The sequence below is a fragment of the Kribbella sp. VKM Ac-2566 genome (assembly GCF_004366005.1).
GTDB classification, from domain to species: Bacteria; Actinomycetota; Actinomycetes; order Propionibacteriales; family Kribbellaceae; genus Kribbella; species Kribbella pratensis.
Genome location: NZ_SODT01000011.1, coordinates 224,122 through 337,317 on the forward strand (window position 1 = coordinate 224,122; position 113,196 = coordinate 337,317).

Annotated in this window: 112 protein-coding genes and 1 tRNA gene (2 of these 113 cut by a window edge); 68 read left to right on the forward strand and 45 right to left on the reverse strand. The window is 68.1% G+C overall.

The genetic code is table 11. The features are described from left to right. The 5 genes from mfd to EV647_RS42150 form a co-directional block, all read left to right on the forward strand. A protein-coding gene (mfd, locus tag EV647_RS23785; RefSeq protein WP_134006440.1) for a transcription-repair coupling factor crosses the window boundary here: on the forward strand, positions 1-619 show its end. 3,011 nt of this gene lie to the left of the window's left edge; 619 of the gene's 3,630 nt are visible here — the last part of the coding sequence; the start codon falls outside the window, past its left edge; its stop codon occupies positions 617-619. A 61-nt stretch (positions 620-680) separates the two neighbouring features. Further along, positions 681-1,301 carry a hypothetical protein gene (locus EV647_RS23790; RefSeq protein ID WP_134006442.1) on the forward strand — a complete coding sequence of 207 codons (621 nt, stop codon included), beginning with the start codon at positions 681-683 and terminating at the stop codon, positions 1,299-1,301. A 14-nt stretch (positions 1,302-1,315) separates the two neighbouring features. Then, positions 1,316-2,326 carry a MazG family protein gene (locus EV647_RS23795; RefSeq protein WP_134006445.1) on the forward strand — a complete coding sequence of 337 codons (1,011 nt, stop codon included), beginning with the start codon at positions 1,316-1,318 and terminating at the stop codon, positions 2,324-2,326. A 130-nt stretch (positions 2,327-2,456) separates the two neighbouring features. Continuing rightward, entirely contained in the window at positions 2,457-13,091 is a 10,635-nt protein-coding gene (locus EV647_RS23800; RefSeq protein ID WP_166680423.1) for a calcium-binding protein, read from the forward strand. 43 nt (positions 13,092-13,134) lie between these two features. Further along, entirely contained in the window at positions 13,135-13,968 is an 834-nt protein-coding gene (locus tag EV647_RS42150; protein WP_166680424.1) for a phosphotransferase enzyme family protein, read from the forward strand. On the opposite strand, the gene EV647_RS23805 is transcribed toward EV647_RS42150, so the two are convergent. Further along, entirely contained in the window at positions 13,936-14,400 is a 465-nt protein-coding gene (locus tag EV647_RS23805) for a hypothetical protein (RefSeq protein ID WP_134006449.1), read from the reverse strand. The genes EV647_RS42150 and EV647_RS23805 overlap by 33 nt on opposite strands. Before the next feature lie 70 nt (positions 14,401-14,470). Between EV647_RS23805 and EV647_RS23810 the strand changes: the two genes are divergently transcribed. The 6 genes from EV647_RS23810 to EV647_RS23835 are packed head-to-tail and all read left to right on the forward strand — an operon-like array spanning position 14,471 to position 19,260. Next, entirely contained in the window at positions 14,471-15,313 is an 843-nt protein-coding gene (locus tag EV647_RS23810) for a LysR family transcriptional regulator (RefSeq protein ID WP_202876299.1), read from the forward strand. Continuing rightward, positions 15,310-15,834: an RNA 2'-phosphotransferase gene (locus EV647_RS23815; RefSeq protein WP_134006453.1), complete on the forward strand. Its 525-nt coding sequence runs from the start codon at positions 15,310-15,312 to the stop codon at positions 15,832-15,834. Before EV647_RS23810 ends, EV647_RS23815 begins: the two co-directional genes overlap by 4 nt. 60 nt (positions 15,835-15,894) lie before the next feature. Next, entirely contained in the window at positions 15,895-17,175 is a 1,281-nt protein-coding gene (eno, locus tag EV647_RS23820) for a phosphopyruvate hydratase (RefSeq protein ID WP_134006455.1), read from the forward strand. Between the two features lie 27 nt (positions 17,176-17,202). Then, entirely contained in the window at positions 17,203-17,811 is a 609-nt protein-coding gene (locus EV647_RS23825) for a septum formation initiator family protein (protein WP_134006457.1), read from the forward strand. 41 nt (positions 17,812-17,852) lie between these two features. Then, the gene (locus tag EV647_RS23830) at positions 17,853-18,335 is read left to right on the forward strand and encodes a DUF501 domain-containing protein (RefSeq protein ID WP_134006459.1); all 483 of its coding nucleotides are present in this window, start codon (positions 17,853-17,855) and stop codon (positions 18,333-18,335) included. Next, positions 18,328-19,260 carry a Ppx/GppA phosphatase family protein gene (locus EV647_RS23835; RefSeq protein WP_238177360.1) on the forward strand — a complete coding sequence of 311 codons (933 nt, stop codon included), beginning with the start codon at positions 18,328-18,330 and terminating at the stop codon, positions 19,258-19,260. Before EV647_RS23830 ends, EV647_RS23835 begins: the two co-directional genes overlap by 8 nt. Positions 19,261-19,429: 169 nt before the next feature. Here the strand turns inward: EV647_RS23835 and EV647_RS23840 are convergent, their stop codons facing one another. After that, positions 19,430-20,005 carry a TetR/AcrR family transcriptional regulator gene (locus EV647_RS23840; RefSeq protein ID WP_130384234.1) on the reverse strand — a complete coding sequence of 192 codons (576 nt, stop codon included), beginning with the start codon at positions 20,003-20,005 and terminating at the stop codon, positions 19,430-19,432. A 160-nt stretch (positions 20,006-20,165) separates the two neighbouring features. Between EV647_RS23840 and EV647_RS23845 the strand changes: the two genes are divergently transcribed. Then, on the forward strand, positions 20,166-21,563 hold the full coding sequence (locus EV647_RS23845; protein WP_202871167.1) for an MFS transporter: 1,398 nt from the start codon (positions 20,166-20,168) through the stop codon (positions 21,561-21,563). A gap of 73 nt (positions 21,564-21,636) precedes the next feature. Beyond that, positions 21,637-22,464: a uracil-DNA glycosylase gene (locus EV647_RS23850; RefSeq protein ID WP_134006463.1), complete on the forward strand. Its 828-nt coding sequence runs from the start codon at positions 21,637-21,639 to the stop codon at positions 22,462-22,464. Here the strand turns inward: EV647_RS23850 and EV647_RS23855 are convergent. Next, positions 22,435-22,836, reverse strand: a complete 402-nt coding sequence (locus EV647_RS23855; protein ID WP_134006465.1) for an ester cyclase — start codon at positions 22,834-22,836, stop codon at positions 22,435-22,437. The two genes, EV647_RS23850 and EV647_RS23855, sit on opposite strands and share 30 nt — an antisense overlap. 176 nt (positions 22,837-23,012) lie before the next feature. On the opposite strand from EV647_RS23855, the gene EV647_RS23860 reads away from it, so the two are divergent. Continuing rightward, entirely contained in the window at positions 23,013-23,690 is a 678-nt protein-coding gene (locus EV647_RS23860; RefSeq protein ID WP_134006467.1) for a hypothetical protein, read from the forward strand. Beyond that, complete coding sequence (locus tag EV647_RS23865) at positions 23,687-24,361, forward strand: J domain-containing protein (protein ID WP_134006469.1); 675 nt, start codon at positions 23,687-23,689, stop codon at positions 24,359-24,361. The genes EV647_RS23860 and EV647_RS23865 overlap by 4 nt, the downstream gene beginning before the upstream one ends. Before the next feature lie 24 nt (positions 24,362-24,385). Here the strand turns inward: EV647_RS23865 and EV647_RS23870 are convergent, their stop codons facing one another. Next, positions 24,386-24,901, reverse strand: a complete 516-nt coding sequence (locus EV647_RS23870) for an AAA family ATPase (protein ID WP_134006471.1) — start codon at positions 24,899-24,901, stop codon at positions 24,386-24,388. A 75-nt stretch (positions 24,902-24,976) separates the two neighbouring features. Here EV647_RS23870 and EV647_RS23875 point away from each other — a divergent pair, with 75 nt between their 5' ends. Both EV647_RS23875 and EV647_RS23880 read left to right on the forward strand, forming a co-directional pair. After that, positions 24,977-25,570 carry a TetR/AcrR family transcriptional regulator gene (locus tag EV647_RS23875; protein WP_134006473.1) on the forward strand — a complete coding sequence of 198 codons (594 nt, stop codon included), beginning with the start codon at positions 24,977-24,979 and terminating at the stop codon, positions 25,568-25,570. A gap of 693 nt (positions 25,571-26,263) precedes the next feature. Continuing rightward, positions 26,264-27,205 carry a hypothetical protein gene (locus EV647_RS23880; RefSeq protein WP_134006475.1) on the forward strand — a complete coding sequence of 314 codons (942 nt, stop codon included), beginning with the start codon at positions 26,264-26,266 and terminating at the stop codon, positions 27,203-27,205. A 469-nt stretch (positions 27,206-27,674) separates the two neighbouring features. Here the strand turns inward: EV647_RS23880 and EV647_RS23885 are convergent, their stop codons facing one another. Both EV647_RS23885 and EV647_RS23890 read right to left on the reverse strand, forming a co-directional pair. Then, positions 27,675-28,790, reverse strand: a complete 1,116-nt coding sequence (locus tag EV647_RS23885; protein ID WP_166680425.1) for a Shedu anti-phage system protein SduA domain-containing protein — start codon at positions 28,788-28,790, stop codon at positions 27,675-27,677. A gap of 91 nt (positions 28,791-28,881) precedes the next feature. After that, on the reverse strand, positions 28,882-29,640 hold the full coding sequence (locus EV647_RS23890; protein ID WP_134006479.1) for a GntR family transcriptional regulator: 759 nt from the start codon (positions 29,638-29,640) through the stop codon (positions 28,882-28,884). A gap of 191 nt (positions 29,641-29,831) precedes the next feature. Here EV647_RS23890 and EV647_RS23895 point away from each other — a divergent pair, with 191 nt between their 5' ends. From EV647_RS23895 to EV647_RS23950, 12 genes are all read left to right on the forward strand, one after another. Continuing rightward, complete coding sequence (locus EV647_RS23895; RefSeq protein ID WP_134006481.1) at positions 29,832-30,149, forward strand: hypothetical protein; 318 nt, start codon at positions 29,832-29,834, stop codon at positions 30,147-30,149. Positions 30,150-30,255: 106 nt separating this feature from the next. Beyond that, positions 30,256-30,546, forward strand: coding sequence for a hypothetical protein (locus EV647_RS23900; RefSeq protein ID WP_134006483.1), 291 nt, complete (start codon positions 30,256-30,258; stop codon positions 30,544-30,546). Between the two features lie 138 nt (positions 30,547-30,684). Further along, positions 30,685-31,518: a hypothetical protein gene (locus EV647_RS23905; protein ID WP_134006485.1), complete on the forward strand. Its 834-nt coding sequence runs from the start codon at positions 30,685-30,687 to the stop codon at positions 31,516-31,518. Positions 31,519-31,570: 52 nt separating this feature from the next. Continuing rightward, a complete protein-coding gene (locus EV647_RS23910; RefSeq protein ID WP_238177361.1) occupies positions 31,571-32,356 on the forward strand; it encodes an FtsK/SpoIIIE domain-containing protein in 786 nt (261 codons plus the stop codon). Then, positions 32,353-32,568, forward strand: a complete 216-nt coding sequence (locus EV647_RS23915) for a hypothetical protein (RefSeq protein ID WP_134006489.1) — start codon at positions 32,353-32,355, stop codon at positions 32,566-32,568. The genes EV647_RS23910 and EV647_RS23915 overlap by 4 nt, the downstream gene beginning before the upstream one ends. Continuing rightward, complete coding sequence (locus tag EV647_RS23920; protein ID WP_134006491.1) at positions 32,565-32,885, forward strand: hypothetical protein; 321 nt, start codon at positions 32,565-32,567, stop codon at positions 32,883-32,885. Before EV647_RS23915 ends, EV647_RS23920 begins: the two co-directional genes overlap by 4 nt. Further along, positions 32,882-33,109, forward strand: a complete 228-nt coding sequence (locus EV647_RS23925) for a hypothetical protein (protein WP_134006493.1) — start codon at positions 32,882-32,884, stop codon at positions 33,107-33,109. The genes EV647_RS23920 and EV647_RS23925 overlap by 4 nt, the downstream gene beginning before the upstream one ends. A gap of 379 nt (positions 33,110-33,488) precedes the next feature. Then, on the forward strand, positions 33,489-34,469 hold the full coding sequence (locus tag EV647_RS23930) for a hypothetical protein (protein WP_134006495.1): 981 nt from the start codon (positions 33,489-33,491) through the stop codon (positions 34,467-34,469). A 123-nt stretch (positions 34,470-34,592) separates the two neighbouring features. Next, positions 34,593-34,880 (forward strand): hypothetical protein, encoded by a 288-nt coding sequence (locus EV647_RS23935; RefSeq protein ID WP_134006497.1) that lies wholly within the window; start codon positions 34,593-34,595, stop codon positions 34,878-34,880. A gap of 128 nt (positions 34,881-35,008) precedes the next feature. Continuing rightward, positions 35,009-36,604, forward strand: coding sequence for a replication initiator (locus EV647_RS23940; protein ID WP_134006499.1), 1,596 nt, complete (start codon positions 35,009-35,011; stop codon positions 36,602-36,604). A gap of 30 nt (positions 36,605-36,634) precedes the next feature. Beyond that, on the forward strand, positions 36,635-36,820 hold the full coding sequence (locus EV647_RS23945; RefSeq protein ID WP_134006501.1) for an excisionase family DNA-binding protein: 186 nt from the start codon (positions 36,635-36,637) through the stop codon (positions 36,818-36,820). Positions 36,821-36,834: 14 nt separating this feature from the next. After that, positions 36,835-38,076 carry a site-specific integrase gene (locus EV647_RS23950; protein ID WP_202876300.1) on the forward strand — a complete coding sequence of 414 codons (1,242 nt, stop codon included), beginning with the start codon at positions 36,835-36,837 and terminating at the stop codon, positions 38,074-38,076. Positions 38,077-38,168: 92 nt separating this feature from the next. Here the strand turns inward: EV647_RS23950 and EV647_RS23955 are convergent. The 3 genes from EV647_RS23955 to EV647_RS23965 form a co-directional block, all read right to left on the reverse strand. Continuing rightward, a tRNA-Leu gene (locus EV647_RS23955) sits at positions 38,169-38,249 on the reverse strand. 18 nt (positions 38,250-38,267) lie between these two features. Continuing rightward, on the reverse strand, positions 38,268-38,810 hold the full coding sequence (def, locus tag EV647_RS23960; RefSeq protein ID WP_134006503.1) for a peptide deformylase: 543 nt from the start codon (positions 38,808-38,810) through the stop codon (positions 38,268-38,270). After that, complete coding sequence (locus EV647_RS23965; protein WP_130384223.1) at positions 38,807-39,313, reverse strand: glycine cleavage system protein R; 507 nt, start codon at positions 39,311-39,313, stop codon at positions 38,807-38,809. The genes def and EV647_RS23965 overlap by 4 nt, the downstream gene beginning before the upstream one ends. A 104-nt stretch (positions 39,314-39,417) precedes the next feature. Between EV647_RS23965 and EV647_RS23970 the strand changes: the two genes are divergently transcribed. Further along, on the forward strand, positions 39,418-40,539 hold the full coding sequence (locus tag EV647_RS23970; protein ID WP_134006505.1) for a sensor histidine kinase: 1,122 nt from the start codon (positions 39,418-39,420) through the stop codon (positions 40,537-40,539). Between the two features lie 43 nt (positions 40,540-40,582). Then, entirely contained in the window at positions 40,583-41,242 is a 660-nt protein-coding gene (locus tag EV647_RS23975; protein WP_134006507.1) for a response regulator transcription factor, read from the forward strand. Positions 41,243-41,326: 84 nt separating this feature from the next. Here EV647_RS23975 and EV647_RS23980 read toward each other — a convergent pair whose 3' ends face one another. The 4 genes from EV647_RS23980 to EV647_RS23995 all read right to left on the reverse strand — a co-directional run bounded on the left by EV647_RS23980 (position 41,327) and on the right by EV647_RS23995 (position 45,222). Next, the gene (locus EV647_RS23980; protein WP_134006509.1) at positions 41,327-41,773 is read right to left on the reverse strand and encodes a nitroreductase/quinone reductase family protein; all 447 of its coding nucleotides are present in this window, start codon (positions 41,771-41,773) and stop codon (positions 41,327-41,329) included. Between the two features lie 99 nt (positions 41,774-41,872). Then, positions 41,873-43,180 (reverse strand): NAD(P)/FAD-dependent oxidoreductase, encoded by a 1,308-nt coding sequence (locus EV647_RS23985; protein ID WP_133782922.1) that lies wholly within the window; start codon positions 43,178-43,180, stop codon positions 41,873-41,875. 183 nt (positions 43,181-43,363) lie between these two features. Beyond that, positions 43,364-44,557: a GNAT family N-acetyltransferase gene (locus tag EV647_RS23990; protein ID WP_134006511.1), complete on the reverse strand. Its 1,194-nt coding sequence runs from the start codon at positions 44,555-44,557 to the stop codon at positions 43,364-43,366. A gap of 164 nt (positions 44,558-44,721) precedes the next feature. Then, positions 44,722-45,222: a DinB family protein gene (locus EV647_RS23995; protein ID WP_134006513.1), complete on the reverse strand. Its 501-nt coding sequence runs from the start codon at positions 45,220-45,222 to the stop codon at positions 44,722-44,724. Between the two features lie 56 nt (positions 45,223-45,278). On the opposite strand from EV647_RS23995, the gene EV647_RS24000 reads away from it, so the two are divergent. The 3 genes from EV647_RS24000 (at position 45,279) to EV647_RS24010 (ending at position 48,222) form a co-directional block, all read left to right on the forward strand. Then, entirely contained in the window at positions 45,279-46,046 is a 768-nt protein-coding gene (locus tag EV647_RS24000) for a DUF4118 domain-containing protein (RefSeq protein WP_238177362.1), read from the forward strand. Positions 46,047-46,191: 145 nt separating this feature from the next. Then, a complete protein-coding gene (locus EV647_RS24005; RefSeq protein WP_134006515.1) occupies positions 46,192-47,022 on the forward strand; it encodes a Bax inhibitor-1/YccA family protein in 831 nt (276 codons plus the stop codon). Positions 47,023-47,118: 96 nt separating this feature from the next. After that, the gene (locus EV647_RS24010) at positions 47,119-48,222 is read left to right on the forward strand and encodes a VOC family protein (protein WP_134006517.1); all 1,104 of its coding nucleotides are present in this window, start codon (positions 47,119-47,121) and stop codon (positions 48,220-48,222) included. Positions 48,223-48,255: 33 nt separating this feature from the next. Here the strand turns inward: EV647_RS24010 and EV647_RS24015 are convergent, their stop codons facing one another. Continuing rightward, complete coding sequence (locus EV647_RS24015; RefSeq protein ID WP_130384213.1) at positions 48,256-48,486, reverse strand: DUF4287 domain-containing protein; 231 nt, start codon at positions 48,484-48,486, stop codon at positions 48,256-48,258. 114 nt (positions 48,487-48,600) lie between these two features. Continuing rightward, positions 48,601-49,629 carry an SGNH/GDSL hydrolase family protein gene (locus EV647_RS24020; RefSeq protein WP_134006519.1) on the reverse strand — a complete coding sequence of 343 codons (1,029 nt, stop codon included), beginning with the start codon at positions 49,627-49,629 and terminating at the stop codon, positions 48,601-48,603. 76 nt (positions 49,630-49,705) lie between these two features. Between EV647_RS24020 and EV647_RS24025 the strand changes: the two genes are divergently transcribed. Next, on the forward strand, positions 49,706-51,079 hold the full coding sequence (locus EV647_RS24025) for a cystathionine beta-synthase (RefSeq protein ID WP_134006521.1): 1,374 nt from the start codon (positions 49,706-49,708) through the stop codon (positions 51,077-51,079). Positions 51,080-51,295: 216 nt separating this feature from the next. Here the strand turns inward: EV647_RS24025 and EV647_RS24030 are convergent, their stop codons facing one another. Together EV647_RS24030 and EV647_RS24035 are read right to left on the reverse strand one after the other, a co-directional pair. Further along, positions 51,296-52,747, reverse strand: a complete 1,452-nt coding sequence (locus tag EV647_RS24030) for an NAD(P)/FAD-dependent oxidoreductase (RefSeq protein ID WP_134006523.1) — start codon at positions 52,745-52,747, stop codon at positions 51,296-51,298. A 149-nt stretch (positions 52,748-52,896) separates the two neighbouring features. Further along, entirely contained in the window at positions 52,897-54,123 is a 1,227-nt protein-coding gene (locus tag EV647_RS24035; protein ID WP_134006525.1) for a lactate racemase domain-containing protein, read from the reverse strand. Positions 54,124-54,308: 185 nt separating this feature from the next. On the opposite strand from EV647_RS24035, the gene EV647_RS24040 reads away from it, so the two are divergent. Further along, the gene (locus EV647_RS24040; RefSeq protein WP_134006527.1) at positions 54,309-55,688 is read left to right on the forward strand and encodes an FAD-binding oxidoreductase; all 1,380 of its coding nucleotides are present in this window, start codon (positions 54,309-54,311) and stop codon (positions 55,686-55,688) included. On the opposite strand, the gene EV647_RS24045 is transcribed toward EV647_RS24040, so the two are convergent. Beyond that, a complete protein-coding gene (locus EV647_RS24045; protein WP_134006529.1) occupies positions 55,689-56,435 on the reverse strand; it encodes a hypothetical protein in 747 nt (248 codons plus the stop codon). It abuts the gene before it with no gap. Between the two features lie 18 nt (positions 56,436-56,453). Here EV647_RS24045 and EV647_RS24050 point away from each other — a divergent pair, with 18 nt between their 5' ends. From EV647_RS24050 to EV647_RS24060, 3 genes are all read left to right on the forward strand, one after another. Continuing rightward, the gene (locus EV647_RS24050) at positions 56,454-56,933 is read left to right on the forward strand and encodes an NUDIX domain-containing protein (RefSeq protein WP_134006531.1); all 480 of its coding nucleotides are present in this window, start codon (positions 56,454-56,456) and stop codon (positions 56,931-56,933) included. Positions 56,934-57,024: 91 nt separating this feature from the next. Further along, a complete protein-coding gene (locus EV647_RS24055; RefSeq protein ID WP_238177363.1) occupies positions 57,025-58,275 on the forward strand; it encodes an MFS transporter in 1,251 nt (416 codons plus the stop codon). Beyond that, complete coding sequence (locus EV647_RS24060) at positions 58,272-58,667, forward strand: nuclear transport factor 2 family protein (RefSeq protein ID WP_134006535.1); 396 nt, start codon at positions 58,272-58,274, stop codon at positions 58,665-58,667. The genes EV647_RS24055 and EV647_RS24060 overlap by 4 nt, the downstream gene beginning before the upstream one ends. A 13-nt stretch (positions 58,668-58,680) precedes the next feature. Here EV647_RS24060 and EV647_RS24065 read toward each other — a convergent pair whose 3' ends face one another. Continuing rightward, a complete protein-coding gene (locus EV647_RS24065; RefSeq protein WP_134006537.1) occupies positions 58,681-59,577 on the reverse strand; it encodes an SDR family oxidoreductase in 897 nt (298 codons plus the stop codon). Positions 59,578-59,678: 101 nt separating this feature from the next. Between EV647_RS24065 and EV647_RS24070 the strand changes: the two genes are divergently transcribed. After that, entirely contained in the window at positions 59,679-60,527 is an 849-nt protein-coding gene (locus EV647_RS24070; protein ID WP_134006539.1) for an AAC(3) family N-acetyltransferase, read from the forward strand. On the opposite strand, the gene EV647_RS24075 is transcribed toward EV647_RS24070, so the two are convergent. From EV647_RS24075 to EV647_RS24095, 5 genes are all read right to left on the reverse strand, one after another. Beyond that, positions 60,524-61,546: an NADPH:quinone reductase gene (locus tag EV647_RS24075; protein ID WP_134006542.1), complete on the reverse strand. Its 1,023-nt coding sequence runs from the start codon at positions 61,544-61,546 to the stop codon at positions 60,524-60,526. The genes EV647_RS24070 and EV647_RS24075 overlap by 4 nt on opposite strands. 10 nt (positions 61,547-61,556) lie before the next feature. Then, positions 61,557-62,060 carry a GNAT family N-acetyltransferase gene (locus tag EV647_RS24080; RefSeq protein ID WP_202871165.1) on the reverse strand — a complete coding sequence of 168 codons (504 nt, stop codon included), beginning with the start codon at positions 62,058-62,060 and terminating at the stop codon, positions 61,557-61,559. 106 nt (positions 62,061-62,166) lie between these two features. Then, positions 62,167-62,478 carry a hypothetical protein gene (locus EV647_RS24085; RefSeq protein WP_134006544.1) on the reverse strand — a complete coding sequence of 104 codons (312 nt, stop codon included), beginning with the start codon at positions 62,476-62,478 and terminating at the stop codon, positions 62,167-62,169. 141 nt (positions 62,479-62,619) lie between these two features. After that, complete coding sequence (locus EV647_RS24090; RefSeq protein WP_134006546.1) at positions 62,620-63,432, reverse strand: alpha/beta fold hydrolase; 813 nt, start codon at positions 63,430-63,432, stop codon at positions 62,620-62,622. Positions 63,433-63,503: 71 nt separating this feature from the next. Continuing rightward, positions 63,504-64,328: an alpha/beta fold hydrolase gene (locus EV647_RS24095; RefSeq protein WP_134006548.1), complete on the reverse strand. Its 825-nt coding sequence runs from the start codon at positions 64,326-64,328 to the stop codon at positions 63,504-63,506. Positions 64,329-64,528: 200 nt separating this feature from the next. Between EV647_RS24095 and EV647_RS24100 the strand changes: the two genes are divergently transcribed. Beyond that, positions 64,529-65,053 carry a DinB family protein gene (locus tag EV647_RS24100; protein ID WP_134006549.1) on the forward strand — a complete coding sequence of 175 codons (525 nt, stop codon included), beginning with the start codon at positions 64,529-64,531 and terminating at the stop codon, positions 65,051-65,053. 347 nt (positions 65,054-65,400) lie between these two features. Continuing rightward, the gene (locus tag EV647_RS24105; RefSeq protein ID WP_238177364.1) at positions 65,401-67,251 is read left to right on the forward strand and encodes a heparinase II/III family protein; all 1,851 of its coding nucleotides are present in this window, start codon (positions 65,401-65,403) and stop codon (positions 67,249-67,251) included. Positions 67,252-67,473: 222 nt separating this feature from the next. On the opposite strand, the gene EV647_RS24110 is transcribed toward EV647_RS24105, so the two are convergent. Beyond that, a complete protein-coding gene (locus tag EV647_RS24110; protein WP_134006553.1) occupies positions 67,474-67,929 on the reverse strand; it encodes a hypothetical protein in 456 nt (151 codons plus the stop codon). A gap of 282 nt (positions 67,930-68,211) precedes the next feature. Between EV647_RS24110 and EV647_RS24115 the strand changes: the two genes are divergently transcribed. The 4 genes from EV647_RS24115 to EV647_RS24130 all read left to right on the forward strand — a co-directional run bounded on the left by EV647_RS24115 (position 68,212) and on the right by EV647_RS24130 (position 71,072). After that, the gene (locus tag EV647_RS24115; protein ID WP_238177365.1) at positions 68,212-68,904 is read left to right on the forward strand and encodes a trans-aconitate 2-methyltransferase; all 693 of its coding nucleotides are present in this window, start codon (positions 68,212-68,214) and stop codon (positions 68,902-68,904) included. Positions 68,905-69,039: 135 nt separating this feature from the next. Then, the gene (locus EV647_RS24120; RefSeq protein ID WP_134006557.1) at positions 69,040-69,477 is read left to right on the forward strand and encodes a VOC family protein; all 438 of its coding nucleotides are present in this window, start codon (positions 69,040-69,042) and stop codon (positions 69,475-69,477) included. A gap of 13 nt (positions 69,478-69,490) precedes the next feature. Further along, positions 69,491-70,339 carry a class I SAM-dependent methyltransferase gene (locus EV647_RS24125; RefSeq protein ID WP_134006559.1) on the forward strand — a complete coding sequence of 283 codons (849 nt, stop codon included), beginning with the start codon at positions 69,491-69,493 and terminating at the stop codon, positions 70,337-70,339. 43 nt (positions 70,340-70,382) lie between these two features. Beyond that, a complete protein-coding gene (locus tag EV647_RS24130; RefSeq protein ID WP_202876303.1) occupies positions 70,383-71,072 on the forward strand; it encodes an alpha/beta fold hydrolase in 690 nt (229 codons plus the stop codon). 2 nt (positions 71,073-71,074) lie between these two features. Here EV647_RS24130 and EV647_RS24135 read toward each other — a convergent pair whose 3' ends face one another. Then, positions 71,075-73,357: a CDP-alcohol phosphatidyltransferase family protein gene (locus EV647_RS24135; RefSeq protein ID WP_238177366.1), complete on the reverse strand. Its 2,283-nt coding sequence runs from the start codon at positions 73,355-73,357 to the stop codon at positions 71,075-71,077. A 134-nt stretch (positions 73,358-73,491) separates the two neighbouring features. Here EV647_RS24135 and EV647_RS24140 point away from each other — a divergent pair, with 134 nt between their 5' ends. Beyond that, a complete protein-coding gene (locus EV647_RS24140) occupies positions 73,492-74,460 on the forward strand; it encodes a lysylphosphatidylglycerol synthase transmembrane domain-containing protein (RefSeq protein WP_202876304.1) in 969 nt (322 codons plus the stop codon). Positions 74,461-74,530: 70 nt separating this feature from the next. Here the strand turns inward: EV647_RS24140 and msrA are convergent, their stop codons facing one another. Together msrA and EV647_RS24150 are read right to left on the reverse strand one after the other, a co-directional pair. Then, a complete protein-coding gene (msrA, locus tag EV647_RS24145; protein WP_134006561.1) occupies positions 74,531-75,169 on the reverse strand; it encodes a peptide-methionine (S)-S-oxide reductase MsrA in 639 nt (212 codons plus the stop codon). Between the two features lie 299 nt (positions 75,170-75,468). Further along, on the reverse strand, positions 75,469-76,911 hold the full coding sequence (locus EV647_RS24150) for a PLP-dependent aminotransferase family protein (RefSeq protein ID WP_134006563.1): 1,443 nt from the start codon (positions 76,909-76,911) through the stop codon (positions 75,469-75,471). Positions 76,912-76,974: 63 nt separating this feature from the next. Here EV647_RS24150 and EV647_RS24155 point away from each other — a divergent pair, with 63 nt between their 5' ends. Continuing rightward, complete coding sequence (locus EV647_RS24155; RefSeq protein ID WP_134006565.1) at positions 76,975-77,634, forward strand: YitT family protein; 660 nt, start codon at positions 76,975-76,977, stop codon at positions 77,632-77,634. Positions 77,635-77,700: 66 nt separating this feature from the next. Here EV647_RS24155 and EV647_RS24160 read toward each other — a convergent pair whose 3' ends face one another. After that, positions 77,701-79,860, reverse strand: a complete 2,160-nt coding sequence (locus EV647_RS24160) for an MMPL family transporter (protein ID WP_134006567.1) — start codon at positions 79,858-79,860, stop codon at positions 77,701-77,703. A 94-nt stretch (positions 79,861-79,954) separates the two neighbouring features. Between EV647_RS24160 and EV647_RS24165 the strand changes: the two genes are divergently transcribed. Both EV647_RS24165 and EV647_RS24170 read left to right on the forward strand, forming a co-directional pair. Then, the gene (locus tag EV647_RS24165) at positions 79,955-80,536 is read left to right on the forward strand and encodes a TetR/AcrR family transcriptional regulator (RefSeq protein WP_134006569.1); all 582 of its coding nucleotides are present in this window, start codon (positions 79,955-79,957) and stop codon (positions 80,534-80,536) included. Next, positions 80,533-80,829 carry a DUF1905 domain-containing protein gene (locus EV647_RS24170; protein ID WP_134006571.1) on the forward strand — a complete coding sequence of 99 codons (297 nt, stop codon included), beginning with the start codon at positions 80,533-80,535 and terminating at the stop codon, positions 80,827-80,829. The genes EV647_RS24165 and EV647_RS24170 overlap by 4 nt, the downstream gene beginning before the upstream one ends. Before the next feature lie 54 nt (positions 80,830-80,883). Here EV647_RS24170 and EV647_RS24175 read toward each other — a convergent pair whose 3' ends face one another. Together EV647_RS24175 and EV647_RS24180 are read right to left on the reverse strand one after the other, a co-directional pair. Further along, positions 80,884-82,473 carry a hypothetical protein gene (locus EV647_RS24175; protein ID WP_134006573.1) on the reverse strand — a complete coding sequence of 530 codons (1,590 nt, stop codon included), beginning with the start codon at positions 82,471-82,473 and terminating at the stop codon, positions 80,884-80,886. A gap of 11 nt (positions 82,474-82,484) precedes the next feature. Next, positions 82,485-83,099, reverse strand: a complete 615-nt coding sequence (locus EV647_RS24180) for a hypothetical protein (protein WP_238175577.1) — start codon at positions 83,097-83,099, stop codon at positions 82,485-82,487. Between the two features lie 161 nt (positions 83,100-83,260). On the opposite strand from EV647_RS24180, the gene EV647_RS24185 reads away from it, so the two are divergent. The 3 genes from EV647_RS24185 (at position 83,261) to EV647_RS24195 (ending at position 87,410) form a co-directional block, all read left to right on the forward strand. Next, positions 83,261-84,415, forward strand: coding sequence for a cystathionine gamma-synthase (locus EV647_RS24185; RefSeq protein WP_134006575.1), 1,155 nt, complete (start codon positions 83,261-83,263; stop codon positions 84,413-84,415). A gap of 300 nt (positions 84,416-84,715) precedes the next feature. Beyond that, positions 84,716-86,086 (forward strand): glutamate mutase L, encoded by a 1,371-nt coding sequence (locus EV647_RS24190; RefSeq protein ID WP_134006577.1) that lies wholly within the window; start codon positions 84,716-84,718, stop codon positions 86,084-86,086. Between the two features lie 31 nt (positions 86,087-86,117). Beyond that, positions 86,118-87,410 carry an AI-2E family transporter gene (locus EV647_RS24195; protein WP_134006579.1) on the forward strand — a complete coding sequence of 431 codons (1,293 nt, stop codon included), beginning with the start codon at positions 86,118-86,120 and terminating at the stop codon, positions 87,408-87,410. On the opposite strand, the gene EV647_RS24200 is transcribed toward EV647_RS24195, so the two are convergent. The 9 genes from EV647_RS24200 to EV647_RS24240 all read right to left on the reverse strand — a co-directional run bounded on the left by EV647_RS24200 (position 87,407) and on the right by EV647_RS24240 (position 93,901). Next, positions 87,407-87,661, reverse strand: a complete 255-nt coding sequence (locus EV647_RS24200; RefSeq protein WP_134006581.1) for a hypothetical protein — start codon at positions 87,659-87,661, stop codon at positions 87,407-87,409. The two genes, EV647_RS24195 and EV647_RS24200, sit on opposite strands and share 4 nt — an antisense overlap. Then, the gene (locus EV647_RS24205) at positions 87,661-88,017 is read right to left on the reverse strand and encodes a hypothetical protein (RefSeq protein WP_134006583.1); all 357 of its coding nucleotides are present in this window, start codon (positions 88,015-88,017) and stop codon (positions 87,661-87,663) included. Before EV647_RS24205 ends, EV647_RS24200 begins: the two co-directional genes overlap by 1 nt. Beyond that, positions 88,014-88,676, reverse strand: a complete 663-nt coding sequence (locus tag EV647_RS24210) for a nucleotidyl transferase AbiEii/AbiGii toxin family protein (protein ID WP_134006585.1) — start codon at positions 88,674-88,676, stop codon at positions 88,014-88,016. Before EV647_RS24210 ends, EV647_RS24205 begins: the two co-directional genes overlap by 4 nt. Positions 88,677-88,749: 73 nt before the next feature. Continuing rightward, positions 88,750-89,928: a hypothetical protein gene (locus tag EV647_RS24215; protein ID WP_134006587.1), complete on the reverse strand. Its 1,179-nt coding sequence runs from the start codon at positions 89,926-89,928 to the stop codon at positions 88,750-88,752. An 8-nt stretch (positions 89,929-89,936) separates the two neighbouring features. Further along, positions 89,937-90,509 (reverse strand): hypothetical protein, encoded by a 573-nt coding sequence (locus EV647_RS42155; protein ID WP_238177367.1) that lies wholly within the window; start codon positions 90,507-90,509, stop codon positions 89,937-89,939. 106 nt (positions 90,510-90,615) lie between these two features. Further along, positions 90,616-90,933, reverse strand: coding sequence for a hypothetical protein (locus EV647_RS24225; RefSeq protein WP_134006589.1), 318 nt, complete (start codon positions 90,931-90,933; stop codon positions 90,616-90,618). After that, entirely contained in the window at positions 90,930-91,523 is a 594-nt protein-coding gene (locus EV647_RS24230; protein ID WP_134006591.1) for a hypothetical protein, read from the reverse strand. Before EV647_RS24230 ends, EV647_RS24225 begins: the two co-directional genes overlap by 4 nt. 168 nt (positions 91,524-91,691) lie before the next feature. Next, positions 91,692-93,302 carry an MDR family MFS transporter gene (locus tag EV647_RS24235; protein ID WP_134006593.1) on the reverse strand — a complete coding sequence of 537 codons (1,611 nt, stop codon included), beginning with the start codon at positions 93,300-93,302 and terminating at the stop codon, positions 91,692-91,694. After that, complete coding sequence (locus EV647_RS24240; RefSeq protein ID WP_134006595.1) at positions 93,299-93,901, reverse strand: MarR family winged helix-turn-helix transcriptional regulator; 603 nt, start codon at positions 93,899-93,901, stop codon at positions 93,299-93,301. Before EV647_RS24240 ends, EV647_RS24235 begins: the two co-directional genes overlap by 4 nt. 154 nt (positions 93,902-94,055) lie before the next feature. On the opposite strand from EV647_RS24240, the gene EV647_RS24245 reads away from it, so the two are divergent. Next, positions 94,056-94,784 (forward strand): SDR family oxidoreductase, encoded by a 729-nt coding sequence (locus EV647_RS24245; protein WP_134006597.1) that lies wholly within the window; start codon positions 94,056-94,058, stop codon positions 94,782-94,784. On the opposite strand, the gene EV647_RS24250 is transcribed toward EV647_RS24245, so the two are convergent. Continuing rightward, the gene (locus tag EV647_RS24250; RefSeq protein WP_134006599.1) at positions 94,766-96,355 is read right to left on the reverse strand and encodes an amidohydrolase family protein; all 1,590 of its coding nucleotides are present in this window, start codon (positions 96,353-96,355) and stop codon (positions 94,766-94,768) included. The two genes, EV647_RS24245 and EV647_RS24250, sit on opposite strands and share 19 nt — an antisense overlap. Before the next feature lie 58 nt (positions 96,356-96,413). Between EV647_RS24250 and EV647_RS24255 the strand changes: the two genes are divergently transcribed. The 7 genes from EV647_RS24255 (at position 96,414) to EV647_RS24285 (ending at position 103,163) form a co-directional block, all read left to right on the forward strand. Continuing rightward, positions 96,414-97,199 carry a MerR family transcriptional regulator gene (locus EV647_RS24255; protein WP_166680026.1) on the forward strand — a complete coding sequence of 262 codons (786 nt, stop codon included), beginning with the start codon at positions 96,414-96,416 and terminating at the stop codon, positions 97,197-97,199. Between the two features lie 22 nt (positions 97,200-97,221). After that, positions 97,222-98,169 carry an ABC transporter ATP-binding protein gene (locus EV647_RS24260; protein ID WP_134006602.1) on the forward strand — a complete coding sequence of 316 codons (948 nt, stop codon included), beginning with the start codon at positions 97,222-97,224 and terminating at the stop codon, positions 98,167-98,169. Positions 98,170-98,289: 120 nt separating this feature from the next. Next, on the forward strand, positions 98,290-99,072 hold the full coding sequence (locus tag EV647_RS24265) for an ABC transporter permease (RefSeq protein WP_134006604.1): 783 nt from the start codon (positions 98,290-98,292) through the stop codon (positions 99,070-99,072). Between the two features lie 118 nt (positions 99,073-99,190). Beyond that, complete coding sequence (locus tag EV647_RS24270) at positions 99,191-99,994, forward strand: ABC transporter permease (protein ID WP_134006606.1); 804 nt, start codon at positions 99,191-99,193, stop codon at positions 99,992-99,994. Between the two features lie 157 nt (positions 99,995-100,151). Continuing rightward, complete coding sequence (locus EV647_RS24275) at positions 100,152-101,228, forward strand: hypothetical protein (protein ID WP_134006608.1); 1,077 nt, start codon at positions 100,152-100,154, stop codon at positions 101,226-101,228. Positions 101,229-101,304: 76 nt separating this feature from the next. Further along, complete coding sequence (locus tag EV647_RS24280; RefSeq protein WP_134006610.1) at positions 101,305-102,348, forward strand: hypothetical protein; 1,044 nt, start codon at positions 101,305-101,307, stop codon at positions 102,346-102,348. 68 nt (positions 102,349-102,416) lie between these two features. After that, entirely contained in the window at positions 102,417-103,163 is a 747-nt protein-coding gene (locus EV647_RS24285) for a hypothetical protein (RefSeq protein WP_134006612.1), read from the forward strand. Here EV647_RS24285 and EV647_RS24290 read toward each other — a convergent pair. Both EV647_RS24290 and EV647_RS24295 read right to left on the reverse strand, forming a co-directional pair. Next, a complete protein-coding gene (locus tag EV647_RS24290; RefSeq protein ID WP_134006614.1) occupies positions 103,143-104,357 on the reverse strand; it encodes a phosphotransferase family protein in 1,215 nt (404 codons plus the stop codon). The two genes, EV647_RS24285 and EV647_RS24290, sit on opposite strands and share 21 nt — an antisense overlap. A gap of 31 nt (positions 104,358-104,388) precedes the next feature. Continuing rightward, entirely contained in the window at positions 104,389-104,850 is a 462-nt protein-coding gene (locus tag EV647_RS24295) for a MarR family winged helix-turn-helix transcriptional regulator (protein WP_134006616.1), read from the reverse strand. 118 nt (positions 104,851-104,968) lie between these two features. Here EV647_RS24295 and EV647_RS24300 point away from each other — a divergent pair, with 118 nt between their 5' ends. Both EV647_RS24300 and EV647_RS24305 read left to right on the forward strand, forming a co-directional pair. Beyond that, positions 104,969-106,432 (forward strand): MFS transporter, encoded by a 1,464-nt coding sequence (locus tag EV647_RS24300; RefSeq protein WP_134006618.1) that lies wholly within the window; start codon positions 104,969-104,971, stop codon positions 106,430-106,432. A 181-nt stretch (positions 106,433-106,613) separates the two neighbouring features. After that, the gene (locus EV647_RS24305) at positions 106,614-107,747 is read left to right on the forward strand and encodes a PT domain-containing protein (RefSeq protein ID WP_134006620.1); all 1,134 of its coding nucleotides are present in this window, start codon (positions 106,614-106,616) and stop codon (positions 107,745-107,747) included. 80 nt (positions 107,748-107,827) lie between these two features. Here the strand turns inward: EV647_RS24305 and EV647_RS24310 are convergent, their stop codons facing one another. Then, positions 107,828-109,060, reverse strand: coding sequence for an MFS transporter (locus EV647_RS24310; protein ID WP_134006622.1), 1,233 nt, complete (start codon positions 109,058-109,060; stop codon positions 107,828-107,830). 149 nt (positions 109,061-109,209) lie between these two features. On the opposite strand from EV647_RS24310, the gene EV647_RS24315 reads away from it, so the two are divergent. The 4 genes from EV647_RS24315 to EV647_RS24330 are packed head-to-tail and all read left to right on the forward strand — an operon-like array spanning position 109,210 to position 112,099. After that, complete coding sequence (locus tag EV647_RS24315; RefSeq protein WP_134006624.1) at positions 109,210-110,187, forward strand: ATP-binding cassette domain-containing protein; 978 nt, start codon at positions 109,210-109,212, stop codon at positions 110,185-110,187. After that, entirely contained in the window at positions 110,184-111,020 is an 837-nt protein-coding gene (locus tag EV647_RS24320; protein ID WP_134006626.1) for an ABC transporter permease, read from the forward strand. The genes EV647_RS24315 and EV647_RS24320 overlap by 4 nt, the downstream gene beginning before the upstream one ends. Positions 111,021-111,053: 33 nt before the next feature. Further along, positions 111,054-111,668 carry a TetR/AcrR family transcriptional regulator gene (locus EV647_RS24325; RefSeq protein WP_238175575.1) on the forward strand — a complete coding sequence of 205 codons (615 nt, stop codon included), beginning with the start codon at positions 111,054-111,056 and terminating at the stop codon, positions 111,666-111,668. Next, complete coding sequence (locus EV647_RS24330) at positions 111,665-112,099, forward strand: VOC family protein (protein ID WP_134006628.1); 435 nt, start codon at positions 111,665-111,667, stop codon at positions 112,097-112,099. Before EV647_RS24325 ends, EV647_RS24330 begins: the two co-directional genes overlap by 4 nt. 54 nt (positions 112,100-112,153) lie before the next feature. Here EV647_RS24330 and greA read toward each other — a convergent pair whose 3' ends face one another. Next, complete coding sequence (gene greA, locus EV647_RS24335) at positions 112,154-112,666, reverse strand: transcription elongation factor GreA (RefSeq protein ID WP_130384156.1); 513 nt, start codon at positions 112,664-112,666, stop codon at positions 112,154-112,156. 270 nt (positions 112,667-112,936) lie between these two features. Here greA and EV647_RS24340 point away from each other — a divergent pair, with 270 nt between their 5' ends. Next, on the forward strand, positions 112,937-113,196 hold the beginning of the coding sequence (locus EV647_RS24340; RefSeq protein ID WP_238177368.1) for a hypothetical protein. Its footprint extends 1,060 nt past the window's final position; 260 of the gene's 1,320 nt are visible here — the first part of the coding sequence; the start codon lies at positions 112,937-112,939; its stop codon lies off the right edge, out of view.

Consider the following 113,196-nt stretch of genomic DNA (forward strand, 5'->3'; position numbering starts at 1 on the left):
GATGAAGGACCTGGAGATCCGCGGAGCCGGCAACCTGCTCGGCGGCGAGCAGTCCGGGCACATCGCGGACGTCGGCTTCGACCTGTACGTCCGGCTGGTCGGCGAGGCGGTCGCGGAGTACCGCGGCGACACCCAGGCCGAGGAGCCCGAGGTCAAGATCGAGCTGCCGATCGACGCCCACCTGCCGCACGACTACATCCCGTCCCAGCGGTTGCGCCTGGAGATGTACCAGCGGCTGGCCGCCGTACGGGACGCCGACGGAATCGCCGAACTGGTCGAGGAACTGCACGACCGGTACGGCGACATTCCGCAGCCGGTGCTGAACCTGATCGAGGTGGCGAAGTTCCGCAACCACGCCCGCCGGGCGGGGCTGCACGACGTCACGCTGCAAGGGAACCTGATCCGGTTCGGGCCGGTCGAACTGCCCGACTCGAAGGTCCTCCGGCTGAACAGGCTGTACCCGAAGAGTCTGGTGAAGCCGCAACTGCATACCATTCTGGTGCCGAGACCAGCCACCAGGCCGGTCGGCGGTCAGCCGCTCCGCGACCAGGAGCTGCTGCAATGGTGCACCCGGTTGATCGACGACGTGATCGCCGAACCTATTGTGGTGCCGGCGTGAAAAGGCCCGACCGGGGCGGCGGGGCGGGGCAGAACAACATGGCGATTTGCGAGGAGATTCGGTGAGCACACGGCTTCGGGCTCTCGGTGCGGTGGTGGCGACGGTGCTGCTGACCGGCGGCTGTGCGGCGGGTACCCACCCGGGCGCGGCGGCGGTGATCGGTGACACCGAGATCAGCATCGGCGACGTCGACAAGACCTCGCGCGCTGTCGGCGCGGCGCTCGGTGAGGCCTACCCGGACCAGGCCGCGCTGAACGGGATGGTCAGCAACGAGCTGGCGGCGCAGGTCGGGAAGCAGAAGGCGATCCCGGTCACCGACGCGGAGATCGCCGACGCGGCCAAGAACGCCGTCGCGCCGAGCCCCGAGGCGTACCAGAAGCTGCAGGCCGATCCGGCGTCCCGCGCCTTCCTGGACAACCTCGCCGCGACGCTGATCGTCACGATCAAGCTCGCCGGCGGTAAGGGCATCCATGACACGGACGGTCAGCAGAAGGCGCAGGAGGGCCTGCAGGCCCTGAACGCCGCCTCCAAGGACATCAAGGTCACGGTCGCGCCGCGCTTCGGTCAGTGGAGCGACGGCCGGCTCGACACGGCGATCTCCGGGTCGCTGTCCAAGGAGTCCGACCAGACCGAGGCCAAGCGCAAGGCAGCCGAGGCCGCCCAGCAGCAGGGCCAGGGCTGAGACAGCCGAGCCCGGTGACCGACGTACGTGAGGGTTCCGGCCGGATCACTGTCCTGCTGACCAGCCCACGGGTGGCGCCGGGCCTGCTCACGCGGGCGGCCTGGCAGTCCCTGACCGACGCCGACGAGATCGGCGCCGCGTCGGGCGCTGACGGCCACGTGTTGCGCTCCGACGTACAGGCGGTTGTCGGGTCCGGGCTTGCTGTCACTCAGGTCGAGGGCGGTATCGGCGAGCACTGGACCTGGTTGTCGTCCGCGGCCGAGGCCGGCCGCGACGTAGCGTGGCTCGTCGGCGACGACGGCGAGCCGGGTCTGCTGCGCGTCGTCGCCGATCAGGTGGCGCGTGACCCGCGCCCGGCGTACGAGGTGGAGATCCAGCACGGCTCGTACGACGTACCCGGAGCCAGGCTGATCGATCTGGTCCGGGTGATGGACCGGATCCGCCGGGACTGTCCGTGGACGCAGCAGGAGACGCACGAGAGCCTGGCGAAGTACCTGCTCGAAGAGACGTACGAGACCCTCGAGGCGCTCGACACCGGCGATCGCAGCCATCTCCGTGAGGAACTGGGCGACCTGCTCCTTCAGGTCGCGCTGAACTCGCGGATCGCCGAGGAGGACCCCGACGAAGGGTTCACGATCGACGACGTGGCCGGCGGCATCGTCGAGAAGCTGATTCGCCGCCACCCGCACGTTTTCGGCACTGTGGACGCCACGGACGTCGCCGCGGTCGAGGCCAACTGGGAAGCGATCAAGGCCACCGAGAAGCAGCGCTCCTCGGTCCTCGAAGGTATCCCGCTCGCCCTGCCCGCCCTCGCCCTCGCCGACAAGGTCCTCGGCCGCGCCGGCAAGGTCCTCCCCGCCGAGCCCGCCCTGCCCGAGCCCTCGAGCGACGCCGACCGGATCGGGCAGCAACTCCTCGGCCTCGTGCACGAGGCCCGCGCCCTGAACGTCGACGCCGAACAGGCCCTCCGCGCCGCCCTCAACCAGTTGATGACCGAGATCCGCGCGGCCGAGACTCCCAGCTGAATTACACACCGTGAACTTGTTGCCACAGACACGTACCTAGGTCTACCGTCTGGTAGCGACGCGACTGGGGGGTCGAGCAGCGCGGCGGGGGTGCCGCGCCATCCAGATCGCGAGGGGTGGGGGCTTCGTGATGCGTACACGTCTGGGCAGGCGCGCCGTCGCAGCGGTGACGACACTCGTTCTCGGCACCTCCGTGCTGGTCGCGCCGCCGGCGTCCGCCGGTCCGCTCGCCGATCCCGCGGTCGACGGGATCCGCGCGGCGCTCACCGGCGGGCCGGGCGCGCGGGGACTGCAGGACCTGGTCACCGACCTCGCCACGGTCGGTGCCTTCGGCAAGCAGCTGAACGGCCTGACGCTCGAACCGGGCAGCGACGCCGCGATCGGGCTGCGCAACCTCCTGCAGGGCGGGCTCGGTGAGGTCGACGGGTACGCCGGGGCGGCGTCCGTCGGCGCCCTCGTGGACGCGTTCAACGCGACCGACTCCGACTACGCCACGGACAGTGGGCCCAAGCGGCACGTGAAGTGGACTGCTGCGCAGTTGCCGGACGATTCGATCACGCGGGTGAAGCTGACCGCGCTGGTCACCCGCACGGTCACGACCGGCATCCGGGTGTCGAGCAAGACGAAGCCGTTCGACTTCACGTCGGCGTCGGGTCTGCAGGCCACGCTGACGTTCACCGCGACCTTTGTCGTCAACTACGACGACACCGCGAAGTCGTCATGGCTGGACGCGGACCCGGCCGTCACCCTGCGCGTGAACGGCGTACAGCTGGTCAAGCCGGCGCCGCCGAACGCGGAGGGAACCCTGCCCGCGGTGGACGCCGCGATCGGCATCCTCGGTGTCACGTTGAAGGACACCAGCACCTACGCGGAAGACGTGACGATCAAGGCCACGATCCGCGACCCGAACAACGACGGGCGGCTCTCCGTCGGGCAGCAGAACAGCGAGCTCGGTGCCCAGGGTGCCGCCGCGGGCCTGACGACGGTGGCGCTGGTACCGGGCGGCAGCCTGTCCGGCGTGCTGCACATCGTGCCCCGGCCCTCGTCGGCGATCACCGGGCTGCCCGGTGTCGAGGTGGACGTCACGGTCGGCCCGAGTGACCCGGCCGCGGGCGAACCGGCCGTGGAGTACCCCGATCACGAGCTGGATCCGGTGGCGGCGTTCGAGATGCTCACACCGTTCGACCTCGCGCAGGGCGTCAACCAGCTGATCAGCACGCTGACGAAGCTCCAGCACGCGCGCCCGACCGGGTCCACGGTCGACGTCGACCTGCCCTTCCTGCACGGCACGGTCGCCGACGTCGTGCCGGCCACCGAGGCGTTGCAGCAGTTCCTCATCGACCACGTGACGAAGCCGTCGACGCCGGGCGCGACCGGCGTACCGGACTTCGCGTCGGTGCAGCAGTTCCTCGAGAAGCTGGCGGGCCAGTCGAATTCCGTCTACACGGTGGCGATCAGCGGTGCGGCGTTCAGCGCCACCGATCCTCTGCACCCGCGGCTCGAGTTCACCATCGGCGTGCAGCGCAAGCCGTCCGACCAACCGGCGGATCCGGTCGCGGACCTGTTGTCCGGCGGCCCGGACGGCGTGACGTACGGACCCACGCAGCTGACGGACAGCAGCAAGGACTGGAACGCGCTGCGCACGAAGGACCCGGCGTTCGTCGACGGCCTGACCGGACGGCAGATCACGGTCGGCAGCCACACGGCCGCGATCAAGAGCGTCGGCGGCGCCGACAAACACGCGATCGTCCTCGACCCGGCACCGCTGGGTACGCCGGTCCCCGCCTCGTGGTGGACAGGCGGTACGCCGACGAACGGTGACGGCAAGACCGGGTACTCGATCGCGGCCGGCAACTCCAAGGCCGGCAACGTCGAGCTCGCGAAAGTGCTGAAGGACAAGTCCCACCTCCGTGACGCCAACGCGGTCCGCCCGCAGGCCACCATCACGTCCGACTACAACCTGACGCTCCCGGTCGTCCTCGACCTGCAGCCGGCCGCGACCCTGGACGCCTGCAAGCCGTTGAACACCGACGGCAAGGCCTGCCCGTACGTCGAGAAGACCGGTGCCGACGGCAACGGTCCGCAGCGGGTCGTGACCGAGCTCCCGGTGCGCGCCGACCGGATCATGCTCGCCACCGGCGGCCAGATCCTGACCGCGTCGACGAAGCTCCGCACACCGGTAGACCTGACCGCCGCGGTCGGCTACGTACCGGTGCGCATCGGCGGCACGATCGCGCTCTGCCCGACCACCGGGTACGACGCCGGGTGCGCGAAGACCGGTACGCCGGGTCCGATCCAGCAGCTCACGCTGAAGGGAACGGGCACGCCGGTCCCGGTCGGCCAGTTGTTCGACGGCGCCCGCGACAATCCCGACCAGGTACTCACCGGCCTGCCCGCCGCGACGATCGCCCGCGCTCACGGTGACCTGAAGCTGCTCGACGTCGCCGGTACGACGACGTACTTCCACGACGACGGTACGCCGGGAGTGGCGACGCTGGACGCCGACGTGGCCAGTACTCCGGCGACGCCGACGGTGACCGACGCCGCGGGCGATCTCGCGAAGCTGGTGCCGCTGGACGTCAAGCCGGACGCCAAGGACGCCTACGCGAACGCACTGTTCGGCATCCTGCTGGCGGACCTGTCTGCGCTGTCGACCCAGATGTCGACGGCACCGGCCGCGGGCGGTCTCGATACCCAGATCCCCTTGCTGGGAACGAGTTTCGGCCAGTTGATGGTCGACGGCGAGCGGGGCACCGCGGCGTACGCGATCGACGCCGGCTTCCTGGAGCTGACCGACGCGACGCGGACGTTCGACGCGAACCGCTACGTCGGCCGCCGCGTGTTCGTCGGCAGCGCCCAGTTCCCGGTCGCCGGTGTCACCCCGGACGGGCACACCCTGAAGCTGGCGGCGCCACCGGCCGCCGCGCCGGCGACCGGTACGGAATACCGGATCGGCGACGAGCTGCTGTGGGCTGTCGACGCCCTGACCGCGTTGCAGCCGCCCGACCTCGGCGCGCTGCTCGCCGATCTGGAGAAGCGGCTCGGCAACGGCAGCGGCGTGTCGTTCACCGTCGACACCGCCACCAAGATCCTGCACCTGACGATCGACTGGAAGCGCGCGTTCCACACCCGAGCTCCGGCGAGTCTGCACGTCACGCTGCCGGGCAGCGGAGCGGTCGACCTGTCCGGCAACACCGTTGGCGGCACTCTCGACATCGACGCGAGCGGCGAAACCGTCGCGAAGCTGAACATCCCGCTCGACGAGGCCGGTCTCGCCGGCCCGGCCACCGAGCTGACGATCGACCCGAGCTCGACGGTGTCGGCACGCGCCAAGGTCAGTACGCCGCCCGCGCGGCTCACCGGTTCCGTCGGCGCGCTGCCGGTTGACCTCGGGAACGCCGGCGACGACACCGGCCTGCAGGTTGCGGGCGACCTGGCGCTGGCCGCCAAGGGCCCGGCGGGCCCGCTCGGTGCCTGGTGGACGGGTCTCAGTGCGACGACGCTGAACGGCGGCACGGCGGCGCAGACGTGTACCGGCGTTTCGAGTTCGGAACCGATGTCGCTGTGCGCGCGGATCCCGCTGCACAAGCACGGCGACGCTGCCGTCCTCGACACCATGACGCTCCGGCTTCCGCAGAGTGCTTCGAGCCCGGCCGAGGCGCTGGCGCTCACCCCGGACTTCGGCGGCGGACCGCGACTGTCCGCGCTGCCAGGCCTCGACGCAGCACTGGCCGCCAACACCATCAGCCTGAAACCGCTCGCCGACGGTCTGACGAAGTACCTCGACAACTCCAAGAGCGCGCTCGACCTGGCCAGTGCCGGTGGCAAGGTGCCGCTGATCGGCAAGGACCTGCAGGCAGGCAAGGACTTCCTCGGTCAGCTGCAGAAGAGCCTGTCCGACGGCGTCAACGGTGTCGGCGGCTACACGACGTTCGCCGAACTCAAGACGGCGCTGCAGAACGCGTTCGCGGCCGAGCCGCTGAAGTCGCTGACAAAGGGACCGGTCGGGGTGACGGGCGAGTGCTCCGGAGGACCTTGCGCCGGCCCGGAGACCGCGAGCGAGATCCAGAGCGTCACGCTGAACGCGAACTTCGGCTCCACCGGAAAGGTCGGAGACGACGGATGCGCCGACGACGGCTCCGACGTGTGCCCGACGGCCGACCTGCCGCTGGACCTCGGCCTGCCCGGCCTCGCCCTGCACGCCAAGAAGAACGACGACGGCACCATCGCCAAGGGCATCCAGGCGAAGGTGGGCTGGAAGCTCAACCTGACGATCACCTTGGACAAGACCAAGGGCGTCTTGCTGGAGACCGCGCCGAAGGATGAGCTTCAGGTCGGTGCGGCGATCAAGCTGCCGGCCGAGCTGGACGCCCAGTTGGCCTTCCTGCAGGTGAAGCTGACGAACAACAAGCCGGACGCGAGTCAGCTGGCGGCGCTGTTCTCGATCGATCTCCAGGGCGGCCCGGGCGGACACCTGCCGTTGGCGAGCCTGCTCGGATCGAATCCGGCGAGCCTGTTCCACCCGTCGCTCAAGGCCAAGCTCGACCTCGACATCGGTGTCGACACCGGTCTGGCCGGTGACACCACCCGGGTCCTGCCGGGGCTGACGGCGACCTTCAAGTTCGCCGCGGCGTGGAACGGTTCGGCTCCCGACCAGATCGGGATCAGCACGCTCGAGTTCGACGACGTCACGGTGGATCCGGGCGCGTTCCTGTCCAGCACGATCAAGCCGATCGTCGACGACATCGTCAGCACGCTGAAGCCGGTCCAGCCGATCCTGGACACGATCACCGCACCGATCCCGGTGCTCAGCGACCTGTCCCACCTGGCCGGCGGCGGCGACGTCACGATCCTCACCCTCGCGCAGGCGTTCGGCTCCGGCTACCAGAGCGTCAAGACCGTCACCGACATCATCACGACGGTGAAGCGCCTGTCCGACGCGCTGCAATCGCTGAGCAGTGCCGGCGGCATCAAGCTCGGCTCGTTCAAGCTGCTCGGGGACAAGGTGCAGAACACAGCGACCTCCCCGGCGTCGGCAGACGGACTGATCGGCGAGGTCAAGGACAAGGACGGCGCCGTGATCGGCAACGGCAAACCGGCCTCGATCATCGGTGACCTGAACAAGAGCCTCGATCCGGACAAGGCGCAGCTGTCGGACAAGGACAGCGGTCCGGGCATCACCTTCCCCGCACTGAAGGACCCGCGGCAGCTGTTCAGCCTGATCGCCGGTGGTGATGCGACGCTGGCGCAGTTCGACAGCAGCACCCTCTCGGTGAACTTCTCGATGAGCGAGTCGTTCGGCCCGGTGTATGCGCCGCCGCCGGTGCTTGTGGTGATCTCTGGCAGCGCGTCGGTGAGCCTGCACGTGGTGGCCGGCTTCGACACGTACGGCATCCGGCAGGCGGTCGAGACCGGCAAGCCGGTGCAGATCCTGAACAGCCTGTTCTTCGTCACGGTCGACGAGAAGGGCGCGCCGATCCCGGTGATCACCTTCCGCGGCGAGCTGGCGGCCGGTGCGGAGGTCAGCGCGGTCATCATCAAGGCCGGTGTGGTCGGCGGTATCGCGCTGACCGTGAACTTCACCTGGAACGATCCGAACAACGACGGGAAGTTCCGGTTCAGCGAGTTCCTCGCCACGGCCCTGAAGAATCCGATCTGCCTGTTCAACGTGGGCGGCGAGCTGTCGCTGTTCCTCAAGGTGTTCATCACGATCGGCTTCTCGCCGTTCTCGGTGTCGTTCGACTTCACTCTGGTGAACATCAAGTTGCTCGACTTCTCGATCAGCCCGAACTGCACACCGCCACCACCACGGCTCGGCGGTACGAAGGACGGCGTGCTGTACCTGTTCGCCGGCAAGCTGGGCACCGGGACCGCCCGCGGCGACGACCTGTGGAACGCCGGCAACGCCGACGAGACCTGGGTCGTCCGCCAGGCCGGTACGACGATGACCGTGCAGGCACTGGGCATCACCCAGACGTTCGGGGGCATCACCACGGTCGTCCTGGACGGACGCAAGTACGGCGGTCAGCTCAAGGTCCTGCTGCAGGGCAAGGACGCGAATACCGACTTCACCGCGAAGGCGATCGTGTACGGCGGCAGCAACGCCGACGTGATCCGGACCGGCAGCGGGCCGGCGTTCGTGGACGGCGGTGGCGGCGACGACACCATCACGACCGGCGACCGGCCGAAGCTCGGCAACGCCGCCGTACCGGGTGTCGTGGTGGCCGGCAACGGTGGCGCGGACCGCATCACGGTCGGCAACGACATCGACGTGGTGGCGGGCGACGGTCATCTGAGCGCGGCCAAGACCTCACTCGCGCTCGCCTCGCCGGCGACCGGCAAGGGCCAGGTCGACCCGGTCCCGTTCGCCGACGTGGTCGACGTCGCCGCGGTCCAGTCCGCGAAGCTGGTCGAGAAGGTCACGCCGTCGGAGTCGGAGGCGGGCAACGACACCGTCGTCCTCGGGCTGGGCAAGAGCGAGGCGTACGGCGGTGCCGGAGACGACAACCTCGCGGTCGCGGCGGACAGCCCGCTGCTGGGTACGCCGGGCCAGGACCCCAAGGGCCTCAGCTCCGCGGGCGTTCTGATGGTCGGCGGCGCCGGAGCTGACTCGGTGTCCGGTGGCAGCGGCAACGACACCATCTACACCGGCGACGTACCGAGTGCGCACGACCAGGACAACGCCGGAGCAGGGGACAAGTACGACCCGAACGACCCGTTGAACAAGAAGGAGGCGACCGAGGACCCGCATGTCCGGCACACCGACGTCAACCACGTCGACACCGGAAAGGGCACCGACTGGGTCTGGGGTTCGAACTCCACCGACTTCGTCATCGGTCACTCCGCTACTGGAACGGTCGACCACCTGTTCGGCCTGGGCGGCAACGACGTCCTGGTCGGCGCGGACGGTGCCGACGAGATCTACGGTGGCCGCGGCGACGACTACGTGATCGCGCAGCCGTCGTCCGTGGACACCGGCAACACCGTGACCGACCAGCTGGGCGCGGGCGCCTACCGGGTGACCCCGCTGCCGGATCCGAACCCGGCGTCGAAGAAGACGCTGGTCGGCGGCGGTGGCCGGGACCGCATCTACGGCGGTGACGGTGAATCGACGATCTACGGCGACCACTCGACCATCCCGGGTACGGCGACGCCGGACACCTGCGCGAGTCCGGGACCCGATCCGTCCGACCCGCCCGCGGAGCATCCGCGCGACGCGGGCAACGAGACGGACCCGGCCAACTACGACGACGCCGACCTGATCCTCGGCGGCAACGGGGTCGACACGGTCCAGGCCGGTGGCGGCAACGACTGGGCGTTCACGGCGGGTTCCGGTGACCTGGTCTGCGCCGAGGGCGGCGACGACCACGCGTACGGCGGTTCCGGCCCGGACACCGTTCTCGGTGGCAGCGGCAACGATGTTCTCCAGGGTGACTCCGAGGACGACCACCTGTACGGGAACCTCGGGAACGACACGGCGTACGGGAACGGCGGGGCCGACCACGTGCAGGGCAACGCGGGCGCGGACACCCTGTTCGGCGGCGAGGACAACGACGTACTGATCGGCGGTACCACCACGGCCGGTCGCAACGATGCGGCGGCCACCCCCGCCGGTGAGTCCGCGGCGCGCGGCGACATCATTCGGGGCGACATCGGCACCGACAAGATCATCGGCGACAACGGCGACCCGTCCGCGACGAGCGGACCGGTGTTCGACCTGGGCAGCAGCGATGCGTCGCGGGGCGGTCCGGACACGGTGTACGGCGGCACCGACGACGACACGCTGTTCGGTGGCCTGGACGACGACCAGGTCTTCGGCGGCACCGGCAACGACGATGCCGAAGGCAACCCGGGTGCCGACCACGTGTACGGCGAGGCGGGTGCCGACGACCTGATCGGCGGCAGCCACCAGACTCCGGGTGACCCGGCTGCGAAGGACGCGGCCGGCTACCCGGACACCGGGGACGCGATCTCAGGTGGTGGCAACGACGACGTGATCGCCGGCGACAACGCGTCCATCACCGACACTGTCGGGCCGGACAGCGGCGACCCGGTCACTCGCGGGCGGGGCCTGTCGTTCGGGCGGCACGTCGTACTGTTCGATCTCGGGTACAGCCCGGCCGCGGCCAACTCGGGTGCGGACGCCGTCGACGGTGGCGCCGAGAACGACGTCGTCTACGGACAGGACGGTGGCGACACCATTCACGGCGCCGCAGGCAACGATTACGCGGAAGGTGACCAGGCCGCGGACTTCGTGTACGGCGACGCCGGGCAGGACGATCTGGCCGGTGGTTCGTCGTACGTCGAGAGCGGCAGCGGGCAGGCGACCGCCGGCCAGCTGGACTCCGGCGACACGATCTCCGGTGGTGACGACGCCGACGTCGTACTCGGTGACAACGGCCTGCTGACCCGAGACGCCGGGATCGCGAAGAGCCCGATCACGCAGGGCCGGGCGAACACCGACGCGGCCGGCCAGATGGCCGAGCGCAGCATCCAGCCGTACGACCTCGGTGACAGCCCGGTGGCGAACACCTCGGGCGGCGACGACGTCACGGGTGACGGAGGATGCGACGCGATCCTCGGTCAGGGCGGCAACGACCGCCTGAAGGGCAACGACGACGCCGACTACTCCGAGGGCGGGCCCGGCCGCGACTGGGTCGAGGGCAACGCCGGGTCCGACGACCTGATCGGCGGCAGTTCGACGATCTTCGGCGCGGACACCGCGAACACCACGCAGGGCCAGCCCGACGTCAGCGACGCGGTCTTCGGTGGTCTCGGCGACGACGTGATCACCGGAGACAACGCGGTGACCACCCGGGTCGGTACGCCGTCGCCGTACCTGCTGCGGGTCGGCAGCGACGGGAGGTTCGAGGCGCAGCGATCGCTGCGGTTGCTCGACCTGTCGTGGAGCAACGGGTTCCTCGGCGCGCCGACGCGCGCGGTGGCCGGCGGCGACCAGTTGTCGGGCGGCGGTGGCGTGGACGTGGCGTTCGGCCAGGACGGCGACGACGCGATCTCCGGCGGCGCCGGCGACGACTACGCGGAGGGCAACGGCGGGCACGACACGGAGTACGGCGACCGCACGCTGGCCGAGGCCGGTATCGCGATCCCCGGGGCCGTTCCGGCCTGGCCCGGCAGTGCGTCGGGTCCGGCGGCGCTCGGCGACCTCGGCGCGCCGCACGGGCAGGACGACCTGATCGGCGGCAGTTCGCTGGCGACGTTCCGGGACACCGGCGACGACGTGCACGGCGACGGCGCGGCGGACTTCGTGCTCGGTGACAACGGCACCGCGGTCCGCGACGTGGTCGACCAGACCGGCAAACCGGTTGCCCTTGGCGACGATCTCGCCACGGTCAGCCTGCCGCTGACGAACCGGATCTACACGGGCCGCTACAACCCGTCGCAGATCCCGGCGGACGCGGCGTACGTCCGGCACGGAGTGGGTGGCGCGTCGACCAGATTCTGTACGACGGCGCAGGCCACCTGCGAAGCAGCCGGTGCCTCGGGCAACGATCAGCTCTGGGGCGGTATCGGCGAGGACACCATGTACGGCCAGGACGGCGACGACCTGATGTACGGCGACACCGGGTCCACGGCCGGTGCCGGCGACGGCGGGACGTTGAGCGCCGGCGCCCGCAACGACGACGACATGTACGGCGAGCTGGGTAACGACCGGCTGTGGGGCGAATCGGGCGAGGACGCGATGCTCGGCGACCGCGGTGGCGTCGTCGACACGTTCCAGAACGGCTCGAACCACTTCGTCGTCGATCAGAACCAGGTCCCGCAGATCCACTACGAGGGATTCCTGGCCGGCTCGGTGACCCGCAAGGTCGACCTGCAGCACGACGTCAACGGCGACGTCTTCGCAGCGAGCGGCACCGCGACCGCAATGCCGCACCGGGGCGACCTCGAGGGCGGCGACGACCGCCTGCGTGGTGGGGACGACCACGACTCGGTGCACGGCGGGTTCGGCGACGACCTGGCGAACGGTGACAGCGGCGGCGACATTGTCTTCGGCGACGACGGGGCCGACCTGCTCTGGGGTGGCAAGGGATGCGACGCTTCGGTGGACGCAGCTACCCCGGACTGCCGGACAAGCGGTGTCTTCGACCCGAACGCCCGGGGTACGAACGATCGCATGGTCGACTACCTGCTCGGTGGCAAGGGCGCCACGTCGGGTCCGTCGGTGACACCTGACACCGGCGCACTGGGGTCGGACATCATCGACTGGCACCCGCGCGGGACGTACGGTGTACCGGGGTCGACGACCTGTACGGCGAACCCGTGGCCGCAGACATTCGGCAACGGCAAGAACGCGGTGACCGTGGATCCGTGCTCGTGGTTCGAGATGACGAACCTGACCGATGCTGGAGTCGCGGACAACCAGCACCACCAAGGTATCGACTGGATGTACGGCGGCTGGGACCGCGACGTCCTGCAAGGCGATGTCGCGGACAACGGCCCGAACCTGGGCGACCGGATGCTCGACTGGACCGGCGCGTACAACCTCTACACGCACTGCAACGCGGCGTACGGGGGCTACAACGACGTCCGGCAGTGGAGCCCGTCGATGCAGGACTTCCTGCAGCGCTGGGCCGGCTCGCTCGGCGCGGGCCAGATCACCACGGACGTCACCACAGCGGGCACGTCGGCGTACGACGAGCTCGCCCTCGTCTACCAGGCGGACCTGCAGGTACACGGTTCCGGACCGGCCTTCCCGTCCACCCCAGGCCACTTCGACGACCCGAACGCCTGCGCGCCGTAAAACCGGCTGCAACCCCGACCACCCAACTGGCAGGGTGGTCGGGGTGGACGTCGCCGAGGTACTACGGGAGCACTGGAACCTGAAGCCGTCACGCCTGGAGGTGCTGACGGGTGGGATGAATTCGGCTGTCTGGCTGGCGTCCGGTGGTGAGTGGAGGCTGGTGCTCAAGTCGGTCGACGCGTCGGACGCGGCGTTCGAGCCCGGTCTGGGGCTGGCTTTCCGTCTTGATGAGGCCGGCATCCGTACCGGGTGCCCGCGTCCCAGCAAGCACGGCCGGTTGGTCGAGCGCGTCGACGGGCGGCAGGTCGCCGTACTGGAGTACATCGACGGCGTGCAGTTGACCGTAGCGGATCACGCGACCATCGGTGACCTCCTCGGGCGCGTGCACTCGGCCGCCGCCGTCGGCAGCGGTGATGTCGCCGACTGGTTGCGATTCCTGCTGCCGTTCGAGGATTGCCTGGATCTCGAGCCGTGGATTCGCCCGGCGGTCGAGGGCGCCGTTGGTGACGCAGTCGCGCTCGGGCCGGTGTCGTGGGCCTGGCTGCACGGGGATCCGGCCGCGGAAGCGTTCCGGCAGCAGGATGACGGCGAGGTTGCCCTCATCGACTGGGGCAGCGCGATGCAGGGTCCGATCCTGTACGACGTCGCGTCCGCCGTGATGTACAACGGCGACCCGGTGGTCCCGGCGTACCTGAGTCGACGCCCCGACCTGGCCGACGAACTCGAGCGCGGCCTGCCAACGTTCCTGCGTGTGCGCTACGCCGTTCAGGCCGGCTACTTCGCCTGGCGCATCACCAACAACGTCCTGACCGGCATCTCCGACCCCGCCGAAAACCTGAAGGGCCTAGCCGACGCCCGCCGTTCGTTCGGCCTGTAGGTCACGCAGTACGGCGGCCTCCGTCGTCCCCCACTCCTTGAAGAGATAGCGATACGGCACCACCGACGTCATTGCGGCGATCACGTCCGCCTTGTCATCGATGAAGTGCGTGATCCCGAGCTCAGCACAGTGGATCGCCTTCTGCGGCCGCCGAAGGCAGAAGCGCACGTTCGCCGCGGGGATTCCGGTCCGCTCGAAGAAGCGGTGATGGCGCAACCAATCCAGCGACCGCTCCTGCACCCGCGGCCCACACTTCGAAACCAGCCACGCGTCCCCGAACAAAGGCACGAGCCGCGTGATCGCCGCAAAGGCACCAGGTACGGCGGGGGTTCGCAGCATGGCCGTGGTGTCGCCGGAGAAGAACGACGTGTCGCCCGGGCCGGACCCTCCGGCGATGATCACGCGTCCGATATCGATTCCCAATCTGTTCATGTCTCCATCGTCGACACGACCAACTATCCAGCAGAACTAGTTCTTGTCGACCTAGCTATAGTTTCTGGTGATGGATCTCGTGGCGGAGGATCTGCAGGCGTTCGCGGTGTTCGCTGGGCACCGCAACTTCACGCGTGCGGCCGAGGAGTTGCACGTCAGTCAGCCCGCGCTGCACGCCCGCATCCGCAAGTTGGAGGCCCGCCTCGGAACGCAGCTCTACGTGAAGCACGGACGACAGCTGCACTTGACCGACGCGGGCGAACGGCTGGCTGCCTTCGCCAACGACACCCGCGACCGCACGGCTGACTTCCTCCGCACGCTGGATACCGCTCCACCGCGGCCGCTCGTGCTGATCGCCGGCTCCGGGTCGTACCTCTATCTACTGGCTGATCCGCTCCGCCGCTACCTCGCCCGCGGCCGCCAACTCCGCCTGCTCACCGGCGACGCAGCCGAGACGCTGACTGCAGTCCGGGGCGGTACGGCGGACGTCGGCGTGACCGCACTGGGCATCCCGCCCGACGATCTCGACTGCGAACTACTCGCACAGTTCCCGCAAACGCTCATCGTGCGCAGCGATCACCGCCTCGCGGGACGTCGTACCGTCCGGTTGAGGGACCTGCAGGACGAGGCGCTCGTCGTACCGCCGAAGGATCGTCCGCATCGGCAGCAGTTGGAGCGGAGCATGCTCGACCAGGGCCTCCGGTGGTCCGTCGCGGTGGAAGCGGAAGGGTGGGAACTGCTGGTCCAGTTCGTGCGTCTCGGTATCGGGCCGGCGGTCGTGAACGGTTCGGTCCGTACGACGAGCGCCGTACGGAAGATCCCGGTCAAGGACCTGCCGCCGGTCCGGTACTACGTCGTCACACGACCGGGACGCGACGACAGGGTGGATGGGCTGAGGAGGGCGCTGACATGAGCCGCGACAGCAGGACGCTCTCCAAACTGCTGCGCCATACGGCGGGTGAGCGCGGCCTCACGATGAGTGCTGACGGGTGGGCTGCGATCCCCGACGTGCTGCGGGTTCTCGGACTGACCCGCGAGCGGCTGGACGCCGCGGTGCGGGAGAACGACAAGCAACGGCTCCAGGTCGACGGGGAGCGGATCCGCGCGTGTCAGGGGCATTCCCTCGAGGGGATGCCCGTGACACGTGAAGCGTTGGAGAACAGTTGGGAACGCGTGTACCCCGACGATCTGCTGTGGCACGGGACGAGTCGCGAGGCATTGCCTGCGATTCAACGGGAAGGTTTGCGCGCGGGACGGCGTACGCATGTCCATCTGGCGCCGGCGAAGGACAGTCGCGTGGGTCGTCGTACCTCCGTAGAAGTCTTGCTGGGCGTGGATTGCGCGGATTTGGCGGTGTATCGGGCGCCCAACGGAGTGTTACTGACGCGGGAGGTACCCGCGGATGCGATCGTTAGGTGTGACGCGGTCCACTGAGCTTGCTGGTCTGGGGACTAGGCTCAGCAGCGATTCGTCATCGAGAACTTGGGAGTCAATGTGGCCACCATCGAGGCCGTCGGCGCGCGCGAGATCCTCGACTCGCGCGGCAACCCCACTGTCGAGGTCGAGGTTCTGCTCGACGACGACACCATCGCCCGCGCAGCCGTCCCGTCCGGTGCCTCCACCGGCCAGTTCGAGGCCGTGGAACTGCGTGACGGCGACAAGGACCGGTACGGCGGCAAGGGCGTGCAGAAGGCCGTCACCGCGATCCTCGAGGACATCGACAAGGAGATCGTCGGGTACGACGTCCACGAGCAGCGCCTGATCGACCGCGCGCTCCTCGACCTGGACGGCACCCCGAACAAGGCCAAGCTGGGCGCGAACGCGATCCTCGGCGTCAGCCTCGCCGTCGCGAAGGCGGCCGCGGAGAGTTCCGGCCTGCCGCTGTTCCGGTACGTCGGCGGCCCGAACGCGCACGTCCTGCCGGTGCCGATGATGAACATCCTGAACGGCGGCGCGCACGCGGACAGCAACGTCGACGTCCAGGAGTTCATGATCGCCCCGATCGGCGCCGCGACGTACGCCGAAGCCGTCATGCAGGGTGCGGGCGTCTACCACGCCCTGAAGGCGGTGCTGAAGGAGCGGGGCCTGTCCACCGGCCTCGGCGACGAGGGCGGTTTCGCGCCGAGCCTGGACAGCAATCGGGCCGCCCTGGACCTGATCGCGGTCGCGGTCGAGAAGGCCGGCCTGCAGCTCGGCAAGGACATCGCGCTGGCGATGGACGTGGCCGCGAGCGAGTTCTTCACCGACGGCGTGTACGCGTTCGAGGGCGGCAAGAAGTCGGCCGACGAGATGATCGCCTACTACGCCGACCTGGTGGCGTCGTACCCGATCGTGTCGATCGAGGACCCGCTGAACGAGGAGGACTGGGACGGCTGGAAGGCCATCACCGGTGAGCTCGGCAGCAAGATCCAGCTGGTCGGCGACGACCTGTTCGTCACCAACGTCGAGCGGCTGCAGCGCGGTATCGACGAGAAGTCGGCGAACAGCCTGCTGGTCAAGGTGAACCAGATCGGCTCGCTGACCGAGACCCTGGACGCCGTCGACCTGGCGCACCGCAGCGGCTTCACCTGCATGATGAGCCACCGCTCCGGCGAGACCGAGGACACCACGATCGCCGACCTCGCGGTCGCGACCAACTGCGGCCAGATCAAGTCCGGCGCCCCGGCCCGGTCCGACCGCACCGCCAAGTACAACCAGCTGCTCCGGATCGAGGAGGAGCTCGACGACGCGGCGACGTACGCCGGTCGCTCGGCCTTCCCGCGCTTCCAGGGCTAACGCTGGCCTGATCAGGAGGTCGTCTGTATGCCGTCCCGTCGGGATTCCGGTGCACGCCCCGGCTCGCGTCCGTCGAGCCGGACCCAGTCGCGTCCACCGGCCCGGCGGGGCGACCAGCCGAAACGGCGTACGACGGGAACCCAGGCGGACCCGGCGCGGACCCGCGGGTCCCGCAACCTGACCGGGCGGGCGGCCGTCGTACTGCTGGTGCTCGGGGCCTTGATCGTGTCCTACGCGCAGAGCCTGCGGGTGTGGTTCGACCAGCACCAGCAGGTCAACGCGCTGCAGCAGGAGATCCGCGACCGGGAGAAACGGGTCGCGGAGCTCAACGACGAGATCACCCGCTGGGACGACGACGCGTACGTGAAGGCGCAGGCGCGGCAGCGGCTCGGCTGGGTGATGCCCGGCGAGGTCGGGTACCGCGTGATCGGCGCGGACGGGAAGCCGGTGGGCGCCCCGCCGGAGCCGTCGGCGCCGTCGGACGGTACGACGGACACGCAGAAGCCGACCTGGTACACGAAGCTGTGGGGGAGCGTCGAAGGTGCCGGCACGCCGCCGGTGACCGCGGCACCGACCCCCGCCAAGCCCACCCCGAAGCCGATCATCACACCGTCACCCGAGAGGTCGGGCGGGTAGGTGGCGCCTGCTGCGCGCCGCCCGACCTCTAAGGTGACCAGGTGAGCGTCAGCCCTTCCGACCAAGAAGCAGTCAGCAAACAACTCGGCCGGACGGCCCGCGGCATCCGGTCGATCGCGCACCGGTGCAGCTGCGGCCTCCCCGACGTGGTCGAGACCGAGCCCCGACTGCCGGACGGTACGCCGTTCCCCACGACGTACTACGTGACGTGCCCGCGCCTCGCGTCCGCGATCGGCACGCTCGAGGCCTCCGGCATGATGAAGGAAATGACGGACCGTCTGGCTGACGACGAGGACCTGGCTGCTCGGTACCGCGCCGCCCACGAGTCGTACCTCGCGCACCGGGAGTCGATCGAGCACGTAGAGGAGATCGCCGGGATCACCGCCGGCGGCATGCCGACGCGGGTCAAATGCCTGCACGTCCTGGTCGGCCACTCGCTGGCGGCCGGGCCCGGCGTGAACCCGCTCGGCGACGAGGCCCTGGAGGCGTTGGACGACTGGGGTCGCCGAGGCCCGTGTGTCTGAGGGCAGCGCGTCCGGCGGCGCGGTGCGGGTCGCTGCGATCGACTGTGGCACCAACTCGATTCGGCTGCTGATCGCGGATCTGGTCGACGGTCACATCGTCGAGATAGACCGCCGGATGACCATCGTGCGCCTCGGCCAGGGCGTCGACGCCACCGGAGCCTTCGCCCCCGAGGCGCTCGCCCGCGTCTTCAGCGCCTGTGAGGACTTCGCCTCCGTCATCCAGTCGAGCGACGTCACCAGACTCCGCTTCGTCGCCACCTCCGCCGCCCGCGACGTCAGCAACCGGGATGCGTTCTTCGCGGGCGTCCAGGAGCGCCTCGGCGTACGTCCGGACATCATCTCCGGTGCGGAAGAAGCCGAGCTGAGCTTCCGCGGCGCCACCACCTCGCTCGACCTGCCGGCGCCGTACCTGGTCGCCGACATCGGCGGCGGCTCCACCGAACTGATCCTCGGCGACGCAACCGGTGTCATCGCGGCCGAATCCCTCGACATCGGCTCCGTCCGCCTCACCGAACGCCACGTCACGAGCGACCCCACGTCCGCAACAGAGCTCGCGGCGATCGCCAAGGACATCGACGCCCTGCTGGACGCGACCACGGTCCCGCTGGACGAGGCCCGCGCGTTCATCGGAGTCGCCGGCACCTGTACCACCGTCGCCGCGGTGGCGCTGAACCTCGCCGAGTACGACCGCACCGCCGTCCACCACGCTCGCCTCACCACGGACCAACTGCGCTCCGCGACAACCTGGCTGACAACCACCACCCGCGCAGAACGCTCCGCCGTACCGTCGATCCACCCCGGCCGAGTAGACGTGATCGGCGCCGGCGCCCTCATCCTCCAACGCCTCTACAACCGCCTACCCGTCACCGAACTAACAGTCTCCGAACACGACATCCTCGACGGAGTCGCAGCAAGCCTGGCCTGAGGCGCCAATCGTGTGCGCAAATGGCCGACGCAACCCTCGGCGGGGAAAGAAATCGTCACCCAGCGACGAATAGTTACCCCGCTTGCCCGGCTCCCCATACCACCAAGGCGGCCGACAACACCCCCGACGAGCTAACGGCGCGGAGCAACTCAGGCGCGCCGCTCGGCAGTTAGTGTGCGCGGACGCCGTCGAGGGCGATGGTGAGGACTCGGTCTCGTTGGGCCTGGTCTACGAAGCCGGCGGCGGTGAGGCCGCTGACCATGCGGAGCAGGTCGTCGAAGGAGACGTCCTTGCGTGCCTCGCCCGCGGCCTGGGCGCGTTCGAACAGCGGCGTACCGGCGGCGTACATCGCCTCACGGGCCGCCTTGAAGCTGTCGGCCTCGCGGTTCAGCGACTCCCAGATCGCGCGCTTCGTCGCGGCGTACCCGACGAAGCGGTGCAGCCACGTGGTCAGCGCCTCCCACGGCGGCAGGTCGGCCGCCTCCTCTGCTGCGATGCACAGCTCCTCGATCTCGCCGAAGTAGACCGCGTTCAGCAGGTCCTGGCGGTGCGGGAAGTTCCGGTACAGCGTGCCGATCCCGACGCCGGCCTGGCGCGCGATGTCCTCCAGCGAGGCGTCGACCCCTTTGCTCGCGAACGCATCCCGGGCGGCGCCGAGCAGGGCGTCGAAGTTCCGCCGCGCATCCGCCCGCTGCGGCCGCCGTACGTCGACCCGCAACGCGGGCCTGCTCTCACCGGTCACCATTCGCTCACCTTAGCCAGTTGATAGCGGAGGCAGCCCTCCGCTATAGTGGAGGCATACCTCGACTTTACCAGGCCGGGGAATCCGCGCCCAAAGCTCTGGCGCGTCCCAACCCCTTTCGAAGGACTTCTGCATGCCTGCCATCAGGTCTGGAAACCCTCGCGTGACCCTGGCGGTCCTCGCCACGGTCGTCGCCTCCTTCTCCATGTTGCAGTCGCTGGTCAGCCCGGCACTGCCCGTCATCCAGCACGACCTGCACACCACCCCCGGCACGGTCACCTGGGTGTTCACCGCACTCCTGCTGTCGGTGTCGGTCGCGACCCCGCTGCTCGGCCGGATCGGCGACATGGTCGGCAAGGAGCGCACGCTGTTCATCGCGCTGGCCGCCCTGGCGATCGGCTGCCTGGTCGCCGCGCTCGCGCCGAACATCGGCGTACTGATTGCCGCCCGCATCTTCCAGGGTGTCGGCGGAGCCGTGTTCCCGTTGGCGTTCGGGATCATCCGGGACGAGTTCCCGGCCGAGCGCGTCCCGTCCGTGGTCGGCGTGGTGTCGGCCATCATCGCGGCCGGCGGCGGCCTGGGGATCGTCCTGGCCGGCCCGATCGTGGAATTGCTCGGCTGGCGCTGGCTGTTCTGGATCCCGATGGCGGTCGTCGCGGTGTCGACGGCGATGGTACGGCGCTATGTCCCGGAGTCACCGAACCGCGTCCCCGGCCGGATCGACTGGCTGGCCGCCGCGTTCCTGTCCGGCTGGCTGATCGCACTGCTGCTCCCGCTGAGCACGGGCCGGTCGTGGGGCTGGGGCTCGTTGCGTACGACGGGACTCTTCGGGCTGGCCGTCGTACTGTTCGCCGGCTGGATCACGGTCGAACTGCGCTCGCGGAACCCGCTGATCGACATGCGGATGATGCGCCGTCCGGCGGTGTGGACGACGAACCTCGTGGCGCTGCTGTTCGGGGCGGCGATGTTCGCGGTGTATGCGTTCGTCCCGCAGTTCCTGCAGATCCCGAAGGCTGCCGGGTTCGGGTTCGGTGCGAGCGTGACGAAGGCCGGGCTGCTCATGCTGCCGATGCTGGTGACGATGGCGGTCGTCGGGTCCTTGAGCGGCCCGCTCGCGCCGCGGTTCGGCGCCAAGGCGCAGGTCGTTTCGGGGTCGGCGTTGAGCCTGGTCGCGGCGCTGATCTTCGCCGAGTTCCACGATGCGCAGTGGCAGGTCGCGCTCTCGACGGCCCTGTTCGGTGTCGGACTCGGTCTCGCCTACGCGGCGATGACCAGCCTGATCGTGCAGAACGTCCCGCGCGAGCAAACCGGCGCGGCCACCGGCATGAACGCCAACATCCGCACCATCGGCGGCTCCATCGGCACCGCCCTCGCCAGCTCCATCATCACCGGCCACATCCAGCCGTCGGGGCTCCCCGCGGAGGCCGGCTTCACGGACACGTTCCTCCTCCTGTCCGCGTTCGCCGCCGCGGCCGTCGTACTAGCCCTGGCCATCCCAGGCACACGTCGTACGTCGGTAGCTCCCATCACCCAACCGTCCGAGGAGCAGCTCGCCGCCTGACCAGCGGGCTTGGGGAGGGTTTTGTGCCGAATCGGGCAACAACCCTCCCCAACCTCACGTCTAGGCTGGGTGGGTGAAGCTTCCGCATCCGCTGACCGGGGAGTTGTTCGAGAGTCCGGTGCCGCCAGGGGCCGGGTGGCCCGAGGACCCGGCGGTACGGCGTACTCCGGTGGCGCGGGATGCGGGCGAGGTGGTCGAACTCGCGGCGACCGGTGAGCTGGCGGAGCTGGAAGCCCGCGTGTCCGTCTGCCGCGCCTGTCCGCGGCTCGTCGAATGGCGGGAAGACGTTGCTGTCGGCAAGCGAAAGTCCTTCGCGGATCAGCCGTACTGGGGACGGCCGATCCCGGGATGGGGCGTCGCCGAGCCGCGGATCCTGATCGTCGGGCTGGCGCCCGCGGCGAACGGCGGGAACCGCACCGGGCGCGTGTTCACCGGCGACCGCTCCGGCGACTGGCTGTTCGCGAGCCTGCACCGCGTCGGCCTCGCCAACCAGCCAACCAGCGAGCACGCCGGCGACGGTCTGCACCTGATCGGCACCCGAATGATCGCAGCCGTCCGCTGCGCTCCGCCCGCGAACAAACCCACCCCGGAGGAGCGCGACACCTGCGCCCCCTGGTACCGCCGCGAACTCGAACTCACCCTCCCCAGCACCAGCTCGATCGTCTGCCTCGGCAAGTTCGCGTACGACGCTCTGTTCGCAGCGCTGATCGCCCTCGGAGCCGACGTACCGCGCCCGCGCCCGAAGTTCGGCCACGCGGTCGAGTACCGGATCCCGACCCCGTACGGCGAGGTCACCGTCCTCGGCTGTTTCCACCCCAGCCAGCAGAACACGTTCACCGGCAAGCTCACCGAGCAGATGCTCGACGCCGTTCTACTCCGCGCGAAGACCCTCTCCGGATAGCAACTCGTTGCGGACGGTGGAGCCCAGGTCGCCCCAGCATGCGCTGATCTTCCCACCGTCGACGTGGTACATCGCCAGCTCGGTGGTCGAGATCCGCCGCCCGGTCGCCGGTACATCGAGGAACGTGCCATGGTGCGTGCCCACGTTGGTCAAACGAGCCGCGAGTACGTCGCCGTCGACCACAAGCTCCTGGATCTCCCAACGGAAATCGGGAAACGCCTGGATCACCGCGCGCAGGCCTGCGATGTAGCTCTCGAGGCCTTCAACGGTGCCGTTGACCTGCACGTTCTCCGCGACGAACGCACCGAGCTCCTCCCACCGACGCTCGTTGCACCGCTCGATGTAGCGCCGGTAGAACTCCGCATGCCCCATTGGCCCATTGTCGTCCACAGGCTCGCGTCACCGGAGTTGACCTGGACGCGCGAGGTATTGGAAGCTGCCCACTATGCATGCCGCCGCCCCACGCTGCCGCCGCCCCAATGGCTCGTGACAACCTGCCCGAGCAATCTCGGGGGCGCCCGGCCGCGCAACGGCCCGCAAGTGGTGGCGTGGAGCGCGCACCGGCCGCGCCGTCGATGCCTGCCGCGCACGAGGCCGCACCGCTGGGGTTCGTTTCCAGCCCGGACCGGTTCCACTGGTGGGGCGAGCTCCACGACGACGTGAAGGCATACGTCGAGCGCAAGGTCGGACCGGCGATCGAGTGGTGGGCCGACCTCCACGAGCGCGAGCGCGACCGGCCGTACGCCGTCGTACTCGGGCCGAACGGGCTCGCTGTGACGACGCCACGGGTCAACAACCAGGGTCAGCGGACGCAGAGTGTGCGGCTCGATCCGTTCGTGCCGGCGAGCATCAAGCACGCCGTCGTACTGCAGCAGGCCACGAAGCCGCGCGGTGGTCTGCGTTCGCTCGTCTCGCGTGGCAAGGACGAGCAGTCCCAGCAGTCGGTCCCGCCGCAACTGAACCTCACGCAGGAGATGCGCGGCGTCCTGGGCAACCTGCCGCTGGAGGCGCAGCAGCGCCTGCAGACACCGTTCCTCGGTGCACAGGCCATCACGCACTACCGGTTCTACTACTACGGGAACGACGAAGAGCTCGACCTGTGGTGCTACCTCGCGGGCGACAAGACAGTCACGTTCGCAACCGGGCACCGCACGCTGCCCAACGGTGTCGATCCGCAGCACGCCTCCTGGCGCCTGACCTGCTACCAGGCGGACGTCGCTCGATGAGCTCGAGCCGGGACTTCCGGGACCTCGACGGAGCCGATCCCTGGAAGCTGCTCGGGGTTACACGGTCGGCCGGCGCCGAGGAGATCAAGCGCAGCTATCGCCGCCTGTCCCGCAGCCACCACACCGACGTCGGCGGCGACTCCACGCAACAGGTCAAGCTGAACCGCGCCTACGAGATCCTGACCGACCCGACCCGGCGCGCCGACTACGCGCTCCTGCTGCAGCGCAAGGAGCGCCCCCAGGACTTCGTCCGCCCGACGCGCCCCACCGAGCCCGAACCCGACGAGCCCAGCGCCGACCCCTTCGACTGGGCATCCGGTCCCGGCCCCACCAGCACCCCGCCGCGCCAGGACACGTACGAGCAGGCATATCGGGATCCGTACACCGAGTCGCCGTACGCCGACCCGCCCCACCGCGATTCGTACACCACCCCGCCGTACGGCGATTCCTACACGGCTCCGACGTACCCCACCCAGCGTCGCGGCGGCGTGAGCGGGCAGGCAGTCGGCGCGCTGCTCACCGCGTTCATCTGCTCGCCGATCTCGATCTACCTGGCAATCTCAGTCCTCCGCAACAACCGCCCCGGCAGACCCCTCGCCTGGCTCGCAATCCTGATCAACGTCGGCCTTCTCGGCTTCTCGATCTTCGGCGGCCTACTACGCGGCACCTGACCGGAGATGCAACGAGCTCTTGGCTCAGCGCGCGAGGTACGCCGCAATCTCACGGTGGCAGTCCTCGATCGGCCGGGTGGTGTCCACCACGAGGCGGACGTCGGTGCGCGGCTGGTAGTCGCCGGCTGATTGCTCCACCTGCTCCCAGTCCGGATATGTCCACCCGGGCAGGTCGCTCACCCGGCTGAGCACACGCCGACGGTGTTCCTCGGTATCGGGACAAGCCGTCTCGATCACCACATGCCGGGCATCGCTGGCATCGGCGAGGTGGTGCCAGCCGTCGCGGGCCTCGGGGACCGGATTCACCGCATCGGCGATCACGGTCAGCCCCCGGCGTAGGTGACCGCCCGCGATGTCGTGGGCCACGCTGTATGCCGTGATGCCGGTCTGTTCGGCCGTCAGACCGTTGCGGCGCATGGCGCCCTCGATCTCGTCGATGCGAAGCCAGATCGCGTCGGTGCGATCGGCCAGGTGCCTGGCCAGCGTCGACTTACCGGTTCCGGGGAGGCCGCCGAACTCGATCAGTGTTCCCTTGCGCATGATGACCGCCTAAGGTTTCGGTTGACAGCATGTATACCGACTCACTTTACAGCGTGTCAAGCGAAGGGGATCCGCATGAAGACTGACGGCAGGCGGGCGGCATCGACTGCCGCCACCCGGCACGCAATCATCGAGGCCGGTCGCGAACTGCTGGCGACGCGCGAGTGGCGGAACTTCACCTTGGAGGCTGTGGCCACCAGCGCCGGCGTGACCCGGGTGACGGTCTACAACCAGATGCAGTCGAAGTACGGACTCCTGGACGCGGTACTGACCGAACTCAGCGAACGCGCCGGCATGGACCAGCTGCTCACCAACACCAGCGAGCTGGACGCCGCGGCGGCCCGCCTGGCGATCGTCGAACAGACCTGTCGCTTCTGGCACGTCGAGCGCGACGTGCTTCGCCCGCTCTTCGGCCTGGCTGCCATCGATCGGGAAGTCGCGGGGATGCTTGCGGAACGCGAGCAGTGGCGGCGCAACCAGTGGCAGCGCCTCATCGACAGGCTGGTCGAGGAGGCGCCGACCATCAAGCCGTTCGACCGCCCAACCCTGCTCGACGGAGTCGTCGCGGTGACCTCCTTCCCCACGTACGACGCCCTGGGCGACCTGGCAGACGACCCGGCCGCGGCCGCAAAAGTCATCAACCACCTGGTAATCAGCCTGACCGGCTGACCTCCCACGGGAGCGGGGAGATTGCTCCGGTTCACCAAACCCGCCCAGGAACTCGGCTTCATCCTCCACGAGGTTCGCCGAAATGCACCTGGATACCCGCGTCCATCGGTTCCCGCGCAGGACGCGTGGGCTCGATCAGGTGTGCCCGGGACGGGATTCGAACCCGTATGCCTGTTAGGGCCGCGAGGTTTAAGTTTGAGCGTCGTCCGTACGTGGGGGTTCATCGTCGTTCGCGCCATGCTCAGCGCTTGTCTGATGGATGTTCCCGAACGATCGCGTACGGGTCTGAACTGCAACTACTGGTGCAACTGGATGAGGCGGTCCGGTGGCCTGCCGACGCCTCTGCTCCCGTTGCTCGCTGTGGCTTGGGCCAGGGTCTGGGTTGGTGGCCTCGCCGGACCTGAAGATGAATCTGTCACCGTTGGTGACCGGTCGGCGCGAGTTATCCACAGCCCGTCAGTGACACGTACGTGTCAATCTCGGCGCCGGTTGCCGTCATCTCGTGGCGTTTTCGCACGCAAAACGGTGGTCAAAGAGGTGGTCCGCCGCGTCGGCTGGGATGGGAGTCACTCGCCCCGTTCGCGCCTCACGTCGTCGTCTGCGCCGTTGGTCGCGCTGGATCTGCTGGCACACTCTTGGTCGTGGCGGTGTGCTCGACGGAAGTACAGCGCGGGCATCGGAAGGGATGGGCTTATGTTGGCGAGCTTGCTGCCTGGGCTACGGGACGTCCGCACTCCTCTAGCTGTCGGATATCTCTGGTTGCTGTTCCTTTGGCTGGCGCTTGGAAGGCAGTTGCCACTTGATCGCAATGCGCTTGGCGGACGCGCCTGGGATTTGTATCGGTTCTTCGGGCAAGGGACCTTTGTCGCGGCGATTTCATTTATCGCATTCCTCCTGGGGTCAATCGTTACGGTGCGATCTAACTCATTCTCTAGGCTATGGATGAGAGCAACCGGGAAGCAAGACCTTGATCCCGAAGGAAAGTTGTTCCAATTCATTGTCGACACTTTGGAGATCAAAGGCATCGACGTTTCAGGCTTCGCGGCGATGACGGACTCATTGTTTCCGGTAGAGGATCTACGGGCCCGCCTCCTTGTTGCGAATCAGGAAATGTACGGCGAGTACGATCGACTGGAATCTGAGGCAGTTTTTCGAATAAACATCGCCCCGCCACTGTTCGCAGTCAGTCTCGCCGTAATTCTCCAGTCGGGTGCTAACTGGTGGACAAGTATTCTGTTTGCACTGGTCGCTCTCCTCGTCGTTGCTATTTTAGTAGCTCAAGGGCAGGGAAAGAACTCCTTGGCGACTGAGGTACTGACGCAGTCGATACTTTCCGGAGTGATTGAGCACCCGATCATTGTAGATCGGGTTACAGTAGAGGAATCGAAGCGTGACACTGAGCGGCAACATGAAGTCCGTGCGTTGAAATCAAAGCACAATAGAGACTTGCGGGCCGAAGCGCTTCAGACCTTAACGCAGAGTCATGAACGTCTCCGAAAGGTCGAAGTCGACCTGGCCCTAACGCCGAAGGATGACGCAGAAAAGCGCCGAAGTCTGGTGCTGGAAAAATCGGGCCTCCGCAAGGCTGTGGCTAGAGCCGAAGAGAGTCTTAATGCGCTCTTCGAGGCGGGCTGATGGTTACGTGTCAGGAGCGCGGCCAGCCCTCCCGCATCGCCCCGATAGCTGCCGACCTTAGGTTCGGTGCGGTGCGGGTCAAGGGTCGAGCTTGCTCGATCGCTTGCGACGCCGTAGGCGCCCTTGACGCGTGCCGTGCCGGGCCGTCCCTTCCATGATTGCTAGCGGGGCGATGCGGGACCCCAAGCCAATGGGCATGGACAGCGGGCGAGGTGAGTGGCCGGCCTTTCCGGCCGAGTGGTGAACCGGCAGGGTGTCGAGCGTTGACGGCGAGTTCTGCTGTCTTCGGCCCGGCACCCTGTTGGCACGTGCGCGCCAAGCCAAGGGACGCGCCCAGAGCGCAGCGAAGCGGAGCGGCGGGCAGGCGGCCCGCCCTGTGGTGGCGGCGCGCTTTCGGGCCCTGGAGGGGCCCGTCTTGAAGACGTAGAGAAACTTGTCAGGAGAGATCGGGTGATCAACTGACTGGACGCTAGAACGGCGGTGCCTCAAGGGAACCGGGAGTCCAGCTAGTGTCGACGTCCTCAAGCGGTGGCTCATCAAGCTCATGGGTGCTCTGTTCGAACTCTAGAGCCTTCTCGGCGGCGTCGAAGAGGTTCTTGTACGTTACGACTTCAATTCGCGAGAGGTGAGCGTTGTAGGAGCGGATGGTTTGGTCCACAAGCTGCTCCGACACTCCTTGCGCGTGGGCTGGATGGCCGATCACTACCGTTGCGAAGACGCGTCGGAAGTCATACTGCTCGCCCAGATCGCTCTCGTAGATCTTCGATAGCCCCATACCCTGCTCATCCAGGCTGCGCAGATAGTTCATCGCTTGGGCCGTGGCCTCGTGGACATCCGTGCCAACAATCCAGTGATTCCGATGTCTCTTGATCAGCTTCGGGATTACCGGCCCTTTGAGCTCTACGACGTGAAGGGTTCCATCCGCTCCCAGCAGCGGAATGTCGTGTTGATCGAGAGCGGTCAGGTTGCGACGATCGGCAATGCCGGAATAGCGACCGCCGAAGAGCCAATAGGCTTCTCCGATAAGCTTCTGCATCGATGTCTCTGTGGATTCGTTCGACAACGCTGCCGCCTGCAGTTCTGCGACCAACTTCCTCCTGCGGGCAAGGACGGCTATCTCTGACGCAGCGCGACCCTCGTCTGTACTCGCGAGCAATTCCAACACCGAAGGCAAGTCGCTGTGCGTCCGCAAGGCGGTTGCGAGCTGATCTACATCGATCGAATCGCTAAAGAGATCAATCAATGCGGCTGAGGCATCCTGGGAGTCGATAACCCGGTAGCGGCCTGCCTTGGAGATCTGAGACGACAGAAATCCGATCAGCTTCGGTATCTCGTCGTTCTCGCAGACCCATGTGGATTCTGGATTATCGAAATCGTAGCCAGGCTCGTTCCGACGCTTGCGGTAGGTGGAGAACCGCAACTCCTGGCGGCTGATCACCCCAGTCGATCTGTCGCCATAATTGAAGAGGCGAACGGTCTTGCACACCTGAACCCCGACCTTGATGGTCGCGCCTTGGCCTCCCATCTGCCCTGGCCCGACCGGCTCTTGCGATACCCAAACCTTGAACTCATCACGGTCGCTCATGCGCACGCCTCCCCCACAGATGCCGCTTAAGGTTAGCCTCGCATCACTTACGGTGATTTGCCACTCGACGCCGCATGGTTTCCGCTGGGATCTACCTGCCCGGAATAGGCAAGCGATACGACAAGACGTATCGCTCCGATGAGACGACGATGTCTGCGGTCTCCACCGGGCGGTCACGTTCGTAGTAGGTACGCTCAATGACGAGTACAGGGACCCCCGCTGGCACGACGAGCGTTTCGGCCTCATATGGGCGCGCTGCACGACCGGTCACGTCCTCACCAACGTGCGTTATGTGGATCCCGATGCTGTCCATCCTGGGTATTACGCCCGTGATCGAGCCACCTTCGGGGTTCTCGATTGGTGTACCTCCGGTGAGCGCAAGCGGCTCGAAAGACGTGGAGAGCATCACCGGTTCGCCGTCAGCCGTGAAGCGGTAGCTCGTCCGCATCAGAGGATCGCCTTGCTCGATATTGAGTCGATCAGCGATGGCCTTGGACGCAGTGGTTCGACGGCTCTGGTAGTCCCACTCTGGGATCTGTCCGCCGGCCGACGCAGCAGCCGCGAAGGGCGACGATGTTGGGCGCTCAGAGTAGAGGCTGCCTAACACTCGACGCTTCGGAGGCTGGAGCGCCCGGACGAACGACCCCCTCCCTTGCTGCTTGACGATCAGACCTTCAGAACGCAGTACATCTAGTGCTTGCCGGACCACAATTCGAGAGACGCCGTAGTCGGCCATGAAACCTGGCTCGCTCGGCAGTTGGTCTCCAGCCTGGAGAGTGCCCTCGAGGATCTGGCTGCGGATGTCGTCTGCGATCTGCAGGTAGGCAGGACGACCCGTAAAGCCGGTCATAGCCGCAACTCCCCTCTCCTACTCATTAGGACAAGTCTCCCATCACCCTGCTGTGCGCAGTGGAGTGAGGGTCTGCGTGTCGAGATCGAGGCATGTTGACAGCTTGTACTACTCATTATAATGTGTTGCAGACAGTAGAGGTGAGCATCACGAGAGGTGCCCACTCAGACGCCTAGGAAGGGCGATTCCTGATGAAGCTGCAGATCGACACCACGGGCAAGACGTTCACGGTCACCAAGGGTGTGGAGGAGAAGAAGGACCAGAACGGCCGGCAGAAGGCTGACCGGAACACCAACGAGCTGCTCTGGTCGGTTCAGGTGATGGCGCTCGACGAGACGGGCGGCGAGGTGATCAACGTGACTCTGGCGGGCAATGCCATGCCGAAGGTCGCCGTTGGCTCCGTCGTCGTACCGGTCGAGCTGGAGGCCATGCCGTGGGCCACCAGCGGGCGGAACGGTGTCGCGTACAAGGCCAAGAGCCTCAACGCTGCGTCGGGTTCTGCGAAGTAGTTCTCCACTCGTCCCCGTGATTCGTGCACTGCTCAGCTAAGGGGTAGTCATGTCGCAACCGATGGAAGATCGAACCGTCACAGCGAATCAAGCACGGTCCGAGTATGTGGCCAAGTGCAACGAAATCATCGAGATCGAGATGGTACTGACGTACCTCGAAACCGCCCTCGTCCGCGGCCTGGAGGTCGCCGAGCCGGTCGTGACCGACCACCGCGAGGTGCATGCCGTGTACGCGTCTGACGCGTTCTGGCAACTGCTGGAGATGTACCGCGAGGCCGAGAACCGGCGTCGTGATCTGTACGCCGCACGCGACTACGCGCTGCTGGTGTGGAAGTCGGCTTCGCCTGAAGCCACCGCGGTTGACGCCTACGTGTCAACACCGCTGAACAACCACTAGAACAACCGCTGGAAACCAAGAACGGCCCTCGAAAGGGCCGCTCCCTGGAAACGAGACGCCAAGCCGGGTCACAGGCCTGAGAAACCGTCCTGGCTTGGTGTCTTTCCTGACTCAACCCCCTGATCGGGAGGTCTTGTCATGCCCAAATCTACCCGCACGCGCTCGACACGTCGAGCAGGACGCGGACGTACCGCCACCGGAACCATCGAAACGATCATCCGGCCGTCGCAATCGATGCCGGTCAAGGTTCTGCTCGCGGTTTGGCGCTGGCGCTGGGAGCTGCTCGTCCTGGCCAGCATCGCCTACATCACCATCGCCCACGGCGCGGCGATCACCAGCTACTTCCAGTCGAACCCGCTGTGGCTCAACGCCTTGCTGATCATCGTCCTTTGCGGATGGATCATCACCGACAACCCGGCACGCAGGTTCGTCCTGAACCGGATTTGGTGTGTCATCACCCGGCACCGGCTCCGCGCCTGCCTGGTCGAGATGCGGACCCTGAACTACTCAGGGAACCTGCCGTTCATCTTCGGATGCCTGTCCACCAAGACCGGCCAGATCGTCTGGCTGTGGATGCGTCCCGGCTTGTCGATGGAAGACCTCGACAACAAAGCCGAAACCATCGCGTCGGCCTGTTGGGCACGCTCAGCAGTCATCGCCCGCTCCAAGCGCAACGCCGCTGTCGTGCGTATCGAGATCAACCGCCGCGACCCGCTGTCGAAGACACACATCACCTCACCTCTGCTCAACGACACCAGCGATATGCCCGAAGCGGCAGTCGCCGACGACGCAGTCCTGGCGTTCCTCACGCCTGACGACGTCCCAGACGAGTCCACCAACGAAAGGCCGGCCAAAACCGGCAGTGGTGAGACGCGCACTCGAACTTCCAAGACCAAGACCACCGCCGCCGTGAACGACAACCAGGCAGTGATCTTGGGCGCAAACGGAGAAGACGTGTCCGACTATGTCTAGCTTCAAACCCAAGACGGTGTTCCCCCGGCGCAAGCCGGGGGTCACCCCCCGCGTGCCGAACGGTGCGCTCTCCATCTACGACCCGGTCTACCTGGGTCTCGACACACGCGGCAAAGCCGTCTACGTGACGTTGATGTACCGCAACATCCTCATTGGCGGCGAACCCGGCGCCGGAAAGTCCGTAGCCCAAGGCAACATCGTGGCCCATGCCGCGCTCTGCACGGACGTGGATCTCGTCCTGATCGACGGCAAGATCGTTGAACTGCTGCCGTACGCACCGGTGGCAAAAGAGTTCGTCGGCAACGACATGACCAAAGCTCTACGGATCCTGCGTGAACTCCAGAAGGATCTGGACGAGCGCTACCTGCACCTGGCCCGCACCGGCCGCAAGAAGATCGTCGCTGGCGACGGCTTCCGCGCCAAGCTCCTGTGCATCGATGAGCTGGCGTACTTCACCGTCACCGTAGGCACCAAGGAACAGCAAGAAGAGTTCCGCACCCTCGTACGTGACATCGTCGCCCGTGGCCGCGCCGCGGGCATCATCACCGTCGCATCTACACAGCGCCCGTCCGCTGACATCGTCCCGACCTCACTGCGGGACCTGTTCGGCTACCGGCTCGCGTTCCGCTGCGCCACCGACTCCAGCAGCGACATCATCCTCGGCACCGGCTGGGCCTCCCAAGGCCACACCGCCGTGGACATCGAACCCGAAGCCCTTGGTGTCGGACTCCTCCGCGCCGAAGGCGGCGTCCCTCGCCGACTCAAAGGCGCGTTCCTGAACGACCAACACCACCGGCAGATCGTCCGCCGCGCCGCCCACCTAAGGAGGGCCGCATGATCACCATCAAACCCGTCCCCGCCGACGCCTTCACCAGAGTCCGCGACAACGACGGCAACACCGGCTGGCTCCACGACTGCGGAGCCTTCGCCTACTCACCCACCCAACCCCACCGCTGCGGTGTGTGCTGGTCAGCAGGCCGCACAGGCTGGGCTCACAACGGTTCATGGCAACGCGCCTATGTCACCCGGCAGGAGGTGACGGCGTCATGACCCTCTACTACGACGCCAACGGCGGCGAACGCGAAGACCGCATCATCGTCGGCTACGACTTCACCGACAACTCCGTTGCCGGAATCAACCTTGCCTGCAACGGCGAAACACCGCTCGTCGCGATCGACCTCGGCGGAACGCCCATTGAGATCGAACTCATCACTGGCTCCGTCACCGCGATCAGTCAACTGATCGACGCGCTCTACGAAGCCCGGCAACTCCTCGAAGATCACCAGGTCGAACACATCGCCGAGGACATGTCCCGCAACCAAGACGAGGTCTACATCCCCACCGAGTGGACGGAGGACCAGCCATGAGCCGAATCCGATCCCTCGAAGAACTCGTCCGCAACCACCACCGACTGATCAGCAACGCTCTCCGAGCCTTGCAAGACGACGTGGCTGCCCACGAGCGGCACAGTCGCGAACTTGACCCCGACGACGAGGAGTACCAGTACTACGTCGCCGTTGTCGCGAACGACATCTACGACCTCAAGATGCAGGTCGACGGAACGCTCTCGGTCTGGGACGGAAGCAAATGACGCGCACGGCGTCCAAACGCCGCGTGACACGTAAATGTCAAGGCCAGCAGGCCATCACGACAGACCTCGCCCCAACAGCCACTGCACCGGCACCCGAGCCGGTCAAGAAGAAGGCCCCGTCCAAGAAGACCCACCGCTCCGAGCGAGCCGAGGACTGGGCACACACGACAGTCGGCGACCCGTGGCCCTGCGACATCTGCGGACACAACGCCTTCATGCGCGACCCCTACACCGGCCGCCCCTGTCACCTGATCTGCGCCAAAACCCAAGCACACGAAAGGGGAGAGCAATGGTAACCACCACCGACCTCGCACCTGTCGTCCAGGTCCCTGGCCAACTCGACCTCATCGATATGCCGGCCAAACCGGCACCTGCTCCGGTGGCTGCCGCCGCGAAGCCCGCAACCACCACCAAGCTCACCGGACTGACCAACCACAACACCGATGCCCTGTCCGGCATCACCGGCTGGACAGTCACCAGAACCACCGCCGTCTACAACGGCACACCCACCGCCGCCCACAAGGCGGTACAGACCCACATGGACCAGGTCCGCGCCACTCAAGGCGGACGTGTCCACGGCTACACATCACTGATTGCCGTACGCAACAAACTCAAAGAGCTGTCCACCGGCGGCAGTCACCCGGCCGTCTCGGTCACCATCAAACGAGCCAAGAAGGCCACCGCATCGAAGACCCGGACCGGGTCACCCAAAGCGCGACTGACACGTAAGCGTCAAGACGAATACACCACCGCGGAACTCGTCTCCGCACTCGAAACCGCCTGGACCGCGATCCGCACCAACCACACCGAAGTCCCTGCCGTCGTCATCATCGTCGGCTCCGGCACTGCCAGCAAACAAGCCAAGTACGGTCACTTCGCAGCCGCTCGCTGGCAGCACGGCGAACAAGCCCTGGCCGAAGTCCTCATCTCCGGCGAAGGACTCAAACGACCCGTCGAAGAGGTCTTCACCACCCTCCTCCACGAAGCCGCACACGCTCTCGCCAACGTCCGCGAGATCAAAGACACCAGCCGCCAAGGCCGCTGGCACAACCAGAAGTTCGCCGCACTCGCCAGCGAGCTCGGACTCGACACCACCAAAGACCCCCGCATCGGCTGGTCACCCTGCACCCTGCGCACGGAAACCGCGACCACCTACAAGAGCGTCCTGACCGAACTGAAGAAGGCGCTCATCGCCTACCGCCACCCCGAAATGACCGGGGGACAGGCCAAGAAGAACAACAACAACGCCATCGCCTGCGCATGCCAATGCCCACGACGTATCCGCGTCGCCAAAGCAGTCCTCGAAGAAGGCGAGATCACCTGCGGCATCTGCGAATCCACCTTCGAACCCGACGAGTAGGACCGAGCAATCTCAGGGCTCGTTGCTGGCTCTCGCCTCCGGAATCCACGGGGTCCCGGAGACGAGGGCGAACACCGAATCACCAACAGACCACGACCGACCAGCAAAGGAAGGGCACCAACGATGACCACCATGCACAGCGAGTACATCAACGCCTTCGCCGAAGTCACCGTCTACCGCGCCGTTGCCGATAGCACCTTCCTGTGCGACTGGGTCGCCAACGAGCATCTCGACGGGCACGACTGGTGCCCTACCGTTCTCGAACCCGGCGACGACTACACCGTCATCGCTGTCGACGGACAGACCGAGGGCCGCTACTGCCCCGGTTGCGGATACCAGCTCTTCGGCGTCCCCACCCTCGACCCCACCCGCCCGATCACCGCCACGATCACCGATCCGACCGCCGCCTGACACGTAACCGTCAACACCTACCAACCGCAGATTTTCCCGCCCCAACCCCCGTCAGCACCCCCGAAACCAGCTGGCCGGCCTACAAGATTTCCGGTCCACCCCGCCAGAGCACGAGAGGAGGCCCCAGCATGACAAGCGCACAGAACACCACGAACGACGGCACTGCCAGCGCCATCGACGTCCTCAATGGGCTCCTCGGCGGCATCGAGATCGTCGCAGTCCACGAACCCAAGGCAGGCCGGAAGTTCATCCCCGGAGCCGACAACAGCAACACCCCGACCAACGCGGTAGAACACGCACTCCAGCGGGCCGCGCAAACCGCGGACTACACCGCCTGGATCGACCACACCGCCTCCGCAGGCGGCTGCGTCGCCCCCATCCGGCTACGCGGCGAGTCCCACGTCGTCTCCGAACGCACCGGACGCATCGTGTCCACCCGGCACACCGACGACATGCCCGGACAGGTCATCTACAAAGCCTGCGGGAACCGGCGTGCCGCTGTGTGCCCCGCCTGTGCGGAGATCTACCGAGGAGACACCTACCAGCTCGTCCTGGCCGGTCTGACAGGCGGCAAAGGTATCCCCGCCACGGTCGCTCAGCACCCGTCCGCGTTCGTCACCTTCACCGCCCCCACCTTCGGACCCGTGCACGGCACCCGCTCCATCCGTACTCGAGACGGCCAGGTCCGCAACCGGCCCTGCCGACCGCGCCGCGAACCCGAGCTTTGCCCCCACGGGGTTGACCTGCGCTGTCACCAGACCCACCGCGACGGCGAGAAGATCCTCGGCACACCTCTGTGCCTGGATTGCTACGACCATGACCACCAGGTCGTCTGGAACGCTCTCTCGGGTGAGCTGTGGCGACGCACGATGGACCGCACCAAGGAGATCCTGCGGATCGAAGCTAAGAAGCACGGCGCGGCCGTCAAGCTCTCCTACGGCAAGGTCGCCGAAATGCAGGCCAGGGGAGTAGCGCACTTCCACGCCCTCATGCGGCTCGACGGTGTCAACCCGCTCGACCCCGCTGTTATCGAGCCACCGGCGTGCGCTGCGACATTCACGATGCTCGCTGACGCGGTCCGCCGCGCCGCCGTCACTACCCGGTTCCGGTCCCTGCCTCACCCCGACAATCCCGAGGGCTGGCTCATCGCGTGGGGAACCCAACTCGACGTACGCCCGGTACGGCAAGCAGTTGACGGCGCGATCACCGACACCGCCGTCGCCGGATATCTCGCCAAGTACGCCACCAAGGGCGCCGAAGCCACAGGTCACTCATCGGCACGCCTCACCGCCGCGACCGTCAACCGGTACGCCAACCACCACAGCCATGCCGGCCGATTGGTCGACGCCTGCTGGAGACTCGGACGCCCCGGCTCCGACCTGGACGAAACCGAAGCAGCCAAGAACTCCGGACGGCTCTCCTACCGACGACTCCAACGGTGGGCACACATGCTCGGCTTCGGCGGCCACTTCTCCACCAAATCCCGCCAATACTCCACCACCCTCAAAGCACTCCGTGAGGCTCGGGCGAACTGGCGACGCGACCACCACCGCACCCAAGACCACACCGACGACACCGAAACCACACTCATCGTCGGCAACTTCACCTACGCAGGCACTGGTTGGAAGACCACCGGTGACGCACTTCTCGCCAACACCGCCGCCGCCAAGGCCCGCGAGCACCGACGACTGATCAAGGAACTGTTTGCCGAGGACAACGACTGACACGTAACTGTCAAGCGAGAGGAGGAAACAATGACTGACCTGCAGATTTTCATGACCGTTGAAGAGGCCGCAAAAGCGTTGCGGATCGGTCGAACGCGCATGTTCGCATTGATCGCTAGCGGAGAAGTTGAGTCGGTGTTGATCGGTCGCTCTCGTCGAATCTCGATTGATGCGCTTCGAGAGTTTGCCTACAAGTTGCCGCAAGACGCGGCCTGAAAAGAGGTGAAGACATGGCCAAGTCCGCGAATCAGCGATCATCGATTTACGAAGGCACGGACGGATACTGGCACGGTTGGGTGACCGTCGGCGTAAAAGCGAACGGCAAGCCCGATCGTAGGCATCGCATGGCGAAGACTCAGGCGGAGGTTACTGAAAAGGTCCGGGACCTCGAACGTAAACGCGACGCCGGTCAAGTGAGCAAGGCTTCTCGCAAGAAGATGACGGTCGGACAGTGGGCTGTCATCTGGTTGACGGAGGTTGCGCCACGTACGGCCAGTGAGTCGACAATCGAGTCTGTGTACCGGCCGCGCTTGGTCAACTGGATACTTCCACGCATTGGGCATCAAAAGCTGGAGAGGCTTGGCCCGGAGCATCTGGACGCGTTGTACCTCGAAGTTGCGCGTGACGGGTTGTCCGAGAAATCCGTTCTGATGGTCCACCAGATCATTAAGCGGATGCTGAAAATGGCCATGCGGCGAAATCTGGTCGGGAGGAATGTTGCAGATCTCGTTGACTCGCCGAGTCACGATGATTCGGATTTTGATGCACTGGAGGAGCTGGAGGCAAAGACGATCCTTCGTCACTCGGCCAATGTTCGCAACGGAGCACGGTGGTCCGTTGCATTCGCGCTCGGGTTACGCCAGGCGGAAGCATTGGGGATGCGCTGGAAGTATCTCGACCTCGACGCGGGGCGAGTTCAGGTATGGCAATTGAAGCGCACAAGATTCAGGCACGGCTGCGATGATGTAGCAGAGTGCACGAAGAATCGCCACCGCGACGTATGCCGAGCCGGGTGCGACAAGCACGCGAGATACTGTCCAGCGCGGACCGGTGGGGAGTGGGTGTTCCGAAAGCCCAAGGGCAAGAAGGTGCGTTGGGTGCCCATTCCTGTTGAGCTCGTTGACCAGCTTCGTACCCACCGTGCGGCACAGGCAGCCGAGCGACTTGCGGCCGGCACTTCTTGGGAAGACTGGGATCTCGTCTTTGCGGACCAGCGGGGGAGACCAATCAACCCACGGCGGGACTGGGCCGAATTCAAAGCCATGCTCGCGTCAAGCGGCATCCGGGACGCAAGACCTCATGACGCTCGACACACAGCCGCCACTCTGCTGCTGGAACAAGGCGTTGACATCCGGGTCGTCCAGGAGATCCTTGGCCATGCCTCCTTGGCCGTGACGAAGCGGTACGCCCATGTCCGGGACAAGCTGACCCGCGACGCCGCTGAGAAGATGGGGAAGGCGCTGTGGTCCTGACGGCGATTGCAACTAGCGGTGCAACTGCCGCACCCTCGCCTAAGTCGCTGCTTATATCACGCTATGTGATATCCGCAGGTGAGGGCCGGTTGTGCCCGGGACGGGATTCGAACCCGTATGCCTTTCGGCCGCGAGGTTTAAGCTCGCTGCGTCTGCCGTTCCGCCACCCGGGCTCGGGACGAGGGTACTCGTTACAGGTAGGTCTTTCGGGGGTACACGGCGTGGGCGCCGGCTACTCGGTCCAGGAACAGCTTTCCGCTGCAGTGGTCGATCTCGTGCTGGAGTGCGCGGGCCTCGAACGCGTCGGTGGTGATCGTGACCTGGTCCGTCGTACCGGGCAGGACTCCGGTGACCGTCAGCCGGGTCGCACGTTTGACGTCGCCGGTGAAGTCCGGCACCGACATGCACCCTTCGCGAGCCTTCTCGTTGCGTGAGGCCTCGACGACGACCGCGTTGCACAGAACGAAGACGCCGTGACAGGTACGCGTCTTCGGGTGATTGGTCACGTCGAGCGAGAACATCTGCGCAGCGACACCAACCTGCGGCGCCGCGAGTCCGACGCACCCGGGCGAGACCCGCATGGTCGCCACGAGGTCCGCGGCGAGCTGGATCATGTCCGGGTCGAGCGGGTCCACCTCCGCGCTCTCCGTCGCGAGCACCGGGTGCGGCGCGCGGACGACCTCGAGTACGGCGCCCTGGACATCCAGACGCGCAGGGGACCAGTCCGTGATCACAGTTCGTCGCTCTCGGCCGGGCGCAGCGTGACACCCACTCCGAGTTCCTCGGCGGTGATCTCGAGCGCCCGGTCCAGCATCTCGAGCTCCGCCGTCGGCGGCAGCTCGACCTCCGCGGTCAGCACGTACAGCCCGCCGCTCAGCCGCGTCGCCAGATCCGTGATCGTGCCTCCGGCGGCCGCGATCATCCGCGTCACCGCCGCCACGATCCCCGGCCGGTCCGCGCCGTGGACGCTCAGCATGTACGGCGCACCGATCGGCGCATGCTCGTGCTCGGGGCCCATCTTGCGGACCGTGATGACCAGCTCGCCGCGCAGTGGCTCGAGCGCCGACTTCACCTCGTCGAACGGTCCGGCGCAGACGATCATCATCGCGAAGTGGCCGCGCAGCAGCGTCATGGTCGAGTCCTCGAGGTTGACCCCGGTACCGACCAGGGCCTCGGTGACGTCGGCGATGATCCCCGGGCGGTCCGGGCCGATGACGGTGACAGCGAGCTGACTCATGCCCGGCAACCTACCGCCGACCTAAGTACCTGATCGCACCGACTTCGGTATCCGGACACCCGCATCCACCCCGGAGATCGCTTACCCACCGCTACATTCAAGTCATGAGTGAGCGCAAGCGTCCGCGTCGTACGGCCATGAACTGGGTCGTGGACAGTGTGTCGTTCGTGCTCGCGGTGTGCCTCGCGCTGCTCGCCTACAGCGAGGGTGAGGGCGATGCGGTGCCGCGGACGCTGATCGCGATCGACTTCTGGTCGGGCATGGCGCTGTGCCTGACCCTGTGGTTCCGGCGCCGCTGGCCCGTCCCACTGGCGATTCTCGCGGCCGCCGTCTCGGTGTACTCCGACGCCGCGGCCGGGCCGACGCTCGTGCTGGTCATGACCGTCGCCGTCCACAAGCCGTGGCGGACCTCGATCTGGGTCTTCGCGCTGAACTTCGTCGCCACGCTCAGCTATCTCCAGGTGCGGCACAAGGAGGACTGGAAAACTCAGCTCCTCATCGGCATCACTCTGTACGCCGCCATGGCGGGCTGGGGGTTCTACATCCGGTCCCGGCGGCAGCTCCTGCAGACGCTGCGGGACCGGGCGGATCGGGCCGAGACCGTGGCGACACTGCAGGCCGAGCAGGCGCAGCTGCGGGCGCGCGAGGAGATCGCTCGCGAGATGCACGACGTACTCGGGCATCGGCTGTCGTTGCTCAGCGTGCATGCCGGTGCGTTGGCGTACCGCCCGGACGCGTCCACGGCCGAGGTCGCGGGTGCCGCGGAGATCATCCGGGCGAGCGCACACCAGGCGCTGCAGGATCTCCGCGAGGTGATCGGCGTACTGCGCGCTCCTGTCGGCGAGCTCCCGCAGCCTGCGTTCGCTGACTTGCCTGCGCTCGTGGAGGGTTCGCGGGAGGCGGGCATTCCGGTCGAGTTGACGCTGGATGCTCCGGGCGCGATGCCGGAGCACGTCGGGCGTACGGCGTACCGGATCGTGCAGGAAGGTCTGACGAACGCGGTCAAGCATGCGCCGGGGGAGCGGGTGACGATCAGCGTGACCGGTGCCCCAGGCAACGGACTGTCGGTCGAGCTGCGCAACCCGGCGCCGAACCGCCGGCGCGGCGACGGCCAAGGTTTGAAGGGCCTCAGCGAACGCGCCGCCCTGGTCGAAGGCCGCGTCGAACACGGCCGCACCCCCGAAGGCGACTTCCGCCTCCACGCCTGGCTACCGTGGCCCGCATGACGGTGTTGAATGGCGCGCCTCCAGGGTCAGGAGGCTGTGGCTCATGACCATTCGGGTGTTGATCGTGGATGACGATCCGTTGTTGCGGGCCGGGCTGAAGTTGATGCTGGGCGGCGCAGAGGACATCCGTGTGGTCGGGGAGGCTGGTGACGGGTCCGGCGTACAGGGCCTGATCGACCGGCTCGCTCCGGACGTGATCCTGATGGACATCCGGATGCCCGGCACCGACGGCCTGACCGCGACAGAAGCGGTACGGCGCCGCCCGGGCGCGCCTGAGGTCGTCATCCTCACCACCTTCGACGCCGACGAGCACGTCCTGCGCGCCCTCCGCGCCGGCGCCGCCGGGTTCATCCTGAAGGACACCCCGCCCGCCGAGATCGTCGAGTCGGTACGCCGGATCGCGGCCGGACATCCCGTCCTCTCGCCGGCCGTCACCAAACGCCTCATCACCCGCGTCGCCGACTCCGGCCAGGACAACCGCAAGACCAAGGCCGCCGCCCGCCTCGCGGACCTGAACGACCGTGAACGCGAGATCGCTGTCGCCGTCGGCGAGGGGAAGTCGAACGCCGAGATCAGCGCGACGCTCTACCTCAGCGTCCCGACCGTGAAGACGCACGTCTCCCGCATCCTCACGAAACTCGACCTGAACAACCGAGTCCAGATCGCCCTCCTCGTCCACGACGCGGACCTGCTGCGCGACTGACGCGGTTCGAGCACACCACGACGCCGCCCTGCCGCACGAATAACGCGGCTCAAGCACACCACGAGACGTCGGTCTGCTGCGCGACTAACGCGGTTCGAGCACCACCACCGCGGTCGTTCTCGGGCGGCGATCGGCGTACTCGTCGAGGTTCTTGTCGAGCTCCTGCCAGCGGCCCCACAGCCGCGTGCGTTCCCCGCCCTCCGCGGCGCGTCCGCGGACCGGTCGTTGCCCGTCGACGAGGACGGCCTCGGCGTCCGGGTGCGCCAGCAGATTCAGCCACCAGGCCGGTTCGGGTGCGCCCCAGCCGTTCATCGCGAGGGTGACCAGGTTCGGCCCGTCCTCGACGTACCCGAGAATCACGCTCCGCGGTTCCCCGGTCCGCCGGCCGATCACGGTGAGCCGCAACAGGCCGTACTTCTTGCCCCGCGGTCGTGAGAGACCTTTGCGGCCCTTGCTGGCGTTGTAGAGACCTCGATGGACCTTCCAGGCCGCGCGGACGAACCAGCGCGGCGGCAGCATCGCTTTACTCATGTCCCCCTCCAGACACTCGTGCACAGCGTCGCAGAGCGGGACGGCGAAAAGAAGGCCGGGCCCCCGGCGAGTTGGGGGCCCGGCCGATCAGGTGTTTCGCTACGACTGCGTTGCCCGGCGGAACTCTTCGTTCGGGGTCTGCAGGCTGCCGAGGCTGGTGACCTCGCGGCGGAAGAACAGCGCCAGGGTCCAGTCCAGGATGACGCGGGCCTTCCGGTTGAAGGTGGGTACGCGGGACACGTGGTAGGTCCGGTGCAGGAACCAGGCCAGCCAGCCCTTCACCTTCACGCCGTACAGCTGCGCGACGCCCTTGTGCAGGCCGAGGCTCGCGACAGAGCCGACGTACTTGTGCTCGTAGTCCTGTGGCGGCTGCCCGTCGACCACCCGGAGGATGTTCGCCGCGAGGCGACGCGCCTGCCGTACGGCGTGCTGCGCGTTCGGGGCGCAGTACGCACCGGTCTCACTCGTCAGGTCCGGTACGGCGGCGTTGTCGCCGGCGGTCCAGGCGTCGTCGACACCCTCGATCCGCAGGTTCGGCAGCGTCTTGACCCGGCCCTTCTCGTCCAGCGGGAAGTCGGTCGCGGCAAGCGCCGGATTCGCCTTCACGCCCGCGGTCCAGACGATCGTGTCGGCGTCGAACTCCTCGCCGTCACTGAGGATCACGTGACCCTTCTCGCAGGACTCCAGCCGGGTCTCCAGCCGGATGTCCATGTTCCGCTTGCGGAGCTGGTCCACGGTGTACTTGCCGAGATCCGTGCCGACCTCGGGGAGGATCCGGTTGGTGGCCTCGACCAGGACCCAGCGCATGTCCTCGGGCTTGATGTTGTCGTAGTAGCGGGTGGCGTAGCGGGCCATGTCCTCGAGCTCGGCGAACGCCTCCACACCGGCGTACCCGCCGCCGATGAAGACGAACGTGAGCGCGGACTTGCGCAGCGCGGGGTCGGGCTGCGACGACGCGACGTCGAGCCGGTCCAGGACCTTGTTGCGCAGGGCGATGGCCTCTTCGACGTTCTTGAACCCGGTCGCTTCCTCGGCCAGGCCGGGGATGGGCAGCGTGCGGGCGATCGAGCCGAGCGCGACCACGATCTGGTCGTAGGCGAGCTCGTACTCCGGGCCCTCCTCGGGCATCACCTTGGCGACCTTGTTCGCGTGATCGATCCCCGTCACGCGACCCGTCACCACCCGGCAGCCCTTGAGGGTCTTGCGCAGCGGCACCACGACGTGCCGCGGCTCCACCGAACCGGCCGCGGCTTCCGGCAGGAACGGCTGGTAGGTCATCACCGACCGCGGGTCGACCACAGTCACCCGGATCCGACCCTTACGGGCGGCGCGGCGCAGGCCGTACGCGGTGTACATCCCGACGTAACCGCCTCCGACGACGAGGATGTGCGGCACCTGGGCTGTCATGGGGTTCACTCTCCCTGAGTGGATCTCCGACTTCATGTTCACTTCAACGCTAAACGCTCGTGAAAGATTTCACAAACCCTCTCGCGAGTGATCTCACCCACCGAACATCCCCCACCCGAGGGAGCTCTCATCCCCTCATGGTGGATCCCGCGGCCAGTACCCACCACCCCCGACACACAACCGCTACGCGGTGGACAGGCGGTAGACGGAGACGTGGGAGGGGGAGTCGGCGGTGAATTCGGTGTTGGTCCAGTCGGCGTGGCGGGACTCGAGGGTGAAGCCGGCCAGTTGGGCCATCAGGTCCAGTTCGGCGGGCCAGATGTAGCGGTGCGGGGTTCGTCCCAGGCGTGCCTCGGTGCCTTCGCCGAAGTGGAAGTGGTGCGAGACGACGTGTTGCTTCAGTACGTCGTACGTGTCCAACAGGATGTAGCCGGGATCGGCGACGCCGACGGTGGCGGGGACGCCGGGTGGGAGGCGGCGCAGTTCGGGGACCCAGAGCTCGATCACGAAACGGCCGCCGGGGGAGAGGTGGCGGGCGGCGTTCCGGAAGCACTCGACCTGTTCCTCCTGCGTGAGCAGGTTCGAGATCGTGTTGAAGACCAAGTAGACGAGGGTGAACTCGCCAGGTGCACGAGCCGTCGCCATGTCGCCCGCGACGACCGGGATCGTCTCCGCGTCGGCCTTCTTCCGCAGCTGTTGGAGCATCGCGTCCGACAGTTCGATCCCGCTCACAGGTACGCCGTACTCCGACAGCGGTACGGCGACCCGCCCGGTGCCGATCGCGAACTCGAGCGCCCGCCCACCGTCGGCGAGCTCGGCCAGGCGCTCCACTGTCGGCCCGAGCACATCCGCCGCGAACATCCCGTCGCCGGGAGTGTCGTACCGCTCCGCGACGTCCGCGTTCCACAACCGATTCTGCTCCGCGGCCTTCGACCACTGCAGCACATCCTCGCCCTTGTCCTCGCCGGTCTTCGTGAAACCGAGGCGCTCGTACAGGCGGCGCGCGTCCGGATTGTCCCGCTCGACGTTCAGCTTCAGCGGTACGCCGGACCTCGCGGCCTCGGACTGCAACGCCGTGAGGATCGCCGTACCGACGCCGCGGTTCTGGACGTCGGGGTGGAGCTGGATGCCGTTCACCTCGACGAATTCCGGCGTACGGCTGACCCGCAGGCGACCGGCGCGACGCCCGTCGACCTCGACGACGTACAGCTCGGTGGTGGGATCCTCGATCGACTCCCGGCTCCACTCGGCGAACCGGGCCCGCCAAGCAGCCTCGTCGAAGTCGGCCGGCAGACGCCCCTGCGCGCCGGTAGCGGCCAGCGTCACGTCGGCCAGAAAGGTGATGTCCGCGTCGGTAGCCAGTCGGATTCGGTGCATGCGATGCAACTTACGCAGACGAATATCCGACCAGCCACCGGTTATTCAGCTGGTGTGCCGGCTCGACAGGTAGAGCACCACCGAGACACCGTACGCAGGACCACAATCACGCTCAGGTGCACTACCCAGCCACCCGACACCTCCTGTCCAAAAGCACCCCTCAACTATTCGCCGACCAGGCCGTCGGTGGACTCGCGGAGGAGGTCGAGGTGGCCGAGGTGGCGGGCGGTTTCCTCGATCAGGTGCGCGAGCGCGTAGCGCAGGGTGAACGTCATCCCTTCCGAGTGCGCCCGCTCGTCGAGCGAGGCAGCCGCGGTGATCGCGCGGGAACGCGCGCATTCGGCGCGGTACGCCGCCAGCACACCGTCGATCGTGTCTCCAGGCTCGATGGGGAAGCAGCCGTGCGGATCCTCCTCCGTCCAGGGCCATTCAACGTCCTGTCCGGCGAAGTCGATCGCGAACCAGAAGCGCTCCACCCCGGTCAGGTGCTTGACGATTCCGCCCGGAGTGAGCGCGGACGGGTGGACCGGGTGGGCGAACGCCTGCTCGTCGGTCAGGCCGGTGGCTTTGAGTTCGACGGTTGCGCGGAGGAAGTCGAGCAAGCCGGTCAGCGTGCCGCGTTCGTCGGTGTCCTCGGCAGGCCGGATGCGGGCGATCTCGGGCATGCGACCCACGGTACGGATGAACAGACCTTGTGAGAACTGTTGATCCGGTGGGGGTCATGCGCATCAATGGAGAGGTGGAGAACTATCGGACTCCGGTCCTGACGGCGTCGGTGCTGGTCCCTCCGGTGGTGTGTTTGCTGCTGACGCCGTTCCGGGAGCACTTCGACAACGCGAACGCGGCGTTGCTGCTCGTTGTCGTGATCGTGGCGGTCGCCGTGTTCGGGATCCGGCTCGCCGGGGTGATCGCGGCGGTGTCGAGCGCGGTGTGGTTCGACTTCTTCCTGACCGTGCCGTACGACAGCTTCACCATCGACAGCAGCAACGACGTGGAGCAGGCCGTACTGCTGCTGGTGATCGGGATCGCGGTCACGCAGATCGCGATCTGGGGCCGTGAGCAACAAGCGAAAGCGTCCCGGCGGGGTGGCTACCTGGACGGCGTGATCACGGTCTCGCAGGCGGTCGCGACCGGTGGGTCCACCGACGATCTGATCGAGCAGGTGCGCGCCGAACTGACCGCCGTACTGGGCATCGACGGCGCCAAGTTCGTTGCCGGCAGCAAGCAGACCCAGGCGCCGCGGTTGAACCCGGACGGCTCCGTGACGCGCGGACCGCACGTCCTGAAGGTCGAACGCGACGGCCTGCCGACGAACGCCGAGATCGAGCTCACCGTCCAGCACGCCGGCGAGACCCGCGGCCATTTCCTCCTCACCGCCGCCAGCCGGATCGCCCGCCCCGACCTCGAACAACGCCTGGTAGCCGTAGCCCTCGCCGACCAGGTAGGCGCCGCCCTCACCACCCAGGACCCCGTCCGCCCGCACGTCTGAGCCTTGTATTGCAGGCGAATACATCGGGGAGCGATGGATATTCGCCTCTTTTGGTGCGGAATGGTCGATGGATTCTCAGATGTTGTTAAGGGTGGGACCGTAGTATCTCGATACGGCCCCGGATGTGGGTCATCAGGAGGAAGAGATGCAGAGCAGTAACCCGGTGCTGAACCGGTCGAGTGCGTTCGCGCCTGGCCACGGCCAGGCCTATCCGGGGGCCGCTCCGTACGGTCAGCAGAGCCCATACGGCTACGGCGGATCGGGTATGCCGCCGCAGCAGCAGTACCCAGGGGCTCCGGCCTCGAGCCGCCCCATGACGTTGGACGACGTGATCGTCAAGACCGCGGTGACGCTCGGCGTGGTCGTGCTGGCCGCCGCGCTGGCGTGGTGGCGGATCCCCGTCGAGTTCGTCAAGCCGGCGTTCCTGGCCGGCGCACTGGTCGGGTTCGCGCTTGCCATGGTGCTGTCGTTCTCCCGCAAGGTGAGCCCGGCGCTGGTGATGCTGTACGCCGCGGCCGAGGGTGTGTTCCTCGGGATCGGCAGCAAGTTCATCGCCGCCTGGGTCGGTGACTCCGGCATCATCGTGCAGGCCGTGCTGGCCACGATGGTGACGGCCGGCCTGACGCTGGCGACGTACAAGTACTTCGCGATCAAGGTGACGCCGAAGTTCACCAAGATGGTGATCATCGGTACGGCGGGCTTTGCCGGCGTGCTGCTGATCAACCTGGTGCTGAGCCTGTTCGGGATCAGCACCGGCATCAGCGGTATGGGCCCGATGGGCCTGCTGTTCGCCGCGCTCGGCGCCGGCCTCGCGGTGTTCAACCTGATCCTCGACTTCGACATGGTCGAGCAGGGCGTCCGCCAAGGCGCCCCGCAGAACGAGGCCTGGCGGGCCGCGTTCGGCCTGACCGTCACCCTGGTCTGGCTGTACTGGAACATCCTGCGGATCCTCGCCATCCTGCGCGGCGGCGACTGACAGCGGGTACCGAACAACGGAAGGGCCGGTCCAGGTGGGCCGGCCCTTCCGGCTTTCCGGACGCTGGTCGTCCGGTTCCCGCTCTACGGTGGTCCCATGACCACTGCTTGGTACGACGCTCCCTCGCACGCCGCAGGCGCCGCACTCGTGGCCCGGCTGGCTGAGTTTCCGGGCGGGACGCCCGATGTCGACCTGCGGGCCCGTGGGGTGCGGGTGCCGACGGCGGAGGGGATCGCCGGTGTGGCCCGAGAGCTCGGGTTAGTGGCGAATCCTGCTGGTGCGCAGTCCCTCGGCGTGGTGATTGAGGCGGCCGAACCGGCCGCGGTGCGGACGTTCTGGCAGACCGCACTGGGCTACGAACGACCGGACGGTCTCGACGATCCGCTCCGGCGGGATCCGAAATTCGCCGTACGACGCCTCGAAGAACCTCGGCCGCTCCGCAACCGGATCCACGTCGACGTGGTCCGGCCGTCGGCGGCGGTGGACGAGGCGCGCGCGGTGACGGGGCGTGAACCGTCCGGGGCGTACGGCGTGATGCTGCCCGACGACGAGGGGAACGAGGTCGATCTGGTGCCGGGGGATCCGCTGCCGGGGACGACCGATTGGCTGGCGTTGTTTGCCGCGATGACGTTCTACCCGACCTCGTCACCGGCGCAGCTGGTGACGAAGGTGGCCGAGTTGGCAGACGCCGCGGGCATTCCGCTGATGATCGACGTACGAGCGGAAGGTGTCGTGCTCGACAGCGGCAAGGACCAGTGGGAGGACGGCGACAGCGCGGATCCGAACTTCGTCGCGCTGGCCACGCAGGTCGAGGCCGCGGCGAAGGATCTCGGGTTGCGCGCGGACCCCGCGCGGTTGCGGTTCGTGCAGTTCGGGATCGACGCGGTCGACGTACCGGCGGTCCGGGCGTTCTGGTTGACGCTGCTGGGCTACGCCGAGGACGCCCGGCCGCACCTCACGGACATCTACGACCCGCGGCGCTTGAACCCGGTGCTGTTCTTCCAGGAGCTGGAGGAGCCCCGGCGGCAGCGGAACCGGATCCACTTCGAGCTCGACGTACCGGAGGACGCTGTGGCGGAACGGGTCGAGACAGCGTTGCAAGCGGGTGGGCGGCTGCTGGACGAGAAGCCTTACCTGGTTGCCGATCCAGAGGGCAACGAGGTGGTCATCGGAGCGCGAAAGACCTGCCCCTCCACCTGAAAGGGCAGGTCTTCGAGTTGTCTCCTTTGCGGCTCAGCCCATTCGCCGATGCGCCTTGACGAGATCGAACTCATGGACGATGGCGGTAGCGTGCCCGTGCGCGAGTGCGTACTCGCCGGCCAGCCATCTCACTCTGTCGTCGAAGCGCAGGAACGACGGTCCGTCGTTCATCAGCTGGAACCACTCGGTCATTGCGCGTCCGGTGCATCTGGGCACGGCCTCCACCAAACGCTGATGCGTCTCCTCGGAGTGGTTCAAGCCCATCTTCGCCTCCCGTTATCGGGGTACCGCGTAGTTATCGACTGTGCACCACGTGGCCGCCCGGAGGCAAGACTCCCGACATGAAAGTCGCCGCTCAGCGGACGCACAAGCCAGCAACTATTGGCACACCGGCACGGCGTCGGGACTGCCCTCGGTCGGTTCGTCCACCCGATCGACCTCGGCCTTCGGGTGCCGGCGGCGGTGGCGCAACGCGGCCCACCGGCCGCTGGGACCACGCGAACGCCCGGCGACCTCAGTGGCCGCGACCTCGGTGCCGGCCTGGCGAGCAGCCTGTACGGCGGCTTCCGCGATCGGCAGGATCGCCTCGCCGCGGAACTGCTCCGGGTGCACGAACGACTCGGTCCCGACGCCCATCGCGGCAGCCACCGACGGCAGCAGGGCGGCCGACGCGGCGGTGTATCCGGTGGCCGACGGGTGGAAGTTGTCCCGGCCCCACATCGAGGGGTTGGAGGCGAACACCTCGCCGAGCAACGAGCCCAACGACACGGAGCGGCCGCCTGCTTCGACGACTGCAATGGTCTGAGCGGCGGCCAGCCGGTGGCTCCAGGACCGGGCGACCTGTCGCAGCGGCGGCATGATCGTCCGGACCACTCCGAGGTCGGGGCAGGTGCCCACCACCACCTCACAGTTCGCGGCGCGCAACCGGCGTACGGCGGCCGACAGCAACCGGACCGAGGTCGACGGCGGCATCTTCGCCTTCACGTCGTTGACGCCGATCAGGATGACGGCGATGTGCGGACCGGCCTGTAACGCGGCGTCGACCTGCGCGGCCAGATCCGTCGACTTCGCCCCGGTCTTCGACACGTCGACCAGCCGCACCGGCCGTTCCGCCAGCTCGGCCAGGCCGGAGGCGAGCAGCACCCCGGGAGTCTCGTCCGGCGTCTCGGTGCCGTATCCGGCGGCACTGGAGTCGCCGATCATGGCGAAGGTGATCGGATGTCCTGGATACCGGCCGTACAGGCCGTTGCCCGGAGTGGGGTAGTACCTCGTCGGTCCGATCACGCGCTTGGCGTACTCGGCCTCCGCGGTCAGTACGCCGTACAACGTGGCACCGATGAGTCCGAGTCCCCCGCCCCCGTAGGCTGCGGCCTGGGCCAGTTTCTTGGCTGCCCGGGCTCTACTCATGAGTTAAGCATTACACGGCGTTACGACGACGCAAGTGAAAATAGGGGAAAGACACGAGCATCACTACAGTAAAGATGTGCGCTACGCAGACTCTCTCCTGGACCTCGTCGGCAACACCCCGCTGGTGAGGCTGTCCAAGACCACTGACGGTGCCAAGCCCCTCGTGCTCGCCAAGGTCGAGTACTTCAACCCGGGCGGCTCGGTGAAGGACCGGATCGCGGTCCGGATGATCGAAGCCGCGGAGGCCTCCGGCGAGCTCAAGCCCGGCGGCACGATCGTCGAGCCGACGTCCGGCAACACCGGTGTCGGGCTCGCGATGGTCGCCCAGCAGAAGGGCTACAAGTGCGTCTTCGTCTGCCCGGACAAGGTCAGCGAGGACAAGCGCAACGTGCTCAAGGCGTACGGCGCCGACGTCGTGGTCTGCCCGACTGCGGTCGCCCCCGAGCACCCGGACTCGTACTACAACGTCTCCGACCGCCTGGTCCGCGAGATCGAGGGCGCCTGGAAGCCGAACCAGTACGCGAACCAGAACAACCCGCGCTCGCACTACGAGACCACCGGCCCGGAGCTCTGGGAGCAGACCGAGGGCAAGATCACGCACTTCGTCGCGGGCGTCGGCACCGGCGGCACGATCAGCGGCACCGGGAAGTACCTGAAGGAGGTCTCCGGCGGCCGGGTGCAGATCATCGGCGCCGACCCGGAGGGCTCGGTGTACTCCGGCGGCACCGGCCGGCCGTACCTGGTCGAGGGTGTCGGCGAGGACTTCTGGCCGGAGACGTACGACCGCGACATCTGTGACCGCGTCATCGAGGTGTCGGACGCGGACTCGTTCGCGCTCACCCGGCGGCTCGCGCGCGAGGAGGCGATGCTGGTCGGCGGCTCGGCCGGGATGGCAGCCGCGGCGGCCATCAAGCTGGCGAAGGAGCTCGACGACCCCGACGCTGTCATCGTGGTGCTGCTGCCGGACGGCGGCCGCGGCTACCTGACGAAGGTGTTCAACGACGACTGGCTCGCGCAGTACGGCTTTCTGGCGAACAGCCGGCAGGGCACCACGCTCGGTGACGTGCTGGCCGGCAAGGACGGCAGCCTGCCGCCGCTGGTGCACACCCACCCGCACGAGACGATCGCCGAGGCGGTCGCGATCCTGCGTGAATACGGCGTCTCGCAGATGCCCGTCGTCCGTGCGGAGCCGCCGGTGATGGCGGCCGAGGTGGCCGGCGCGGTGTCGGAGCGGACGTTGATGGACGCCCTGTACTCCGGCAAGGCCCGGCTGGCCGACATGGTCGAGCAGCACATGGACGCGGCGCTCCCGTCGCTGGGCGCCGGCGAACCGGTCACGAAGGCGGTCGAGCTGCTCGAGGGTAGGGACGCCCTGATGGTGCTGGACGACGGCAAGCCGGTGGGCGTGCTGACCCGGCAGGACCTACTGGTCCATCTGTCCGCCGACTGACCTTATCGGTCCACAACTGATGGGATGATGGCGATCAGCGCCGTGATCACGATGCCGATCACGATGGCTGCCGCTCCGGCGATCTGAAGGATTTCCATGTATCAAGAGTCCTTCAGCACCGGCCGGTGGACATCGGCCTCCGGATCGGTCTTTCCTTCATCCCAAGGTCGTACGCCGGACTGCCCGGACTCCTACTGAAGGAGTCCGGGTTCTCCCTTAGTGGACTACGGCGAAGTCCGACGGATCGAGCCGCCGGGTGCGGCGCCAGTACGACATCGTCCACTCCGGCCAGATCGTGGAGTTCCGCCCGGCCGCGTCCAGGTACCAGCTCGTGCAGCCGGACTGCCAGACCGTGGAGCCGAGCTCGCCCTGGACGGTGTCGACGAACCGCTCCTGGACCTCCTCGCGGACCTCGACGTACGACGCGTTGCGCCGTCGCAGCAGGTGCAGGGCCTGCATGACGTACCGGACCTGGGCCTCGATCATGAAGACCATCGAGGAGTGGCCGAGGAGCGTGTTCGGGCCGACCAGCAGGAACAGGTTCGGGTACCCGGCGACCGTGATGCCGAGGTGCGCGCCGATGCCGTTGCGCTTCCAGTGGTCGGCGAGGCCGACGCCGTCCTTGCCGAGGATCGGCATCCGGGTCAGGTTCGCCGAGACGTCGAACCCGGTGCCGAGCACGATCGTGTCGCAGGCCCGTTCGGTGCCGTCGGCGGTGACCACGCCGGTCGGGGTGACCCGCGTGATCGGGGTGGTGACGAGGTCGACGTTCGGCCGGGCGAGCGCGGGATAGTAGTCGTTCGAGATCAGGATCCGCTTGCAGCCGATCTGGTAGTCCGGGGTCAGTTTCGCCCGCAGCTCGGGATCGGTGACCTGCTTGCGCAGGTGCCGTTTCGCCTGTAGTTCAAGGCCTTTCATCAACTTCGGGCTCCCCGCGAAGCCGGCGCCGCGACCCTCGAGACCCCAGTAGATGGCGTTGCGGATCGCCCGCTGGCCGGCCGGGAAGCGTTGGTGCAGCCTGCGTTCCCAGCCGCCGATCGCGCGGTCCGGCTTCGGCGTCACCCACGGTGGGGTCCGCTGGTACACGTCCAGCTGGGCGACCTGTGGAGCGATCTGCGGCACGAACTGGATCGCCGACGCACCGGTCCCGATCACCGCGACGTTGCGGCCGCGCAGGTCCACCGAGTGATCCCAGACGGCCGAGTGGAACGTCGTACCGGCGAACGAGTCGAGGCCTGGGAAGTCCGGGAGCTTGGGCCGGTGCAGGCTGCCGACGCCGGCCACCAGCGACTGGGTCTCGATCGTCTCGTCGCCGTTGACCGTGACGGTCCACTGGCCGGTCGCCTCGTCGAAGACGGCTTCGGTGACCTCGGCGCCGTACCGGATCTTGTCCGCGATGCCGTACTTGTCCGCGCAGTGCCGCAGGTACGCGAGGATCTCGTCCCAGGGCGCGAACATCCGCGTCCAGCGCGGGTTCTGCTCGAACGAGAACGAGTACAGGTACGACGGGATGTCGCAGGCGCAGCCGGGATAGGTGTTGTCCCGCCAGGTGCCGCCGAGGTCGTCCGCCTTCTCGAGGATGACGAAGTCCTCACACCCGGCCTGCTGCAGCTTGATACCCATGCACAGCCCGGCGAACCCGGACCCGATGATCACGACCTCAGCCATAGCGGGTCAGGTTACCGGCGAGTCACCCCGCGGCGGAAGATGTCCGCGGACCTGTGCCACTCACCAAACCCGGTCCGCGAGCAGCGGATGAGCGTGGAGCGGCGATGCCGGAGCGTGATTGGAGCGGTTGGTGAGTGTCTGGCGTCCGCCTAGACCTTGAGCCGGTACAGGGTCTCGCCGGCATTCGGTACGACGAAGGTCTCCGGGTCGGACTCGTACGCGGCCAGGTCGACCGTCGCGGGGTCGAGGTAGGCGAGGTTGGCCCGGCGTACGACGTCCTCGGGGATGCCGGTGGCGAGCGTGACCCGGACACGGAGGTGCTCGCCGTTCACCGGGTCCCAGGTGCCCGCGCCGCGCAGGTGCGTGGAGTGCGCGAGGACGCCCCAGTGCAGGTCGCGGAACTTGTCCCACTGGCCGATGAAGTAGTCGCGGCAGTGGTAGCCGATCTCCGCGATCTCGGGGTGCATCGCGGCCAGCTCGGTGACGTGCGGCGCGTAGAGGATCACCTCGCCGCCGTCCGCGACGATCGGCTCGACCTTGTAGAAGCCCTTGGCCGCGGTCCAGATGTCGGCGTACTTCGGTGGCATCACCGAGACGACCCGCCGGACGGGATGCTCCAGGTAGCGGACGTGGGTCTGCGCGGAGATCTCGGCAGCCGCGCGCCAGGACGAGATCGTGTCGCCGAACGCGACCGCGTGCAGCGCGTCCGTCCCGGACTGGGCGACCACCGACAGGGCGAGCTTCTCGGCCGGGATGAGTGCGGCGGCCTCGTCGATGAGAGCGCGGACCGGGGTGAGTCCCGGCGTACCGATGATGTTCGCGCTGGTGATCAGGGCGCCGAGCCAGTGCGAGAAGTCGATGACCTCCTGCCCCGCGACCCCTGGGAAGAAGTACTTGTTGCCGCCGGAGAAACCGACCACCTCGTGCGGGAACACCGGGCCCACGACCAGGGCCACGTCGTGCTCGACGACGGCGCGGTTGAGCCGGACCGGGACCTCGTCGCGGAGCATCTCGTCGGAGATCTCACCGACCCGGTCGGGACCGATCGTGCCGAGGTCGGCGAACGTGTCGGGCTTCCACCACTCGTGGTTGATCACGTTCGGGTAGTCGCCGCCCAGGTGCTCGCGGAGCTGATCCGGCGTCATCTCCGCATGAGTGCCCAGGGCAACCAGGATCGTGACCTGACTGTCCTTCAGGGCCTCGGTGACCGCCTTCAGGAGCAGGGGAAGTGGGCAGCTGCGGGTGGCGTCCGGGACGATCACACAGACGCTGCGGCCCTCCAGACCCGCGCCGGCCAGGACACCGCCGACGAACGCCGTCACCTCGTCCTCGGTCAGGACCTGACCCACACCACCGATCACCGCCGCATCAGTCACATCTCGCACCCTACCGACGTACGGCGAGTGAGCCCAGATCGTCTCGGGGCGTGATCGCGCGAAAGCCCTTGGTGGACAGCCGAATCGTGTGATGACGCGGTAACCGGCCGGCCGTTGACCCGGCGGGTGCCTCGGTGGACTATCGGTGGATCACCTGGGGGAGTGAGCAAGGGGGGAGATCCACCATGTCCGAACTCATCCAACAGTTGCGGCCACCGGGTTTCGGCGGACTGCTGCTGCGCGACACCGACGCGGCGTACGACGAGGCGCGCACGGTCTTCAACGGGATGATCGACAAGCGGCCCGCGATGATCGCCCAGTGCGAGTCGGTAGGCGATGTCCAGGCGGCGGTGCGGTACGGCGCCGATCAGGAGCTGGAGATCGCGGTCCGCGGCGGCGGTCACGGAGTGGCCGGGACGGCGGTCACCGACGGCGGGCTGGTCGTCGACCTGCGGCGGATGAACAGCGTTCAGATCGATCCGTTCGCCCGGATCGCGCGGGTCGGCGGGGGCGCGACCTGGGGTGACCTCGATCGGGCCTGCCAGAAGTACCTGCTGGCAACGACCGGTGGGCGGGCGTCCACGACCGGGGTCGCGGGCCTGACGCTCGGCGGCGGGTCCGGCTGGCTGGAACGCAAGTACGGGCTCGCTTGCGATGCGCTGATCTCGGTGGAGCTCGTCACAGCGGACGGACGGCTGCTGATCGCGGACGAGACGAAGAACACCGAGCTGTTCTGGGCGCTGCACGGCGGCGGCGGGAACTTCGGGGTCGCGACGTCGCTGACGTTCCATCTCCAGCAGTTGCCCTCGACAACGTTGGCGCTGCTGATGTGGCCGGCGTCGGAGGGTCCCACGGTACTGCGCGCATACCGGGACCTGATCGAGTCGGGCGCGCCCGAAGAGCTCGGTGGTGGCGTGATCTACCTGACCGGGCCGCCGGAGGAGTTCGTGCCCGCGCACCTGCAGGGGCAGTTGATCGTGGGTGCGGCGGCGGTGTACGCCGGCAGTGAAGCGGAGTTGCGTGACGTGTTCGCACCGCTCTTCGCGCTCGAACCGGAGGCCGAGTTGGCCGCCGAGATGCCGTACGCCGACATTCAATCGGCGCTCGACGATCCGCCGGGGTTCCGGAACTACTGGTCCGCGGAACATCTGGCGTCGTTGCCCGATCCCGCGGTCGAGGCGTTCGCCGGCCGCGCGGCGGACATGATCTCGCCGTCACCGTCGCAACAGGCGATCGTGCCGTGGGGTGGCGCCGTACAGCGGGGTGCGGAGAAGTGGCCGCAGCCGCATCGCCAGGCGGCGTGGGTCGTGCACCCGTTCGGGATGTGGTCCGATCCGGCCGACGATGCACGCGGCATCAGGTGGGCGCGGGACGTGTGTTCGGACCTGGACGAGTGGGCGACCGGGTACGTGTACCTGAACTTCATCGGCAACGAGGGACAGAACCGGGTGATCGCGGGCTTCGGTGAGGAGAACTACCGGCGGCTGTCACGGGTCAAGTGCCAGTACGACCCCGAGAACGTCTTCCACCTGAACCAGAACATCGAGCCCGGCTGGCCTTGTTGATCACACGTCCTCGCGCTGCGCGACCTCGGCGGGGCGTGTTGCGCGCGACCATTGGGTTGCGGCGATCGCGGCGTACGCGATGGCGCTGAGGGGGACTGCCCAGAAGCGGAAGAAGGGAAGTTGGCCTGAGACGGCGGTTGCGGCGAAGACGATGCCGAACGTCACGAGACCGGCGACCGTGCCGCGGCGGCGGGACTCGAGCGCACTGCTCGGGAGCGGACCCATGTGCCGGTCGAGCATCGTGCCGAACGCGCTCAGGCCGACGAGTGCGGTGAGGATGAACAGGATCGCGCCGGGGAGTCCGCCGAACACGATCGCGACCGCGTTCAGGAACGTGACGAACGCGAACGCGACACCCACGTCCAGGGCTCCGAACGTCAGGTGCGACCGCCTACGGCGCTTGACGTTGTCGCCGGTCCTGATAGGGCCGGGCTCGCCGGTGAGTCGTCGTACGGTGAGAATCAGGCCGGTCGCGATCAGGAACAGCAGCAGTACGCCGACGACGGACAGGACCACGGAGCGGGTGGTCGACATGTACTGGCGGACCTCGTCGCCGGACACGCAGCTCGCCGACGGCGGGAACCAGCTGGTGCGCGCGACCGCGTCCACCGCGCCGACCTTGCGTGCGCAGTCCTCACCCGGGGCGTACCAGCCGGGCATCGACAGAGTGACGACCGTCGTCCACACCAGCCCGCCGATCAATCCCAACCCCAGCAGGGATCCCGCCCGCCGCCTCACCCAGTCCACGGCTCTACCCTCTCACCCGTGGACTCCTACCTCGCCCAGCTCCGCCGCGACGTCGGCTCCCGCCTGCTGTTGCTGCCCGGGGCGCAGGTCCTCGCGATTGATGCGGACGATCGCATCCTGTTCCAGCGGAGTCGCGACTCCGGTCTGTGGGAGCTCCCGGCGGGCGGAGCGGAACCAGGCGACAGCTTCCGTCGTACGGCGGCCCGCGAGTTCTCCGAGGAGACCGGGCTGACTGTTGCGGAGGAGGACCTGGTCCCGTTCGCGAGCCTGTCGCGCGCCGACGTACACACGCTGACCTATCCGAACGGCGATGTCGTCCAGTGCTTCGCGCTCTGCTTCGAGGCGCGCAGCTGGACCGGCACGCTGCGACCTGGCGAGGACGAGGTCGTCGAGGCCGGATTCTTCGCGGCTCCGCCTGGACCGATGCATCCGCCGACCGAGGTCGTCCTGCGACTGTACGGCGCGTTCCGGGAGACCGGCTTGTTCCAGGCTCATTGACCTCCTGCTGCGGGGCCGGTAATGTGCCCCACCCCTAGCGACGAATTTCTGCAGGCGGGTGGGATTCCCATCCGGTTCTGTGGAGGTTGTCGTGACGAGGGATTTTCGGTGGTTGCTGGTCGGACAGACGACCAGTCAGTTCGGGGCGCAGGTCAGTGGCGTGGCGATTCCGCTGCTGGCGGTGCTGGGTCTGGGCGCCACGCCGTTCGAGCTCGGGATGGTGTCGGCGTCGAGCACGATCGGGTTCGCGCTGATCGGGTTGCCGGCCGGGGCCTGGGTGGATCGTTGCCGTCGGCGCCCGATCCTGGTGGCGAGCGATCTGGTCCGCGCCGGGCTGCTCGTCTCGATCTCGGTCGCCGCGGCGTTCGGCGTACTGTCGCTGCTCCAGTTGATGGTGGTGTCGTTGCTGGCCGGGTTCGCACGGGTGTTCTTCGATGTGGGCTACCAGAGTTATCTGCCCGCGGTGGTCGGCAAGGACCGGCTGCTGGCCGGGAACGCTGCGCTGGAGACGATCCGTGCCTCGGGCCAGGTCGCGGGTCCGGGCGCCGGCGGGTGGCTGGTGTCCGCGATCGGCGCGGCGAACGTCGTACTGATCCAAGCCGTCTCGTTCGTCTTGTCGGCGGTGTCGCTGCTGGCGATCCGGTCGGAGGAGCACGTCGTACGGCGTGAGTCGCGCGGGCTGTGGCCTGAGATCCGGGAGGGGCTGGCGTACGTCGCGCGGCACCGTACGATCCGGGCGATCGCGGTCACGAGCGCGGTGAACAACTTCGCGTTCGCGGTCGCCTCGGCGGTGAACCTGGTCTTCCTGGTCCGCACGTTGCGGTTGACCTCGACGTGGGTCGGGATCGTACTGGCGGTCGGGTCGGTGGCGGCGATGCTCGGGGCCGCGGCGACGCCACGGCTGGCGCGGTGGTTCGGTCCGGAGCGGATCATCTGGGTGTCGCTCGTCTTCGCCGGCGTACTGGGCCTGCTGACTCCGTTCGCCCAGCCCGGCGGGTTGACGGTCCTGGCGGTGATCGGGCTCGCGGCCGGCGAGTTCGGTCAGCTCATCTACGCGATCACCAGCGTGACGCTTCGGCAGCGCGTCGTACCGCAGGAACTGCTCGGCCGCGTCAACGCGACGATGCGCTTCCTGCTGATGGGCTTGTTCCCGGTGGGCGCACTGCTCGGCGGAGTCCTCGGTACGGCGTTCGGCGCCCGGACGACCCTCCTGATCGCCGGCGGGCTGATCGCAATCTCCTGGCTCCCGGTCTACGCGGCGATTTCCCGGGCCTGCGGGAACACGAACCCTGGCGGAGCGGCGCTCAGCGAGGTTCCCTCGGAGGAAGGGAGGGAATCATGAGCGAACGAACAGACTTCCTACGGTGGGTCGAGACCGAGCTCCGGGATGCCGAGCTGGCAATCCACAACGGTGATGCCGATCCGCGACGAGCCATCTGGTCGACGCGTGATCCGGTCACCGTCTTCGGAGCCTGGCTGACCGCTACGACGGCCGCCGACGCGGAGATCGTCTTCCGACGGCTCGAGGAGAACTTCTCCGACTGCACGTCGTACAAGTTCGAGCTGGTCTCGGCCGACGTCGACCACGACCTGGCCTACACGATCGGCTACGAGCACACGTCCACGACCTGGCAGGCCGAATCGACCTCCTACACGTTGCGTGTCACGCAGCTCTACCGACGCGAAAACGGCACCTGGAAGGTCTTCCACCGCCACGCCGACCGGATGGATTAGGTCCTGCCATCGCCTATCGGGGCAGGTGGTTCACCTGGTCGCGGAGGTAGTCGGTGGCGGAGCGGGGCGTGATGCCGCGGCTGCGGAGCGGTTCGTCGGTCCAGGTGGCGTCCGGCCCGGACTGGAGGAGGCCGCCGCCGAAGACCGATGCGAGCGCGTCGTTGCGCCGGCTCAGCAGCCGGACCGCGAGGCGGGCGACCGGTGCCGGCATCCGCTGTACTTTCATCCGGCGACGGGTGAGGTCCTCGGCGACGGCGACCGCCTCCTTCCGGCTGAGCGCCTCCGGGCCGCCGAACTCGATCACGGCGGGCGGATCGGGCTCCACCGCGACCGCGGCGATCAGGGCCGCGGCGTCGTCCGTGCTCACCCAGCGCACCTTCGCGTCGCCGGACCCGATCAGCGCAACTTTGCCGTTGGCAACATCGAAGCGGCCCAACGGGGCAAGGTGAACCTCCTGGAACGCGTCCGGCCGGACGATCACACTGCGCATCGCCGATCGCCGCAGCCTGTCCTCGATCGCCCGCTTGGCGTGCTCCAGCGGTGTCCCGACCGTCGAGCTGATCCCGGCGTACGAGACGTAGACGAACCGCCGTACGCCGGCCTCCTCGGCGGCGTCGACGAGCGCGGCCGTCCCGAGTTCGTCGATCTCGTGGATCGAGGGACCACGTGCGCCGCTGAGCAGCCGCGTGATCGCTGTCGCGGTCGAGACAACCGTGTCCACGTCCTGACACGCCGCGCGGAGGCTCGCTGCGTCCGCCAGATCCCCCCGCGCGACCTCCGCACCAGCCTTCTCGAGCCCGGTCGCGTCACTCTCCGGCCGGACCAGGCACCGTACCCCGAGCCCTCGCTCCAGCAGCAGCCGGACAACCCGCCCACCCAACTCCCCGGTTCCACCAACGACCAGAATCATCGGAGCCACCCCCGTCTCCGACGGTCCTCCTTGCCGCCGTTTCGCGCAAGAAGCGGCGAAAATGCGAGGCGGGCTCAGGCTGCGGATGGCATATTGCCCGGATGCGCGGAACGGATGTCGTGACCGGAGCGGACCTCGTCGACGGCCTGCGGAAACTCGGGCTGGACCGGACGTCCGAGGTGATCGTGCACTCGTCGCTCAGTTCCTTCGGGTACGTCGACGGCGGCGCGGAGGCGGTGTGCTCGGCGTTGACCGAGGTCTGCGGGACCGTGCTGATGCCCGCCGGCACCTGGGATCTCACCGGGATCCCGGCACCGCCCGGACTGGTCCGGCCGCACAACGCCTACTGGAACGCGGAAGGCTGGCCGGACTTCGACAAACGGGTGTCGGAGGCAACCAGTTTCCGCCCCGAGCTGCCGATCGATCGCTGGCTCGGAACGATTCCGGAAACTTTCCGCCTGACCTGCTCGCCGTTCCGCACCGAGCATCCGCTGTTTTCCTACCAGGCCGCCGGTCCCGCGGCCGAACGCCTCCTGGAGGCCCAGCGCCCCGACTGGCCGCTCGGCCCGCTCGAGGCCCTCGACGGCGACGTCCTGCTGCTCGGCGTCACCCACACCTCGAACACCACGATCCACCTCGCCGAGCAGTACCTCGGCCGCTCGCGCTTCTACCGCTACGCGAAGTCCGCCGACGGCCTGTGGGTCGAGCTCCCCAACATTCCCGGCGAAAGCCACCAGTTCGACCTGATCGAACCGGTACTGCGCTCTGCGACCAAGGAAATCCAGATCGGAAACGCCCGCATCCGCAGGATCCCCAAGCAGGCGGTGCTAGCAGCGACCCGTCAGCTCGTCGAAGCCGACCCGGCCGCCCTCCTCTGCACCGACGACCCCACCTGCCGATGCGCCGCAGCCCTGCAGCAGCGGTTGGCTTCCCTCGCAGGCAAGGCCTAGATCACGTCGATCAGAACCTTGCCGACCACGGCGTCCTCAACGGCGGCATGAGCGTCCGCGGCCTGGTCGAGTGGGTAGTGGTGCAGTGGGAGACCGGCGTCGGGACCGATGCGGACGGCACCGGCCTCGACCGCGGCCGAGACATCGGCCAGCCCGCGCGGGCGCCAGGACTCCGGAGCCGTGTAGAGCAGGACGAACTGCCAGCGGGCGTTGGGCACCATCGAGGCGCGCACCGGAAGCTCCATCGTCGCGCCCCCGTCGGTCGCGTAGACCGCCACCGAACCGTGCGGCGCGATCACGGCGGCGTCGATGGCCGCGTTCGCCGCCGGCGACACCTCGACGATCGTGTGCACGCCGTGCGGTGCGATCGCGCGTACCTCCCCGACCACGTCCTGCTGCTTGTAGTCGATGACGTGATCGGCGCCGGCCAGGGCCGCCAGGTTGGCCTTCTCCGGACTGCTCACGGTGGTGATCACGGTCGCGTCGGACCACCGGGCCAACTGGATCGCCGCGTTGCCGACCGCTCCGGCGCCGCCGGCCACCAGCACGGTGCGGCCGGCGAGCTTGCCTGGGCCGAGGCGATCAGGGCCGTCCTCGGTCACTGTCAGGCATCGATGAGCGGTCAGGAACGGTACGCCGAGCGCGGCGCCGAGGTCGTACGACGCGTCGTCGGGCAGCGGCACCGCATGACGCACCGGGACCACGGCGTACTCCTGCGCCGTACCTCCCGCAGGCCGCTGGTAGGCGGCTTCCCAGAGCCAGACCCGGCGGCCGGTGAGGGCCGCGTCGACGCCCTGGCCGACGGCGTCCACGACACCGGAACCGTCCTGGTTCGGCACCTGCGCCGGGTGTACCGGCGTACCGGCCTCACTGCCGCGGCGCGACTTCCAGTCGGTCGGATTGACGCCCGACCGGTGGATCCGCACCCGCACCTCTCCGGGACCTACCTCGGTCATCGGCCTGTCCACGAGGGTCAGGACATCGGGCTCACCGGTCACGGAGTACTGGATGGCACGCACGCGATCGACGCTACCTCAGTTGCTTGGTGAACATCAGCGTCGCGGAGTCGTCGTTGCGGATCGTCTCCATCGGCGGCACCTGGCGACCGTCATAGATCAGGCCGCGCCCGTCCGGGAGGTAGCCGCGGCGGACGTACATCCGCTGCGCCTGACCGTAGTCCGGGTACAGCCCGACTCCGATCCCCACGACCGGGGACCGTTCCGCGACCAGCGCCTCGGCCGCGTCCATCAACGCGCCGCCGATCCCGCGCCGACGGAGCTTCGGCAGCACATTGAAGTCCTGGATCTCCGGGATGCCCTCGAACGGCTCGTACGGCGACTCCCAGCGCACCGTGACGTACCCGGCGTACTCGCCGTCGACCGTCGCCACGAGCACGCTCCGCACGCCGGCCCGTTGCTCGGCAAGGTAGTTCTCGTACTGCGACACCGGCTTGTTCCAGCCGAGCGCAGCCATCGCTGCGGAGATGATTTCAGGGTCGCCGTCGCGCAACGGCCGAATCGCCAGGTCCACCACGAGGTCAGCCTGGCTGGAGCGCCCGCGGGGGCGCAAACGTTTTACCGGCGAGGGCGCCGCCACGCGGACGACGCCCCCACCTCGGGTCACCTCGGGTCACCTCGGGTCACGGGGTCGGGTCCGCGTAACTGCCTCCGAGGATGTCGGTGTTGCCGAAGGTCGCCGGGCAGGCGGCCAGGACGTTCGGCGGTGCGCCGGGAGCCGCGGTGTAGAGCGACGCCCGGTAGCTGTTGATCGCCGGGCAGACGCCCGCGTTGCCGGCGTCGTTCCAGACCGCGACGGCGCGGTCGTTGGTCGCGGCGGCGTACACGTAGTCGCCGAGGAACTCCGAGGTCAGCGCGTTCGCACTGCTGCCCCGTGGGTCACCGCCCAGAGTCCGTTCGAGCGTGGTCCAGCCAGACGGTACGCCGCCTGCCACGTTCGCGTGCCGGACCTCGCCGACCAGGCCGCGTGTTTCCCGGCCCGCCTGGACGTAACCGACCTAGCACCTGCGCCCGCACAACACCTCGCAACAGGTCATGACGGCTTGCGTACCGTCGTACGCAAGCCGTCACGGAGCTCACCTGGTAGCGCGGATCGCCTTCTCGATCACCGACGTGATCGGATCGGGAGCGGTGATCAGGCCGAGGTGGCCGGTCGGGATGCGGGTGATCGTGGAGTGGGCCCGGGTGGCCATGAACTCCTGGGCGGTCGGGGTGATGATCAGGTCCTTCGTGCCGAGTACGTACCAGGACGGGATCGTCGCCCAGGCAGGTGGTCCGGACGGGTTGAGGCCCGCGCCCAGGGCGAGCGGGCGCTGCGCCGGGTAGAGCCGCTCGGCCTGCGAGCGTGGCATGCCGGACGCGAACGACGTCACGAAGGTGTCGTGCTTCAGGTAGAGATCGACGTCATCGGCCGGCGCTCCGGGATACGGAACGAAGTCGAAAACGGTTTCCGGCGGGACGGCGAGAGCGGAGCCCGCACCCGCCAACTGGAGGACGGCTTCGCCTTCCGCAGGTGCGAACGCGTCGACGTACACGAGCGCCTTGACGTTCGGGTTGCCGGTGGCGGCGTTGGTGATCACCGCGCCGCCGTACGAATGCCCAACCAGGACGATCGGTCCGGACAGGGTGGAGAGGAAGTTGCGGATGGTCGCGGCGTCGGTGGGGAGGCTGCGCAACGGGTTCGGTGGTACGCGGACCTGATACCCGTCGTCGAGCAGCCGGTTGGTGACCTTCGCCCAGCCGGATCCGTCGGCCCACGCGCCGTGAACCAGCACGACGGTGGGCCTCGGGCCGCTCGAGTACGACGCGGCAGCGGGTGTCACGGCCGCGAGCAGGACGGCGAGGACGGCCCCCAGTACCGCCAGAAAACGTGTTCTGTAGTGCTGCATCGGTGGTGCCTTTCGTCAGGCGGCTGTCGCCGGGAGGGCGCGCTGATGCGTGACGAAGCCAGGGATGTGGGCTACGACTGGAAGAACTCGAGGAGGTCGGCGTTGACCACGTCGGCGTGCGTCGTGGGCAGGCCGTGCGGAAGGTCCTTGTAGGTCTTCAGGACCCCGTTCTTGAGCAGCGCGGCCGCCTTCGGGCCGGAGTCGGCGTACGGGACGATCTGGTCGTCCTCGCTGTGTACGACCAGGACCGGGATCGTGATCGACCGCAGGTCCTCGGTGAAGTCGGTCTGGGAGAACGCGACGATGCCGTCGTAGTGCGCCTTCGCGCCGCCCATCATGCCCTGCCGCCACCAGTTCGCGATCATTGCCTCGACCGGCTCCACGCCGGGCCGGTTGAAACCGTAGAACGGTCCCTCCGGGAGCGCCCGGTAGAAAGCCGAACGGTTCGCGGCGAGCTGGTTCTGCAGGTCGTCGAAGACCTCCTTGGGCAAGCCCTCGGGATTCGCGTCGGTCTTCACCATGAGCGGCGGGACCGCGCAGAGCAGCGCGGCCTTGGCGGCCCGGTCCTCACCGTGCCGGGCCAGGTAGTGCACCACTTCGCCACCGCCGGTCGAGTGGCCGACATGGATGCAGTCGCGCAGGTCGAGGTGGTCGACGACTGCCTTCAGGTCGTCTGCGTAGTGGTCCATGTCGTGTCCGTCACCGGTCTGCGTCGACCGGCCGTGTCCACGGCGGTCGTGCGCGACGACGCGGTACCCCTTCGACAAGAAGTACAGCAGCTGGTTGTCCCAGTCGTCGGCCGACAGCGGCCATCCGTGGCTGAAGACGATCGGCTGGCCCGTCCCCCAGTCCTTGTAGAAGATCTCCGTACCGTCGTTGGTCGTGATCGTTCCCACGTGAACCCCCTAGGTCCGCAACGGGGTCCGGCCTTGGCGCCGCCCCCCGCGTCACGCTAGCCGCCCGCGTCTGCCGTGAGAAGCCGTATCTCAGCCAACTACTGCAGAACTACGCACGAACCACGCGCTGACCACGGCCCTCCGGTACATCTGTCGATAGAGGTCAGTATCTGACCGCTACAGCTTCTAGAGTTCCTGGCATGACGACAAACGAGCAGAGCTTGACCGGTGAGCGGGCCGACATCCTGGACCTCCTGGGAAAGCACCGGTTCTTCCTGCGGTACACAGCCCAGGGCCTGACCGACGAGCAGGCGAGCGCCAGCCCCACCGTCAGCGAACTGACGGTCGGCGGCCTGATCAAGCACGTGTCGGCAGTCGAGCGGCACTGGGCCGAGTTCGCCCAGGGCAAGGGGGCCACCGAGCCGATCACCGAGTTCACCCCGGAGATGATCGCGGCGCGGCGGGACGAGTTCCGTATCACCGAGGGGGAGACGCTGGCCGGCGTACTCGCGGAGTACGAGAAGGTCGCCGCCGCCACCGACGAGCTCGTCCGCACTCTCGACCTGGACACCGCCTACGAGCTCCCGGCCGCGCCCTGGCAGCCGCCGGGTGTGTTCTGGTCCGTCCGCCGGGTCTTCCTGCACATCGCGGCCGAGACCGCCCAGCACGCCGGTCACGCCGACATCATCCGGGAAGCGATCGACGGCCAGAAAACCATGGGCTGAACCAATTACCTGAGCGCCAGGACTCCTCCCCCAGGGGGTCCTGGCGTTTCTTGTGCCCAGGAAACGAAACCTTTCGGGGTATTGGCGCATCAAGGCAGGTAAGGGGAATTACACCTCGGTGAGCTGACCGCCCCCGCGGATCTCGCGGGCCGCCCGAGGCACGGCGTACCGCCGGTGCGCCAGGCTGGTCAGAAGACCGTCGCCGGTGTCCGGAGACGGTGGGGGAGAGGTACAACTTCATGCGATTCAGGGGAACGGCAGGTACTGCCGTGGGAATCGTTGTTCTGGTTCTGGGGGCTGGAACGGCTGCAGGAGAAACTCGTACATCGGGGGAGGAACCGGGCATCTTGATCGTCCCGGGGCCGGAGGATCCGAGCGAGTCCCAATTCGTGCCGGGCGCGAGCAACGTCGTACCGCCGACGGCCGCGCCGGCGACGGACGTCGGTACGGCCACGAACAAGAGCCAGTCGCTCGTGGCGCCGTTCTACGCGTGTCCGGGGTTCAGCGGGATCGAGAAGACGAACCCGTTGGCGAACCTGTACGCCGACACGTTCCAGTGGGGACCCTACGCGGCGTACAAGGTCGGCAGCGGTGCCGGCAACATCAACTGGGCGTCGAATCCGTACAAGAACGCGAGTTGGTACATGTGGTTCCATTCGCTCCGTTGGCTCGGGCAGGGGATCATTGCCGCGGGCAAGGGTGATCTGACCGCGATGACGCGGGTGAACACGATCGCGTACGACTGGTACCGCGACAACCCGTACTCGTGGAAGGGCAACGTCGGCGCGTGGGAGTCCACCATGCACCGGACCAACGTGCTGAACTGCCTGCGTCAGGCGATCCTGACCGGACTGCACGTGAGCACCGTGCCGGCCCGGTATGCGTGGGTGGACGCGGCGCTGCTGAGTCACGCGCGATTCCTGACGTACAACTGGAGTGGTGCCTGGAACCACGGCACCGACGAGAGCATCGCGCTGTTCGGAGTCGGCTGCGTTCTCGGCCGGACCGACTACAAGAACCTCGCACAGCAACGATTCGCGGCCGGTATCACGACCTCGATCGACGCCGAGGGTGGCACCAACGAACAGTCGACCGGGTACGCGTCCTTCAACTACTCGCTCTGGGGCCGCGCGATCGCCGTGATGCAGAACTGCGGCGTCAACCCCGGTACGACGATCGCCACCCGGCGCGCGTTGCTGGCGAAGTTCTTGACGCTGGCAACGAACTCGCTAGGCAAGCTCCACCAGCTCGGTGACACCGAGGTGCAGTCGACGTATCCGTGGACAGGCACGCCGTTGGAGTACGCCGGTTCGAAGGGTACGTCGGGCACGGCGCCGCTGTGGCGGGTCGGGGCCTACTCGGCCGGATACATCTTCGGTCGCACCGGGTGGGGAACTGATCCCGCCAGGGGCTTCACGGGCGAGTCGTCGTACAGCATCAGGTACGGTCCGGTGCGGGCGTTCCACGGGCATCTCGACCACACCAGCATCACGTACACGTCACGTGGCCGGGACATCATCGTCGACGGCGGGTACGCGGCGTACAACGCCGGCGCCTATCGCACGTGGTCCGTCAGTCCGAGCGCGCACAGTGTGATGACGACGCCGCTGTCGCCGTACCTGAATCCGGTGACCCGGCTGACCGCGTCGTCGGTGAAGTCGAACGCGGAGTCGTACGTGTTCGCCGACGCACCGGGCTCGGGGATCAGCCGGGTACGGCGGGTCCTGGTGCTGAAGGACCCGGATCTGCTCGTCACCTGGGACACTGCCTCGGCGACGACTGCGCAGGCGTTCCAGACCTTGTGGCACCTGCCGGCCGACCAGCGGGCGAGCGTGTACTCGCGGACCACCGCGGTCGCGATGGCGCCAGGGGACACGACGAAGACGATCCTGTTCCAGGTCCCGTTCAAACAGGCTCTGCCCGCCGGGGCGATCCTGGTCAAGCAGGCCCAGACCAACCCGATCCAGGGCTGGCAGTACCCGAGCAGCTTCGTCCGCAAGTCCGCCCCGACCCTGATGCTGGCCCGCTCCGGCAAGTCAGCCTCGATCCTGTCGTTCGTCGTCCCGGTCCGCGCCTCGGGAAGCGTGACCTACAAGACGTACTGGTCAGGCACAACCTTCATCGTGTCGCTCAAGGTCGGCGGCACAGCCACCGCCATAGCCATCTCCGCCGGCGGCTCCCTCTACCGAGCCGGCTGAACCAAAGGGGGCGCCTCCATCCTCCGGAGGCGCCCCTCGCTCAGCCCGCCAGAGCTCGCCAACGATGCGATCCACCACCACGTCGTTCCCCGCCGACGCCATCCCGACCACTGGGAACCTTGAAGTACTAGAGCACCCGCGGTGGAACGTCCCTCTCGCGGAGGGAACTCTGCTGTTATGCGTCTGCCGGGAACGGGCCGCCGAGGTGCGAGGCGTCTGTGGCTACTCGACCACGAAGCCGGTGATTGTGCCCACACCTGTCGGGCCGCTCGAGGTGCCGTTGTCCACCCCGTGGCCGGCGATTCCCGCGTAGTCACCGGTGCCGCCGAGGATTTGCACCGGGCCGGTGCTCGTGGAGCCGTCGTCGGTGAAGGTGATGAAGACGTGCTTGAGCATGTCGAGTGTGCCGCTGCCGTCGGCGCAGGTGTACGTGGTGTGGATAACCAAGTTGAACCCGCCCGACCGTGCACGCTCGGAGTGGGCGAACGCAACTACCGAGACGTCATCCTCGAACGTACCCGAGGGGCAGAGCGGGTCCGTCGCGGTGAACGTGAACACCGCAGCGTCGAAGTTGATTTGCTCGTTGATGGTGAACGGAACGGGCGCTGCGGCGTGCGCCGGTTCGGCGACCACGGACAGGCCCAGCAGACCCATTACTGCGGTGCTGACTTTGAGCATTCGGTACACAACGATCCCCCCTGCGATTGAGTTGTCCAGCCGCAGGGCCCCAGCCCGCTGAGGCTGCGAGCATCTCGAACGTACGCCGCTCGCGGACATCCCGCTAGATCCGAACCGCCGAGGCAGGTGTAGTTGATGTGGCTGCTGCCGGCGCCACCCGGCGCATCCCGAAAATGGCGAGCAGTGTGGCGGGGAAGGTGTCAGGATGCCGGGATGGTTGAGCGTGCGTTGAGCTTTGGGACGGTGGCAGAGGCCTACGAGCGGTTTCGGCCTGGGTATCCCGTGGAAGTTCTCGAGTTGGTGACGGCGTACGCCGGTGGTCCGATCCGGACCGCCCTCGAGATCGGCGCCGGGACAGGCAAGGCGACACGCCTGTTCGCGCAGGGCGGGATCGCGGTCACGGCGACAGAGCCCGACGCGGCCATGCTCGCGGAGTTGCGCAAACACCTGCCGGCAAACGTCTCAACTGTGCAGGCCGCATTCGAGGACCTGCCGCTGGATTCGTCGTACGAGCTGGTGTATTCGGCCGCCGCGCTCCATTGGACTAACCCAGAGGGCCGGTGGGCGCGCATGGCCGAACTCGTCCGACCGGGTGGGGTGTTCGCCTCGTTCGGTGTGCCGATCCAGCTCGCAGACCTGGCCCTCAGGGAGGCCGTGCGCGCAGCCCGTACGCCGTACCTCGACGACGACGGCGTACCGTCACCCGACGGCACTCCGGCGGATCGCCCGATGCAATGGCCCGGCACGGAGCTCGAGCAGTCCGAGTGGTTCACCGACGTACGGCAGGCGGTGATCGAACGGCGCCTGATGATGAGCGCCGACGACTACGTCGGACAGCTCTCGACGGTCTCGGCGTACGTCATGCTCCCGCCCGCCGACCGAGCCGAGGTCTTCCGTCGAACCCTCCAGGTCCTCCCCGAAACCGTGGAGATCGACGCCCAGATCACCGCCCACCTCGCCCGCCGCATCCCCTAGCCGGCCCGCGAGCAGCCCCACGCCAGCCGCAGTTGCAGTTGCTACGCTCGAGGTGGGTTCGTCGGAGCCAGGAGACGATGGTCGGTACGACGACAGGGGCTCTCGATGTTCGGGGGCAAACGAGTGGGGGTAGCGATGGCAGACGTGCGGTTCACCGGTATCCATCACCTCAAGCTGCCGGTCAGCGATCTGGCCCGCAGCCGCGAGTGGTACGAACGGGTGCTTGGCTACACCGTCGAGCTGGAGTTTCCCGACGACGATGGTGTCGTACGCGGCGTCGGCGGACGTCTGCCCGGTGCAGGCGTTCCGGTAGCTCTGCGGCAGAACGCGCAGGCTGCGGTCGGCAACGCTGGATTCGACCCGGTGAGCTTCGCGATTGCCGATCGTACGGCGGCCGAGGCGTGGATCGCGCACTTCGACGCGCTCGACGTACGACACTCCGGAATCAAGGCCGGCACCCGCGGCTGGGTGGTCGACGTCTACGACCCGGACGGGCTGACCGTTCGCCTGTACAGCACAGGGGACGACGCGGAGGATCGCACCAACCAGCCGGGCCACGCCCACACGGTGTAGCGGGGGAGGGGCAATGCCGAGTGCCGATGACGTCCGGGACGGTCAGCGAGCGACGTGGGCAGGACTCTCCGCGGGCTGGGAGAAGTGGGACTCGGTCATCATGGATCAGCTCGGCCCGGTCGGCGCAGCGATGATCGAGCGACTCGACCTCGCTGAAGATCAGCGGCACCTCGACATCGCCTCAGGCACGGGCGAGCCGGGTCTGAGCATCGCGAGACTGGTGCCGAAGGGAAGCGTCGTACTCACCGATCTCGTACCGGAGATGCTGGACATCGCCGTACGGCGAGCCAGGGTGCAAGGCATCACCAACATCGAGACGAAGGTGTGCAGCGCCGACGATCTGCCGTTCGACGACGCCACGTTCGACAGCGTCTCTGTGCGTTTCGGGTACATGTTCTTCCCCGACGTGGCCAAGGCGACGGCCGAGTTCGTCCGCGCTCTCAAGCCGGGCGGACGCCTCTGCTCGTCGGTCTGGGTCAAGCCCGACGAGAACCCGTGGACGGCGATCGCCATGCAGGCCATCGCGACCGAGGCGGTGCCGGCGCCGGCCGACCCGGACGGACCGAACATGTTTCGGTGCGCAGCCCCTGGATATCTGACCGCCCGGTACGAGAGCGCGGGACTGCGCGACATTGCCGAGTGGGACGTCCACGTCGAACTCGTGACGGAGTCGCCCGAACAGTATTGGGAGATGATCAGCGAGCACGTCTCACTCGCAGTCGCGGCGCTTCAGCAGGTCGACGAATCGGCGCGGGAGCGGATTCGGGCACGCGCCGTTGCGAAGGTGAGCGCGTTCGAGAAGGACGGCACGGTTCGGGTTCCGGGCCTGGCGCGATGTGTTGTGGGAACGAAACGGGACTAGGACTCCAGCCGGTCGGCGGGTCTGCGTGGCCTAGGCTGATGCGGTGAAATTCGTGATGGTGCCGGGTGGCTGGCAAGGCGGATGGGTGTTCGACGCGGTGGCCGCCGAGCTCCGTCGCAACGGTCATCTCGTCGAGGCGGTGACCCTGTCAGGGCTGGAGTTGGACGGCCCAGCCGATGGAGACCGTCCACCGAACCTCGACACCCATATCGACCAGGTCGCCGAGATCATTGACCGAAGCAACGAAACACCCCTCGCGCTGTGTGGGCACAGCTACGGCGGGATGGTGATCGCCGGTGTCGCGGCTCGGCTCGGCGACCGCCTCGATCAGCTCGTCTTCATCGACGCTTACGTTCCGGACGACGGCGATTCGTGCTGGTCGCTGACCAGCGACAGCTTCCGTGAGATGTTCATAGCCGGCGCCCGCGCCGACGGCCGATGGGTCGCGGTCCCCGATGGACTCGGCCCTCGCGCGCGACCGCACCCACTGGCGAGCTTCGTCCAGTCGATCAGGCTGCAAGTCAATCCCAGCGACGCACCTCGCCGAACGTTCATCAGCGGTGGCGCGTGGCCGGGTAGTCCGTTCGTGGCCCTAACCGAAAGGCTACGCAACGACTCAGCCTGGCGGGTTCACGAGATTCCCGTTGGTCACAACATTGCCCGCCGTGACCCTCAGAGCCTCGCGGCTGTTCTTCACGCACTGCCACCGGCGGACCCACCCCGACCTCGGTGAAGCTAGCGGCCGTAGGTGGTGAGGAAGCGGTCTCGGAAGGTGTCCATCGGCCAGACCGGTGCGCCGGGGTCCGGCCGGAGGCCGTTCCGCCAGCCCCAGTCCGCTACCCGATCCGTCACGGCTGGGTCGGCGGCGATGATACTCACCGGCACGTCGTGGCTCGCCCCGTTGCCCGAGACGATGCTGGCCGGCTGATGGTCGCCGAGGACGACGAGCACCAGGTTGCGGTCGTGCAGCTGCTGTACGAACGAAGTGAGGGCGTCGAGTGAGTAGGCGATCGACTGCGCGTACGCGGCCTTCACACGGTCCGGCTGCCGCCATACGTCTTCCGGCGAGTCGCCTTCGGCCGGCATCGGGTCGAAGATCGAGCCATCACCGACGCGGTTCCAGTCGACGAGCCGGGGGAGCGGTGCCCAGGGCGTGTGGCTGGAAACCAGGTCGACCTCGGCCATGACGGGAGCGCGGTTCGGCTTGTCCAACTCCAGCCGCTGGAGGGCGGCCAGCGTGTACTGGTCAGGCATCGAGGCAAAGCTGAACGACGGCCCGGCGTACCCAACATTGCGGCGGTCGTAGACCATGTCGTAGTGGTAGTAGGTCTTCGCCACCGACCAGTCCTTGTCGTTGGACGGTACGTCGGCGACGGTCCGCCAGCCCGCGTGGCCGAAGGCATCGGTGAGAGTGAGCCGGTCGAGGGTGACCAGGTGGTCGTACCTCGCTTGGTTGTCCACCCACAGCCCGGACTGCAGGGTGGAGTGCGCCAGCCAGCTGATGCCGCCGAAGGTCGGAGAGGTGAGGAAGCCGCTGCGCGAGGAGAAGCCGGCCTGCTGCAGCCGCCGGTCTCCGGCCTCGAGAGCCGACGTGACGACTGGAGAGTCGAGCGCCGTACGTCCGTAGCTCTCGACGAAGACCAGGAGCACGTCCTTGCCCCTCAGGCCGGTCAGCAAGTCGTTGCCTGGGGTGTCGCGGAAGGGATCCTGCTCGAGCGCCCGTACGAACTCGCGCTGGTCGCGCAGGTCGTCACGGACCTGTGTGGCGAGCCGAGCCGCGGAGGATGAGGCGAGCTGTCGTACAGGCTTCGGCCCGATACCGGTCAGCGCAGGCACGATCGAGATCGCGGCAAGGACGGCTACGATCCGGATCGCCGGTCGCCGGTGTCTCGCCACGAGCCGGGTCACCCGGACTGCCGACAGCGGCAGCAGGGCGAGCAGGGCCAGGCAGAGGACTCCGGCTCCGATGAAGACTGCGAGGGCGCCGATGCGGCCGATCGAGTCGCCGAGCAGGTCCAGCGCGGAGCCCGCGTACGCCGCGTCGTACACCGGGTGGAAGGGGCGGTCGAAGGCGAAGTAGAAGCCTCTGTCGAGCAGCCGCATCATCATCAGCACCCCGGCGAGGAGACCGCCGATCAGTGCGAGGACCCGCGCCAGCCTCGATGGCAGCACGCAGACGAGGACGACGAACACCAGGCCCTCGAGCGGGATCCGGAGGAAGGCGGCCGGGGACAGGTCGCCGGTGTGGTCCGGCACGAGGAGCGCAGTCCAGACCAGGAGCACCGCCAGCGCCGACGTCACGGTGGCACGAGTGCCGGGCGGGCTTCCGGCCTGGCGCCACAGTCCCCAGGTATGACGGCCGAACGACTCGACCAGCAGCCCCAGCGCGATCAGCAGCACCACTGTGGTCACGGCCTCGGGCAGGATGCCGGCCACCGCGACGGTCAGGGTGATGCCCTGGATCGCGGCGACCACTTTGGCCCAGTAGCGAGGCGGAAGCGAACCGCGCAGCCACGGCAACGCCCAGCTGGCGGCCACGAACACATAGCGGGCCGCACCGATCGCGAGTACCCACCAGTCCCTCGTGTGAGCGGCGACGTACACGCTCAGGACCAGGACGAGGAACGAGTCGACTTCCATGTCGAAGCGCGCCCCGAACGCCGAAGCGGTGCCGGTACGCCGAGCGACCTTACCGTCGACCCCGTCGAGGATCAGCGCGACCGTCGAGATCGCGACGAGGATCGCCACCGGCGCGTGGCCGCCGAACGAGTCCGCCGTGAGCGCCGCGACCCCGCAGGCGAGGATCGCGCGAGCCAGTGTCACTCTGTCCGCGGGCCCCAGCCCGTCACGACGATGATGCGTCATCGCGCGAGCGACCAGCGTGGCAAGGCCGGCTCCGGAGGCGATGCCGGTCGCCCAGCCGGCGACGTCGAGGCCGGTGGCTGCTGCGAGGACACCGAGGAGCACGAGCAGACAAGCGAATCCGACGAGCGGGCCGGTCAGGATGCGGCTGCGCACTCGACAATGCCTCCTTATCTGCGGGTACGACAGTCATACGAGGACAGCGTCGCACCGGTTCATCCGGGCGGGAGAGGGCGAGTATCCGCCGTACTGTCGGAAGTCGCCGGATGAACCAGCGGTAGGTGGCAGCCGTGTTAGTGGTGCGAGGCCCCAACCAAGAGATCGGAACTGCCATCAGCCGAAGCATCTGGACCTGGGCGCGGGTCGCCGGCGGCGCCGCGATCCTCGCCGTTCTGGTGTGGCGGGTGGGCACGGGCCCATTGGTGGACGGGCTCCGACTGACGACCGGTTCGCCGCTCGCCGCCGCCCTCGCCATCACGGCGCTGACGACGTTGTGCTGTGCCTGGCGGTGGAGGCTCGTCGCAGGCGGGCTCGGCGTCGAGATGCCGCTGAGGACCGCGGTGGCTGCGTACTACCGGTCCCAGTTCCTCAACGCCACGCTGCCCGGCGGCGTGGTGGGCGACGTACACCGCGCCGTGCGCCACGGGCGCGAGGTCGGCGACCTGGGGCGGAGCCTGCGGGCCGTCGCGTGGGAGCGGGCGTCGGGATTTGCGGTACAGATCGTGCTGACGCTGGGCGTGCTGTTCCTGCTACCCCGGCCCGTTGGCTTCCGTGTTCCCTCGATCGCCGTGACGGTCGTGGTCGTCGCCTGTACGGCGCTGATCGCCGTACCTCTCTGCCTGAACCGACGCCGCCTCTCCACGCGGATCGGACGCGCCTTCACCAGCGACCTCCGCGACGCGGTCCTCGCGCCGCGGGCCTGGCCTGGCATCCTGCTTGCCTCCACCGTCGCCGTACTCGGCCACGCCGCCGTCTTCCTGATCGCAGTGCGAGCGACCGGAGCGGATGTGTCCCCGGCTCGACTGTTGCCTCTGGCACTGGTCGTGCTGACGGCCTCGGCGGTGCCGACGAACATCGCAGGTTGGGGCCCGCGCGAGGGCGCAGCCGCGTGGGCGTTCAGCTCGGTCGGCCTGGGCGCGACACTCGGCCTCACCGTCGCGGTGGTGTACGGCGTACTAGCGCTGTTCGCAACCCTGCCCGGAGCCGTCGTCCTCGTGGCCGCCCGCCGGCGGCGCGTGTGGCGAGGTGCGTGCTCCTAGGCCCAGGCTATTCGCCGTACAGCCAGGAAAGCGGCCCCACCAAACGGTGGAGGCCGCCTTCAGGAGAGCTTCAGGCCGGGAACGGTACGCCGGTGTTGCTGTGGCAGCGGTAGCCGTTGGGGTTCTTGTGGAGGTACTGCTGGTGGTAGCCCTCGGCGTAGTAGAACGTGGTGGCGGGGGCTATTTCGGTGGTGATGTCGTCGTAGCCGAGGGGCTTGATGACGGGGGCGTAGAGGTCGCGGGTGCGTTCGGCTTCGGCGCGCTGGGCGTCGGTGGTGTAGTAGATCGCCGAGCGGTACTGCGAACCGAGGTCGTTGCCCTGCCGCATGCCCTGGGTCGGGTCGTGGGTCTCCCAGAAAACCTTGAGCAGGTCCGTGAAGGTGGTCTTGGTCGGGTCGTAGACGACCCGGACGGCCTCCGCATGACCGGTGCGCCCGGTGCAGACTTCCTCGTACGACGGGTTGGGGCTGTAACCGCCCGCGTACCCGACGGCCGTGGTGTACACGCCCGGCTGCTGCCAGAAGATCTCCTCGGTGCCCCAGAAGCATCCGGTGCCGAACCAGACCTCCTCGAAGCCCTCGGGCGCGGCAGCGGTCTGCGGCGTGTGCAGGACGATGTTCTCGTCCGGTACGGCGAAGCCAGGGGTGGGCCGGCCGGGCAGCGCGGCCTCCGGCTCGACCATGGCGGTGTTGCGGGTGAAGAACGACATTCTCACGCCTCTCGCAGTGTGACTCTCATAGTCTCCCAACGCCCCCGCCCAGGTGAACCTTCCCCACACCCCTTACGGCGCGATGACGTGCGGACCGCCACGCCATCACAATCGCGCGATTCCGACGGCTCCCCGCTGGCGCGCGGCGGTCGGGGCCAATTGTGATGGCCTGGGCGTCCGCCTGCCGCGGAGACGCGGACCTGAGCCACTCATCAAAGGTCGTCCCGGGCTGATCGGAGCGAGCGGTTGAGCGCGAGCCGGCCCGTCCGCGGGAGGTTGGTGAGTGGCGCGCGTCCGCCCTACGCGATCATCACCCCAGTCCGCCGGGTCGGGGCGGCGCCGGTGGTCAGGGAGGCGTAGGACGCGGCTAGGCGGGTGATGCCGTCGCGGAGGGAGTCCTCGTCGAGGGTGAACGGGAGGCGGATGAAGGACTCGAGGCCGCCGTCGGGGGAGAAGCGGGACCCGGCGACCAGGAGCGCGCCGTTGCGCTGGGCGACACCAACGAGGCTGGAGCCGACCGGTTCGGGCAGCTCGCACCACAGCGACAACCCACCCGAAGGCAGCCGGAACCTCCACGACGGAAGCTCGGCGGACAACGCGGCGGCCAAAGCATCCCGCCGCTGTGCCAGCGACACCCGGCGCTCCGGCAGCAAGGTGGAGCGCCGCCGCAGCAGGTCCGCGACCACCAACTGCTCCAGCACCGGCGCGCCGAGGTCCATCGACGCCCGCGCGTCCAGCACGCGAGCGACCAGCGCCTCCGGCACGCGCATCCACCCGATCCGCAACCCGCCCCAGAACGACTTGCTCACCGACCCGACCGTGATCACCCCGTCCGGGTCGTACGACGCGAACGGCGGCGGCATCTCCTGCCCGTCCAGCGACAGCTCGAACAGCGTCTCGTCCACGATCGCCGTCGTCCGCGACCGCGCGAACGCCCGCGCCAGCCGCTGCCGATCCGCCGCGGACATCAGGAAACCGGTGGGATTCTGGAAGTCCACCACCATCCACGCCGCCCGCGGCGCAGTCTGCCGAATCGTTGCCTCCAGCAAAGGCAGGTCCCACCCGCCGGGCGACATCGGTACGGCGACCACGCGGCAACCGCTGCGCCGGATCGCATCCACAGAGTTCGGATGCGTCGGACTCTCGGTGAGGACGCGGTCGCCGATCTGCGTGATCGCCCGTACCGCGATCGACGTCGCGGCGAGCGCCCCGGCGGTGACGATGATCTGATCCGCCGACGTCGGCAACCCCCGTGCGCAGTACGCCGCCGCGATCTCGGAACGCAGTACCGGCAGGCCCTGCGGGTGGTACCCGGGAGTCGCGAGGTGCATCGGCAGCTCACCGGCCGCCGACGCGACCGCCGTACTGATCCCCGGGACCGCAGCCGGCGCCGCGCAGGTGAAGTCGTACAAACCCTCGGTGTCGATCCCGGGCGCGTGGTGCCGCCCGAGTTCCGGCTCGATCTTCGACGGCAGTGCCGTGACGCTTCCCGAACCACGCCGGCTCGTCAGATAGCCGCTGTCGCGCAACGAGCGATAAGCGGAGGCCACCGTCGTCCGGCTGACCCCCAGCGCCTCGGTCAGTTCGCGCTCGCTCGGCAGCCGCGACCCGGGCATGATCCGCCCGTCCGCGATCAGCAGCCGGAGCCGCTCGGCCAGGACCCGGTACGCCGGACCGGTCCCGTCGGCCCACTCGCCGAGCAGGCCGCTTAACGTGCTGGCGGGAAGGTAACGGGCTCGCATGCAGTCCACTATCGCGCAACTGGCTATCGAATGCCAGGCCACTTACGCCGCACACTGGATCTCGTGACCGCCACCTCCGATGCCCCGCCGCGTCAGCTCGCGCCCCTCAACCCGATCCAGCAGCTGAAGGCAGGCCACCTCCCGCGCCGCCTGGTGCAGCTGTACGTGGGCCTGACCCTGTACGGCGCCTCGATGGGCCTGATGATCCAGGGCAACCTCGGCCTCGACCCGTGGGACGTGTTCCACTCCGGCATCACCAAGCATCTCCCGCTCAGCTTCGGGACCGTGGTGATCGCGATGAGCTTCGTCGTACTGCTCGCCTGGATCCCGCTGCGCCAGTGGCCCGGCCTGGGCACGATCAGCAATGCGATCGTGATCGGCCTGGTCACCGACCTGACCCTGGCCACGGTCGACCGCCCGGACGCGCTCTGGCTGCGGATCGCCTTCATGCTGTCCGGCGTCGTCCTCAACGCGCTGGCCGGCGCCCTCTACATCGGCGCCCAGTTCGGCCCCGGTCCCCGCGACGGCCTGATGACCGGCCTGGTACGCCGTACCGGTCTGAGCGTCCGCCTCGTCCGTACGTCGCTCGAGCTGACCGTCCTCGCCACCGGCTTCCTGCTCGGCGGCTCGATCGGCGTCGGCACCGTCGTCTACGCCCTCTCGATCGGCCCCCTCGTCCACGTCCTCCTACCGATCTTCACCGTGCGTCTCAAGCGTCAGTAGACGAGTCCCGGACCAGGTGGTCCGGGACCCGTCATTCTCGCAGGACCCCTCAGCCTGCGGGTCTTGTCAGCCGACCGGTTCGAGTTCGCGCTCCTCGGGGGCAGGCGAGCCGACCTTCATCCGGCGCGGCCACCAGGCGCGGCGGCCGAGCAGGGCGATCACGCTCGGCACCAGGAAGCTCGACATCACGAACGCCGAGATCACGATGCCGGCCGCGACCGAGAACCCCATCTCGGTGAGCAGCGCCATACCGGCCAGCATCAGTGACGAGAACGTGCCGGCCAGGATCAGTCCGGCCGCTGCCACCGACGGGCCACCGTGCTCGATCGCGCGGTCGGCCGCGGTCCGTGGATCCGTCCCGCGTTCGGCCTCCTCACGCAACCGGGCGATCATCAGGATGTTGTAGTCGGTGCCGATGGCAACGACGAACAGGTACAGCATGATCGGCAGCGAGAACGTCACGCCCGCATGACCGGCGGCGCCCTGGAACACGAACACGGTCGCGCCGATCGAGCTGAAGAAGCTCAGCACCACCGCGAGCATCAGCACCAGCGGCGCGATCAGCGACCGCAGCAGCAGCGCGAGGATGATCGCGATCAGCCCGCCGGCGACCGGGAAGATCACCGAGAGGTCCCGGCTGTTGGCGTCCCGGATGTCGGTGTAGCTGGCGGTCACGCCGCCGAGCAGCGTGGTCGTCCCGGCCGGCGCCTCGGCGTGCGCGGTCTCCCGGAGCTCCCCGTCGACCAGATCCAGCGACGCGTTCGCGTACGGCGCATCCTTGAGTACGACGTTGAGCTGGGCAACGGTCTTGTCCTTGCTCAGCAACGCCATGCTGCCGTCCGCGCCGGCCGGAAGCACTCCGCCGACACCGTCGACTTTTGCCAGCTTCCCGGCGTACGCCGTGAGCTCGGCCGGATCCAGCGGCGTACCGTCGGTGCTCTTGACGTAGACCGTGGTCGGGTTCAGCGCGCCGGCCGGGAAGCCCGCCTGCAGGTCCTTGATCGCGCGGGACGACTCGGTGCCGTCCGGCAGTTGGCTGAACGCGTCGTAGTCGACCTTCATCCCGAGCGAGCCGAGCGCGAGCACGACCATCACGCCGCCTGAGATCGCGGCGACCACCGCCGGGCGCCGCGCGGTGAACGTGCCGAACCGCTTGAACATCGCGCCCTTCGGCGTCTTCTGCCACGACTTCGACGGCCAGAACACCTTCGGCCCGAGCAGCGAGACGACCGCCGGGACCAGGGTGATCGCGGCGAACGCCATCACCGCGACCGCGATCGCGAGCCCCGGGCCGAGGCTCTTGAACCCGCCGAACACCGCGAGCAGCAGGGCGCTGAACGCGACGACGATCGCGCCCGCCGCCGACACGATCACCTCGGCGACCCGGGCGACCGCGTTCACCAGCGCTTCCTTCGGCGCCTCGCCGGCGCGCAGGCGCTCGCGGAACCGGAACAGCAGGAACAGGATGTAGTCGGTGCCGACGCCGTACAGCACAACCGTCAGGATCGTCTGCAGGTCCTGCGTGACCTGCAGATCGGTCGCCTTCGCGACCAGCGCGATCAGGCCGGGCGCGATCGCCGACACCAGACCGACCGTCAGGATCGGCAGGAACGCGGCGACCGGGCTGCGGTAGATCACCAGCAGCAGGCCGATGATCAGCACGACGGTCGCGATCCCGACCACGATGAAGGCGTTGTTGAACGCGTCCTGGTTGTCGAGCATCAGCGCCGCGTCGCCGGTCACGCCGTACTCGAGATCGGCGCCGGTCAGCGTGGAGCCGGTCACGTCACGGATCTTCTGTACGGCGTCCAGCACGGCCTGCTCGTCCGGCGCGCCCTTGAGGCCGACGCTGATGATCTGGACCTGTTTGTTCGGCGAGACCGCCTGCGGGCCGGTGATCGCGGCGGTGACCCGGTCGATCTTCGCCGCGGTGATCTTGGCCGCCACCTCGGTGACCTTGGCCTGGTCGGCCGCGGTCAGCTCGCCGCCCGCGTTCCGCTTGACGACGATGCTGGCGGTCGCATCGTTGGTCTGCCCGAAGGCGTCGGCGGCCAGCTTCTGCGCCTGCACCGACTCGTACTTGTCAGGCAGCAGTGCCGCCTGATCCTTGGTGGTGACGTCCGCGAGCGTCGGCGCGAACGCGATCACGGCCACCGCCGCGACCACCCAGGCGGCGATCACCTTCCACGGGTTGTGAACGACGAAGCGTCCGAGTTTGGTGAACACCCCGAGACCCCTCTCTGCGGGTTGTCTTTACCTGCCGGTCGGTAGGTAGCCTACCTGCCGACCGGTAGGCGGGTGAAGGTGAGAGGGTGGTGACGTGCAGCACGCGACGAGTTCCCGGGACACCAAGGCGGAGATCCATCGCGCCGCGGTCGAGCTGTTCTCGACCCAGGGGTACGACAAGACCAGCCTGCGCGAGATCGCCGAGCAGGTCGGCATCACCAAGGCGTCCCTGTACTACCACTACTCGTCGAAGCAGCAGCTGCTGCGCGCGATCGTCGGCACCTTCCTGGACGACATCTTCCAGGTACTGCGGCTCCCGGAGACGCTGCCGTGGTCGCCGGAGACGGAGCGCGAGGTCCTCGGTGCGTACGTCGACGTGATCATCGCGCACCGGGCGACCGGGCCGACGCTTCTCCGCGACATCGCCGCCGTACTCGCGGCCTTCGGGGACGACCTCGACGAGCTGATCGCGCAGAGCCGCCGTTTCCAGCTGTGGCTGGCCGGCCCCGACCCGACGGCCGCCGACCGGCTGCGTGCCGCGGCCGCGGTCGAGGCGGTCGGGGCCGCGATGTCCACCGAGCTCGATCTCCAGGCCGGCGATGCGGAGATCCGCGCGGTGCTGCTGGACGCTGCCACCGCGGTTCTTGCTCGCCGCGGCACCCCGGTCGTCGAGTGACCGGTTACCGGTTCACGGCGCCGCTGTGGCTTTACCCGGGCGAAGGCAGTTGGTACTTCGTCACGGTGCCGGAGGACATCAGCGACGAGATCACCGATCTGACCGAAGGACGGCGGAAGGGCTTCGGGTCGGTGCGGGTCTCGGTCACGGTCGGCGGCAGCACGTGGCAGACCTCGGTCTTCCCGACCAAGAACGGGACCTACATGCTCCCGGTCAAGAAAGCGATCCGGACTGCCGAAGACCTCCTCGAGGGCAGCCCCGTCGAGACACAGCTGGAGCTCGTCGACTTCTAGCCCCGGTACGACGTTCGCCGCCGCGGGGAGCGACGGCGTACGTGTAGTTGGAGGTCAGCGACCGTCTCTCTTGGTCGGGGGCTTCTGGGTATTCCCGGTCGCGGGCTTCTGGGGTGCCTGGCCGCCACGTTGCTGCCGCTTGGTGGCGTCATTGTCGCTGCCGGCCTTGACGGCCTCTTCGGTCTTCTGAGACGACACGCTGTTGAGCGGCGTGCTGCCGTTGAACGCGATGTCCCGCGCGAACTTGGAATCTAGCTCCGCCGACGTTTTCTCCCCAGCAGCCGGCCCCCGCTGCGGCTGCACGTCGAACCGAGGTTGCTGCGGGCCGGCACCCGCTTGCTGGGTGTTGGTGCCGGGTTGTTGTGGGTTGGTGCTGGGCTGCTGGGGGTTGGTGCCGGATTGCTGGGGGTCGACAGTTGTCGCTGGGGTCGCTGCGGGATCTTGGGTGGTGGCTGCCGGTGCGTCCAGTTCGCCGGTGGACTGCCGGCCCGCCAGTGCCTCGGCATCCCTGACGGACTGACCCTGGGTTGCGGCCGAGTCAGCCCAGCCCCCGGCGGGCGCCTGCACCCCCGCACCCTCGACCTCCGGGCCCACCTCGGCCCCACCCACAGCCCGAGGCTCACCGACCTCGGCTTCACCCGCCGTACGAGGCTCGCCGACCTCGCCGACTTCGGCTTCACCCGTGGCACGAGGCTCACCCGCTTCACCGACCTCGGCTTCACCATCGGCGCGGGGTTCGCCGGTCTGGGCTTCGCCGCGCTCGGCTTCGCCTTCGGTGCGGCGTTCGTCTGGTTGCTGGTCGCCTGCCACCAGCTGGTTGTCGCCTTCTCGTTGCTGAGCGGGCTCCTGAGCCGGGTCCGCGGCGTTCTCCTGCTGCAGCTGCTGAACGCGGGCCTCGAGCAACTGTCGCATCTCACCCTGGAGGCGGTTGTTCTCCTCCATCAGCGTGAGCGTCTGCTGCTGCGCCTCCAGGATCGCCTGCTGCAGCGTCGCAATCCGCTGGTTCAACTGCTCGGACTGCTGCGGCGACGGCGCCTGCAGAACCGCGTCCCGAGACTGAATACCTTGCCCCTGCCCCTGCCGCCCAGCGCCGTTCTGCTGCTGCCCCGGCACCCCCTGGAACCGGCCCTCCGGCCGGAACAGATGATCCATCCGGCTCGACGCCAGCGCCGCGAGGTCCGCGCTGTTGACGTGCGACCGGCCGATCTCCCACCGAACCCGCGGATCCGTGCGTTTCACGTCCCGCGCCGCCTGCGTCAACGCGGCCTTGAGCGCCTTCGTCCCTTGCCGCTGGTTTCTGTTCCACCGCGAGAACGGGTTCTTCCGGGCGATCCAGCCCCTGCTCGGCGCCGGCCCGGACTCCGCCAGCCGACCCTGCACCTCCTGGCCCAGGTTCCGCGAGACGCCCGCGTACCGGTCCGGGCGGAACTGGGCGTCGACGTGCCGACTCGCGATCTGCTGCAGGTCGGAGCGGGTCATGTTCGAGCGGCCGATGGCCTCGCGGACGGCAGGATCCATCCGCTTCACGTCGCGGGCTGCCTGCGCGTACGCCGCCTTCAGCGTCTTCGTGCCACGATGGGTCGTGCTCCAGCGGGAGACACGCTGACGAACGCCCCGCGGATTCTCCGGGTAGGAATCGCTCACGGCGGGGTCTCCTAGTCGATGTACACGGCGTAGTTGACCCCGACAGACGTCGTCAGCGGGTCCTTGCTGGGCTTCGTGCTGTACAGGTGGATCTGGGCGCCCGGACGTAGCCAGACGGCCAGGTGCCGGCGGCCGGTCCCGGCGCCGGGCTCCCACTCGTCGGCGAACGTCGGACTGCTCTCGTCACCGACGTAGTCAGGCTGTCCCCAGTGCCTGGTCGCGAGCGCGAGGTGGTCCGGCCAGTGCTCGTCGAGCCCGGACTCCGCGGCGGCGATGTCGTCCGGACCGATCTCGTACGCCGACCAGCCGCTGTCCGGGCAGTCCGGGAACGCCAGGCCGTCGAACACGATCATCGTAGTCCCGCGGCGCGTGGTGAACCCCCACGAGACCATGTCGGCGCCGATCACCTCGCCGGCCTGCAGCGGCCACGGCTGCCAGGAGGTCTGGCCCATCACCCGGTGCACCAGGGCTCGCACCACCTCCGGCCCGGCCTCGTCGCCGTCCGGTCCCGCGATCACGGTCCAGTCCGGAATCTCGGCGAGATCCGCCATCGCCAGGTCGTCCTGGTCGAGCGGCCTGTCCTGCGTCTTCATCCGGCGCCGTCGTCCTTCCTTGCCCGGTTCCATGACCGCAACCCTCTAGATGACCCTCTGTGCGCAACCGTAGGCGGCCCAACGGGTCATTCGCCAGCCAGTACGACGCGCCTGTGGACAACCAGGATCCGCCGGATCATCTCAGTAGCGGACGTCCTGCGGGACCCGAGCAGACCAGGCCGTACGCTGGTCCGGTGAACACGGAACACCACTACGGCTTCGAAACGCTCGCGATCCACGCCGGGAACGAGCCCGACCCGACGACCGGCTCGGTCGTGCCGCCGATCTACGCGACCAGCACCTACAAGCAGGACGGCGTCGGCGGGCTGCGCAACGGGTACGAGTACTCCCGCTCGGCGAACCCGACCCGGACGGCGCTCGAGGAGTGTCTGGCCGCGATCGAGACCGGCACCCGCGGCTTCGCCTTCGCCAGCGGTCTCGCCGCCGAGGACACCCTGATCCGCTCGCTGTGCGTGCCGGGTGATCACGTGGTCTTCCCTGACGACGCGTACGGCGGCACATTCCGCCTGTTCGCCCGCGTTCTCGGCACCTGGGGTGTGGAGATGACGCCGGCCGCGGTCACGCACCCGGACGCGATCCGGGCCGCGATCCAGCCCGGGAAGACGAAGGTCGTCTGGTTGGAGACCCCGACCAACCCGCTGCTGAACGTCGCGGACATCGCGATCGTGGCCCAGATCGCCCACGACGCCGGCGCCCTGCTGGTGGTCGACAACACGTTCGCCTCGCCGTACCTGCAGCAGCCGCTGGAGCTCGGCGCGGACGTGGTCGTGCACTCGACGACGAAGTACATGGGCGGGCACTCCGACGTGGTCGGCGGCGCGCTGATCGTGCGGGACGCCGAGCTGGCGGAGAAGATCGCCTTCCACCAGAACGCGATCGGCGCCGTCGCCGGGCCGTTCGACTCGTGGCTGGTGCTGCGTGGCATCAAGACGCTCGGCGTCCGGATGGACCGGCACAGCGACAATGCCGAGAAGGTCGTCGAGTTCCTGCAGCGGCACCGGTCCGTCAGCCAGGTGCTGTACCCGGGCGTCGACGGGCACCCGGGTCACGAGACCGCCGCCAAGCAGATGAAGCGGTTCGGCGGGATCGTCAGCTTCCGCGTCACAGGTGGCGAGGCGCAGGCACTGGACATCTGCAACAAGGCAGAGGTCTTCACTCTCGGTGAGTCACTCGGCGGCGTCGAGTCCCTGATCGAGCACCCCGGCAAGATGACCCACGCCTCGGTCGCCGGCACCCCACTCGAGGTGCCGGCGGACCTGATCCGCTTGAGCGTCGGCATCGAGACCATCGACGACCTCCTGCTCGACCTCGATCGCGCCCTCGCCTGACCCACCCCCCACCCCGCGCATTTGCCTGGCCGGCCAGGCAAATTGCTGGGTCGGCCAGCGAACTCGGGGGTTTGTGACCCACAACCAGGGTGACGAACCCCCAACTTGCTGGGTCGACCCACCAAATGCGCACTGACCGGTGGGCGGGAACGGGCCGGCGCGGGCGGAGACGGGCCGGCGGGCGGGAACGGGCCGGCGCGGGCGGAGACGGGCCGGCGCGGGCGGGAACGGGTTGTGGAGGACGGGCGGGGGATATGGCGGTGGACGATGGGGCGAGTGGGGCGAGTGGGGTGAGTGTTGGTGAGCCTGGTGGTTGCCGTTGACTTCGGGTCGACCTTCACGAAGGCGGTTGCGGTGGATTCCGGTTCGGGCGAGCTCGTGGCCCGGGCCGAGCACCGTACGACGATCGACACCGACGTCATGGACGGGTGGCAGGCCTGTCGCGTCGTACTCGAAGCGGCCGACCGGGGCGTGCGGAACGCCGAGGTGCTCGCCTGTTCGAGTGCGGGCGGCGGCCTGCGGATCGGTGTCGTGGGCAACGAAGAGCTCGTGACCGCGGAGGCGGGGAAGCGGGTGGCGTTGTCGAGCGGCGGGCGCGTCGTGGCGGTCGTCAGCGGTGGGCTGAGCGCGACGAGCCAGAAGGAGCTGCGCAAGGATCGCCCGGACGTCGTGCTGCTGCTCGGCGGTACCGACGGCGGGAACTCCGCCGTACTGCTCAAGGCCGCGGAGACGCTGGCGAAGTACAAGTGGCGGAAACCGGTCGTTGTCGCAGGCAACATCGATGCGCAGACGGAAATCACGGAAACACTGACCGCGGCGGATGTACCGCATGTGCTGGCGGAAAACGTCGTACCGGAGATCGGCGTGTTCGCGCCGGACAGTGCCCGGGCCGCGATCCGCGAGATGTTCTTGGAGCATGTGATCGGCGGGAAGAACCTGTCACGGGACCCGTCCTTCGCACGGATGGTCCGCGCCGCGACGCCGGACGTCGTACTGCGCGGTGTCGAGGTACTCGCCGCGCTGCGCGGTGACGTGGCGGTCGTGGACATCGGCGGCGCCACCACCGACGTGCACTCGGTGATCGAGCTCGACCCCGAGGACGCGAACCTCGGCCGCGAGGTGGTCGCGCCGCATCCCGTGACCCGGACCGTCGAAGGCGATCTCGGGATGCGCTGGAGCGCCGTACCTGTTGTGGCGGCCGGCGCCGAGGCGGGGCTGATCGCGGATGTCGACGAGGTGCGTGCGGCGGCCGAACGCCGGCGAGCGGACCCGTCGTACCTTCCGGACAGTGGACGTGAGGCGTCGTACGACGAGACGTTGGCGACCGTTGCCGCGACGGTCGCGCTCCGGCGGCATGCGGGGCGGCAGCGGATCGTGTTCGGGCCCGGTGGGCGGGTGATCGAGCGTTCCGGGAAGGATCTGCGCGAGGTCGATCTGCTGGTCGGGTCCGGGGGAGTGCTGCGGCACAACCCGCCGGACGTCGCGGCGCGGATCCTCGGTTCGATCGGGACCAACGCGCAGGAGGAGGGCTGGCTCGTCCCGCAGCGCGCTGAGGTGTGTGTCGACGCGGACTACGTGCTCGCCGCGGTCGGGCTGCTCGCCGACGACGCCCCGAAGGCTGCCGAAGGCCTGGCCGCCCATATTCATGGAACGAGCCGCGGCGGGCACTAGTCTCATCAGCACATCAGCTTGCGGAGGTGGGATGAGCGAGTCGGGGCGGGACGAGACCGGAGAGCACGATGAGCAGAGCCCGGTTGCGGACAACGACGTGCTTGAGTCGTCCAGCGCGCCGGTAGCCGAGGCGGCGGCCGAACCCGCGGTCGCGGAGCCCGCGGCAGGCGGCGCGCCTAGGAAGGTGGACCACGGCGTGACGCCGGCGATGGAGATCGCCAGTGCGTGGGCCTGGCGGTTCCTGGTGATCGTCGCGGCCATCGCCGTCATCGGCTACGGGATGCGGTACCTGTCCGAGGTCGTCGTACCGGTCACCGTCGGCGTACTCCTCACCGCCCTCCTGATCCCCATCACCACCGGCCTGCAGAAGCTCCGCCTGCCGCGTGGTCCCGCAGCCGGCGTCACCGTGCTCGCGACGCTCGTGGTGATCGCGGGTCTGCTGACACTGGTCGGGACACAGATCGCCGGTCAGTTCGAGGACCTGTCCAACCAGGTCGGCGAAGGTGTGCAGAAGCTGCGCGACATGGCCCGGATCAACTTCGGCCTCACCGACGCGGACATCACCAACCTCTACAAGCAGCTCCGGGAGCTGGTCACGGCCGGCGGCGCGCTCGGTCAGCAGGCGGCAGCGGTCGGTACGACGGCGACGCATGTGGTGGCCGGGCTGTTCATCTCGCTGTTCTGCCTGTTCTTCTTCCTGTACCAGGGCGAGCAGATCTGGTCGTGGCTGGTCCGGCTGTTCCCGCGCCGGGCCCGCGACAAGGCCGACTCGTCGGGCCGGAAGGCGTGGGTCTCGCTGACGGCGTTCGTCCGCGCCACCGTGATCGTCGCCGCGGTCGATGCCGTCGGCATCTCGCTCGGCGCCGCGATCCTCGGTCTGCCGCTGGTGAGCGCGATCGGGATCCTGGTGTTCGTCGGCTCGTTCATCCCGGTCGTCGGCGCGCTGATCAGCGGCGCCGTCGCGGTCCTCGTCGCGTTGGTTGCCAAGGGCCCCCTCGTCGCGATCATCATGCTCGCCGTCGTGATCGGCGTACAGCAGCTGGAGGCGCACGTCCTGCAGCCGTTCCTGCTCGGCCGCGCGGTCAGCGTCCACCCGCTGGCGATCATCCTCTCGATCGCCACCGGCGTGGTGATCGCGGGCATCGTCGGCGCCCTGGTCGCGGTCCCCACCGCCGCCGTCCTGAACGCCATCGTGAACCACCTGGCCGGTCACGACGTAGACCCCGAACCCCCAAGACCCCTCCCCAGACCCCTCCCCAGACGCCGCCCCCAACAGCCAACGCCGACCGAGGACGCCCCCACACCGGCAACAACTACCGACTAGCTACCCCGCTCGCCTTTCGTCCGTTCCTGGCTCAACGACTTTCCCGTCCGGCCGGCCGCGCCTTGCGTCAGACCGGCAGGCCCGGAGCCGGCCCGAGACTGCCCAGCTTCGGTGAGCCGCATCGCCTGGTCCATGTCCGGGTTCGCCGCGCGGGTCCGGAGCTGCTGAGCCTGACCGCCGGCCAGTGCGAACCCGTCTTCGCGGGTCGCGGCGAGCCCGATCCGGGCTACCTGAGCGTGTTCGGCGTCCATCACTGCCAGATTCCGCCGGCGCCGATCTCGGCCAACTGCGGAAACGCCGTGTGCCAGCGGCGGACGCAGTACCGCGGCAGGTGCAGTTGGGGCCAGAGTTCGATCAGCAGGTCCTTGTTCACCAGGCTGGTGAGCTGGTCGATCGTCGAGGCCTCGCTGAGCACGGTTTTGTACAGGGACAGCCGGTCGTCGGCGTTGCCGAGATCGAAGACCCGCTGCGCGCCCCAGACGATCGAGACGGGCAGTTCCACCATCCCGCTGCGCGGCCCGGTCAGCTGGTCCAGCGACTCCGGGACGACGTAGGGAATCCGGGAGGCATAGGAGTCCCCGGGCTGGGTGTAGCGCGGCTCGTTCATTCGTCCATATTCCCTGACGACCGGTCCAGCCGGTCGGCCCAGTGGTGTGCCGTGTCCCGGATGTGGGCGATCTGTTCGGGCGTCGCGCCGTACTGCAGAAAGCCCGAATTCGGCAGCCGGGCGCCGGCGCGCAGTTGGCCGGCGAACATCTCCCGGTCCAGCGGGGTGACCTCACGCTGGTCCGCCAGCGCGAGCAACGCGTCGGCGTCGTACCGGCCGCTGTCCAGTACCGCCTGTACGTCGATGAGGTCGCGCGGCTCGAGCCGTGAGTAGAGGGCGCCGACCTTGCTCCCGATCGCATCCTCCTCGGAGAGCACCGGCCCGACCTCGGTCGTAGCCGGGGGCAACTGCCGGTGGTCCGTCCCCAGGTCTGCCTTCGCGGAAACTCCGTCGACGTCGCTCACCACGATCCGGGCGAAGCTGGCGACCTGCCTGGTCACGTCGGTGCGGAGGCCGGCGGATCGGTAGGCGGTGAGCAACTGGTCGACGGACTCAGTGAAGTTGGTGGTGTCGAGGTCGTTGGTGAACAGGTCGATGTCGTCGGACTCGCGGTTCCCGAAGCCGTGGGCCTGGAGTGCGTAGCCGCCGGCCAGCACGAAGCCCCGCGGGGCAAGGGCCTGTAGACCGAGGGTGGCCATTCTGGTCTGCAGCGGGTTCATGGGGTCAGTCTGCCGGGTTGCGAACACAAGACGCCGCCGAGCCAGGCTCGGCGGCGTCCTCAGGTGATCGGGGTCAGCGCTTGAGGCCGCCCTTGTCGTTGTTCTTGGTGAGGTTGAGTGCCGGCTTCTCCTGGGCACCCTGCTCACCGGCCTGCTGGCCGGTCGCACCCTGAGACTGGACGGGCTGGCCCAACGGCGCGACGCCGGTCAGGCCGGCCCGCATCGCGGTCTGAGTTTCCAGCCTGGTCTGGGACGCCTTGGCGAGGTTCTGGATGGCCTCGTTCTCCGCTGCCGTGACCGGGCCGTTGCCACTGTTCAGGTTCTCGCTCACCTGCTGGATCATCTCCAGCCGGCTCTTGTCGGGCATGATCTGCTTCATGTCCGCCTGCAAGGACGGGTTGTTTCGGCCGGCGTTGTAGTTGGCGAGCGCGCTCTCGGCCTTGAGCATCGTCCCGTTGAACTTGCCCTCGAACCATCGGCCGGCTCGGTTCATCGCGTCCCGTCCGGCAGCGGCGGCGTTCCTGACACCGCCGACGACCGCGTCACGCGCGTCACGCCCACCCTGCACCACGGTGTCCCGTGCGCCCCGGGCACCCTGGACAACCGAGTCGCGCATCTCGCCGACGCGGTCGGCGCCGCTCTGCCAGGCCTGGTCGAGCCGGACCTGCCCGCGCTGGGCCGCGTCCACAACCCGGTCCCGGCCGGTCTCGTATGCACCGACGGCCTGCTGGCCGAGCTCGGTCGCCCGGTCGCCGACGTTGCGTGCGCCCTGCACCACCGCGTCGCGGGTGTCCCGGGCGCCCTGTACGACGGTGTCCCGCGCGTCGCGCGCACCCTGCACCACGGTGTCACGCGCATCCCGCGCACCCTGCACCACCGTGTCCCGGGCGTCGCGCGCACCCTGAACTGCGACGTCGCGATAGTCCCGCGCCTGCGAGGCCAGCGAGGTGGCCATCTCGCTGATCCGGCCGCGCGTGTTGTCGTACGCCAGGTGCACTCGTGCGACCGCGCCTCGGATCGCGTTGTTCACACGGTCCCGCAACGGGTCGGTGTTCGCCGCCCGCATCAGGTTCGTCTGCTGGCGGTCGTCGAGGTTCACGAAGGCCATTGCGGTCTCGCGCTGCTGCGGCGTCATCCCGACGAATGCCTGGAGGTTCTGCTGCTGTTCCGGCGACAGGTTGCTCAGCCAGTCCATGGACTGGCCCCAGCTGCCCTGCTCCCAACCGGGGCGGCCTTCTGATGGTGTCGTCATCGTGTCTCCTAGTCGATGTAGACCGCGTAGTTGACACCGACCGCTGCGGTCAGTGGGTCCCGGCTCGGCTTGGTACTGAACAGCCGGAGATGTGCGCCGTTGAGCATCCAGGTGGCCAGGTGACGCTTGTCCGCGCCCGCTCCCGGCCCCCATTCGTCGAGGAAGTTCGGGTTGCTGTCGTCACTGACGTAGTCCGGCTCACCGAAGTACTTGCGGGCCAGTGCCACATGGCCCGGCCAGTGGGCGTCGAGCCCGGCCGCGGCCTCCGCCACGTCGTTCGGCCCTAGGTCGTACGCGCACCATCCGCTGTTCGGGGCATCGGCGAACGCCAAGCCCGGGAACACGATGATCGTGCTGTTGCGCTTGGTCGTGAAGCCCCACGATGCGACCGCCCGGTCGATCTGCTCGCCCGGCGCGAGCGGCCACGGCTTCCAGTCGGTCGCGGCGGTGACGCGCTGCACGATCGCCCGGACGACGTCCGGCCCGCTGGCGTCGTTGTTGGGGCCCGCGATGGCACGCCAGTCGCTGATCTCGGCGAAGTCGGCGAATGCCGCCTCGTCCTCGTCGAGTGGCCTGTCCATGGTTTTCATTCCGGGCTTGTTCCTTCCGTCAGTGCTCAAGCCGTCGTCGGCCACCGTAGGGCGCGACGAGGTCAGTCTGCCGACCTGCTGATTCGGGTGTTCTGGTCTAGCGTTCCGGCGTGTTCTTGCCGGTGCCGGTGCCGCGCTCGAACCGGCTGGACTCGTTCCGTACGCCGGAGGTGTCCGCGGCGCGCGCCTGCCCCGGGGCGACCGGAGGGAGCGTCGCGGCCTGGACGCTCTTCGTCAGGTCGGAAGACAGGCCGGCCGGCCCGTTCCCGACCATCGCCGTGACTTGACGGGAGGTCTGCGTCAGCGCCTCCTGCGACACGCTGCTCTGCGCTCCGGCGGGCGGCGGCGTGTCGCCGTTCACCATCTGGTCGCGGAGCGTGAGCCGGGCGGCCCGGCGCCCGTCGAGTGCTGTCATGAGCCCTCCTCGTTGAGGTACACCACGTAGTTGATTCCGACCGATACCGACAGTGGTTTCGCTGTTGGTTTGTTGCTGTACAGGTGGATCTCGGCGCCCGGAGGCGTCCAGACCGCCAGGTGGCGGCGGTCGGTGCCGGCGCCGGGGGCCCAGTCGTCCTCGAAACCGGTCTTGCTCTCGATTCCGACGTACGACGGCTGTCCCCAGTGCCGGCAGGCGAGGTCGAATTTCGCGGGCCAGTGCTCGTCGAGGCCGGCGGCCGCGGCGTCCACGTCGTCCGGCTCGATCGCGAACGCGACCCAGCCGCTGAACGGGCTGTGCGGCAGCACCTGGTCGTCGTACACCGCGAGCTCGGTGTTGCGGCGGGTCAGGAAGCCCCAGCCGTCGAGCTGGTCGTCGATCACCGTACGGCGGTTGATCGGCCACGGCTTCCAGTTCGTCCCCGACTTCACGCGACGGATCAGGCGGCGGACCGGGAGCGGCCCGGTCTCGCCCGCCTGCGGGCTGGCAAGGCGCCGCCAGTCGCGGACCTCGGCGATGTCGGCCATCGCGCGGTCGTCGTCGTCCAGCGGCCGGTCAAGTGTCTTCATCCGTGCGGCAGTCCCTGTCGTTGCGGTACGTGTCGAAACTAAGTCCCCGGTGGGGTCAGGCGGACGTCCTGCTCGTGGACGGCACAAAAGAACAGCCGCCCTGGGAAGCTTCCCAGGGCGGCTGTCGGGTAGGTCAACCGTCGTTCGGTCTCAGTTCGGTGACGCGACTCAGTGCATCGCTGCTGCGGCGGAGGACTCCACCGAGGCCTCGCCCTCGGCCTTCGGGCCGTCGTTGCGGCCGGCCAGCCGCTGCTCCGGCGTGATGATCGCGAGGATCAGCGCGATCGCCAGGAACGGCAGCGAGACCAGGAACACGTCGCCCATCGCGTCGACCAGACCGTGCAGCGCCCAGCCCTTCATCGGCTCCTTCAGCCCGTGCAGGGCCTGGACGGAGTTGGCTGCCTTCGCCAGTCCGTCGACCATGCCCTGCGTGGCGTTCGGGACGATGTCGGTCAGGTGGTCCTTCAGCCGGGTGGTCAGTACGGCGCCGTAGACCGCCGTACCGATCGCGCCACCCATGGAGCGGAAGAAGGTCATCGACGAGGTCGCGGTACCCATGTGCTGCCGGGGCACGCTGTTCTGCGCCGCGGTGACGGTGATCTGCATCGACAGGCCCAGGCCGGCGCCCATCACGAACATGTAGATCGCCAGCTGCCAGTACGGCGTGTTCATGCTCAGCGTGGACAGCAGCACCATCGCGGCGCCGACCATGACCGCGGAGATGATCGGGTAGATCTTGTACCGGCCGGTCTTGCTCATCAGCTGACCGCTCGGGATGGACGCGGAGAAGATACCGACGATCATCGGCAGCAGTGCCAGGCCGGAGCGGGTCGGGGACATGTCCTTGACCGCCTGCAGGTACAGCGGCAGGAAGATCAGCGCACCGAACATCGCGAAGCCGAGCAGGAACGCGAACCCGGCGTACCCGGAGAAGATCCGGCCCTTGAACAGGTCCATCGGGATGATCGGCTCGGCCACCCGCAGCTCGATCAGCACGAACGCGACGGCCAGTACGACGGCCGCGACCAGCAGACCGATCGTGGTGGCGGTGCCCCAGCCGTTGGTCGGGCCGCTCCAGGAGACGGCCAGCAGCAGCGAGGTGACGGCGGCGGCGACCGTGGAAGCGCCGAGGTAGTCGATCTTGTGCGAGCGCTTCACGTGCGGCAGCTTCAGGACCGCGCCGACGATGCCCAGGGCAACCAGGCCGATCGGCAGGTTGATCCAGAAGATCCAGCGCCAGCCGGGACCGTCGGTGAGCAGACCGCCGAGCAGCGGGCCGGCCACCGAGGACAGGCCGAAGACGGCACCGAAGTACCCCATGTACTTACCGCGCTCGCGCGGCGGGATCACGTCGCCGATGGTGGCGAACGCGAGCGACATCAGACCGCCGGCACCCAGGCCCTGGACGGCCCGGAAGCCGATCAGCATCTCGATGTTCTGCGACAGCGCGGCCAGCACCGAACCGGCCAGGAAGGTGACGATCGCCGCGATGAACAGCGGCCGCCGGCCGTAGAGGTCGGAGACCTTGCCCCACAGCGGCGTGGAGGCGGTCGACGTCAGCAGGTACGCCGTGACCACCCAGGACAGCTTGTCCAGGCTGTTGAAGTCACTGACGATCCGCGGCAGCGCCGTACCCACGATGCTCTGGTCCAGGGCGGCGAGGAACATCCCGGCCATCAGTCCACCGAGGACGACCAGGATCTGCTTGTGGGACAGGTAGTTGGGACCACCGTCGGTCGGTGCAGCCCCGCCGGCGGTGGCGGGTTCTGTGGTGCTCATCTGGTGCTCTCCAGGTTGTCGTCGTTGTTCTCGCGGGCGGCAGGGTCGCTGCCGGTCGCGGAGTCTGGTTCGGTACGGCGCTGTGCCGCGGCGGACTGCAGTCGCGGGGCGACCGCGGCCCAGCCCTTGTCGGCCCAGGCAGAGCTGCTGGGGGCCTCGGTGCGGGCGGCGACGCCGTCCGCGAAGCGGGTCATCAGCCGCTCGAAGGTCTGCACGTCCTCCTCGGACCAGCCCTCCATGGCCGCGCTGAGCAGCTCCATCCGGTGCCGGGCACTGGCCTCCCACTGCTCGATGCCCTGCTCGGTGAGCTCGACGCGGAACGCGCGTCCGTCATCCGGGTCGGGGGAGCGGCGGATCAGTCCGAGCTGCTCCAGGGAGCGCACATGGCGGCTCGCGGTGGAGGCGTCGAGCTCCAGCTTGCCGGCCAGGTCGGACAGCCGCAGGGCGCCGTTGCACCGCAGCGCGAACAGCACGACGTGCGCGCTGTGGTCGAGTTGGTCGCCGGGCTGCTTGGCCTTCAGGCGGCGCCCGATCCGGGTGAACGCGTGCATGACGCCCTCGATGGGGGTCTGTGGGGTGTACGCGTCGTTTACTTGCATGCTGCAAGCATATACATGCTTGCGTGATACACGCAAATGAGTTTCCAAGATCTTCAAGTGCGCCGCCACTCATTTGCTCTCAGTCGCCGGATGGTCACTGTCCGCAGTGGAGGAGAATCTGCCTCATGTCTTCGACGGCGGAAGGGTGCGATTTGTGACGCGGGTTGCGGTGGTTACCGGTGGTGGGTCAGGGCTGGGGCGGGAGATGGCGCTGGCGTTGGCGGAGGCCGGGTTCCAGGTGTGGGTGACCGGGCGGACGGAGGACAAGCTGCGCGAGACGGTCGCGCTCGGCGAGGGCCGCGTCGATCTCGCCGTACTGGATGTTGCCGACGGGAAAGCGGTACGGCGGTTCTTCGGAGGGCTCGAGCGGGTCGACGTCCTCGTGAACAACGCGGGCACCGGGTCCCCGGCCGTGGCGGTACAGGACGTGCGGGAGGAGGACTGGCGGCAGGTGGTCGACACCAACCTGACCGGGTCGTTCCTCTGCGCGCAGGCGGCGTACGACGTGATGCTGCGGCAGGACCCGAAGGGTGGGCGGATCATCAACAACGGGTCGATCTCGGCGCACGTACCGCGGCCGCAGGGGATCGCCTACACCGCGAGCAAGCACGCCATCACTGGTCTGACGAAGGGCCTCGAGCTGGAGGGGCGCGCGCACGGCATCACCGCCTGCCAGATAGACATCGGGAACGCATCGACCGCGATGACCGCCCGGATGGAGCAGGGCGTGCTGCAGCCGGACGGTTCGATCGCGGTCGAGCCGACGTTCGATCCGAAGATCGTGGCCGACTTCGTGGTGCGGATCGCGGAACTGCCGACGTCCGTCGCAGTCCCGACCCTGACGGTCATGGCCGCCGGGATGCCTTATGTAGGAAGAGGCTGACGAGACAGGTCGATGTCCGTGAGGTCGTACCAGCGACCTGACGGCGGCTGGTCCCGCAGCGGGTCGTTCCAGCGCAGTCGGACGCGTTCCGGCTGCGCCTCCATCAGCACGACCTCTTGCCAGTCCGGACCGTCCGTCCGCGCCCACCAGGTCTCGGCCAGGCTTGCCAGCCCTTCCTGCTCAACCGTCTCGACCGCCTCGTCGCGGTCACTCACTGGGCCGAGTGGTGCTCCGAAAACGGTGGTCGGCAACCATCCGCCGGTGACCGGCACCACGCGACCCAGGACCTCCCCGTCGTCCCGCACCACGTCCTCCGGCGACGGGAACCCTGGGAACATCTCCTTCAACGCAGCGACGATCCGGCCTGTCGTTTCACCCAGGAAGCGAATGCTGGCCAGCTCCCGCTCGCTACCTGCGTACTCGTCCGGCCTGACCTGCTCGCCGCCGACCCAGGTGTGACGAATCCGCTGTGTGGCAGTGATATCGACCAGCGGATCCCCTTCGACCAGCAACAGGTCAGCACGCGCACCGACCGTCAGCCGGCCCCGGTCCGCCAGTCCGAACACCTCAGCGGGCGCACTGGTTGCAGCCACAACCGCCTCGGCCGGCGTGAGCCCAGCACGCACCAGGTGAACCAGCTCCCGGTGTAGCGAAGCTCCGAACACCAGACCCGGGTTCGGTGCGTCTGTCCCGGCCAGCACGCGTACGCCGGCCCGGTGCAACGCCAGCGTGTTGGCGCGAGCCGTCGTACCGTCTGGCGGCACCGGGGGCATCCAACGACGGGACTGCTGGTCCAGCAGCCGCCGCCAGCGCGCGGGCATGCGTGCCATCAGCTCTGGCTCGTCCAGCAACGGCAAACGACCAGACGGACCGTTGAACCCGTCTACGACAACGCCAAGCGTCGCGATGACAGCGACGTCCGCCAGGGCTGCGATGTCCTCCGGGGACATGAGGTCAGCCGGTACGTGCGCGAGTACGTCGACGCCGCACTCGACGACCGTCACCGCACCAGCTGCCGTCGACACGTGCGCTACCACCGTGAGCCCGTGAGCGTGTGCCTCGTCGGTCAAGGCCTGCACGGTGCGCGGCTCTAGCGTCGGGAGGTTCAGCCGCGCGCCGGAGCCGTCGTCGTAGATCAACTTCAGGTGATCGGTGCCCTCGGCGAGCCGGTCCGCGACGAACTGCTTCGCGTCCTCCGGCCCTGTGACGTAAGGGATCGGCGGGAATGCGATCGTCGGGTGACCGCCCGGCGCAGTGGCTCCGATACCTGACGTGAAGAACGAAGACCGCGGTGTCTCCTGATCGATCACCTCGGGCATGCTGAACTGGTCGAGTTGCGTGGTCACGCCGTACGTCGCCGCGAGCTGGGTGCACCCCGGCGCCAGGTGGACATGCGAGTCGATCAGGCCGGGAAGCAGCGTCGTACCGGATCCGTCGACGAGGGTGTCTCCCGGCTGCGCGATCTCCGGGCCGCCGATCGCCGTGATGCGACCGTTCGCGACCCGTAGGCAGTCCGCGGGCAGCGCCGCGCCTCGGTCGGCCAGACGGGTGTGCAGGATCGTAAATGCCATGTCGTGGACGCTAAAGGCTGACGTAACGTCATACTCCAATCCCTTTTCCGGAGGTATCGTGGAGCGCACGGTCAGCGAGGTGTCCCGGCTCGCCGGTGTCTCGGTGCGGACGCTGCGGCACTACGACGCCATCGGTCTGCTTCCGCCCGGCCGCGTCGCCACGAACGGCTACCGGTACTACGGCCGGCCCGAACTGCTCCGCCTGCAACGGATCCTGCTGCTCCGTGAGCTCGGCGTACCGCTGCCGTCGATCGCGCGGATCCTGGACGAGCAGGACGACGAGGTGACCGCGCTGCAGGGACACCGCGAGCAACTGCTGCAGGAGCGGAAGCGGCTCGACGTGATGCTCGGCGCGATCGAGCGGACCATCGCAGGGCTGTCCGGCGACGACACGGTGACCGACGACGAGTTCTTCAGCGGACTGTCGGAGGCGCGGGCACGGCTGCGGGAGGACCTGGCCGAGCGGTTCGGCGAGGCCACCGCGGAAGGGTTCGAGAAGGCCGTCCGGGAGACCGACGGCTGGACCCGCGAGGACTACGAGCGGCTGGGCGACGAGGGCCGTCGGCTGCTGCTGCGGATGGCGGCCTCGCGGGATCGCGGCGTACGGCCGGACTCTCCGGAGGGGTTCGAGCTGATCGAACAACACCACCAGGGCGTGCTGGAACTGTGGCCGGCCACACCTTCGTCCTACTACGCGCTCGGGGATCTCCTGGTGGAGAACGCGGACCAGCGGGCGATCATCGAAATGGTGGACCGGGACCTGCCCGAGTGGCTGGCAGCCGGAGTCCGGGCGTACGCGGTCCAGCGGCTCGGTTTCTGCCCAAACACAGAGGAAACTGTCTGACGGTCCGTCTAGTGTCTGTCAGGTGAGTGAGCAGCGGGAGTCTTTGGTTCACGTCCGCGGGCTGCGCAAGTCGTACGGCGACTTCGAGGCGGTTCGTGGCATCGACCTGGACGTATGGCGGGGTGAGGCCTTCGGGTTCCTCGGGCCGAACGGTGCGGGCAAGTCGTCGACGATGCGGATGATCGGCGCGGTCTCACCGGTCAGCGGCGGCACCCTGAAGATCCTCGGTCTAGACCCTGCCACCGACGGGCCGTCGATCCGCGCGCGGCTCGGCGTCTGCCCGCAGGACGACACCCTCGACACCGAGCTCAGCGTCCGGGAGAACCTGACGATCTACGGGCGGTACTTCGGTCTCAGCCGGGCCGAGTGCCGCGAGCGCGCGGACGAGCTGCTCGAGTTCGTCGCGCTGACCGAGAAGGCGAAGGTCAAGGTCGACGAGCTGTCCGGCGGGATGAAGCGCCGGCTGACCATCGCGCGCTCCCTGGTCAGCAAACCCGACCTGTTGCTGCTGGACGAGCCGACCACCGGACTCGACCCGCAGGCCCGGCACCTGCTGTGGGACAAGCTGTTCCGGCTCAAACAGGCCGGCGTCACGCTGATCATCACCACGCACTACATGGACGAGGCCGAGCAGTTGTGCGACCGGCTCGTGGTGATGGACGGCGGCCTGATCGCGGCCGAGGGATCCCCGGCCGACCTGATCCGCGACTACTCGACGCGTGAGGTGACCGAGCTGCGGTTCGGGCCGGACGTGATGCTCGCGGACCACGACGCCCTGGCCGGCAAGGTCGAGGACCTCGCCCAGCGCATCGAAGTACTGCCGGACCGGCTGCTGCTCTACACCGACGACGGCGAGCGCGCAGTCGCCGCCGTCCACGAGCGCGGCCTGGAACCGGCCGCCGTCCTCGTACGCCGCTCCACTCTCGAAGATGTCTTCCTGAGATTGACCGGCCGAACGCTGGTGGACTGACATGGCAGTACTGATGCCGCGACTCCGTCGCGGCGGGTCATCGGGCTGTAACTCCCGTCCTTCCCTCGTCGCTCCGGTCGCTTCGCTCCCTCCGCTCCCCCGTCCAGGACGGGAGGCCCGATGACCATCGCGGTGGAGAACGGTCGGCGGATGTTCGACTACTGGTTGACCGTCTACAAGCGGACCTGGAAGGGCACGATGATCAGCAGCTTCCTGCTGCCGATGCTCTACCTGGCCGCGATGGGGATCGGGCTCGGGTCGTTCGTGGACAGCAACGGGACCGGTGCGCTCGGCGGGGTCAGCTACCTGCAGTTCATCGCGCCGGGACTGCTGGCGTCCACCGCGATGCAGATCGCGGTCGGCGAGGCGACGTACCCGGTGATGAGCGGACTGAAGTGGCAGAAGTTCTACCACTCGATGATCGCGACGCCGCTGCGGCCGGCGGACGTGGTCTACGGGCAGCTCGGTTTCATCGCGTTCCGGGTGTTCACCTCGTGCGCGGTGTTCCTGGTGATCATCACGCTGTTCGGCGGGCTGAAGTCTCCGCTCGGCGTGCTCGGGTTGCCGGTCGCGCTGCTCGTCGGGATGGCGGTCGCCGGCCCGATCGCGGCGTACGCGACGATCCTGGACAACGACTCCGGTTTCGCGATGGTGTTCCGGTTCGGCGTCGTGCCGGCGTTCTTGTTCTCCGGGGCGTTCTTCCCGGTCTCGCAACTGCCGGACTGGATCGAGTGGCTGGCGTACGTGAGTCCGCTGTGGCACGCGGTCGACCTGTCCCGCAACCTCAGTCTCGGCACGGTCAACCCGTTGCTGGCCCTCGGCAACCTCGCCTACCTGCTGGCCTGGTTCCTCGTCGGCACCCACCTCGCCGTCCGCGGCTTCACGAAGAGGCTGATCGGCTGATGGCTCTACTGATGCCACGCCTCCGGCGCGGCCGGTCATGGGGCTGTGACTCCCGGCCTTCCCTCGTCGCTCCGGTCGCTTCGCTCCCTCCGCTCCTCAGTCCAGGCCGGGAGGCCCCATGACCACGATCGCAGCGCGGGTTGTCCCCGTCCCGGTGCGGCTCGGCGGTGGGCGGCACATCGTCGAGCGGAACTTCCTGCTCTACCGGCGGTCGTGGGTCGTGTTCCTGTCCGGGTTCTTCGAGCCGGTGTTCTACCTGCTCTCGATCGGCATCGGCGTCGCCCACCTGGTCGGCGACTTCACCCTGTCCGACGGCACGAAGATCGCGTACGCCGCGTTCGTCGCGCCGGCGATGCTCGCCAGTTCCGCGATGAACGGTGCGATCTTCGACTCGACGTACAACATCTTCTTCCGGATGAAGTACGCCAAGCTCTACGACTCGATGCTCGCGACACCGCTGCGGCCGTGGGACGTCGCGACCGGCGAGATCACCTGGGCGCTGCTGCGCGGGGGCATCTACTCGGCGATGTTCATCGTGGTGATGCTGATCCTGGGGCTGATCTCGTCGTGGTGGGCGCTGCTCGCGCTGCCCGCCGCGGTGCTGATCGGGTTCGCGTTCGCGGGCGCCGGGATGGCGCTGACCACGTTCATGCGCAGCTGGCAGGACTTCGAGTTCGTGCAGCTGGCGATCATGCCGATGTTCCTGTTCTCGGCCACGTTCTACCCGGTCGAGACCTATCCCGGCGCGATCCGCTGGCTGGTCGAGATCACCCCGCTCTACCAGGGCGTCGTACTCGAACGTGCCTTCAGCACCGGCAACGTCAGCTGGCTCCTCATCGTCCACGCCCTCTACCTGGCCGCCATGGGGACCCTCGGCATGTACATCGCCTCCCGCCGCCTCGGCAAACTCCTCCTCAAGTAGGCGGAACCGCAGAGGACTGCGGACTCGTCGGACCTGGCATGACGGTATTGATGCCACGCCTCCGGCGCGGCGGGTCATGGGGCTGTAACTCCCGTCCTTCCCTCGTCGCTCCGGTCGCTTCGCTCCCTCCGCTCCTCAGTCCAGGACGGGAGGCCCCATGACCGGCTTGTCCTTCCGTGATCTGGTACGTGCGCCGAGGGTTGAGTTGCCCGGTGGGTCGGTGCGGTGGGTCGACGAGTCGTTGCGGCTGCTCATCGGTCATTTCGGAACCGACCCGCTGCGGCGGCCGGCCGTCGTACCAGGGGAGTTCGTGCCGGCCGGGTACGACGGGTCGGAGGCGGCTGCTCGCCACGTGTGCCTGAAGGTGAGTGAGCGGATGGGCATCCCGTCCGAGCGGATCCGGTTCAGCTTTCAGCTGGAGAAGGTCGTCGAGGCCGGTCAGTTGCTCGGCGCCACGATCGTCGACGCGTACGTCGCGCAGACCCATCCCGCGCTCCGCGGCGCGGCACCGGAGGATATCGCCGCCGTACGGAAGCACTCGAGGTTGCTCGGCGCCACGTCCGACGACCGGCTCGAAGAGCTGCTGGAGGACGACGGGCTGCTGCCCGAGATCCAGCGGTTCGCCTTCCTCGACTTCCTCACCGAGCTGGTTCGCTGCCGGGAGATCGCGGCCGAGCCGGACCCGGCGCGGCAGGCCGAGCTCGAACAGCAGCCGGATCGTCCGGAACCTCGGACTGCCGGAAGCGAGGCGTCCTCGGCCGGTCGCTGGACGGACCTCACTTACTGCCTGCCGGGTGTCGAGCTGCTCCCCGGGTACACCGCGGTGATGCTCGGCTCCGACATCCTCACCGACCCGACTGTGCTGATCGCGGCGGCGTCGCACGAACTCGGCCACCAGGTCCTCATGTCCTCCGACATGCCCGGCGGCACCGGTCCGCTCCGCGAGCCGTTGACCGACCTGTACGCCGTACTGCACGGATTCGGGATCGCCCACGCCAACGCTGCTCTGGACGAGACCACGCTCGGCACACCGACCGTGGAAACCTTCGGCTACCTCGGCGAACGTGCCGTCGCCGAAGCCCTTGCTGTGTACCGCTTCCGGCAGCACCGGCTCATCCGCGATGGGCCGCTCCTCCCCGAGTGGCATCAGGCTCTCGACCCCGAACCACGTGCCAGGTTCCTGGCCCGGTTGGACGAGTTGGTCGGTGGGCCGCCAACCGTGCTCGGGTGGTGATCCGACCGAAATGGTTGCGGGCCAACTGCAACGTTCATGGTGGAACGGTCCGGCCGTCGATGGCGTCAGTTTCGGTATGAATCTGATCGGTGCTTGGCGCCGCCGGCAACGACATCGAGAGCTGCTGTACGGACCGAAGGTCCTGCTGCCCGGTGGACCGGAGCAGTGGATCGAGGACTCGCTGGACTGGCTCATCGGCCGGTTCGGTGTCGAGCCGCTGCGCCGGCGGCCGGTGCTGCCCAGCGAGTTCGTGCCTGCCGGGTACGACGGTTCCGAGCGTGCAGCACGCGAACTCTGTCTGCAGGTGTGCGCGTGGATGGAGGTCCCCGACGACCGGATCCGGTTCAGCTTCCGGATGGAAGACGTCCGAGCTGCTGCCCGCAGCGCGGCCGTGCACCGGCTGAACGCCGAGCAGGGCAGGGACCTGATCGCGATCTCGGGGCTGCGGGCAACGATGACGGCGGCCGAGGTGGACGCGCTGGCCGCGACCGGGTTCGCGCCGGAGATCAACGTGCTCGCCGAGCGCGAGCTGCGGGCCGAGGTGAAACGCAGTACGGCGATCCTCCAGGAGACTGATCCGGACCGCCGGGCCGAGCTGTGCGGCCGCGCCGAGGCAATCTGGTCCTCGCCGGCCGGCAGCGGGTCGCGGGCGGCCTGGCTGGATCTGCGGTCCGGCGGCCTCGAGGGCAGCGCGGTGATGCTGTCGGCAAGCACTTTGGCCGACCCGGCCGCTGTGGTCGCCGCCACCGCCCATGAACTCGGTCACGAGGTGCTCTGGGGGTATCACCTGATCGACCGGACCCGCCCGGACGCCGAGGCGCTGACCGACCTGTTCGCGGTGTTCCACGGGTTCGGGATCTTTCTCGCCAATCAGGCGGTCGAGCGGGTCCCCGGACGGCGTTCGGCGTTGCAGACGCTCGGGTACCTGGGCGAGCGCGGTGCCTCCGACGCGCTGGCGGCGTACTGCTTCCGGCGGCATCTGCTGTTTCCGGAATCGATCCTCCCGGTGATGCCGACCGAGATCGACCCCGCGGTCCGGATCCGGACCTTCGCCCGGCTTGCGTCGCTGGTGAGGGACGCCGAGATCGCGTCGATCCAAGAGGGTGCACCGCTGACCTGATGTCAACCTGCGGTGACGCAGTGGAACCGAGAGGTTTGCGGCAGCGTCCGACAGGCATGATCCGGCGGGTGAGGAATCCGATCGGAATGATCCGCCGAAGTCAGCAGCTGCGCTCCCAGCTGAAGGCGCCCCGCGAACGGTTGCCAGGCGGCAGCCGGCGCTGGATCCGTACATCGATGGACTGGCTGGTGGCCGAGTTCGGCCGGGATGTCCTACTGCGCCCGATCGCGCTGCCGGCCGACCTGATCCCGGACGGGTACGACGGCAGCATCGCCGCCGCGACCGAGCTGTGCGACCGGGTCGCCGAGCGGATGGATCTCCGCCCCGGTCAGTGCGGGCTGAGCTTCGAGCTGAACGGCGTAAGGCGTTCGGTGAACAGCATGGTGGTGAAGGAACAGTCCGGGCGCTGGATCCGAGGGAACGGCGGCAACCAGATCCAGCTCGCGCCGGCGCTGACGGCCGACCCGGTGGCGCTGATCGCGATCTACGCCCATGAGGCCGGCCACGAGTTGCTGCTCGGCAGCGGCCGGATCTCGCTCGCGCGCCGGCCCGGCCACGAGCCGCTCACCGACCTCATCACGGTCTTCTACGGACTCGGGATCTTCACGGCGAACGCGGCGTACGAGCGCCGCCCCCGGCCGAACGGCCGCGGCAAGCAGCCGCTGGCACGCGGATACCTCCGCGAGGCCGCACTTGCCGAAGCACTCGCGCACTACGCGAAACTCCGCGGCGAGCGGCATCCGGAATGGGCTCGCTACCTCGACCCACCCGTCCGCCGCGGCCTCCACAACCAACTAGCAATCCTGCACCGCTAGTAGTTTCTGCAGCCAGCTCGTGCCGCCGCGGAGCATGGATGCTTTGCTTGGGCCGGTCAGGTGGTCGACGAGGTGTAGGTAGGTGATCGTCTGGTAGAGGGCGCCTAGCTCTTCGGCGAGCGTCAGCGCGCGGCGCAAGTCGGACGGGTCGGCGTATTCCTCCCACTCGTGCAGATACGCGTCCAGCACGCGTGGGTCGCTCGACAGCGTCGACTGCTTCTCCACGAACGTCACCAGGTCCAGGAAAGGATGCGCGAGCGCCGCATCGGTCCAGTCGAAGGCGAGCACCTGACCGTCGCGTACCGCCAGGTTCCGCGGGTGCAGATCACCGTGCAGCAAGGTCTCCGGTACGCCGATCTCCGCCAGCTCGACGATTGCCTCGCGCAACTGCTTCGCGCGTTCCGGCAACCGGGACAGCTCGTTCGGGTCGTGCCGTGCCGTCAACGAGTTCGGTTCGAGCAGGCGATCCAGCTCCGCGTCGAGGACGGCGAGCCGCCGGTCGGCGCAGCTGTACTCCAGCAGCAGTTCGGGTTCGGTGACATAGCTGCGCTGCAACCGGGCATGGTTGCGCACGGCATCGATCCACACCGCGACGTCGCTCTCGCCCTCCAACGGCGTACCGAGGTCTGGCAGCAGCATCCACGCCCGCTGCTCGTCGATCGCCAACGGCGCCGGTACCGCGCCGGGACGGTCGGTGGAGGCGCGCTGCAGGAACTGCGGTTCGTTGGCGAACAGGAACGGCAACGCGGCCGGCTCGATCGACGCCTGTGGGAGCGCCTTGAAGTACACGTCACCGTCGGCGGTCGGGATGCGCAGGACGTTCGACAGCCCCCACGACTTCACCTGCGTCCACGGGCCGGTCGCCTTCAGACGCTGAGCGATCCACTGCGTCGCCTCGCCGTACCACTCCGGACGTGTCCACTCGGGCAGATCGGACGAGCTGACGGGATGGTCGTGGACCCAGCGCGCATCGGCCGGCGGCTCACCGCTCGGAAGCATCAGGTAGGTGCGCGGATCGTCGGAAACACACGTGAGTACGGCGGCCTCGATGCCGTGCTGGTCCCGCAGCGCCCGCAGCACCGGCTCGACGTCCGGGAACCAGACGTCGTCCGATTGCTCGACCTGGGGGAGCCCCGAAGGCAGCATCAGGACCGCTTGGTCGGACGGGCGCACTACGACAGCCGTAACCTTCACGTGCTGAAGCGTATGTAACCGTGCAACTGCTTTAACTGACCGGGAACTGCCCGCTATCCACAGAAGGTGCAGGTTCGCAGGACTTCACCAGTGGTGCGTGGAGTCGCTGCGCGAGGACCTGGCGCTGGGTCGGCTGCGCCTCGGTCTGGCGTCGCAGGCCTTCGTCGGTCAGCCGGACGTTCACGGCGCGACGGTCCTCAGGGCACATGTGCCGCTCGACCAGGCCGGCGACCTCCAGACGGCCGATCACGCGGGACAGCGCACTCTGGCTCAGATGCACGGACTTGGCGATCGTCGCCACCTTCGCGGAGTGCTCCGGCAGCTCCGCGAGCCGCTCGAGCACCTCGTACTCACTCATCCCGAGTGCATGACCGGCCTGCAGCGCCCGGTCGAGGGCGCAGGTCAGATCGGCATGGCGAGCCAGCAGCTCGCGCCATTCGCGCACATCGGCGCTGGTCTCACCAGGTCCAGCGCTGACCTTCGTCACGGTCATGTCGCCGACCATAGCATGCATGCGCATTCAATGCAAGCGCATTTAATGCCTAGACATTAGATGCACACGCATGCAATAGTCTCTTCTCGTGACTACGCAAACCACATCGCCAGCTCGCATGACTTGGGACGCGCGCCTCTGGGGAGCGCTCCTGGTGGTCTGCGGCGTGATCTTCCTCGACGGCCTGGACGTGTCCATGGTCGGCATGTCCCTGCCGTCCATCGGCGCCGACCTGGGCGTCTCCCTTGCCTCTCTCCAGTGGGTCGTGACCGGCTATGTGCTCGGGTACGGCGGTCTGCTGCTGCTCGGCGGACGGACCGCCGACCTGCTCGGCCGGCGCCGGGTCTTCCTGATCGCCCTCGCCGTCTTCGCCGTGGTCTCGATGCTGAGCTCACTGGCGAGCAACCCCGAACTGCTCATCGCCGCGCGGTTCGTGAAGGGTGTCGCCGCGGCGTTCACCGCCCCGGCCGCACTCTCGATCATCACCACCACCTTCCACGAGGGCCCGGATCGCAACCGCGCCCTCAGCATCTTCACCACCTGCGCCGCCAGCGGCTTCTCGATGGGCTTGATTCTCGGCGGCGCGCTGACCGAGGTCGGCTGGCGCTGGACCTTCCTGATGCCCGGCCCGGTCGCCCTGATCGTGCTGCTGTTCGCGATCAAGCTGATCCCGAACAGCCCGCGGGACAACGCCGCCGGCGGGTACGACGTACCGGGGGCGATCACCGTCACCGCCGGCATGCTGTCCCTCGTCTACGCGGTCGTCGGCGCCGAGCACGCCGGCTGGGCCTCGGTGCAGACCATCGGCCTGTTCGTGCTCGCCGCCGTCCTGCTGGCCGGCTTCGTCGCGATCGAGCTGCGCACCAAGCACCCGCTGGTCCGGCTCGGCATCCTGCGCAACGCCTCGCTGCGGCGGGCGAACCTGGCCATCCTGACCGTCTTCGGTTCGTACGTCGCCTTCCAGCTGATCGGCACCATGTACCTGCAGAACCTGCTGGGCTGGTCGTCGTTCGAGACCGCGCTCGGGTTCCTCCCGGCCGGACTGCTGGTCGCCACGCTGTCCCCGAACGTCGGCAAGATCGTCGACCGGGTGGGCACCGAGAAGATGATCATCGTCGCGATGGCGCTGTTCGTCGCCGGGTACGCGCTGTCGCTGCGGATCGGCCCGGAGTCGGCGTACTTCTCGACCGTGTTCCCGACCATCATGCTGCTCGGTCTCGGGTTCGCGATCGGGTTCCCGTCGCTGAACATCCAGGCCGTGTCCGGGGTCCCGGACCACGAGCAGGGACTTGCCTCCGGGCTGTTCAACACCTCCAACCAGGTGGGCGGCGCGGTCGTCCTCGCGATCGTGACCGCGGTGATCAGCGGCCAGACCGTCGGCGTCACCGCATCCAGCGGCGTGCTGTCGGCGTACAAGTCGGGCCTCGGCGTCGTGACGGGGATCGCGGCTCTCGGCCTGGTCATCGCACTGACCGGTCTCTACGGCCTGCGGGCCCGCCGGGCCGCCGAAGAAGCAGAGGCTGCCGAGTTGGCCGCCGTACAGGACGAGCTGGCGGCGGAGGAGATGACGCCGGCCGCCTGACAACAACCAGCTCCACTGGAGCTGTTCGGATATGAGAACGCAGCGCGGGTCCCGGACTACTCTCGGGACCCGCGCTGCTGGCGCTCGCGGCGCTCGTGTCAGCCGGGGTCAGGGTGCCGAGGGCGGGGGTTGGGGGGATTCCCCGATTGGTTTCGGCCCATCGGGGTGCTGGACTGGGGGCATGAGCAACCAGAGCGACTACGACCGGCGGGTCAAGGACATCCTCGACCGGGTCGCCAAGGGGCACCTCTCGACCGAGGAGGCCACCACCCTGATCGCGGCCCTCAAGCCGACCGCGGCCGCGGACGCCGCCGGCACTGCTGCTGACACGGCCACTGACGGGCCGGGCGCGCAGGAGCCGGTTGCCGATGACGCCGGCGCAGGGTCCGAAGGCAAGCCGCCCTGGCCGTGGCCGTCCGGCGACGACGTCCCGTCCACGACCGTCTGGGCGGACGCCGTCGACTCACCCACTGCTGAGCCGACCGTCGAGCCGACCGTCGAGCCGACCGTCGAGCCGACCGTCGAGCCGACCGGGGAGCCGACCGCTGAGCCGACTGTTGAGCCGGCGGCCGGCGCTGCCGGCGAGCCGTCGGTGGTGCAGGACAGTGTTGTCGATGACGTGGTCGACGACGTGGTCGACGACGCTGCGGAGCCGGTCGAGGAGGAGCACAGCAACGTGCCGATCCCGTCCGGGGTGCAGCGGGTGACCGTGCGCGCGATCGGGCGGCGGGTCCGGCTGATCGGTGAGCCAGCCGTGAACGGTGTCGCGGTCGACGGCCCGCACGTGATCAAGCGGGACGGCGACACCCTCGCGATCAGCAGTGAAGGCGACATGGGCGTCTCGATCGACGGGTTCAGCATGCTGCGCAACCCGACCGACCTGAAGGCTCACGTCAACGGCCTCGCCAGGGAGCTGTCGATCCGCGTCAACCCGAACCTCCAGGTCGAGGTCGAGGTCACCGGAGGCAGCGTGAACGCCGAGCGGCTGCCCGGCCTGACCCGGGTCCGCGTCACCGCCGGTACGGCGAAGGTCGCCGACGTCGACGGCCCGATCGACGTACTCGTGCAGGCTGGTTCGGCCAGCCTCGACGCGCAGATCACCAAGGGCCGCTCCCGCGTCCGCGTCGAGTCCGGTACGGCGCAGGTCTCGCTCCGCCGCGGCTCCGACGTCCACGTCCACACCGAGTCCCAGCTCGGCCGGGTCACCTGGAGCGGCGCCGTCTCCGGCCAGTCCAAGGACGTGGAAATCGGCCGCGGCCGTGCCGCCCTCGACGTAGAGGTCCTCGTAGGCACCGCCCAGATCACCTCGGACTGACCGCATGCCCGCGCACCTGAAGGGTTGCCCACTGAAAATCGCAGTGGGCAACCCTCCAGCTCGGTGGGTAACCCTCCAGGTCAGTGGGCAACCTCCTCGGCGGGGATCGTGTGCAGCGTGCGGATCGGGGAGAGGTAGAGGAAGGCGTTTCCGGCCAAGGTGCCTAGGCCTGCTATCCACAAGGTGGTGTGCAGGCCGAACGCCGTACCCAGCGCGCCGCCCAACAGGCTGCCGACCGGGGCGGCTCCCCAGCTGACGAAGCTCATGGTGGCGCTCATCCGGCCCTGCAGCTCCGGCGGGCAAAGGCGTTGCTGGGTGCTGACCTGCAGGATGTAGCTGACGATGATGCAGAAGCCGGCCAGCAGCGTGCCGACGACGAACCAGCTCACCATCCAGCCCGGTGCGGTCAGCGCCTGCACGGTGAACGCGACGCCGATACCCGTCGACGAGAGCAGCAGCGTGCGCGCATCGCCGTACCGGCTGCTGAGCTTCTCGGTGACCGCGGAGGCGACGATCGCGCCGAGGAGGCCGATCATGCCGAGTACGCCGATGGTGGCCGGCTGCAGATGGACGCCGCGCACCAGGTAGACGACCATGATCGCGCCGGCCGCGGCCTGGAAGAGCATGGTCGTCATCGTGTTGAGCGCGAGCGGCCGGAGCAGTGGATGCCGGAAGACGTAGCGCATGCCCTCGCCGATCTCGCGGCGCAGATTGGGCAGCTCGGGCCGCACCGGCTCCGCCTCGGGTGTCCGGATCGAGCGGAGCCAGAGCGCTGACCACAGGAAGCTGAGCGCGTCCAGGCCGATCGTCAGCGCCGCGCCGAGCCATTGGACGAGCAGTCCGCTTGCGCCGGCGCCGATGACCGCGGCGATCGAGTGGTTCGCGGCCAGTTTGGCGTTGCCCGGCAGGAGACGGTCCCGCTCGAGGACCCTCGGCAGGTACGACGTGTGCGCGACGTCGAACAGGACCGTGAGGATCCCGGCCGGCACGAGTACGACGTACACCTGCGTCAGGGTGAGTACGTCGAACCACCAGGCGATCGGGATCGACGCGAAGAGCAGCGCCCGGAGCAGGTCGGCGTACACGAGGACCGGGCGGCAGCGGATCCGGTCGGCCCAGGCGCCTGCGAACAGGCCGAGGACGAGCCAGGCGGCGGTCTCGCAGGTCCGGAGCAGCGACACCTGGAGCGTCGACGCGTTGAGGGTGAGTACGGCGAGCAGCGGGATCGCGCCCATGCTCAGGCGGGACCCGAGCTGACTGAGCAGGTCGGCGGCCCACAGCCGACGGAAATCGGGGTGACGGAGGATGCCCATTCCGCGACCGTAAACCCCGAGTTGAGTCCTGTCGACTCAACTATCAAGAAAGTTGAGTCCTTTGGACTCAATATAATTTGCGGGTGAAATTGTCGGCGTTCTCGGGCAGGATGGGTGGCCTGCGTCACATCCAGAAGGGGGAAGTGCGGATGGCTGCAATCGAGGCGACCGGCCTCGTGAAGACGTTCAAGGGCAGGAAAACCACCGTCAAGGCGCTCGACGGCATCGATCTCGACGTACCGGAAGGGACCGTCCTCGGCCTCCTCGGGCCGAACGGGGCGGGCAAGACCACCACGGTCCGGGTGCTCACCACACTGATGAAGCCGGACGCCGGCACCGCCCGCGTGCTCGGCCACGACGTGGTCACCGAGGCGGACACGGTCCGGTCGCTGGTCGGGCTGTCGGGGCAGTACGCCGCGGTCGACGAGCTGCTCACCGGCCGGGAGAACCTGTGGATGTTCGGCCGGCTGTACCGGCTGAGCAGTCAGCAGGCCAAGCAGCGGGCGGAGGAACTGCTCGCGACGTTCGACCTGACCGAGGCGGCGGACCGGATCCTGAAGACGTACTCCGGTGGCATGCGGCGCCGGCTGGACCTCGCCGGGTCGCTGATCGCGCACCCGAAGGTGCTGTTCCTCGACGAGCCGACCACGGGTCTCGACCCGCGCTCGCGGCTCGACCTGTGGCAGATCATCCGCGACCGGGTCCGCGAGGGCGTCACGATCCTGCTCACCACGCAGTACCTGGAAGAGGCCGACGAGCTGGCCGACAGCATCGCGGTCGTCGATCACGGCTCGGTGATCGCTCGCGGTACGGCGGACGAGCTCAAGGCGAAGGTCGGCGGCGAGCGGATCGAGGTCGTCGTCCACGATCCGGGCGACACCGTGCGGGCGCTGGAGCTGCTGACCGGCGCGCTCAGGATCGCGGATCCGGAGTCGACGACGCTCGAGGAGCACACCCGGCGGATCACCGTGCCGGCGCCGGGCGGCTCGAGTGCGCTGGTCGATGTGATCCGGACGCTCGACGCCGCGGAGATCCGGATCGCCGACGTCGGGCTGCGGCGCCCCACATTGGACGACGTCTTCCTCACCCTGACCGGGCACGAGGCCGAACAGAAGGAGTCGCTGTGAGTGCGGAGCTGCCGGCCCGGGTGAACCCGATCGGCCGGGCGTTGTCGGACGCGGGGGTGCTCGCGTGGCGGAGCCTGAAACGGATCCCGCGGACGCCGGACATGCTGATCTACGCGACCATCCAGCCGATCATGTTCGTGCTGCTGTTCGCGTACGTGTTCGGGAACGCGATCCCGATCCCGGGCTTCCCCGGGCCGCGCGCGTACCGGGAGTTCCTGATGTCCGGGATTTTCGCGCAGACGATGGCGTTCGCGGTCGCGTCGGCGAGCGTGGGGCTGGCCGACGACATGTCCAAGGGCCTCATCGACCGGTTCCGGTCGTTGCCGATGGCAAGGTCCGGGGTGATCGCCGGCCGGGTGGTCGGGGACCTGGTGTTCAACGCGTTCGTGATGCTGATCATGGTGCTCTGCGGATTCGTGGTCGGCTGGCGGTGGCACAACGGACTCGGTCAGGCGCTCGCGGCGTTCGCGATCCTGCTGCTGTTCGCGTTCGCCATGCTGTGGGTCGGCGCGCTGATCGGATTGTCCGTGGGCGGACCCGAGGTGGCCTCGTCGGCGGGACTGATCTGGCTGTTCCCGCTGACGTTCCTCTCGAACGCGTTCGTGCCGACCCCGCAGTTGCCGAGCGCGCTGCAACCGGTCGCCGAGTGGAACCCGATCTCGTCGATCGTCGCGGCCTGCAGGCACCTGTTCGGCAACCCGTCCCCGTTCGCCAGCCCGGACGGCTTCCCGGCCCAGCATCCGGTCTGGCTGTCCCTGATCTGGTGCGTGGCGATCATCGTCGTGTTCGCGCCGCTCGCGGTCCGCAAGTACCGGAGTGCCACTGGGCATTGACAAGGCTTATACAGCGTGCAAATAATCCGAACTGTGTTAAAGAAGCCGGCCGGCAACTGGCGTGAGGCGAGACGGGAGAGTGCGCGGGCGAACGTGCTCACCGCCGCGTGGGAGTTGGTGCGCGAGGACGGGTTGGCCGCCCTGTCCTTACGCGAGCTGGCTCGCCGGGCGGGCATCACCACGCCGACCCTGTACGCGTACTTCGAGTCCAAGAACGCCATCCTGGACGCGATGTTCGCGCAGGCCGCACAGTCGTTCGTCGAGCTGAAGGCGTCACTGCCGGCGACGGACGACCCACAAGAGGACCTGCTGACCGAAGCCCGGGCGTTCGTCACGTTCTGCGTGTCCGACGTCCCGCGGTACCAGCTGCTCTTCCAGCACTCGGTGCCCGGCTTCACGCCGTCGCCCGAGTCGTACGAGCTCGCGGTCAGCGCCCTGGCGGTGACGCGTGAGCTCCTCGCACGCAACGGCGTGCGCGATCCACGGCACCTCGACATCTGGACCGCCATCACCGTCGGCCTGGTCGGCCAGCAGATCTCCAACGACCCGGACGGCGACCGGTGGACCCGGCTCGTCGAGGACGTGACCCGGATGTTCCTCGCCCAGTACGCGGGCAGGGGATCCACGCACAGCAAGGGGGAATCATGACCGCAGTCACCCAGCTCAAGCTTCACCATCTGGCCCTGACCGTGACCGACCTGGAGTCGAGCGTCCAGTGGTACGGCGAGGTCTTCGGGGTCCACCCGGTGATCGACGTACCGCATCCCGGCGGTGTCGGACGGATCCTCGCCGACGCGGATCATCAGCTGATGATCGCGCTGCACCGCCACGAGACCAACGACGGTGCCTTGTCCGACGAGACCGTCACCGGGCTCGACCATGCCGGCTTCGCGGTCGGCTCGCGTGCCGACCTCGAACAGTGGCAGGACCATCTGGAGGCGCACGGCGTGATCCGTGCCGGCGCCGCCGACAAGCCGCTCACCCAGTCGCCGATCGCCGACGAGCCGTACGCGTCGGTCCTGGTGTTCCGCGACCAGGACAACATCCAGCTCGAGCTCTTCGCTCCCGCCGCGCACTGAAGCGACGAAGCGCCCCGGTGGCTGTCCACCGGGGCGCTTCGGAAGCTTGGTGGGTCAGCCGGTGAAGGGTTCCGCGGCGACGATCTCGACGGTCACGTCCTTGCCGTTCGGGGCCTCGTACTTGGCCTTGTCGCCCTTCTTCTTGCCGAGGATCGCGGCGCCCAGGGGAGACTGCGGCGAGTAGACGTCGATGTCGACCGACGCGTCCAGGGCGAGCAGCTCGCGGGAGCCGAGCAGGAACGTCTCGACGTCGTCGTCACCGGCGAACTTGATGGACACCTTCATGCCGGGCTCGATCTTGCCGCCGGCCTTCGGGGTCTCGCCGACCCGGGCCCGGCGGAGCATGTCCTCCAGTTGCCGGATCCGCGCCTCGATCTTGCCCTGCTCGTCCTTGGCGGCGTGGTAGCCGCCGTTCTCCTTGAGATCGCCCTCGTCCCTGGCCTCGCTGATCCGCTGCGTGATCTCGGCACGGGCAGGGCCCTTGAGGTGCTCGAGCTCGGACTTCAGCTGGTCGTAACCGTCCTGCGTCAGCCAGACAACGCTGTCCTCGTCGATCTTCTGCGTCACGGGCTGCTCCTTGTGTCGGTGGGATGGGCAGGAAAATACTGCTGGCCGCCGTCGTCGACGGCGACCAATCAAACGAGCGTAGCAAGAGACCGCCGATCACGCAGGGGCTCTCACCGGTCACAAGCGCTTGGAAAACGCTTGCTGCACGGCTTTTCGTCCGCTCTGAGCAGATTCCCGGCAATCGGTTGCCATCAAGCCCTCGATTGACCGCTGACCTGGACTTTCCTACGCTCCCGGAGACCGACGGGGGTTTGGGGGGATGTGGTGGACGTGACAACGGATGGCGAGCGCGCGACCCGCGGCCGGCGCATGCGGCTGTGGATCGCGGGCGCCGTCGTACTCGCGATCGCAGCGGCTGCGGCGACCTGGGCGGTCGCCGGTCGAGGGGACCCACCCGGTCCATCAGTGGCCACTCCCACGCAGACGTCGGCCGGACCGTCGGTCGAGGAGCGGATGCTGGCCGGTGCCGGCGCCATCCTGAAGACTCGGGCCTCGGCCGTGCTGTCCGGGCACCTGGCGCAGTACCTTCA

What these genes read in the sequence shown, in the direction of transcription:
- EV647_RS23800 (WP_166680423.1), top strand. Translation starts at nt 2,457, where the DNA reads ATGCGTACACGTCTGGGCAGGCGCGCCGTCGCAGCGGTGACGACACTC.
- EV647_RS23805 (WP_134006449.1), bottom strand. Translation starts at nt 14,400, where the DNA reads ATGAACAGATTGGGAATCGATATCGGACGCGTGATCATCGCCGGAGGG.
- EV647_RS23810 (WP_202876299.1), top strand. Translation starts at nt 14,471, where the DNA reads ATGGATCTCGTGGCGGAGGATCTGCAGGCGTTCGCGGTGTTCGCTGGG.
- EV647_RS23815 (WP_134006453.1), top strand. Translation starts at nt 15,310, where the DNA reads ATGAGCCGCGACAGCAGGACGCTCTCCAAACTGCTGCGCCATACGGCG.
- EV647_RS23825 (WP_134006457.1), top strand. Translation starts at nt 17,203, where the DNA reads ATGCCGTCCCGTCGGGATTCCGGTGCACGCCCCGGCTCGCGTCCGTCG.
- EV647_RS23840 (WP_130384234.1), bottom strand. Translation starts at nt 20,005, where the DNA reads ATGGTGACCGGTGAGAGCAGGCCCGCGTTGCGGGTCGACGTACGGCGG.
- EV647_RS23855 (WP_134006465.1), bottom strand. Translation starts at nt 22,836, where the DNA reads ATGGGGCATGCGGAGTTCTACCGGCGCTACATCGAGCGGTGCAACGAG.
- EV647_RS23865 (WP_134006469.1), top strand. Translation starts at nt 23,687, where the DNA reads ATGAGCTCGAGCCGGGACTTCCGGGACCTCGACGGAGCCGATCCCTGG.
- EV647_RS23870 (WP_134006471.1), bottom strand. Translation starts at nt 24,901, where the DNA reads ATGCGCAAGGGAACACTGATCGAGTTCGGCGGCCTCCCCGGAACCGGT.
- EV647_RS23875 (WP_134006473.1), top strand. Translation starts at nt 24,977, where the DNA reads ATGAAGACTGACGGCAGGCGGGCGGCATCGACTGCCGCCACCCGGCAC.
- EV647_RS23880 (WP_134006475.1), top strand. Translation starts at nt 26,264, where the DNA reads ATGTTGGCGAGCTTGCTGCCTGGGCTACGGGACGTCCGCACTCCTCTA.
- EV647_RS23885 (WP_166680425.1), bottom strand. Translation starts at nt 28,790, where the DNA reads ATGAGCGACCGTGATGAGTTCAAGGTTTGGGTATCGCAAGAGCCGGTC.
- EV647_RS23890 (WP_134006479.1), bottom strand. Translation starts at nt 29,640, where the DNA reads ATGACCGGCTTTACGGGTCGTCCTGCCTACCTGCAGATCGCAGACGAC.
- EV647_RS23895 (WP_134006481.1), top strand. Translation starts at nt 29,832, where the DNA reads ATGAAGCTGCAGATCGACACCACGGGCAAGACGTTCACGGTCACCAAG.
- EV647_RS23905 (WP_134006485.1), top strand. Translation starts at nt 30,685, where the DNA reads ATGCCCAAATCTACCCGCACGCGCTCGACACGTCGAGCAGGACGCGGA.
- EV647_RS23915 (WP_134006489.1), top strand. Translation starts at nt 32,353, where the DNA reads ATGATCACCATCAAACCCGTCCCCGCCGACGCCTTCACCAGAGTCCGC.
- EV647_RS23920 (WP_134006491.1), top strand. Translation starts at nt 32,565, where the DNA reads ATGACCCTCTACTACGACGCCAACGGCGGCGAACGCGAAGACCGCATC.
- EV647_RS23925 (WP_134006493.1), top strand. Translation starts at nt 32,882, where the DNA reads ATGAGCCGAATCCGATCCCTCGAAGAACTCGTCCGCAACCACCACCGA.
- EV647_RS23935 (WP_134006497.1), top strand. Translation starts at nt 34,593, where the DNA reads ATGACCACCATGCACAGCGAGTACATCAACGCCTTCGCCGAAGTCACC.
- EV647_RS23940 (WP_134006499.1), top strand. Translation starts at nt 35,009, where the DNA reads ATGACAAGCGCACAGAACACCACGAACGACGGCACTGCCAGCGCCATC.
- EV647_RS23945 (WP_134006501.1), top strand. Translation starts at nt 36,635, where the DNA reads ATGACTGACCTGCAGATTTTCATGACCGTTGAAGAGGCCGCAAAAGCG.
- EV647_RS23950 (WP_202876300.1), top strand. Translation starts at nt 36,835, where the DNA reads ATGGCCAAGTCCGCGAATCAGCGATCATCGATTTACGAAGGCACGGAC.
- EV647_RS23965 (WP_130384223.1), bottom strand. Translation starts at nt 39,313, where the DNA reads ATGAGTCAGCTCGCTGTCACCGTCATCGGCCCGGACCGCCCGGGGATC.
- EV647_RS23970 (WP_134006505.1), top strand. Translation starts at nt 39,418, where the DNA reads ATGAGTGAGCGCAAGCGTCCGCGTCGTACGGCCATGAACTGGGTCGTG.
- EV647_RS23975 (WP_134006507.1), top strand. Translation starts at nt 40,583, where the DNA reads ATGACCATTCGGGTGTTGATCGTGGATGACGATCCGTTGTTGCGGGCC.
- EV647_RS23980 (WP_134006509.1), bottom strand. Translation starts at nt 41,773, where the DNA reads ATGAGTAAAGCGATGCTGCCGCCGCGCTGGTTCGTCCGCGCGGCCTGG.
- EV647_RS23985 (WP_133782922.1), bottom strand. Translation starts at nt 43,180, where the DNA reads ATGACAGCCCAGGTGCCGCACATCCTCGTCGTCGGAGGCGGTTACGTC.
- EV647_RS23990 (WP_134006511.1), bottom strand. Translation starts at nt 44,557, where the DNA reads ATGCACCGAATCCGACTGGCTACCGACGCGGACATCACCTTTCTGGCC.
- EV647_RS23995 (WP_134006513.1), bottom strand. Translation starts at nt 45,222, where the DNA reads ATGCCCGAGATCGCCCGCATCCGGCCTGCCGAGGACACCGACGAACGC.
- EV647_RS24000 (WP_238177362.1), top strand. Translation starts at nt 45,279, where the DNA reads ATGCGCATCAATGGAGAGGTGGAGAACTATCGGACTCCGGTCCTGACG.
- EV647_RS24005 (WP_134006515.1), top strand. Translation starts at nt 46,192, where the DNA reads ATGCAGAGCAGTAACCCGGTGCTGAACCGGTCGAGTGCGTTCGCGCCT.
- EV647_RS24010 (WP_134006517.1), top strand. Translation starts at nt 47,119, where the DNA reads ATGACCACTGCTTGGTACGACGCTCCCTCGCACGCCGCAGGCGCCGCA.
- EV647_RS24015 (WP_130384213.1), bottom strand. Translation starts at nt 48,486, where the DNA reads ATGGGCTTGAACCACTCCGAGGAGACGCATCAGCGTTTGGTGGAGGCC.
- EV647_RS24020 (WP_134006519.1), bottom strand. Translation starts at nt 49,629, where the DNA reads ATGAGTAGAGCCCGGGCAGCCAAGAAACTGGCCCAGGCCGCAGCCTAC.
- EV647_RS24030 (WP_134006523.1), bottom strand. Translation starts at nt 52,747, where the DNA reads ATGGCTGAGGTCGTGATCATCGGGTCCGGGTTCGCCGGGCTGTGCATG.
- EV647_RS24040 (WP_134006527.1), top strand. Translation starts at nt 54,309, where the DNA reads ATGTCCGAACTCATCCAACAGTTGCGGCCACCGGGTTTCGGCGGACTG.
- EV647_RS24060 (WP_134006535.1), top strand. Translation starts at nt 58,272, where the DNA reads ATGAGCGAACGAACAGACTTCCTACGGTGGGTCGAGACCGAGCTCCGG.
- EV647_RS24065 (WP_134006537.1), bottom strand. Translation starts at nt 59,577, where the DNA reads ATGATTCTGGTCGTTGGTGGAACCGGGGAGTTGGGTGGGCGGGTTGTC.
- EV647_RS24070 (WP_134006539.1), top strand. Translation starts at nt 59,679, where the DNA reads ATGCGCGGAACGGATGTCGTGACCGGAGCGGACCTCGTCGACGGCCTG.
- EV647_RS24090 (WP_134006546.1), bottom strand. Translation starts at nt 63,432, where the DNA reads ATGCAGCACTACAGAACACGTTTTCTGGCGGTACTGGGGGCCGTCCTC.
- EV647_RS24100 (WP_134006549.1), top strand. Translation starts at nt 64,529, where the DNA reads ATGACGACAAACGAGCAGAGCTTGACCGGTGAGCGGGCCGACATCCTG.
- EV647_RS24110 (WP_134006553.1), bottom strand. Translation starts at nt 67,929, where the DNA reads ATGCTCAAAGTCAGCACCGCAGTAATGGGTCTGCTGGGCCTGTCCGTG.
- EV647_RS24120 (WP_134006557.1), top strand. Translation starts at nt 69,040, where the DNA reads ATGGCAGACGTGCGGTTCACCGGTATCCATCACCTCAAGCTGCCGGTC.
- EV647_RS24125 (WP_134006559.1), top strand. Translation starts at nt 69,491, where the DNA reads ATGCCGAGTGCCGATGACGTCCGGGACGGTCAGCGAGCGACGTGGGCA.
- msrA (WP_134006561.1), bottom strand. Translation starts at nt 75,169, where the DNA reads ATGTCGTTCTTCACCCGCAACACCGCCATGGTCGAGCCGGAGGCCGCG.
- EV647_RS24150 (WP_134006563.1), bottom strand. Translation starts at nt 76,911, where the DNA reads ATGCGAGCCCGTTACCTTCCCGCCAGCACGTTAAGCGGCCTGCTCGGC.
- EV647_RS24180 (WP_238175577.1), bottom strand. Translation starts at nt 83,099, where the DNA reads ATGGAACCGGGCAAGGAAGGACGACGGCGCCGGATGAAGACGCAGGAC.
- EV647_RS24195 (WP_134006579.1), top strand. Translation starts at nt 86,118, where the DNA reads ATGAGCGAGTCGGGGCGGGACGAGACCGGAGAGCACGATGAGCAGAGC.
- EV647_RS24200 (WP_134006581.1), bottom strand. Translation starts at nt 87,661, where the DNA reads ATGGACGCCGAACACGCTCAGGTAGCCCGGATCGGGCTCGCCGCGACC.
- EV647_RS24205 (WP_134006583.1), bottom strand. Translation starts at nt 88,017, where the DNA reads ATGAACGAGCCGCGCTACACCCAGCCCGGGGACTCCTATGCCTCCCGG.
- EV647_RS24210 (WP_134006585.1), bottom strand. Translation starts at nt 88,676, where the DNA reads ATGAACCCGCTGCAGACCAGAATGGCCACCCTCGGTCTACAGGCCCTT.
- EV647_RS24215 (WP_134006587.1), bottom strand. Translation starts at nt 89,928, where the DNA reads ATGACGACACCATCAGAAGGCCGCCCCGGTTGGGAGCAGGGCAGCTGG.
- EV647_RS42155 (WP_238177367.1), bottom strand. Translation starts at nt 90,509, where the DNA reads ATGGACAGGCCACTCGACGAGGACGAGGCGGCATTCGCCGACTTCGCC.
- EV647_RS24225 (WP_134006589.1), bottom strand. Translation starts at nt 90,933, where the DNA reads ATGACAGCACTCGACGGGCGCCGGGCCGCCCGGCTCACGCTCCGCGAC.
- EV647_RS24230 (WP_134006591.1), bottom strand. Translation starts at nt 91,523, where the DNA reads ATGAAGACACTTGACCGGCCGCTGGACGACGACGACCGCGCGATGGCC.
- EV647_RS24235 (WP_134006593.1), bottom strand. Translation starts at nt 93,302, where the DNA reads ATGAGCACCACAGAACCCGCCACCGCCGGCGGGGCTGCACCGACCGAC.
- EV647_RS24240 (WP_134006595.1), bottom strand. Translation starts at nt 93,901, where the DNA reads ATGCAAGTAAACGACGCGTACACCCCACAGACCCCCATCGAGGGCGTC.
- EV647_RS24250 (WP_134006599.1), bottom strand. Translation starts at nt 96,355, where the DNA reads ATGGCATTTACGATCCTGCACACCCGTCTGGCCGACCGAGGCGCGGCG.
- EV647_RS24265 (WP_134006604.1), top strand. Translation starts at nt 98,290, where the DNA reads ATGACCATCGCGGTGGAGAACGGTCGGCGGATGTTCGACTACTGGTTG.
- EV647_RS24270 (WP_134006606.1), top strand. Translation starts at nt 99,191, where the DNA reads ATGACCACGATCGCAGCGCGGGTTGTCCCCGTCCCGGTGCGGCTCGGC.
- EV647_RS24275 (WP_134006608.1), top strand. Translation starts at nt 100,152, where the DNA reads ATGACCGGCTTGTCCTTCCGTGATCTGGTACGTGCGCCGAGGGTTGAG.
- EV647_RS24280 (WP_134006610.1), top strand. Translation starts at nt 101,305, where the DNA reads ATGAATCTGATCGGTGCTTGGCGCCGCCGGCAACGACATCGAGAGCTG.
- EV647_RS24295 (WP_134006616.1), bottom strand. Translation starts at nt 104,850, where the DNA reads ATGACCGTGACGAAGGTCAGCGCTGGACCTGGTGAGACCAGCGCCGAT.
- EV647_RS24300 (WP_134006618.1), top strand. Translation starts at nt 104,969, where the DNA reads ATGACTTGGGACGCGCGCCTCTGGGGAGCGCTCCTGGTGGTCTGCGGC.
- EV647_RS24305 (WP_134006620.1), top strand. Translation starts at nt 106,614, where the DNA reads ATGAGCAACCAGAGCGACTACGACCGGCGGGTCAAGGACATCCTCGAC.
- EV647_RS24310 (WP_134006622.1), bottom strand. Translation starts at nt 109,060, where the DNA reads ATGGGCATCCTCCGTCACCCCGATTTCCGTCGGCTGTGGGCCGCCGAC.
- EV647_RS24315 (WP_134006624.1), top strand. Translation starts at nt 109,210, where the DNA reads ATGGCTGCAATCGAGGCGACCGGCCTCGTGAAGACGTTCAAGGGCAGG.
- EV647_RS24330 (WP_134006628.1), top strand. Translation starts at nt 111,665, where the DNA reads ATGACCGCAGTCACCCAGCTCAAGCTTCACCATCTGGCCCTGACCGTG.